This window comes from Humibacillus sp. DSM 29435, from assembly GCF_001758225.1.
Taxonomy (GTDB): Bacteria; Actinomycetota; Actinomycetes; order Actinomycetales; family Dermatophilaceae; genus DSM-29435.
Genome location: NZ_MAST01000006.1, coordinates 1 through 113772 on the forward strand (window position 1 = coordinate 1; position 113772 = coordinate 113772).

The 113772-nt window shown below is 69.4% G+C and carries 105 protein-coding genes and 1 tRNA gene (1 of these 106 only partly in view); 38 read left to right on the top strand and 68 right to left on the bottom strand.

What is annotated here, in order from left to right; genetic code table 11:
• Window positions 1-68 precede the first annotated feature (68 nt).
• Together BA895_RS05355 and BA895_RS05360 are read right to left on the bottom strand one after the other, a co-directional pair.
• The gene (locus BA895_RS05355; RefSeq protein WP_070190877.1) at window positions 69-539 is read right to left on the bottom strand and encodes an Lrp/AsnC family transcriptional regulator; all 471 of its coding nucleotides are present in this window, start codon (window positions 537-539) and stop codon (window positions 69-71) included.
• A 121-nt stretch (window positions 540-660) separates the two neighbouring features.
• Window positions 661-2442 (bottom strand): alpha/beta hydrolase, encoded by a 1782-nt coding sequence (locus tag BA895_RS05360; RefSeq protein WP_083283007.1) that lies wholly within the window; start codon window positions 2440-2442, stop codon window positions 661-663.
• Window positions 2443-2563: 121 nt separating this feature from the next.
• On the opposite strand from BA895_RS05360, the gene BA895_RS05365 reads away from it, so the two are divergent.
• On the top strand, window positions 2564-3508 hold the full coding sequence (locus BA895_RS05365) for a 5'-3' exonuclease (protein WP_070190879.1): 945 nt from the start codon (window positions 2564-2566) through the stop codon (window positions 3506-3508).
• A 73-nt stretch (window positions 3509-3581) separates the two neighbouring features.
• On the top strand, window positions 3582-3803 hold the full coding sequence (locus BA895_RS05370) for a hypothetical protein (protein WP_070190880.1): 222 nt from the start codon (window positions 3582-3584) through the stop codon (window positions 3801-3803).
• A 144-nt stretch (window positions 3804-3947) separates the two neighbouring features.
• Here BA895_RS05370 and BA895_RS05375 read toward each other — a convergent pair whose 3' ends face one another.
• The 10 genes from BA895_RS05375 to pafA form a co-directional block, all read right to left on the bottom strand.
• Complete coding sequence (locus BA895_RS05375) at window positions 3948-4148, bottom strand: cold-shock protein (RefSeq protein ID WP_070190881.1); 201 nt, start codon at window positions 4146-4148, stop codon at window positions 3948-3950.
• Window positions 4149-4422: 274 nt separating this feature from the next.
• Window positions 4423-7284 carry an RNA helicase gene (locus BA895_RS05380; protein WP_070190882.1) on the bottom strand — a complete coding sequence of 954 codons (2862 nt, stop codon included), beginning with the start codon at window positions 7282-7284 and terminating at the stop codon, window positions 4423-4425.
• Window positions 7281-8189 (bottom strand): diacylglycerol kinase family protein, encoded by a 909-nt coding sequence (locus tag BA895_RS05385; RefSeq protein ID WP_070190883.1) that lies wholly within the window; start codon window positions 8187-8189, stop codon window positions 7281-7283. The genes BA895_RS05380 and BA895_RS05385 overlap by 4 nt, the downstream gene beginning before the upstream one ends.
• A 9-nt stretch (window positions 8190-8198) precedes the next feature.
• Window positions 8199-9020, bottom strand: coding sequence for a twin-arginine translocase subunit TatC (tatC, locus tag BA895_RS05390; RefSeq protein ID WP_254666339.1), 822 nt, complete (start codon window positions 9018-9020; stop codon window positions 8199-8201).
• Between the two features lie 51 nt (window positions 9021-9071).
• On the bottom strand, window positions 9072-9401 hold the full coding sequence (gene tatA / locus BA895_RS05395; RefSeq protein ID WP_070190884.1) for a Sec-independent protein translocase subunit TatA: 330 nt from the start codon (window positions 9399-9401) through the stop codon (window positions 9072-9074).
• Between the two features lie 205 nt (window positions 9402-9606).
• Window positions 9607-10698: a YafY family protein gene (locus BA895_RS05400; protein ID WP_083283009.1), complete on the bottom strand. Its 1092-nt coding sequence runs from the start codon at window positions 10696-10698 to the stop codon at window positions 9607-9609.
• Entirely contained in the window at window positions 10695-11693 is a 999-nt protein-coding gene (locus BA895_RS05405) for a YafY family protein (RefSeq protein ID WP_070190885.1), read from the bottom strand. The genes BA895_RS05400 and BA895_RS05405 overlap by 4 nt, the downstream gene beginning before the upstream one ends.
• A gap of 122 nt (window positions 11694-11815) precedes the next feature.
• On the bottom strand, window positions 11816-12202 hold the full coding sequence (locus BA895_RS05410) for an FKBP-type peptidyl-prolyl cis-trans isomerase (protein ID WP_070190886.1): 387 nt from the start codon (window positions 12200-12202) through the stop codon (window positions 11816-11818).
• Window positions 12203-12275: 73 nt separating this feature from the next.
• Window positions 12276-13307: an FKBP-type peptidyl-prolyl cis-trans isomerase gene (locus BA895_RS05415; RefSeq protein ID WP_070190887.1), complete on the bottom strand. Its 1032-nt coding sequence runs from the start codon at window positions 13305-13307 to the stop codon at window positions 12276-12278.
• Window positions 13308-13441: 134 nt separating this feature from the next.
• Window positions 13442-14833, bottom strand: coding sequence for a Pup--protein ligase (gene pafA, locus BA895_RS05420; protein ID WP_070190888.1), 1392 nt, complete (start codon window positions 14831-14833; stop codon window positions 13442-13444).
• An 80-nt stretch (window positions 14834-14913) separates the two neighbouring features.
• Here pafA and BA895_RS05425 point away from each other — a divergent pair, with 80 nt between their 5' ends.
• Window positions 14914-15942, top strand: a complete 1029-nt coding sequence (locus BA895_RS05425) for an NAD-dependent epimerase/dehydratase family protein (protein ID WP_070190889.1) — start codon at window positions 14914-14916, stop codon at window positions 15940-15942.
• 33 nt (window positions 15943-15975) lie between these two features.
• Here BA895_RS05425 and BA895_RS05430 read toward each other — a convergent pair whose 3' ends face one another.
• The 5 genes from BA895_RS05430 to BA895_RS05445 form a co-directional block, all read right to left on the bottom strand.
• Window positions 15976-16914 (bottom strand): ferritin-like domain-containing protein, encoded by a 939-nt coding sequence (locus BA895_RS05430; protein ID WP_070190890.1) that lies wholly within the window; start codon window positions 16912-16914, stop codon window positions 15976-15978.
• Between the two features lie 316 nt (window positions 16915-17230).
• A complete protein-coding gene (locus BA895_RS05435; RefSeq protein WP_070190891.1) occupies window positions 17231-17788 on the bottom strand; it encodes a GerMN domain-containing protein in 558 nt (185 codons plus the stop codon).
• 23 nt (window positions 17789-17811) lie between these two features.
• Window positions 17812-17937, bottom strand: a complete 126-nt coding sequence (locus BA895_RS24700) for a hypothetical protein (protein WP_256388429.1) — start codon at window positions 17935-17937, stop codon at window positions 17812-17814.
• Entirely contained in the window at window positions 17934-19280 is a 1347-nt protein-coding gene (locus BA895_RS05440) for a HAMP domain-containing sensor histidine kinase (protein ID WP_175442256.1), read from the bottom strand. The genes BA895_RS24700 and BA895_RS05440 overlap by 4 nt, the downstream gene beginning before the upstream one ends.
• 59 nt (window positions 19281-19339) lie before the next feature.
• Entirely contained in the window at window positions 19340-20023 is a 684-nt protein-coding gene (locus tag BA895_RS05445; protein ID WP_070190979.1) for a response regulator transcription factor, read from the bottom strand.
• A 266-nt stretch (window positions 20024-20289) separates the two neighbouring features.
• Between BA895_RS05445 and BA895_RS05450 the strand changes: the two genes are divergently transcribed.
• From BA895_RS05450 to BA895_RS05475, 6 genes are all read left to right on the top strand, one after another.
• The gene (locus BA895_RS05450) at window positions 20290-22101 is read left to right on the top strand and encodes an ABC transporter substrate-binding protein (RefSeq protein ID WP_070190893.1); all 1812 of its coding nucleotides are present in this window, start codon (window positions 20290-20292) and stop codon (window positions 22099-22101) included.
• 19 nt (window positions 22102-22120) lie between these two features.
• The gene (locus BA895_RS24315; RefSeq protein WP_070190894.1) at window positions 22121-23176 is read left to right on the top strand and encodes an ABC transporter ATP-binding protein; all 1056 of its coding nucleotides are present in this window, start codon (window positions 22121-22123) and stop codon (window positions 23174-23176) included.
• Window positions 23173-24300 (top strand): ABC transporter ATP-binding protein, encoded by a 1128-nt coding sequence (locus tag BA895_RS24320; RefSeq protein WP_083283010.1) that lies wholly within the window; start codon window positions 23173-23175, stop codon window positions 24298-24300. Before BA895_RS24315 ends, BA895_RS24320 begins: the two co-directional genes overlap by 4 nt.
• Window positions 24297-25268, top strand: a complete 972-nt coding sequence (locus BA895_RS05465) for an ABC transporter permease (RefSeq protein ID WP_083283011.1) — start codon at window positions 24297-24299, stop codon at window positions 25266-25268. Before BA895_RS24320 ends, BA895_RS05465 begins: the two co-directional genes overlap by 4 nt.
• 11 nt (window positions 25269-25279) lie before the next feature.
• Window positions 25280-26239 carry an ABC transporter permease gene (locus tag BA895_RS05470; RefSeq protein ID WP_070190895.1) on the top strand — a complete coding sequence of 320 codons (960 nt, stop codon included), beginning with the start codon at window positions 25280-25282 and terminating at the stop codon, window positions 26237-26239.
• A gap of 95 nt (window positions 26240-26334) precedes the next feature.
• Window positions 26335-27531 (top strand): hypothetical protein, encoded by a 1197-nt coding sequence (locus tag BA895_RS05475; RefSeq protein WP_070190896.1) that lies wholly within the window; start codon window positions 26335-26337, stop codon window positions 27529-27531.
• Window positions 27532-27669: 138 nt separating this feature from the next.
• Here the strand turns inward: BA895_RS05475 and prcA are convergent, their stop codons facing one another.
• From prcA to BA895_RS05500, 5 genes are all read right to left on the bottom strand, one after another.
• Window positions 27670-28506, bottom strand: coding sequence for a proteasome subunit alpha (gene prcA, locus BA895_RS05480; protein ID WP_070190897.1), 837 nt, complete (start codon window positions 28504-28506; stop codon window positions 27670-27672).
• Window positions 28503-29336 (bottom strand): proteasome subunit beta, encoded by an 834-nt coding sequence (gene prcB / locus BA895_RS05485; protein ID WP_070190898.1) that lies wholly within the window; start codon window positions 29334-29336, stop codon window positions 28503-28505. The genes prcA and prcB overlap by 4 nt, the downstream gene beginning before the upstream one ends.
• Window positions 29333-29533 (bottom strand): ubiquitin-like protein Pup, encoded by a 201-nt coding sequence (locus tag BA895_RS05490; RefSeq protein ID WP_070190899.1) that lies wholly within the window; start codon window positions 29531-29533, stop codon window positions 29333-29335. Before BA895_RS05490 ends, prcB begins: the two co-directional genes overlap by 4 nt.
• 75 nt (window positions 29534-29608) lie before the next feature.
• A complete protein-coding gene (gene dop / locus BA895_RS05495) occupies window positions 29609-31129 on the bottom strand; it encodes a depupylase/deamidase Dop (RefSeq protein WP_070190900.1) in 1521 nt (506 codons plus the stop codon).
• 58 nt (window positions 31130-31187) lie between these two features.
• Window positions 31188-33713 (bottom strand): lysylphosphatidylglycerol synthase transmembrane domain-containing protein, encoded by a 2526-nt coding sequence (locus BA895_RS05500; protein WP_254666340.1) that lies wholly within the window; start codon window positions 33711-33713, stop codon window positions 31188-31190.
• A 146-nt stretch (window positions 33714-33859) separates the two neighbouring features.
• On the opposite strand from BA895_RS05500, the gene BA895_RS05505 reads away from it, so the two are divergent.
• Both BA895_RS05505 and BA895_RS05510 read left to right on the top strand, forming a co-directional pair.
• Window positions 33860-34849, top strand: coding sequence for a ribose-phosphate pyrophosphokinase (locus BA895_RS05505; RefSeq protein ID WP_070190901.1), 990 nt, complete (start codon window positions 33860-33862; stop codon window positions 34847-34849).
• Complete coding sequence (locus BA895_RS05510) at window positions 34846-35256, top strand: DUF3054 domain-containing protein (protein ID WP_083283012.1); 411 nt, start codon at window positions 34846-34848, stop codon at window positions 35254-35256. The genes BA895_RS05505 and BA895_RS05510 overlap by 4 nt, the downstream gene beginning before the upstream one ends.
• Window positions 35257-35307: 51 nt before the next feature.
• Here the strand turns inward: BA895_RS05510 and arc are convergent, their stop codons facing one another.
• From arc to BA895_RS05530, 4 genes are all read right to left on the bottom strand, one after another.
• Window positions 35308-37116, bottom strand: coding sequence for a proteasome ATPase (arc, locus tag BA895_RS05515; RefSeq protein ID WP_070190983.1), 1809 nt, complete (start codon window positions 37114-37116; stop codon window positions 35308-35310).
• A 69-nt stretch (window positions 37117-37185) separates the two neighbouring features.
• Complete coding sequence (locus BA895_RS05520) at window positions 37186-38346, bottom strand: tRNA (adenine-N1)-methyltransferase (RefSeq protein ID WP_070190902.1); 1161 nt, start codon at window positions 38344-38346, stop codon at window positions 37186-37188.
• A gap of 22 nt (window positions 38347-38368) precedes the next feature.
• Window positions 38369-38833: a single-stranded DNA-binding protein gene (locus BA895_RS05525; RefSeq protein WP_083283013.1), complete on the bottom strand. Its 465-nt coding sequence runs from the start codon at window positions 38831-38833 to the stop codon at window positions 38369-38371.
• A gap of 214 nt (window positions 38834-39047) precedes the next feature.
• Entirely contained in the window at window positions 39048-40271 is a 1224-nt protein-coding gene (locus tag BA895_RS05530; protein WP_070190903.1) for a site-2 protease family protein, read from the bottom strand.
• 138 nt (window positions 40272-40409) lie between these two features.
• On the opposite strand from BA895_RS05530, the gene BA895_RS05535 reads away from it, so the two are divergent.
• Window positions 40410-41258: a PD-(D/E)XK nuclease family protein gene (locus BA895_RS05535; protein ID WP_070190904.1), complete on the top strand. Its 849-nt coding sequence runs from the start codon at window positions 40410-40412 to the stop codon at window positions 41256-41258.
• 153 nt (window positions 41259-41411) lie between these two features.
• On the opposite strand, the gene BA895_RS05540 is transcribed toward BA895_RS05535, so the two are convergent.
• Together BA895_RS05540 and BA895_RS05545 are read right to left on the bottom strand one after the other, a co-directional pair.
• Window positions 41412-42794 carry an aspartate aminotransferase family protein gene (locus BA895_RS05540; protein ID WP_217493829.1) on the bottom strand — a complete coding sequence of 461 codons (1383 nt, stop codon included), beginning with the start codon at window positions 42792-42794 and terminating at the stop codon, window positions 41412-41414.
• 66 nt (window positions 42795-42860) lie between these two features.
• The gene (locus BA895_RS05545; RefSeq protein WP_070190905.1) at window positions 42861-44372 is read right to left on the bottom strand and encodes a CoA-acylating methylmalonate-semialdehyde dehydrogenase; all 1512 of its coding nucleotides are present in this window, start codon (window positions 44370-44372) and stop codon (window positions 42861-42863) included.
• Between the two features lie 59 nt (window positions 44373-44431).
• Between BA895_RS05545 and BA895_RS05550 the strand changes: the two genes are divergently transcribed.
• Entirely contained in the window at window positions 44432-45787 is a 1356-nt protein-coding gene (locus BA895_RS05550; protein WP_070190906.1) for a PLP-dependent aminotransferase family protein, read from the top strand.
• Between the two features lie 15 nt (window positions 45788-45802).
• Here the strand turns inward: BA895_RS05550 and mmuM are convergent, their stop codons facing one another.
• The 3 genes from mmuM to uvrA all read right to left on the bottom strand — a co-directional run bounded on the left by mmuM (window position 45803) and on the right by uvrA (window position 49807).
• A complete protein-coding gene (mmuM, locus tag BA895_RS05555) occupies window positions 45803-46735 on the bottom strand; it encodes a homocysteine S-methyltransferase (RefSeq protein ID WP_070190907.1) in 933 nt (310 codons plus the stop codon).
• Window positions 46736-46865: 130 nt separating this feature from the next.
• Window positions 46866-47249 (bottom strand): DUF5997 family protein, encoded by a 384-nt coding sequence (locus tag BA895_RS05560; RefSeq protein ID WP_070190908.1) that lies wholly within the window; start codon window positions 47247-47249, stop codon window positions 46866-46868.
• Window positions 47246-49807: an excinuclease ABC subunit UvrA gene (uvrA, locus tag BA895_RS05565; protein ID WP_371327694.1), complete on the bottom strand. Its 2562-nt coding sequence runs from the start codon at window positions 49805-49807 to the stop codon at window positions 47246-47248. The genes BA895_RS05560 and uvrA overlap by 4 nt, the downstream gene beginning before the upstream one ends.
• Window positions 49808-49911: 104 nt before the next feature.
• Between uvrA and BA895_RS05570 the strand changes: the two genes are divergently transcribed.
• Window positions 49912-50667: a LysR substrate-binding domain-containing protein gene (locus tag BA895_RS05570; protein ID WP_070190909.1), complete on the top strand. Its 756-nt coding sequence runs from the start codon at window positions 49912-49914 to the stop codon at window positions 50665-50667.
• Window positions 50668-50687: 20 nt separating this feature from the next.
• Here BA895_RS05570 and BA895_RS05575 read toward each other — a convergent pair whose 3' ends face one another.
• Both BA895_RS05575 and metH read right to left on the bottom strand, forming a co-directional pair.
• Complete coding sequence (locus tag BA895_RS05575; protein WP_070190910.1) at window positions 50688-51416, bottom strand: HAD family phosphatase; 729 nt, start codon at window positions 51414-51416, stop codon at window positions 50688-50690.
• Window positions 51417-51422: 6 nt separating this feature from the next.
• Entirely contained in the window at window positions 51423-55214 is a 3792-nt protein-coding gene (gene metH, locus BA895_RS05580; RefSeq protein WP_070190911.1) for a methionine synthase, read from the bottom strand.
• A 273-nt stretch (window positions 55215-55487) separates the two neighbouring features.
• Here metH and BA895_RS05585 point away from each other — a divergent pair, with 273 nt between their 5' ends.
• Window positions 55488-56342, top strand: a complete 855-nt coding sequence (locus BA895_RS05585) for a PAC2 family protein (protein WP_070190912.1) — start codon at window positions 55488-55490, stop codon at window positions 56340-56342.
• Window positions 56343-56400: 58 nt separating this feature from the next.
• On the opposite strand, the gene mshC is transcribed toward BA895_RS05585, so the two are convergent.
• The 4 genes from mshC to BA895_RS05605 are packed head-to-tail and all read right to left on the bottom strand — an operon-like array spanning window position 56401 to window position 59869.
• A complete protein-coding gene (gene mshC, locus BA895_RS05590) occupies window positions 56401-57657 on the bottom strand; it encodes a cysteine--1-D-myo-inosityl 2-amino-2-deoxy-alpha-D-glucopyranoside ligase (RefSeq protein ID WP_070190913.1) in 1257 nt (418 codons plus the stop codon).
• 31 nt (window positions 57658-57688) lie between these two features.
• Window positions 57689-58480 (bottom strand): SCO1664 family protein, encoded by a 792-nt coding sequence (locus BA895_RS05595; RefSeq protein WP_254666341.1) that lies wholly within the window; start codon window positions 58478-58480, stop codon window positions 57689-57691.
• A gap of 25 nt (window positions 58481-58505) precedes the next feature.
• The gene (locus BA895_RS05600) at window positions 58506-59069 is read right to left on the bottom strand and encodes a DUF3090 domain-containing protein (RefSeq protein ID WP_070190915.1); all 564 of its coding nucleotides are present in this window, start codon (window positions 59067-59069) and stop codon (window positions 58506-58508) included.
• A gap of 23 nt (window positions 59070-59092) precedes the next feature.
• The gene (locus BA895_RS05605) at window positions 59093-59869 is read right to left on the bottom strand and encodes an MSMEG_4193 family putative phosphomutase (protein ID WP_070190916.1); all 777 of its coding nucleotides are present in this window, start codon (window positions 59867-59869) and stop codon (window positions 59093-59095) included.
• A 67-nt stretch (window positions 59870-59936) separates the two neighbouring features.
• On the opposite strand from BA895_RS05605, the gene corA reads away from it, so the two are divergent.
• On the top strand, window positions 59937-60944 hold the full coding sequence (gene corA, locus BA895_RS05610) for a magnesium/cobalt transporter CorA (protein WP_070190917.1): 1008 nt from the start codon (window positions 59937-59939) through the stop codon (window positions 60942-60944).
• A 48-nt stretch (window positions 60945-60992) separates the two neighbouring features.
• On the opposite strand, the gene BA895_RS05615 is transcribed toward corA, so the two are convergent.
• The 4 genes from BA895_RS05615 to BA895_RS05630 form a co-directional block, all read right to left on the bottom strand.
• On the bottom strand, window positions 60993-61853 hold the full coding sequence (locus BA895_RS05615) for an undecaprenyl-diphosphate phosphatase (protein ID WP_070190918.1): 861 nt from the start codon (window positions 61851-61853) through the stop codon (window positions 60993-60995).
• 80 nt (window positions 61854-61933) lie between these two features.
• The gene (locus BA895_RS05620; protein ID WP_070190919.1) at window positions 61934-63004 is read right to left on the bottom strand and encodes an LLM class F420-dependent oxidoreductase; all 1071 of its coding nucleotides are present in this window, start codon (window positions 63002-63004) and stop codon (window positions 61934-61936) included.
• A 55-nt stretch (window positions 63005-63059) separates the two neighbouring features.
• Window positions 63060-63509 carry a hypothetical protein gene (locus BA895_RS23860; protein WP_070190920.1) on the bottom strand — a complete coding sequence of 150 codons (450 nt, stop codon included), beginning with the start codon at window positions 63507-63509 and terminating at the stop codon, window positions 63060-63062.
• Between the two features lie 154 nt (window positions 63510-63663).
• The gene (locus tag BA895_RS05630; RefSeq protein ID WP_070190921.1) at window positions 63664-64515 is read right to left on the bottom strand and encodes an LppX_LprAFG lipoprotein; all 852 of its coding nucleotides are present in this window, start codon (window positions 64513-64515) and stop codon (window positions 63664-63666) included.
• A gap of 140 nt (window positions 64516-64655) precedes the next feature.
• Between BA895_RS05630 and BA895_RS05635 the strand changes: the two genes are divergently transcribed.
• Complete coding sequence (locus tag BA895_RS05635) at window positions 64656-64841, top strand: DUF5703 family protein (RefSeq protein WP_083283024.1); 186 nt, start codon at window positions 64656-64658, stop codon at window positions 64839-64841.
• A gap of 19 nt (window positions 64842-64860) precedes the next feature.
• On the opposite strand, the gene BA895_RS05640 is transcribed toward BA895_RS05635, so the two are convergent.
• Window positions 64861-66207 (bottom strand): M20/M25/M40 family metallo-hydrolase, encoded by a 1347-nt coding sequence (locus BA895_RS05640; RefSeq protein ID WP_070190923.1) that lies wholly within the window; start codon window positions 66205-66207, stop codon window positions 64861-64863.
• A gap of 122 nt (window positions 66208-66329) precedes the next feature.
• Between BA895_RS05640 and BA895_RS05645 the strand changes: the two genes are divergently transcribed.
• From BA895_RS05645 to BA895_RS05660, 4 genes are all read left to right on the top strand, one after another.
• A tRNA-Leu gene (locus BA895_RS05645) sits at window positions 66330-66415 on the top strand.
• Window positions 66416-66509: 94 nt separating this feature from the next.
• A complete protein-coding gene (locus tag BA895_RS05650; RefSeq protein WP_070190924.1) occupies window positions 66510-67775 on the top strand; it encodes an MFS transporter in 1266 nt (421 codons plus the stop codon).
• Between the two features lie 4 nt (window positions 67776-67779).
• On the top strand, window positions 67780-68562 hold the full coding sequence (locus BA895_RS05655) for a HipA family kinase (RefSeq protein WP_070190925.1): 783 nt from the start codon (window positions 67780-67782) through the stop codon (window positions 68560-68562).
• Window positions 68538-68936, top strand: a complete 399-nt coding sequence (locus tag BA895_RS05660) for a DUF3037 domain-containing protein (protein ID WP_070190926.1) — start codon at window positions 68538-68540, stop codon at window positions 68934-68936. Before BA895_RS05655 ends, BA895_RS05660 begins: the two co-directional genes overlap by 25 nt.
• On the opposite strand, the gene BA895_RS05665 is transcribed toward BA895_RS05660, so the two are convergent.
• The 5 genes from BA895_RS05665 to BA895_RS05685 all read right to left on the bottom strand — a co-directional run bounded on the left by BA895_RS05665 (window position 68926) and on the right by BA895_RS05685 (window position 73404).
• Window positions 68926-69732 (bottom strand): RNA methyltransferase, encoded by an 807-nt coding sequence (locus BA895_RS05665; RefSeq protein ID WP_070190986.1) that lies wholly within the window; start codon window positions 69730-69732, stop codon window positions 68926-68928. The two genes, BA895_RS05660 and BA895_RS05665, sit on opposite strands and share 11 nt — an antisense overlap.
• A gap of 53 nt (window positions 69733-69785) precedes the next feature.
• The gene (locus tag BA895_RS05670) at window positions 69786-70565 is read right to left on the bottom strand and encodes a sulfite exporter TauE/SafE family protein (RefSeq protein WP_070190927.1); all 780 of its coding nucleotides are present in this window, start codon (window positions 70563-70565) and stop codon (window positions 69786-69788) included.
• A 121-nt stretch (window positions 70566-70686) separates the two neighbouring features.
• Entirely contained in the window at window positions 70687-71910 is a 1224-nt protein-coding gene (locus tag BA895_RS05675) for an SPFH domain-containing protein (RefSeq protein ID WP_070190928.1), read from the bottom strand.
• 103 nt (window positions 71911-72013) lie between these two features.
• A complete protein-coding gene (locus tag BA895_RS05680) occupies window positions 72014-72460 on the bottom strand; it encodes an NfeD family protein (RefSeq protein ID WP_070190929.1) in 447 nt (148 codons plus the stop codon).
• 158 nt (window positions 72461-72618) lie between these two features.
• A complete protein-coding gene (locus BA895_RS05685; RefSeq protein ID WP_070190930.1) occupies window positions 72619-73404 on the bottom strand; it encodes an ABC transporter ATP-binding protein in 786 nt (261 codons plus the stop codon).
• Window positions 73405-73464: 60 nt separating this feature from the next.
• Here BA895_RS05685 and BA895_RS05690 point away from each other — a divergent pair, with 60 nt between their 5' ends.
• Window positions 73465-74232 carry a hypothetical protein gene (locus BA895_RS05690; protein WP_070190931.1) on the top strand — a complete coding sequence of 256 codons (768 nt, stop codon included), beginning with the start codon at window positions 73465-73467 and terminating at the stop codon, window positions 74230-74232.
• Window positions 74233-74242: 10 nt separating this feature from the next.
• Here BA895_RS05690 and BA895_RS05695 read toward each other — a convergent pair whose 3' ends face one another.
• Window positions 74243-74689: a pilus assembly protein CpaE gene (locus tag BA895_RS05695; RefSeq protein WP_070190932.1), complete on the bottom strand. Its 447-nt coding sequence runs from the start codon at window positions 74687-74689 to the stop codon at window positions 74243-74245.
• Window positions 74690-74743: 54 nt separating this feature from the next.
• Here BA895_RS05695 and BA895_RS05700 point away from each other — a divergent pair, with 54 nt between their 5' ends.
• Entirely contained in the window at window positions 74744-75475 is a 732-nt protein-coding gene (locus BA895_RS05700; protein ID WP_070190933.1) for a PIG-L deacetylase family protein, read from the top strand.
• A 20-nt stretch (window positions 75476-75495) separates the two neighbouring features.
• On the opposite strand, the gene glgA is transcribed toward BA895_RS05700, so the two are convergent.
• Window positions 75496-76698: a glycogen synthase gene (gene glgA / locus BA895_RS05705; protein WP_070190934.1), complete on the bottom strand. Its 1203-nt coding sequence runs from the start codon at window positions 76696-76698 to the stop codon at window positions 75496-75498.
• A gap of 14 nt (window positions 76699-76712) precedes the next feature.
• The gene (locus tag BA895_RS05710) at window positions 76713-77723 is read right to left on the bottom strand and encodes a putative sugar O-methyltransferase (RefSeq protein WP_070190935.1); all 1011 of its coding nucleotides are present in this window, start codon (window positions 77721-77723) and stop codon (window positions 76713-76715) included.
• Window positions 77724-77977: 254 nt separating this feature from the next.
• On the opposite strand from BA895_RS05710, the gene glgC reads away from it, so the two are divergent.
• From glgC to BA895_RS05745, 6 genes are all read left to right on the top strand, one after another.
• Complete coding sequence (glgC, locus tag BA895_RS05720; RefSeq protein WP_070190937.1) at window positions 77978-79237, top strand: glucose-1-phosphate adenylyltransferase; 1260 nt, start codon at window positions 77978-77980, stop codon at window positions 79235-79237.
• A gap of 39 nt (window positions 79238-79276) precedes the next feature.
• On the top strand, window positions 79277-80140 hold the full coding sequence (locus BA895_RS05725) for an LLM class F420-dependent oxidoreductase (protein WP_070190938.1): 864 nt from the start codon (window positions 79277-79279) through the stop codon (window positions 80138-80140).
• A 67-nt stretch (window positions 80141-80207) separates the two neighbouring features.
• Window positions 80208-81533 carry a phosphoserine phosphatase SerB gene (serB, locus tag BA895_RS05730; protein ID WP_254666342.1) on the top strand — a complete coding sequence of 442 codons (1326 nt, stop codon included), beginning with the start codon at window positions 80208-80210 and terminating at the stop codon, window positions 81531-81533.
• A 9-nt stretch (window positions 81534-81542) separates the two neighbouring features.
• Complete coding sequence (locus tag BA895_RS05735; RefSeq protein ID WP_070190939.1) at window positions 81543-82451, top strand: cyanophycinase; 909 nt, start codon at window positions 81543-81545, stop codon at window positions 82449-82451.
• A 92-nt stretch (window positions 82452-82543) separates the two neighbouring features.
• Window positions 82544-85432, top strand: a complete 2889-nt coding sequence (cphA, locus tag BA895_RS05740) for a cyanophycin synthetase (RefSeq protein WP_070190940.1) — start codon at window positions 82544-82546, stop codon at window positions 85430-85432.
• Between the two features lie 145 nt (window positions 85433-85577).
• Entirely contained in the window at window positions 85578-86450 is an 873-nt protein-coding gene (locus tag BA895_RS05745) for a DNA-3-methyladenine glycosylase (RefSeq protein WP_070190941.1), read from the top strand.
• Between the two features lie 100 nt (window positions 86451-86550).
• Here the strand turns inward: BA895_RS05745 and BA895_RS05750 are convergent, their stop codons facing one another.
• From BA895_RS05750 to fabG, 3 genes are all read right to left on the bottom strand, one after another.
• Entirely contained in the window at window positions 86551-88785 is a 2235-nt protein-coding gene (locus tag BA895_RS05750; protein ID WP_070190942.1) for a tetratricopeptide repeat protein, read from the bottom strand.
• Window positions 88786-88881: 96 nt separating this feature from the next.
• Window positions 88882-89643: an enoyl-ACP reductase FabI gene (gene fabI / locus BA895_RS05755; protein ID WP_070190943.1), complete on the bottom strand. Its 762-nt coding sequence runs from the start codon at window positions 89641-89643 to the stop codon at window positions 88882-88884.
• A 136-nt stretch (window positions 89644-89779) separates the two neighbouring features.
• Window positions 89780-90499, bottom strand: a complete 720-nt coding sequence (gene fabG, locus BA895_RS05760; RefSeq protein WP_070190944.1) for a 3-oxoacyl-ACP reductase FabG — start codon at window positions 90497-90499, stop codon at window positions 89780-89782.
• A 156-nt stretch (window positions 90500-90655) separates the two neighbouring features.
• Here fabG and BA895_RS05765 point away from each other — a divergent pair, with 156 nt between their 5' ends.
• Together BA895_RS05765 and BA895_RS05770 are read left to right on the top strand one after the other, a co-directional pair.
• Window positions 90656-90946, top strand: a complete 291-nt coding sequence (locus BA895_RS05765; protein ID WP_070190945.1) for a DUF3099 domain-containing protein — start codon at window positions 90656-90658, stop codon at window positions 90944-90946.
• Between the two features lie 11 nt (window positions 90947-90957).
• Window positions 90958-91179 carry a hypothetical protein gene (locus BA895_RS05770; RefSeq protein ID WP_371327695.1) on the top strand — a complete coding sequence of 74 codons (222 nt, stop codon included), beginning with the start codon at window positions 90958-90960 and terminating at the stop codon, window positions 91177-91179.
• A 10-nt stretch (window positions 91180-91189) separates the two neighbouring features.
• Here the strand turns inward: BA895_RS05770 and moaA are convergent, their stop codons facing one another.
• A complete protein-coding gene (moaA, locus tag BA895_RS05775) occupies window positions 91190-92212 on the bottom strand; it encodes a GTP 3',8-cyclase MoaA (protein ID WP_070190946.1) in 1023 nt (340 codons plus the stop codon).
• Between the two features lie 32 nt (window positions 92213-92244).
• On the opposite strand from moaA, the gene BA895_RS05780 reads away from it, so the two are divergent.
• Together BA895_RS05780 and BA895_RS05785 are read left to right on the top strand one after the other, a co-directional pair.
• Window positions 92245-93045 (top strand): SURF1 family protein, encoded by an 801-nt coding sequence (locus tag BA895_RS05780; protein ID WP_070190947.1) that lies wholly within the window; start codon window positions 92245-92247, stop codon window positions 93043-93045.
• A 226-nt stretch (window positions 93046-93271) separates the two neighbouring features.
• Window positions 93272-95086 (top strand): DUF222 domain-containing protein, encoded by a 1815-nt coding sequence (locus BA895_RS05785; RefSeq protein ID WP_070190948.1) that lies wholly within the window; start codon window positions 93272-93274, stop codon window positions 95084-95086.
• Here BA895_RS05785 and BA895_RS05790 read toward each other — a convergent pair.
• The 4 genes from BA895_RS05790 to BA895_RS05805 all read right to left on the bottom strand — a co-directional run bounded on the left by BA895_RS05790 (window position 95008) and on the right by BA895_RS05805 (window position 99745).
• On the bottom strand, window positions 95008-96906 hold the full coding sequence (locus tag BA895_RS05790; RefSeq protein WP_070190949.1) for an ABC transporter ATP-binding protein: 1899 nt from the start codon (window positions 96904-96906) through the stop codon (window positions 95008-95010). The genes BA895_RS05785 and BA895_RS05790 overlap by 79 nt on opposite strands.
• Before the next feature lie 132 nt (window positions 96907-97038).
• Window positions 97039-97809 (bottom strand): enoyl-CoA hydratase/isomerase family protein, encoded by a 771-nt coding sequence (locus BA895_RS05795; RefSeq protein ID WP_070190950.1) that lies wholly within the window; start codon window positions 97807-97809, stop codon window positions 97039-97041.
• Window positions 97810-97889: 80 nt separating this feature from the next.
• Window positions 97890-98078, bottom strand: coding sequence for a hypothetical protein (locus tag BA895_RS05800; RefSeq protein WP_070190951.1), 189 nt, complete (start codon window positions 98076-98078; stop codon window positions 97890-97892).
• Window positions 98079-98146: 68 nt separating this feature from the next.
• Entirely contained in the window at window positions 98147-99745 is a 1599-nt protein-coding gene (locus BA895_RS05805; protein ID WP_070190952.1) for an ABC-F family ATP-binding cassette domain-containing protein, read from the bottom strand.
• A gap of 148 nt (window positions 99746-99893) precedes the next feature.
• Between BA895_RS05805 and BA895_RS05810 the strand changes: the two genes are divergently transcribed.
• The 3 genes from BA895_RS05810 to BA895_RS05820 all read left to right on the top strand — a co-directional run bounded on the left by BA895_RS05810 (window position 99894) and on the right by BA895_RS05820 (window position 103186).
• Window positions 99894-101012: a peptidoglycan bridge formation glycyltransferase FemA/FemB family protein gene (locus BA895_RS05810; RefSeq protein ID WP_070190953.1), complete on the top strand. Its 1119-nt coding sequence runs from the start codon at window positions 99894-99896 to the stop codon at window positions 101010-101012.
• Between the two features lie 3 nt (window positions 101013-101015).
• Window positions 101016-102032 carry an alanine racemase gene (locus BA895_RS05815; RefSeq protein ID WP_070190954.1) on the top strand — a complete coding sequence of 339 codons (1017 nt, stop codon included), beginning with the start codon at window positions 101016-101018 and terminating at the stop codon, window positions 102030-102032.
• 155 nt (window positions 102033-102187) lie between these two features.
• On the top strand, window positions 102188-103186 hold the full coding sequence (locus BA895_RS05820; RefSeq protein ID WP_070190955.1) for a neutral zinc metallopeptidase: 999 nt from the start codon (window positions 102188-102190) through the stop codon (window positions 103184-103186).
• 210 nt (window positions 103187-103396) lie between these two features.
• Here the strand turns inward: BA895_RS05820 and BA895_RS05825 are convergent, their stop codons facing one another.
• From BA895_RS05825 to BA895_RS05870, 10 genes are all read right to left on the bottom strand, one after another.
• Window positions 103397-103873 (bottom strand): acVLRF1 family peptidyl-tRNA hydrolase, encoded by a 477-nt coding sequence (locus BA895_RS05825; protein WP_254666343.1) that lies wholly within the window; start codon window positions 103871-103873, stop codon window positions 103397-103399.
• 166 nt (window positions 103874-104039) lie between these two features.
• A complete protein-coding gene (locus BA895_RS05830; protein ID WP_070190957.1) occupies window positions 104040-104375 on the bottom strand; it encodes a metal-sulfur cluster assembly factor in 336 nt (111 codons plus the stop codon).
• A complete protein-coding gene (sufU, locus tag BA895_RS05835; protein ID WP_070190958.1) occupies window positions 104372-104887 on the bottom strand; it encodes a Fe-S cluster assembly sulfur transfer protein SufU in 516 nt (171 codons plus the stop codon). Before sufU ends, BA895_RS05830 begins: the two co-directional genes overlap by 4 nt.
• Window positions 104887-106284, bottom strand: a complete 1398-nt coding sequence (locus tag BA895_RS05840) for an aminotransferase class V-fold PLP-dependent enzyme (RefSeq protein ID WP_083283015.1) — start codon at window positions 106282-106284, stop codon at window positions 104887-104889. Before BA895_RS05840 ends, sufU begins: the two co-directional genes overlap by 1 nt.
• Before the next feature lie 11 nt (window positions 106285-106295).
• On the bottom strand, window positions 106296-107084 hold the full coding sequence (gene sufC / locus BA895_RS05845) for a Fe-S cluster assembly ATPase SufC (RefSeq protein WP_256388430.1): 789 nt from the start codon (window positions 107082-107084) through the stop codon (window positions 106296-106298).
• Between the two features lie 4 nt (window positions 107085-107088).
• Window positions 107089-108336 carry a Fe-S cluster assembly protein SufD gene (gene sufD / locus BA895_RS05850; protein ID WP_083283016.1) on the bottom strand — a complete coding sequence of 416 codons (1248 nt, stop codon included), beginning with the start codon at window positions 108334-108336 and terminating at the stop codon, window positions 107089-107091.
• Entirely contained in the window at window positions 108336-109757 is a 1422-nt protein-coding gene (gene sufB, locus BA895_RS05855; protein WP_070190959.1) for a Fe-S cluster assembly protein SufB, read from the bottom strand. The genes sufD and sufB overlap by 1 nt, the downstream gene beginning before the upstream one ends.
• Window positions 109754-110578: a metalloregulator ArsR/SmtB family transcription factor gene (locus BA895_RS05860; protein ID WP_070190960.1), complete on the bottom strand. Its 825-nt coding sequence runs from the start codon at window positions 110576-110578 to the stop codon at window positions 109754-109756. Before BA895_RS05860 ends, sufB begins: the two co-directional genes overlap by 4 nt.
• A gap of 44 nt (window positions 110579-110622) precedes the next feature.
• On the bottom strand, window positions 110623-111579 hold the full coding sequence (locus tag BA895_RS05865; RefSeq protein WP_070190961.1) for a phosphatidylcholine/phosphatidylserine synthase: 957 nt from the start codon (window positions 111577-111579) through the stop codon (window positions 110623-110625).
• Window positions 111576-112286, bottom strand: coding sequence for a phosphatidylserine decarboxylase (locus tag BA895_RS05870; protein ID WP_070190962.1), 711 nt, complete (start codon window positions 112284-112286; stop codon window positions 111576-111578). Before BA895_RS05870 ends, BA895_RS05865 begins: the two co-directional genes overlap by 4 nt.
• Before the next feature lie 146 nt (window positions 112287-112432).
• On the opposite strand from BA895_RS05870, the gene BA895_RS24855 reads away from it, so the two are divergent.
• Window positions 112433-112786, top strand: coding sequence for an ATP-binding cassette domain-containing protein (locus tag BA895_RS24855; RefSeq protein WP_070190963.1), 354 nt, complete (start codon window positions 112433-112435; stop codon window positions 112784-112786).
• Between the two features lie 186 nt (window positions 112787-112972).
• Window positions 112973-113772: the beginning of a transketolase gene (tkt, locus tag BA895_RS05880; protein ID WP_070190991.1), read on the top strand. It continues 1489 nt past the right edge of the window; 800 of the gene's 2289 nt are visible here — the first part of the coding sequence; its start codon is at window positions 112973-112975; the stop codon falls past the right edge of the window.

Below are 113772 nucleotides of genomic sequence, written 5' to 3' on the forward strand. Positions count from 1 at the left end.
CCGATCCCCGCGCGGCTGGCCCGGCATCCACGGCGGCAACCCCGCCACGGTCCGAATCGCGCGCAGTCTCAGGGGGTGTGGCGCGAAGGGCTGGGTTCGGACGAGGAGGCCCGGCGCCCCTCCCACGGCGTGGAGAGCACGACGGTCGTGTGGGTGGAGACGCTCGCTGCGCCCCGGATGCGCGCGAGCAGGTCCTCGAGGTTGCCCGGCATCGCGACCCGTACCTTGAGGATGTAGCTCTCGACGCCGGCCACCGAGTAGCAGTCCTCGATCTCGGTGATGTGCGCCAGCCGTTGGGGTACATCGTCGGGAGCGCTGGCTTCGAAGGGTGCGACCGAGATGAGGGCAGCCAGCGGGAGCCCGAGCGCCTCAGCCGACACGGTGGCCGTGTAGCCGGTGATGATGCCGCGCTCCTCGAGCCGACGCACTCGCTGGTGTACCGCTGAGGTGGAGAGCCCGGTCGCCTTGCCCAGATCGGTGTAGCTCATCCGCCCGTCCGCCAGGAGCAGGCCCACCAGACGACGATCGAGATCTTCCATGGCCGAAGGCTAGACCAGCGCTCGCCTCAGACGGGGATATTTCTCAGTGGGAACGCTCGCAGACCGGACACACTGCGGTTTCGCGGTGGAACAGCAGACCACTGACAGTGGGCGGGTCTCGTCAGAGCCCCAGCAACCGCGGTGAGACGCCCTCCGAGCCTGACCTGAGGGCGGCACCGTCGCGGAACGGCGGTGTGTCCTGCCGGCAGGTGGCGGAACGCCCAGCGGTCGCACCGGTGAGCAGATAGCGGGTGATCGCACGGTCAGCGCACGAGCTCTTGAGCAATGCGGTGTGACCATAGCCGTTGACCGTGAGCACATCGGCCCGAGGGAACAGAGCCGCGTACGGTCTGGTCTGGCGATACGGGGTGGCCGGGTCGAACCGGGTACCGATGACCAGCACCTTCGCGTGAGTCGTCTGCTGCCAGGGGCCGGTGAAGGCATCGGAGTCCTGCACCGACCACCGCTCACACACGGCTCCGGTCCAGAGCCGGTAGCGGCCGAAGTAGGGAGCAACCCGGTCGTAGGCATCGGCGATGGCGGGGTAGGCGCCCAGCCGCCCCGAGGCCTTGGTGTCCACGCACAGGCTCGCGAGATTGCCTCCCACCGAGGTGTAGTCATCGCCCCGCCGGGCCCCGGGCTGCCGCTCTCCGCGCGCCTGCTCGCCGTAGACGGTGTTCGTGCGAGCCAGGGCTCCGAGCACCCTGCCCTTGTCGGGGCTCGGCGCCGAGAGAGCGGCCAGCAGGTCGGACAGATAGGACCAGGCGGCCGGGTCATAGAGGGCCGAGAAGGTGATCGCCACCGCAGCCTGTTGGTCGATGACGAGCGGGCCGGCCGGGGTCGCAACGGTCACCGGCCTGACAGCGAGCCGGTCGAAGGTGCGCTCGACGACGGCGACGGGGTCTCCGAGGGCGGCGAGGGAGCAGCCCGCCGGCCCCGCCGAGCGACAGAGCCGTCCGAACTCGGTGAAGGTCTCGCTGGCCCCCACCCCCTGACGCGACCGGATGCCGAACGGCACCCGGCCGGCCGCGGCTCCGGAGCCCGTGCCCGACCAGGCGAGCGGGTCGACGGTGCCGTCGAGCACGAAGCGGCCGACCCGGCCGGGGAAGAGCTTGGCGTAGGTGGCGCCCAACAGGGTGCCGTAGCTGTACCCGGCGTAGGTCAGCTTCGCGTCGCCGACGGCTCGACGCAGCAGCTCGAGGTCACGGGCGACGTTGGCGGTCGAGGCGTGTCGGAAGCGGCTGGGCGAGGTCGAGGTGCACTGTCTGCCGAACGAGACGGCATCCGCAATGTACTTCCGCCCCTCCGGCCGGGTGAGGGGGTAGGCAGTCTGCATCAGCGGTGCGGCCGCCTCCTGCTCGGCGGTGGGGAAGCAGGTGGCCGGGTCAGACCGCGCGACCCCGCGCGGGTCGAAGCCCAGCACGTCGTAACGGGCCCGCACGGCCGGCGTGTAGAGCGCCTCGGCCTGCGTGACGAACTCGACGCCTGACCCACCCGGGCCACCGGGGTTGGTGAACAGGGTTCCCAGTCGTCGGCCCGGGCCGGATGCCGGCAGCTTGATCAGGGCGATGGTGGTGGTCGCGCCTCGCGGAGCGTCGTAGTCGGTGGGTACCTCGGCAGTCGCGCAGCGGAACTGCTCGAGGGTCGCCCCGCACGAGCCCCAGAGGAGCCTCGGCGTCTTCGTGCCGGGCCGGATGCCGCCCGCGTCTGACGGGCTGGTGGTCGACGCCGTGGCTGGGTTCGCCTGCGCCGTCGGTGTGACCAGGAGGCCGCCGGCCAGGACGGCTGCGGTGGTGGCCGCCACCAGGGCGCGTCGCCGACGGGTGACATGACGCCTGCCCGTCTGCGATCCCTCGTCGTATGACGACACCATCGGTGCCCGGTCCCCTGATCTGGCAGTCATGGCGGCACGGTAACAACATCGATGCGTCGATGGGGCGAAGGTGCCCTGCCGAAACCGTTCCGGGTTCAGGTCCCCTCCCGGGTGAGCGGTGAGCGTCCTGCGTTGCCGATACGCTCGCCGGATGCCGCTGACGCACCCCGACCAACGCGCCCTCCTGCTCGACTCGGCATCGCTGTACTTCCGGGCCTACTTCGGGGTTCCGGAGGTGATCGGTCCGAGCGGCGTACCCACCAACGCCGTGCGCGGCCTGCTCGACATGATCGCCTCGCTCATCGAACGCGGACGCCCCACGCATCTGGTGGCGTGCTGGGACAACGACTGGCGCCCGGCGTTCCGGGTGGAGGCCATCCCCACGTACAAGAGCCACCGCCTCACCGACAGCGGCGACGGCGCCGACGGCGAGTCGGTTCCTGACGCGCTCGCGGTGCAGGTGCCCATCATCATCGACGCCCTGGCCGCCCTCGGCATCGCGCGTTTCGGCTCAGACGGCTACGAGGCAGACGACGTGATCGGCACCCTGGCCGCCAGTCACCACGGGGTGATGCCGGTCGACATCGTCACGGGCGACCGTGACCTCTTCCAGCTCGTCGACGATGCGGCCCAGATCAGGGTGCTCTACACGGCACGGGGCGGAGTGCGCTCCCCCGACCTCGTCGACCAGTCGTTTCTGCAGGAGAAGTACGGGGTGCCTACCGGTGACGCCTACGCCGACATGGCCGTGATGCGCGGCGACTCGAGCGACGGCCTGCCCGGGGTGGCCGGCATCGGCGAGAAGACGGCCGCCAAGCTCATCAACACCTACGGCACCCTCGCTGCGGTGCGCGAGGCCATCGCCAACGGCGACCCTGCCCTCAAGGGGGCCCAGCGGGCCCGGCTCGAGGCGGCCTCGGACTACCTCGACGTGGCGCCGCGGGTGGTGGCGGTCGCACGTGACGCGGCCGTGCCCGACATCGACCTCAGGGTGCCGACTGCGGTCGCGAACCCGTCCTTGATGTCTCGTCTGGCGGTCGAGCACGGGCTCACGTCGTCGTTCGACCGGGTGCTGAACGCGCTGCAGATCGAGTGAACGGGAGCGCCGGGCCCAACTCGTGAGTGGACGAGTGGGCGCGTCGCGCCCGGGATGGCGCATACTGGAGGTGATGACTCCCGCACCGGCCGCACCGCGGCGACACCTGCCCAGTAGCCCCTTCAACGCGCCGCCTGCTCGCGCGATCGAGCAGTACAGCGTCGGCGATCGGGTCACCCATGACAAGTACGGACTCGGCACGGTGCTCGACACCGCCGAGCACACCGTCACCGTCGACTTCGGTTCCGAACGGATCCGCCTGGCGAGCCCGTACGCCAAGCTGTCGCGGCTCTGACTCCTCGGTTGGGCGTGTACGCCTCGAATCGCCCAGACCTGCCAGTCAGCGGTAGCTGCCCCTGACCGAGCCGAGAAACGCCAAGAAGGCCGGCCCCCCAACGGGTGCCGGCCTTCTCGTGTGCAGGTGTGAACCTGCGAGAGATCAGATGGCGCGAACGCGCATCGCCTGCGGACCCTTGGGGCCCTGCTCGATGTCGAACTCGACGGCCTGGTTCTCCTCGAGGCTGCGGTAGCCGCCGCCCGAGATCTCTGAGTAGTGGACGAAGACGTCCGGACCCTCGGTCGGGGCGATGAAGCCGAAGCCCTTCTCCGAGTTGAACCACTTGACGGTTCCCTGTGCCATGTTGTGCTCCTTCTGTGGGTGGTTGGCCGCGTGGATTCACGGCCCTGGTCGGCGATGACGCGACCACTTCCACCGAAAAGAAGAAACAGCTGCGCTCGCAATCTCGTCCAAGCGAGCGTGCGAACACGAACACCAAAAACGTCGACCAGCGCTCGAATGCTATCCCACACCGCGCCCGGATGCCTCATCGGCGTCGGTGCGTGTCGCTCTGAGCTCTCGTCCCGACGCGAGGAGCCCGACCGGTGGCTCGGGGTGGCCCGCCCGCCGGGTCGACTCAGTCGAGGCGGTCGGCGGCCACGACCCCCCGCAGCACGGAGTCCGAGGCCTTGCGAGCCATCTGGCGCAGGTGCTCGTCTCCGGCGTTGGTCAGCTGGCCGAGCAGGTCGATGACCTGCTTGCACCGTCGCACGAAGTCGCCGGCAGCCAGGTCGGTGCCGCGCAGCACATCCTCCAGACGCTGACCGCTCGCCCACCGGTGCATCGCCCACGCGAGCCCGCCGTCCGGCATCCCGGTGCGGGGAAGGGCGAGCGCCCCTTCGGCGTCCTCCAGCCGCGACCACAGCTCGATCATCGCCTCGTACGCCTCGTGCACGTCCTCGGTCGGCCAACGGGGTGTCAGGCCACCCTCATCACGGCGGGGCTCGTGCACGAGGGTCGAGACGACGGCAGCGAGCGACGCGGGGTCGAGGCGTCGCCACAGGCCGACCCGCAGGCACTCGGCCGCCAACAGGTCCTTCTCCGTGTACAGCTGACGCAACCGGTCCCCCTCGGGAGTGACGGTCTCGCCAAGATCTGAGAGGTAGCCCGTCTGCACGAGCAGGTCGCAGATGCGGTCGAAGGTCTTGGCCACGGAGTTGGTGCGCCCGTCGATCTTGCGCTGCAGCGCGTCGGTCTCTCGCCGCAACCGCCACCAGCGCTCGGCCCACCGGGCGTGGCTCTCGCGTTCGGGGCACTGGTGACATGGGTGCGCCCTGAGCTGGCGTCGCAGCTGGTCGACCCGTTCATCGGACGGGTCGTCAGCCGGGAGCCGGGAAGGGGCCGGGTCGAACGGCCTCGACGCCCGCAGGCCCGCGGCGAGATCGCGACGGGCCTTGGGGTTCTTGGCGTTGAACTGCTTCGGGACGCGAAGGGTTCCGAGCGCCTCGATGGGCGCGGGCACGTCGTGCAGCGTGAGCCGCCGCAGCTGATGGTCCTCGGTGACGACCGCAGGCGATGCGGCCTCACCCCGACCGCCGCGGTTGGGCATCACGACCACGGCCAGACCGCTGTGCCGGCCGGAGGGGATCCGCACGATATCGCCGATCCTCAGGGTCTCGAGCGACACTGCAGCCGCCGCACGCACGGATGCGGAGCGGGCCTTGGAACCCTCCTTCTCGAGGGTGTGAATCTCGTCGCGGGTCGCGGCATAGGTGGCGAAGTCACCGAGGTGGCACTGCATCGAATCGGCGTAGCCGGCGAGGGCCTCCTCGTTGCGACGCACCGTGCGCACGAAGCCGACCACCGCCCGATCAGCCTGGAACTGGGCGAACGACGTCTCGAGGATCGACCGCGCCGTCTCGCGGCCGAACTGGCCCACGAGGTTGACGGCCATGTTGTAGGTGGGCCGGAAGCTGGAGCGGAGCGGGTACGTCCGGGTCGAGGCCAGACCGGCGACCGCTGCGGGGTCGAGGCCCCGGTTCCACAGCACGACGGCGTGGCCCTCGATGTCGATGCCGCGTCGACCTGCACGGCCGGTCAGCTGGGTGTACTCGGCCGGAGAGATGTCGACGTGGCTCTCGCCGTTGAACTTCACCAGCTTCTCGAGCACCACGGTTCGGGCGGGCATGTTGATGCCGAGCGCCAGGGTCTCGGTGGCGAAGACCGCACGAATATGGCCCTCTGTGAACAGCTCCTCGACGATCTCGCGGAACGTCGGCAGCATGCCGGCGTGGTGCGCGGCGAACCCCCGCGAGATGCCGTCGACGAAGTCCCAGTAGCCGAGCACCGTGAGGTCCTCGTCGGCGAGGCCCTGAATGCGCTCCTCGACGAGCCTGCGGTTTCGCTCGCCCTGCGCCACGTCGATGAGGCGCGCTCCGGTGCCGAGCAGCTGGCCGACCGCGCCATCGCAGCCGGCCCGACTGAAGATGAACGTGATCGCCGGCAGCAACCCGTCGCGCTCGAGCCGGTCGATCACCTCTGACCGGGTCGGGCCCCCGCCGGGCCGGCCACCCTGGGGGAAGCCACGGCCACCCGAGCCACCGGGCTGCCGGGAGACCTGTCGGCCGGTCGCGGCGACCCCGCGCCCCCGTTCGCCGCTCCCACCGCCCCGGCCGCCCAACGGTTTGCGGCCCTGCGACTGGGTGCGTCCGCGGTCACGCCCCCCTCGGCCGTTCGAGCTGGCCCAGTGAGAGTCCCAGGCTCCTCGGCCCTCGTTACCGCGGATCGCGTGCACGAGGTCGGGGTTGACACTGACGTCGGTGCTGGGGCCACGGTTCGAGACGTCTTGCGGGTCGACCTCCTCGACAAAGAGGTCGAACAGGCTCTGCCCGACCATCATGTGCTGCCAGAGCGGCACCGGCCGGATCTCGGAGACGATCACGGCGGTGTCGCCCCTGACCTCCGCCAACCAGGAACCGAACTCCTCGGCGTTGCTCACGGTCGCCGACAGCGACACCACGCTCACGTCGGGCGGCAGATGGATGATGACCTCCTCCCAGACCGCCCCTCGGAAGCGGTCGGCGAGGTAGTGCACCTCGTCCATGACCACCCAGCCGAGGCCCCGCAGCGTGGAGGAGCCGGCGTACATCATGTTGCGCAGCACCTCGGTCGTCATGACGACGATCGGGGCCTCACCGTTGATCGAGGCGTCGCCGGTGAGCAGTCCCACCTGGCCGACGCCGTGCACCCGCACGAGATCGGCGTACTTCTGGTTCGACAGGGCCTTGATGGGCGTGGTGTAGAACGCCTTGCGGCCGCCCGCGAGGGCCAGGTGCACGGCGAACTCCCCCACGATGGTCTTGCCGGCGCCGGTGGGGGCGGCCACGAGCACGCCGCGGCCCTCCTCGACCGCGCGGCACGCCTCGGTCTGGAAGTCGTCGAGCGGGAAGTCCAGCCCCTGTGCGAAGTCCCGCAGGTGGGGCCAGTCGGGCATCTTCATCGTGAACCTTCGGGGTCGGGAACGGCCACCTGCAACGCAGCGGGCACCACTTCGATATCGAGCGGCAGAGCAGACAACGGCTCACCGTCGGCCTGGGCGTGGATGCCGTCGGCCTCGAGCCGCACTCTCCGCGCCCTGCGGATGTCAACGGCGCGGTGGCCGACATGTGTTCCCGAGAAAACTCTGGGAAAGACCCTGAGAAAAGCGGCGATCGACAGTTCGTGCACGATCAGCACGTCGAACAGCCCGTCGGAGACGTCGGCGTCGGGACACACCTTCATCCCCCCTCCGAACGATGTCGTGTTGGCCACTGCCACCAACATCGCACGGGTCTGCAACCGCTCGCCATCGAGGTCGACCACGTAGGGGATGGCATGAAAGACGGGCAGCTCCCGGGCGATGGCGAGGTTGTAGCGCATGGCGCCCCGGGGCCAGCGCATCCGGGCTGCCCGGGCCGCCACCACGGCGTCGAACCCGGCACCGAGCACCCCACCGAACCACCGCATCTGGCCCCCGGCGTCGGTGACCTTTCCGGCGTCGACAGCCCGGGTCACGCCGGCGTGGATGACGCGCACCGCGGCTGCCGGATCACGCACCGGGAGGCCGAGGTTGCGGGCGAAGTCGTTGCCGGTTCCGGCAGCCACGACCCCGAGCCGAACGGGGGTGCCCGCACAGAGGTTGACGCCGAGATGAACCATGCCGTCTCCGCCGACCACGACGAGGGTGTCGACGCCGCCACCCAGAGCGGTGGCCGCGGCGGCATGGGCCAGGGCGTAGCCGGCGGCCGAGACGTCGATGACCTCGTGCCCGGCCGTGCGCAGCAGGCGGGCCGTCTGCTCGCCCATAGCGGCGCCCGCGCCCTTCCCGGACGTGGGATTGACGATCAGGGCGATGCGCGAGGGCACAGCCGCAAGCTACAGCGAGGACGCCTCGTCGTCGGGGACGTCGAGCCACCCGGGATCTTGCTTGGCCTTGCGCTTGTCGAAGATGAAGGCGATGCCCACGGCCGCGAAGAAGAAGGCCACCATCGGCAGGGCCAGGATGCACATCGTGTAGGCGTCGGGCGTCGGGGTCATGATCGCGGCGAAGACGAAGATCAGCATGACCGCCGGACGCCAGCCCCGCAGCATGAGTCGAGCCGGCAGGATGCCGACGAGGTTGAGCGCGACGAGGAACACCGGGAGGAGGAACGCGCACCCGAAGGCGACGACGAACTTCAGCACGAAGTTCAGGTAGGCAGCGGCATCCTGGAGGTTGGCGGCGTTGTCGGGGGTGAAGCCGAGCAGAACCGAGACGGCCTTGGGCAACATGAAGTAGGCCAGGGCGCAGCCGGCGAGGAAGAGTGGCACCGCGGCGACGATGAACAGTCGCGCGACGCGCTTCTCCTTCTTGGTCAGCCCTGGGACGATGAAGCCCCAGATCTGCCAGAGCCACACGGGCGACGCGACGATGAGACCGACGAACAGCGATACCGTCAGCTGGATCGCGATCGGGTCGGTGAGCCCGGCGAAGTTGATGTTGACGAGCGCGTTGCCACCAGAGGCCTTCCGCTGGTTGGCCAGGTCGGTGATGGGCTTGGTGAGCGCGTTGATGACGTGCTCGTAGAAGATCCAGCCGAGAACCCCGGCGACGGTGATCGCCAGGGCGGCGATGAGCACCCGGTTGCGCAGCTCGCGCAGATGGTCGCCGAGGGACATCCGACCCTCTGAGTTGCGTTTGCGCAGCAGCGTGGGCATGTCAGAACCGTGGTGGTCGTGGCGTGGGGTGAACGGGCGCGGTGGCGATGCTCAGACGGTGGAGTCGCCGCGAAGCTTGGCCGCTTCGGCGCGAGCCTCGGCCGCACGGGCCTCAGCCTCGGCGACTCGGGCGTCGGCAGCGCGCCGCGCCTCGTCAGTGGGGTTGTAGGGCGTTGAGTCGTTGACGACGTCACCGGGAACCGTGCTGCGCGACGCGGCGCTGGGTTCCTTGCCGTCCTTCTTCATCTCGTCGACCTCCGACTTGAACACTCGAGCCGAGCGGCCGAGGCTGCGAGCCATGTCGGGCATCTTCTTCCACCCGAACAACGCGATGATGATGACAGCGATGACGGTCAGTTCAGGCCAGCCCAGTCCGCCCATGATGTTTCGTCTCCTCGTCGAAGGCGGCTCGCTTGTGAAAGCCGCATGCAGCGGCATCCGCTGCACTGCACCAGCATACGTGCTGTCTGATGGGAGCCGGCTGTACGCCGGCATCGTGTTGGTTGTTCGGAACCGACGGGCGATCGGGATTGGGCCAGTGGCATCACAGCATCGATGCAACGACACAACGGCACAATGGCGCCGTTCAGTCGCTCTCCAGCCCGGTCGTGCTGTGTGGTTCGGACGGCTGTGGTGGCGCGGGTGTCGAAGAACGGGTCGGGGCGGGCGGGTAGGCCGACAGGGCCGCTCGCGCTTCGGCGGCCACAGCCTGCGCCAGCTCGGGGGGCTCGACCACTCGGGCCTCACCTCCGAGCCGCAGCATGAGCCGGCGCACGAGTGCCGGGTCGGCCACCTTGAGGGTCACCCGAACCGACCCCTCAGCGCCCGGCTCGCCATCGCCCGAACCGCCACCGACGGCGCGCTCGACCCCCTCGTTGGGGTAGTAGTCGGCGATCCAGGCCGCCTCGGCGCTGACGTCGATCACCACGGTGAGGTCACTCGGGCCCGGGATGAAGGCGTCTCCGAGGTCGCGCGGTTGCGCCTGCGCGGGCGGCGACCCGTCGATCTCCAGCACCGTGGCGGCCTCGATGCGATCGAGGCGGAAGAGGCGTACGTCGTGGGCCCGGTGACACCACCCCTCGGCGTACCACTGGCCGTCGAGGTTGACGACGCGCATCAGGTCGACGTCGCGCTCGGTGGTCTCGTCGCGGGTGGGCACGTAGTACCTCAGGTGAATCCGCCGACGGGAGGTGAGAGCTTCCTTGACCGCCGCCATGGCCGGATGCTGGCTGCCATCGTCGAGGTCGAGGGCGATGCGGGCGGCGGGGTCACCGGCCGCGCCGACCCCGGCCGCGCCGGTGGAGCTGGTGGCGGCCCGCGCCGTGCGCAGCTTGGTCAGGGTGCGCTCGGTGATCTCCGGGTTGAGCAGGCTGGAGCCAAGGGCCTGCAGGCCGGCGATGAGGGTGACCGCCTCGTCCTGGCTGAGGCGCATCGGTGCGGCGATGTCCTCGGCGTTGTCGAGGTAGATGTGACCGCTCTCCCACTGGGCGTCGATCAGCTCCGCGTGTCCGTACCCCGGGGTGCCGCAGACGAACAGCAGCTGGAGGTCATCGACCACCTGCTGCTCGCTGATTGCGAACTCGCGGGCGGCCTCGCTCACGGCGACGCCCCGGTGGCGCAGCAGCCACGGCACCATGTCCAGCAGACGGCCCAGACGCTGGGTAGCGGTCTCGGTCATGATGGTTCCTCGTGCACGGTGGCGACAGCAGTCAGGGCCGCGACGACCCCGGCGACGAGCTGGGGCGGAGACTGCGCGACGGCGTGGGAGCCGAGGGCAGCGACATCACGCTCGGTGGAGCCCGGCCAGTAGGGGATCTCGATCTGCGCCCAGCGCTCGTCGACGTCACGCGAGCCGACCGCATGTCGGCGCAGGGTGTGTCCCCGACCGTGACGCAGCCACACGACGGCGACGCCGGCGGCATCCGGCTCCTGGGCCGAGAGCGCGACCTCCGGCACATGGTCGGCCGGAACGACGTAGCCACCGGCCCGCCCCTTCTTGCGCACCGCCCCCTCGACGCGGCTGAGCCGGAAGGCTCGCTCGCCGGAACGGCCGACGTCGTAGCCGGTGAGGTACCAACGGCCGTGCCAGTGCTTGAGGGCCCACGGCTGCACGTGTCTTGTGGTGAGGGAGCCGTCGCTCTTTCGGTAGTCGAAGGTGATCGCCTGGAGGGCGGTGACCGCCGCGCGCACCGCTTCGAAGGCCGGCTCCCTGGTGCGGATACGTGGCTCGACGCCGGCCGCCATCGACTCGTCGATCTCGACACCGGCCAGGCGTAGCTTGCGCAGCGCTGCGGAGGCGTTGCCCGAGATGCTGGCCGTCGACCACGTGCGGGCGGCCAGCGCGAGAGCGGCCACCTCCTCGGGCTCGAACGAGATCTCGGGCAGGGAGGTCTCGGCGGAGTCGATGCGATACCCGACCTCGTCGCCCCAGAGCACGTCGATCACGGTGGTCGTGATCGGGATGCCCATCTCACGCAGCTCGTCCTTGTCGCGCTCGAACATCCGGTCGAACGCCTCGGCGGATGCCGCTCGAGAATAGCTCGGCAGAGCCTCGCGCAGCTTCTGCTTCGAGACCGGCCGACGGGCCGACTTCAGCGCGAGAATCAGGTTCATCAGCCGCTCGGTCTTCTCGGCCGATGACGACGCTGGAGAGGCTGCCGACGCTGGGCTCATCACGGTCCTTCCCGGGTGAGTGGGAGGCCGACGCTACCTGATGGCGGCGACGATGACGACGCCATCCGGGCCGTGCCGTGCCGTTCGTCAGATGGGGTCCGAAGGTCGGGCCAGACCGTGGTTCAGCGCACGTCGGCGAGGTCGACGACGAAGATCAGCGTCTCGCCCGGGGCGATCGCCGCGCCGGCGCCGCGGTCGCCGTAGGCCAGGTGCGCAGGGATGGTCAGCCGACGTCGCCCACCGACCTTCATCCCCTCGATCCCCTGGTCCCAGCCCTGGATGACCATGCCGACACCGAGCCGGAAGTCGAGCGGGTTGCCGCGGTTCCACGACGAGTCGAACTCCTCGCCGGTCGAGTGCGCCACGCCCACGTAGTGAGCGCTGACGGTGTCACCCGACTTGGCGGGCTCGCCCTCGCCCTCGATGAGCTCCTCGATGACGAGGTCGGCTGGAGCTGCGCCCTCGGGAAAGTCGATCTCGGGCTTGGTGCGGGTCGGGTCGAGCGCCATGGCGTGGGCCTCTCTTCTGGGAAGGGTTGTACGAGCGAACAGCGTGTGTGGCGACCGGCGAAAGGGCGGAGCCTCAGACGGTGCCGAGGATGTCGACGACGAACACAAGCACGTCGTCGCCCTTGATCTTGCCGTCACCACCGCCTTGGGTTCCGTATCCGTCAGCGGGCGGGATGACGAGGAGCACTCGACTGCCGACCTTCTTACCCACCAGCGTCTTGTCCCAGCCGGGGATGACCTGGCCCGAGCCGATGGGGAAGTCGGCGGGGGCACCGCGCTGCCACGAGGAGTCGAACACCGAACCGTCGCGCCAGAGCACCCCGTGGTAGTTGGCGATGAGGGTCTGGCCCTTCTCGACCGTGGACCCCTTGCCCTCGATGAGGGTGACCTGCTTCGTCTCCTTGGGAGCCGCGGTCTTGGGAATGGTGACCGTCGGCGCCTTCGTCGGGCCGTTCTTGAACTCGACCGTGGGCAGGCCGGCCGGCGAGGCCGTCTGCGTGCCCTCGATGGAGGTCGGCACCTGGGTGACCGACTGCACGTCGGCGACGAACACGAGGGTGTCGGTGGGCTTGACGCCCAGCTGCTCGTTGCCCTGCGCCCCGAAGGCGTCCTTCGGGGGCACCGTGAACGCCACCCGCTCGCTCGCCTTGGCGCCCACCAGGCCCTTGGTGATGCCCGGGATGTAGTTCTTGCTCGCGAGCCAGACTCCGAGGGCCGTGCGGCCCTTGTCGAAGCCGTTGTCGAGAAGCTTGCCGTCACGGCCGTTGTAGACGCTCATCCACACCTTGAGGGCGTCGTTGCCGGTGGAGGCGGCCCCCGTTCCGGGGGTGAGCACCTTGCGTTCGATGTCGGTCGAGGTGAGGGGCGTCTGGCCCAGCGAGACCTTGGGCGCCGTCTTGAAGTCGACCGGCCCGGTCGCAGTGGTGGCCTTGAGTGCCGTCGACACCGCGGTGATCGCCACCGGTCCGGTGGCTGCTGCCCCGCTCGCGCCGGCCGTCGAACCGGTGGTGGAAGCACTCGTCGAGGTGCCGGCCGTTCCGCAGGCCGCGACGGCGGTCAGAGAGAGCACGGCCGTGAGGGCAAGGGCAGCACGAGTGAGGCGCACGAGAGATAACTTTCGGTTTGACGACGGGCCTCGCCGGTGGGCAAAGCCTCGTCACTCTAACCCGCCGACCCCTGGGGAGAGTTCCCCGACCGGGGCCCGGGAGGGCTGTCGATCTGCTGTGAGTTTCCGCGTTCTCAGAGCGGGCGCGGCGTGGTGGGCGAGCGCTCGATGGTCTCCATGAGCCGCTCGACGCGATCGTCGACAGCGCGAAACGGGTCCTTGCAGAGCACGGTGCGCTGGGCCTGGTCGTTGAGCTTCAGATGCACCCAGTCGACGGTGAAGTCACGACCGTGAGCCTGCGCGGCCCGGATGAAGTCGCCCCGCAGCTTGGCCCTGGTCGTCTGGGGCGGCCGCACCTTGGCCTCGAAGATCTCCACGTCGCTGGCCAGGCGCGCCGCTCCCCCGTGCTTCTGCAGGAGGTAGAACAGACCACGGCGCCGGTTGATGTCGTGGTAGGCGAGGTCGACCTGCAGCACCCGGGCGTCGGAGAGTGACAGTCCGTGCCGGGCCCGGTAGCGCTCGATCAGCCGGTACTTGATGACCCAGTCGATCTCGGTGCCGATCGCGTCGAGATCACCGGCCCCGATGGCGTCGATGGCCCGACCCCAGAGGTCGAGCACCTGCTTCGTGTCAGGGTTGCCCATCCCCTCGTGGTCGACGAAGTCGAGGGCCTTGTCGAGGTACTCGCGTTGCATGTCGAGCGCCGACAGCTCACGCCCGTTGGCGAGTCGCACCGTGGCGCGCCCGGTCGGGTCGTGGCTCATCGTGCGGATCGCCCGGATGGGGTTCTCCATGGTGAGGTCCCGCATGACGATGCCCGCCTCGATCATGCGTAGCACGAGGTCGGCACTGCCGACCTTGAGCAGGTTGGTCGTCTCGGACATGTTCGAGTCGCCCACGATCACGTGCAGTCGGCGGTACTTCTCGGCGTCGGCGTGCGGCTCGTCGCGCGTGTTGATGATCGGCCGCGACCTGGTCGTGGCCGAGCTGACGCCCTCCCAGATGTGGTCGGCGCGCTGGCTCACCGCGAACGACGCGCCGTGGGCGGTGGTGACCACCTTGCCGGCCCCGCAGACGATCTGACGGCTGATCAGGAAGGGGATGAACATGTCGGAGACGCGCTGGAAGTCGCCGCCACGACCGAAGAGGTAGTTCTCGTGACAGCCGTAGGAGTTGCCGGCCGAGTCGGTGTTGTTCTTGAAGACGAAGATCTCACCCTCGACGCCGTCGTCGCGCAGCCTGGACTGCGCGTCTTCGACCAGGCCCTCGAGGATGCGCTCGCCGGCCTTGTCCTGAACGACGAGCTCACGCACCGAGTCGCACTCGGCGGTGGCGTACTCGGGGTGGCTGCCGACGTCGAGGTAGAGCCTGGCCCCGTTGCCGAGGAACACGTTGCTCGACCGGCCCCAGGCCACCACCCGGCGAAAGAGGTAGCGGGCGACCTCGTCGGGCGTGAGGCGGCGTTGCCCCTGCGAGGTGCAGGTGACGCCGTACTCGTTCTCGATCCCGAAGATCCGCCGTTCCATGCACCAACTCTAGGCTCACCACTTCTGCCGCAGGCGAACACCGCTTCCCTCGGCCCGTCGCCGCGTGCTCGAATCGAGGCATGGCCCGCATCCTCGTTCTCGGCGGCACCTCGTGGCTCGGCGGCACCGTCGCGGCGGAGGCCGCCCGTCGAGGTCACGACGTCGTCTGCCTGGCGCGCGGCGAGGCCGGCCCTGCTCCTCAAGGCACCACTCTGGTGCAGGCTGACCGGGACCGTCCTGATGCGTATGCCGCCCTGGCCAACGCCGACTTCGACCTGGTGGTCGACGTGGCTCGGCAACCGGGTCACGTACGCGGCGCCCTGGCTGCGCTGTCGGATCGGGCCGCGGCCTGGGTGTTCGTCAGCTCGTGCTCGGTGTACGCCCGACAGGACGAGCCCGGCGCAGACGAGCGCGCGCAGCTGCTTCCGGCCGCACCGCGCGATCTCGTGACGACTGAGCAGTACGGTGCCGGCAAGGTGGCCTGCGAACAGGCCGTCACGACGGCCCGCGGTGCACAGGCCCTCATCGCGCGGTCCGGACTCATCGTGGGGGGAGGTGACCCGAGCGAACGGTTCGGCTACTGGCCGTCGCGGTTCGCGCTGGCCGCCGCTGACGGTGGGCCGGTCGTGGTGCCGGCACGGGTCGACCGTCCGGTTCAGTGGGTCGACGTCGTGGATCTCGGCGCCTGGCTGCTGACCGCGGGCCTGGTCGGCGTGACCGGCGTGGTCAACGCGATGGGCCCGGTCGGGTCGCTGGGTGAGGTGCTCGGGCAGGCCGCTCTCACAGCGCAGTTCGGCGGCGAGACGATTGCGGTCGATGATGCCCACCTCGTCGCGTTCGGGCTGGAGGAGTTCATGGGGCCACGGTCGCTCCCGCTCTGGCTGCACGACAAGGGATGGTCGGCCTTTCTCGACCGTGACTCGACGACCGCACGAGAGCTGGGGCTACGGCAGAGGCCGCTCGCCGACACGATGGCCGACGCTCTCGCAACCGAACAGCGGCTGGGCCTGGGTCGGCGCCGTGAGCGTGCCGGGCTCGACCGTGACATCGAGCTCGATCTGGTCGCCCACCTGCGAACAGACGACAGGGCGGGTCGGCCGGGAGGCTGAGTAGCCGCCCGGCCGACCCGCATTCAGAGATGGTCAGGCGTTGTCGTCGCTGGAGTTGATGGCCCCGTTGACCCCGGCCGGGAAGAACCCGCCCTTGGTCACCTTGGCCGGGTTGAGGTAGGCGATGTTGAGGACCTGTCCTGCCGAACGGCTGTAGGTGATGCCGTTCGAGTCGGTCGGCACGAGGTTGGCCCGGCCGCGGTAGTAGAGACCCTGGTCATCGTCGCTGCGCCCGTCGAGACTGTCTCGGGCGTCCGAGATCTTCCTGGCCGCCGACTGGAGCCCCCTCTCGAACAGTGCGCTGCGCACGATTCCTGCGTGGTAGGCCTCCACCGAGAGGATGCCGGCGGCCGCCTCGAGGTAGGTCTTGTTCGAGATGAGCGGTGCGGCCCCCTTGTACGCGGTGACGCCGACGTCCTCGAAGATGAAGGCGCCGAGCAGGAAGTTGTCCTCGTTGGCGAAGGGGTCGAAGGTCTGGCCCTTCGTGATCAGGCCGGCCGCCATCGCCGCCGCCGTGAAGCTCGACTGCAGGTCGATCTGCGGCTGTGCGACCTTGGCCGAGCCGAGGGCCGTGCGCAGGAAGGTGACGTGCGCGAGCTCATCGCCGGCGATCTCCTGGGCGTAGCGCCTGACCACTCGGCTCTTGAACGGAACCGCGTGGCCGCCGGTGACACCCCCTCGCTTTCCCCTTCCGTCGGTCATCGACTCGGGAATGCCGCGCCCGTTGACCGCGAACGAGTAGAACTGCCCCTCCAGGTACTCGAGGTTGAGAGCGAAGTTGAGCACCGCCGCGTCGCTCGGGGCACCGGAGTCGCCGTGGGCCGAGGCCGATCCCGCCGTGGCTCCCACCACAGCGGCCGTACCGGCCACGGCCAGACCGCTCAGACCGGCGGCCTTCATGAAGTTGCGCCGGTCACGGTCGTTCTCGGCGCTTCGGTCGATCAGGTCGACCACCATCTTCTTACCGAACACAAGTTCTCCTTGATTCGAGCTGCTGGCTCCGTGGTTTCTGAGGGGGGCTGGCACCGCCCGGAGCAGACGATGCAGTCGATGCGTTCCATCCGTGGCACGAGTGCCGTCGGGGCCTTAGGACGCTTGTTGGCGAGGCGGAGAACGCGTCGAAGGCGACAACCCGACGCTCGGGACGTGGCTCTTCGGCGAGCACTCGAAGACCATTCGTCACCGGCGCCCAACCGGATTGGCCGAGATCGGGACTCTCACCCGCTCTGCATCACCGAACCCGACAGTTGCCTACAAACTCCCCGCGAGAGACTCAACACGAACCACCTCACCCGGCGGGAGCCAGTGTGGCGAAGTCCCCCCGCGTGAGGGGCCGCTCGACGAGCTGGCCGACGCCGTCGGGCACGGCGACCGCCCGACCGGCGTTGGTCAGCTGCACGTCCGTGGCCAGGCTGTCGGCCGTCACCGTGAAGACGATCTGCGCCACGGCGGTCTGCTGCTCGCGAACGGAGAGCCGGTCGAGGCCCGACGGGATGGCGATGTTCGCAGTGGCCCCGGCCAGCGATCCGGAGAGCCGCGAGGCCGACTCGGGAAGAGCGGTGCGCAGGCCCCGCGCCACCTCGTCAGCGCGCAGCGGGGCACCGAGGGCCCGCAGCACCGGATCGAGGCCGACGCCCGACGAGACCGACCGCGCCACCCGCTCGAGGCGGTCGCCGTGGAGCAGGTAGACCTGCACCGTGAGGGGTACCCCAGACGGACGCTGAGTGACCGAGCCGGACGGCGTGCCGCTCGGCAGGTCGAGCAGGTCGGGGCTCGACTGAGCGCCGATCGAGCACGAGCACAACGCCATTGCGAGCGCGAGCCACACCGCGAGCGCCCCAACCATGGACCGCCCCGCCCGTGACGCTCTCACCGCCATCCGCCGTTCCGGCTTTGGCCGTTCAGCCGTTCGTGGCTCAGCCGTTCGCCGTTCAGCCGTTCGTCGTTCAGCCGTTCGCCGTTCAGCCGTTCGTCGTTCAGCCGTTCGTCGTTCAATGGACCGGAAGCTCCACGACAAAGCGAGCACCTCCCCCGATGCCTTCCTCGACGAGCACCAAGCCGCCGTGTGCCGCCACGTGACGCTGCACGATGGCCAGCCCGAGGCCGAGTCCCTGGCTGCGCGGCTGTGGCGTGCGACGAACACCACGAGCGAAACGGTCGAACACCCGGCTGCGGTCGCTCATGTCGATGCCGGGGCCGGCATCCTCGACCTCGATGCGGATGAACGCGCCCGAGCGCAGCACCCGAACGGCAGTGCACCCGCGACCGTGCACCTGAGCGTTGACCACCAGGTTGCTCACGACCCGCTCGAGTCGCCGCTTGTCGGCGGCGACCACGAGCTCCCCGGCGCGGGCGTGCACTTGCGTGATGGGCCGACCCACGAGCCGGTCGGCGCACCACCGGGTGAGGTCGCCGAGGTCGACCGGTTCGAGCACGAGTCCCTCCCCCGCATCGTGTCGCGAGATCTCGAGCAGGTCGACGACGAGCACCCTGAACCGGCCCAGGTCACCAGCGAGCAGGTCGACGGCCTCTCGCACCGACTCGGGCAGCTGGCTCCTGCGGTGAGTGATCAGCTCCATCGAGTTCAACATCGTCGTGAGCGGGGTCCGAAGCTCGTGGCCGACGTCGACCGCGAACTGGGAGTCGACCCGGGCCCGGTGCTCAAGCTCCGCGAGCGTCGCGTTGAAGGCGCGCGCGAGCGGGTCGAGATCGGCATCCCCGACCTGTTCGAGCCTCGCGTCGAGGTGGCCGGCCGCCACTGCCCCCACGACGGTCGTGAAGCTCCCGAGAGGGGCCAGCGCCAGCCTGGACGCCCAGCGGCCCAGGCCCACGCCCAGCCCCGTCGTCAGCGCGGCTGCGACGGTGAGCACCACCGCCATCGACGACAGGGTGTGGTCGAGGTCATCGAGGGAGAAGAGCTCAAGAACCACGTCTCCCGACGGCCGAAGCGGTGCACCCACCGCTAGGTAGAGCGAGCCGTCGACCGAGATTCGCTGGGTCGCCGTGCTACCGGACTCAACCGCGTCGAGCAGACCGGAGGGGATGCCGCTCGGCCCCCGGGACGGGAGGGCGCCGAACCACCGACCGGAGACCCGCACGATCGACGAGGACGCGTCGTTCGTGGGCAGACCGGCGATCAGGGCCGTCACCGACGACGTCCCCTCTCTCAGCCCGGCCTCGAGGGAGACCCGGTCCAGGTCGGTCTCGGCCACCGCGGTCTGCACCCGCTGGGTGAGCAGGTACCGCGACACGACGAACCAGGACGCCACCGAGAGCACCGTCGAGATGCCGAGGGCGAGCAGGCCGAAGCTCACCTGCACCCGGGTCCGCAACGGCACCCGTTTGGCGCGAGCTCGAACTCGCTGGCGAGAGCTCCGCCGACGGGTCGGGCCCCGCATCAGCCGCCCAGACGGTATCCGAGCCCGCGGGCGGTCACCACGTGACGGGGGCTGGCCGGATCGGACTCCACCTTCATGCGAAGGCGTCGCACATGCACGTCGACGATGCGACTGTCGCCGAAGTAGTCGTAGCCCCATACGCGGTCGAGCAGATGCTCGCGGCTACAGATGCGGCCCTCGGCGATCGCGAGCTCGACCAGCAGCCGAAACTCCGTGCGGGTGAGGGCGACCCGCTCGCCAGCCCTGGTGACGACACCGTCGTCGAGCCCGATGACAAGGTCACCGGCCGTCACGACGCGCGGCGCCTGCCCGGCGATCGGCTCCGCTCGACGCAACAGGGCTCTGATGCGGGCGGCGAGCTCTTTGGCCACCAGCGGTTTGGTGACGTAGTCATCGGCCCCCGACTCGAGCCCCGCGACGACGTCGTGGCTGTCGGTGCGGGCGGTGACCATGATCACGGGCACGTCGCTCCCCCGCCGGATGGCCCGGCACACACTGAACCCGTCACGGTCGGGCAACATCAGGTCGAGCAACACGATGTCGGGCGGCGACTCCTTGACCCGCTCGAGGCACTGGGAGCCGTCTGCTGCCTCCATGACCTGGAAGCCCTCGTCTTCCAGTGCCATTCGCATCACTCGTCGAACACGGTCGTCGTCTTCGACGAGGAGAACCCGTCGTCCCATGACCCGATCGTGCGCGTCCTTTCTGACGGCTGAGTGTGCGTTACCTGAGATGGCGCTGGATGCCGTCGGCGAGCCGCCCGTGTAACGGCTCGGAACACTGCGAACGGCCAGCATGACGGCAGCGTTGCGCTCTCGTGTCATCTGCCGCGGCCCGCCGCCCACCGATCGATCTCTGCCTAGCGTTCTGGGCGTGACCAAGGCGGGGCGGATCGGTTCGCGTCGGGTCAGGCGGCCCCTACCGGGGCGCGCGGAACAAGGAGAACGTGATGACCAGAAGGATCAAGCCGATCGTCGCCCTGTCGGCGATCGCGGTGGCCGGGCTGACCCTGTCAGCCTGCAGCAGCACCTCACCCGGCACGACGACCAACGTCGAGGGGTCTGGTGGCACGAGTGCGACGCCCGTCAAGGGGGGCACCCTGAACATGCTCGGCGCCGGAGACGTCGACTACATGGACCCGAACATCAGCTACTACTCGGTCGGCTACCTGGCGTTGCGCGAGTGGAGCCGGCAGCTGTTCACCTATCCGGCCGTCAACGGCCAGACCACCACGCCCGTGCCCGACCTCGCAGAGAAGCTGCCGACCATGGGTGATGGCATCAGCGCCGACGGCAAGACGTACACCATCAAGATGCGCAGCGGTGTCAAGTGGGACACCTCGCCGGCGCGCGCCGTCACGGCGGCCGACTTCGTGCGCGGGGTCAAACGCACCTGCAACCCGGCCCAGCCTTTCGGCGGCCTGCCCGACTACGAGGGCCTCATCCAGGGCATGCAGGCCTTCTGTGACGGTTTCGCCAAGGTCGCTCCGACCCCGTCGGCCATGACCGACTACATGAACAAGACCGACCTGCCGGGGGTGGTGGCCAAGGACGACCAGACGATCGTCTTCCACCTCAACAACCCGGCCAGCTACTTCCCCGACATGCTCACCCTGACCGCCTTCTCGCCTGCCCCGAAGGAGTATGACGCCTACGTGCCGGCCGGTTCTGAGCTCGCCCAGCACACGCTCTCGGACGGGCCCTACAAGATTGCGTCGTACAGCCCGAAGAAGGACATCACCTTCGTGCGCAACGAGGCCTGGGACGGCGCCACCGACCCGGTGCGCAAGGCCTACGTCGACAAGATCGTGGTCAACCAGACCGTGACCCAGGACTCGGCCCAACAGCAGCTGGAGACGGGCACCCCGAGCGCCGACATGGAGTTCGACCTCGCTCCCCCGCCGTCACAGATCCCGGCCCTGAAGGCCAAGAACGACCCGAACCTCACTCTCGGACCGACGGCTTCGACGAACCCCTACATCGTCTACAACAGCCAGTCGCCCAACAACAACAAGGCCATGCAGAACGTCAAGGTGCGCCAAGCCATCTCGTACGCGATCAACCGCACCAACATCATCCAGGTGATCGGGGGCCCGAGCGTCAACCCGGCGCTCACCCACGTGCTCCCGTCGAACATCGTCGGTGGTGAGACGAACTTCGACCTCTACCCCTACGACCCGGCCAAGGCCAAGGCCATGCTGGCGGCGGCCGGCTACCCCAACGGCATCACCGTCAAGATGCTCTACCGCAACGCCTCCGAGGGCAGCAACAAGACCTTCCAGACCGTGCAGCAGGACCTCTCGAAGGCGGGCATCACGGTCACCGGGATCCCCTCTCCCAACTCCGACTTCTACACCAAGTACCTGCAGGTTCCCTCGGTCGCGCAGCGCGGGGTCTGGGACCTCGCCACCGCCGGATGGGGCGCCGACTGGTACGGCAACGCGGCCCTGTCGTTCTTCAACCCGTTGTTCTCCGGCAAACCGTCGTTCCCTCCCGTCGGCAGCAACTTCGGCCTCTACAACAGCCCGGCCGCCAACACGTTGATCAAGGCGGCCGGCCTCGCTCAGACCAAGGAGGAGGCCGCCTCACTGTGGGCCAAGGCCGACAAGCAGGTCATGGAGGATGCGCCGTTCTTCCCGATCACCAACCCGCAGCAGGCCAACTACCACGCCACCCAGGTACAGAACGCCATCTACGTACCGGCCCTGCAGAACTACGACCCGACCAACGTCTGGCTGAGCCCTGACAAGCAGGGCGGCTGACCCGAACGGAGGTGCCCTCATGGCTCTGCTGGAGGTGCGCGATCTCAGTGTTTCGTTCCACACCCCTGATGGGGTCGTCGAGGCCGTGCGCGGGCTCTCCTACGATGTCGAGCGCGGTAAGACGCTCGCCATCGTCGGAGAGTCCGGCTCCGGCAAGAGCGTCTCGACCCAGACCATCACCGGACTCACCCGGGGCGCCCAGATCTCGGGCTCGGCGCTCTTCAACGGCAATGAGCTGTTGGGCGCGTCGGCGTCGACCCTGCAGAAGGTGCGCGGCGCCCAGATCGGGATGATCTTCCAGGACCCGCTCTCGAGCCTGCACCCGTACTACACCGTGGGTTGGCAGATCGTGGAGATGATCCGGGCCCACCGCAAGGAGACGTCCAAGAAGGCCGCCCGGGCCCGGGCGGCGGAGCTGCTCGGGCTCGTGGGGATCCCCCGTGCGAGCCAACGCATCGACGACTTCCCGCACCAGTTCTCAGGCGGCATGCGCCAACGCGTGATGATCGCCATGGCGATGGCGCTCGACCCGGCCCTGCTCATCGCCGACGAGCCCACGACCGCTCTCGACGTCACCGTGCAGGCCCAGGTGCTCGAGGTGATGCGCACCCTGCAGCAGGAGTTCGACACCGCGATCATCCTGATCACCCACGATCTCGGAGTGGTGGCCGAGATGTCTGACGACGTCGTCGTCATGTACGCCGGCACCGTGATGGAGAAGGCTCCGCGGCGCACGCTCTTCTATCTCAGCCACAACCCGTACACGAAGGGCCTGCTGGCCTCGCTACCGGCCCGGGGCGGACGTCGGGGGCGGCTCACGCCCATCCTGGGCACCCCGCCGTCGCTCATCGACCCGTCGGAGCGTTGCCCCTTCGCCCCTCGGTGCCCGAGCGCGTTCGACCGCTGCTGGCACGAGCGGCCACGGCTCGACCCGGTCTCGCATGATGCCGAACACACCTCAGCCTGTTGGCTGCCCCACGATGTCGCCGGCGGGCTCGACGACCCCGTCCCGGCTCGGGGCGGGTCTCCGGTCGACGTGAATCCGGCCCCAGAAACCCAGGAGGAGTCAGCATGAGCACCCCGTTGGTCTCCGTCGAGAACGTCACCAAGTCCTTCCCGGTGCAGTCGGGCGGTCTCTGGAGCCGCAGCACCGACTCGGTCCACGCCGTCGACGGCGTATCGCTCGAGATCGAGTCCGGTCAGACCATGGGGCTGGTCGGAGAGACAGGCTGTGGCAAGTCGACGCTGGCCCGCTGCATCGCCCGGCTCTACGACCTGACGTCCGGACGCGTCGTCTTCGACGGGCGAGACATCACGACGCTCAACCGTCGCGAGATGCGTGAGGTGCGCCGCGACGTGCAGATGATCTTCCAGGACCCGTACGGCTCGCTCAACCCGCGTCGGCGGGTCGGCTCGATCATCGGTGACCCGTTCACCATCCAGGGCCTGGGCTCGGGCAAGGAGATCAAGGTCAAGGTGCAGGAGCTCATGGAGCGGGTCGGGCTCAACCCCGAGCACTACAACCGGTTTCCGGCGGAGTTCTCGGGCGGTCAGCGTCAGCGCATCGGGGTCGCCCGCGCGCTGGCCCTGCGCCCGAAGTTCATCATCTGCGACGAGCCGGTCTCGGCTCTCGACGTGTCGATCCAGGCGCAGATCATCAACCTGCTCATCGACCTGCAGGACGACTTCGGGCTGACCTACCTGTTCATCACCCACGACCTCTCGGTCGTGCGACACGTCAGCGACCGGATCGCCGTGATGTACCTGGGGCAGGTCGTCGAGGTCGCCGACGCCGAAGACCTGTTCGAGACCACCCGCCACCCCTACACCCGCTCCCTGCTGTCGGCACTGCCAGACCCCGACCCCGACATCGCCGACAGTCAACGTCGCATCGTGCTCGTCGGCGACCTGCCGACCCCCACCAACCCCCCGAGCGGATGCCGCTTCCACACCCGCTGTCCGAAGGCTCGCCACGACTGTGTCGTCACCATCCCGACCCTCGAGCCGGTACTCGGCGACGGCCCCGCCCACTGCACCGCCTGTTTCCATCCGCTCGCCGTCGGCGAGGACCTGACCCTGTCGACTCCCGCGATCGAGGACTCCGAGATCCTCACGGCGCAACCGGCCCTCACCTCGGCGAGCAGCGCAGCCGAGAGCGGCCCGAAGAGCGCAGCGACCCGCGGAGGTGAGTCCCAGTGAGCGGTTTCCTACCGACCTCTGAAGACGTCGAGGAGCCCGACCTGACCGAGGCGAAGACGGAGGACGAACCCGGACGCGCGCGCATCGAGGGGCGCAGCCCGTGGCTGCTGGCCTGGCAACGGCTGCGCCGCGACAAGGTCGCGATGTTCTCCCTGGCGGTGATCGTGCTGATCGTGCTGATGGCGATCTTCGCCCCGCTCGCCGCGACCATCACGGGCCACCCCGTCAACGAGCAGTACCGCACCACCGGTCTCACGGCGGACGGGCTGCCCAAGGGCCCATCGAGCGAGTTCTGGCTCGGCACCGACGACCTCGGTCGAGACATGCTCGTGCGCATCGCCTACGGCGCACGCGTGTCTCTCCTCGTGGGGGTGGTGGCCACCGCCCTGACGGTGGTGATCGGCGTCGTCGTCGGTCTGGCTGCCGGCTTCCTCGGCGGGATCGTCGACACGATCCTGGCCCGCCTGATCGACGTCGTGCTGTCCATCCCGTTCCTGCTCGTCGCGATCGCGCTCGTGTCCATCACGGGTCCGAGCCTGCTCGTGACGGTGCTCGTCATCGGCTTCTTCAGCTGGGCGTCGGTCGGACGCATCGTTCGCGGTCAGGTGCTCTCCCTGCGCGAACGAGAGTTCGTCGAGGCCGCCCGCTCGCTGGGGGCCTCCAACCGGCGCATCATGTTCGTCGACATCCTGCCCAACGTGCTGGCCCAGGTCATCGTCTACGCGTCACTACTCATCCCCGTCGTGATCGTGGTCGAGGCGACGCTTTCTTTCCTCGGCCTCGGACTCGCCCCACCCACGGCCGACTGGGGCGGAATGATCAGCGAGTCGCAGAACTACTACACGACGGCCTGGTGGTTCATCGTCTTCCCCGGGGCGGCCCTGCTGGCCACGACCCTGGCCTTCAACCTGCTCGGCGACGGGGTTCGAGATGCCTTCGACCCCCGCAGCGACCGGCTCATCCCCTAGGACGTGGTGACGTGCTCAGGTTTCTCGTTCGACGCATAGTCCTCGGCATCCTCGTGATGTGGTTGATCACGCTGGCGGTCTTCGCGCTCTTCTTCATCGCGCCCAACGACGTGGCCCGCACGCTCGCCGGCCGCCAGGCCACCCCCGAGACGGTGGCTCTCATCGCCCACCGGCTGGGTCTCGACCAGCCGATCTGGAAGCAGTACGTCGACTTCGTAAGTCGTCTGCTCCACGGCGACCTCGGCTACGACTACTACCACCAGACTCCGGTGACCCAGATCATCGGAGCAGCCATCCCGATCACCTTGTCGGTGGTGATCGGCGGGGCCATCATCTGGCTGGTCATGGGCGTGTTCAACGGGGTCGTGTCAGCCGTGCGTCCCCGTTCCTTCATCGACCGGTCGCTCACCGTCTTCAGCCTCTTCTTCTACTCGATGCCGACCTTCCTGCTCGGGCTGTTGCTGCTCTACTTCTTCTACTTCCGGCTCACCCTCCGCGGAATCACCATCTTCCCGGCCGGCGGCTATGCGCCGCTCGGGGAGGGGCCCGGGCAGTGGGTGCTGCACATGGTGCTGCCGTGGTTCACCCTGGCGTTGGTCTCGGCGGCCACCTACACCCGGCTCACCCGGGCCTCGATGCTCGACGTGCTCGGCGAGGACTACGTGCGCACGGCACGGTCCAAGGGCCTCAGCGAGCGTCGGGTCGTCATGCGGCACGCCTTTCGCGCCGCGATGACTCCCATCGTGACCCAGTTCGGCATCGACGTCGGTGCGCTCATCGGCGGGGTGGTGGTGACGGAGTACGTCTTCTCGCTGCCCGGGCTCGGTAAGACCGCCATCGACGCGATCAACCTGCAGGACCTCCCCGTCATCATCGGCATCGTGCTCTTCGCGTCGGCTGCCGTCGTGGTCGCCAACATCGTCGTCGACCTCTTCTACGCCGTTCTGGACCCACGGGTGCGACTGCACTGACCCGCGGGCAGGGTGTCCTACCAGCCCGAGGGACTGCCACACTGGGTCGGCAGCACCCCTCGCACCTCCACCCCCCAGCCCCTTGACGGAGGGACATGATCGACCGACCCAACTTCACCTTCGCCCGTCGTGGTTACGCCGCCGAGGAGGTCGATGCGTTCCTGGAGGCACAGAACCGAACGGTTCAGGCCGCCAAGAAGGACGCATCCGAGCGCAGCGTCGAGCTGACCAAGCTCAACGCTGCCCTCGCTGACCTGCGGGGCCAGCTGGGCCAGCAGTCGCGCGTGATGGCCGAGCTGAAGAGGGCGAGCACCCCGGCTCCGTCGCAGACCTTCGTCGAGATCGGGGCGCGGGTGGGGCAGATCCTCACCCTCGCCGACACCGAGGCCACCGAGATGGTGGCTCGGGCCACGGAGCAGGCCGAGGCCTTGCGGGCGGCGGCCGGCGCCGCGGCCGAGGAGCAGCACGTTGCTGCGGCGGCCTACGCCCAGGAGGCGCACCAGCGGGCCGACGAGGAGTCGGCCCGCATCCTCGCCCAGGCCACCCGCGAGGCCCGCGCCATCGTGGCCGAGGCCCAGAGCGTCACGGCGAGCCAGCGCCGAGAGGCCGCTGCGGAGTACGAGGCCCACCGGGCCAAGGCCTCAGCCGCCTCCGCCGACCTCGAGACGACCCTGGCGGCCCGACGTGACCAGGCCGACCGCGAGTTCGCGGCCCGCCGAGAGGCCATCGAGGCCTCGCTCGCTGAGGCCGAACAGCGGGCTCAGCAGGTGACGAGCCGCGCCCAGCAGGATGCCGCCGAGCTGCACGCCCGTGCTGCCGCTGCCCTCGAGGTGGCGCAGGAGCAGGCCGAGCAGGTGGTCTCCGAGGCTCACGACCACGCCTCCCGGCTGCGGGAGGAGAGCGACCGCGAGCTCGCGGCGGCCACCTCCCAACGCGACAGCATCACCGCCCAGCTCAGCAACGTGCGCCAGATGCTCGCCACCCTCGGGGGCGGCGCCATCATCGACGGCCTGGCGCCGGCGGTTCTGGATGCCGCCTCAGCCGAGGGGTCGCCGACCGCCGAGACGACCACGGACGGTGACGAGACGGGACGCGAGACGGGGCACGTCAGCCGAGCCAAGGCCGAGAACGCCTCGGGTGAGAACGACGCGGCAGAGCCGAGCCGCCGCGAGAACGACCAGCCCCCAAACGACCAGCCCGCGGAGCAGCAGAACGGCGAGGCGCCAGACGCTGGGGCACCGTCGGAGTCCCTGGCCGCCACCGTGGTGATGCCGCGAGTCCCGAAGTCCTGAGGGGAGAGCCGACACCCGACGGGCCGAGCTCGTCAGCCTCGTATCGAAGTGGCCACTCGACCTGACCCCAGGTCGTGTGGCCACTTTGGTACCACCCGGTGGGCCGGCCGGCTCGGTCTGGAGGGCTCACCTGGCGGGTCAGGCGGGCGGGGTCTGCTCGCTCTCGCCGCTCAGCACCTCCGGATGGCCGGGGTGGGACTCGTCGGCGGTCGGCGCATTGGCCGTGGGGTCGTCAGCGCTCAGGAGTCGCTCGAGCAGGGCGCCCGTGACCCGGCGGAACGTGCGACGGGGTCGCTCACGGTCGAGGACGGCCACCTCGAGCATGGACGCGTCGATGACGCGCGGTGGGTTCTCGGGGCTCGCCGCAGCAGCGGCACCGGGCTGAGCCGCCGAGCCGGGAGCAGCGGCGGGCGCGGCCAGCACGTCGACCGCCATCCGCAACGCCTCGGCGAGCGACAGCCCCGGCCGCCAGGCCTGCCCGAGTCGTTGCTCCGCGATGTCGCTGGCGCCGCCCATGGCCACGAACCCCTGCTCGTCGGCGACCGACCCGTCGTAGGTCAACCGGAAGATCTGGTCTCCGTCGGCGGTGCGCCCGACCTCGGCGACGACGATCTCGATCTCGAACGGCTTCTGTTCCTGGGTGAACACGGCACCGATGGTCTGGGCGTAGCTGTTGGCCAGGGCTCGGGCCGTGACGTCGGTGCGGTCGTAGGAGTAGCCGCGCAGGTCGGCGTAGCGGATGCCGGCCACGCGCAGGCTCTCGAACTCGTTGTACCGTCCGACCGCCGCGAAGGCGATCCGGTCGTAGATCTCGGAGACCTTGTGCAGGGCCCGCGACGGGTTCTCGGCCACGAAGGCGATGCCCTTGTCGTAGCCCAGCACGATGACGGAGCGGCCGCGCGCAATTCCCTTGCGCGCGAAGTCGGCCCGGTCTTTCATGACCTGCTCGGGCGGCACGTAGAACGGCATGCTCATCGGGCACCTCCCGGGTTGCCGCGACGAGCCTCCACGATCTGGCGCACCTGCGACTCGAGCACGTCGTCAGCCACGAAGCGTGACCCGGTGCGGTCGATGACCGCAACGGTGGGCCAGATCTGACGGCCGAGGTCGGGCCCTCCGGTGGCGGAGTCGTCGTCGGCGGCGTCGTAGAGCGCCTCGAGCGCCACGTTCACCGCCTGGGTCTCGGTGAGGCCGGGTCGCCACAGCTTCTTCAGAGCGCCTCGGGCGAACAGCGAGCCCGAACCGATCGAATGGTGCCCGCCCTCGACGTAGCACCCGCCCGTGACGTCGTAGGAGTAGATGCGGCCCGCGTCGCCGTCGAGGTCGTAGCCGGCGTACAGCGGCACCACCGTGAGGCCCTGCATGGCCAGCCCGAGGTTTCCCCGGATCATCGAGGCGAGCCGGTTGGCCTTGCCCTCGAGCGACATGATGGCGCCCTCGATCTTCTCGTAGTGCTCGAGCTCGACCTGGTAGAGGCGCACCAGCTCGATCGCGATGCCGGCTGTACCGGCGATGCCGACCACGCTGTAGTCGTCGGCGGCGAACACCTTCTCCATGTCGCGGTTGGCGATGATGTTGCCCATCGTGGCGCGCCGGTCGCCGGCCATGACGACCCCGGAGTCGTGCACCAGGGCCACGATGGTCGTGCCGTGGGGCGCGTCGATGGACGAGCCGCTGGGCAGGACCCGCCCGGAGGGGAGCATCTCGGGTCGGAAAGACCCGACGAACTCGGTGAACGAGGCTGACCCGGTGGCGAGGTAGGCGTCGTCGAGCCGGCGCGTCCCGCCGTGGGCGGGACTGCTCACTGTCCGCCCTTCTGCACGAAACCGCGCACGAACTCCTCGGCGTTCGACTCGAGGACGCCGTCGATCTCGTCGAGGACGTTGTCGATGTCGTCGCTCAGGCCCTCCTTGACGACGGCCCCGGCCGGAGCTGTGGGTGCCGGTGGCTCGGGCACCTCGTCGTCACGGCGTTGCGGTTTCGCGTGTTCCTGTGCCGGCATGGCGACCTCTCAGAGCGATGTTCAACGGCTACCACGACCCTAACCCTTCTGGCCGCAGTGCTCTCGACGCGTTCGCTACTCGGGGGTGGCGAGACCGCGGAGCAGATGCTCGACGTCGGGGCTCTGCTCGACCAGGTCCCCGACCTGCGCCCGGGTGCCGCGCTCGGGTTCGAGGATCGGGACCCGTTGCAGGCTCGCATGGCCGGGCACGTCGAAGACGACGGAGTCCCAGCTCGCGGAGAACACATGGGGGGCGAACCGACGCACGCAGGACCCCCGAAACCACGCCCGGGTGTCCTCGGGTGGAGTGCTCTGAGCGGCTCGCACCAGCTCGGGGGTCACGAGGTCGTGGGTGCGACCCCGGTCACGCAGGCGGTGCACCAGGCCCTTCTCGGGCCGCACATCGGCCCACTGCAGGTCGATCGCCGCCAGCCGATGGTCGTCCCAGGCCAGGTTGTCGCGCGACCGGTAGCCCTCCAGCAACCCCAGCTTCGTCACCCAGTCGAGCAGACCCGTACACGACCTGACGTCGGTGCCGAGGCGGGTGAGCACGGTCTCCCACCAGCTCATGACCTCGTCGGTGGCGTCGGCGGCCGGGTCATCGTCTCGGGTGTCGAGCCAGGCCCGGGCGGCCTCGAGATACATCCACTGCACGTCGAGGGCGGTGACAACGCGCCCGTCGACGAGCTCGACCGTGGCCGTGAGGCTGGGGTCGTGCGAGATGCGCTGCAGCGCCGCCACCGGATGGCGGATCGACCAGTCACCGCGCAGATGACCGTCTTCGATCATGCCGAGCACGAGAGAGGTCGTGCCCATCTTGAGCAGGGTTGCCACGTCGAGATGGTTGGCGTCTCCGATGATCACGTGCAGGCGTCGGTACCGGTCGGCGATCGCGTGCGGCTCGTCGCGGGTGTTGATGATCGGTCGCTTGAGCGTGGTCTCCAGCCCGACCTCGGTCTCGAAGAAGTCCGCTCGTTGCGACACCTGGAAACCGGCTTCGCGCGAGTCCACCCCGAGGCCCACTCGCCCGGCCCCGCACACGACCTGGCGGGTGACGAAGAACGGGATGAGGTGCTTGACGATCGACGGGAACGGGGTGCGGCGCGGCATGAGGTAGTTCTCGTGCGTGCCGTAGCTCTGTCCCTTGCCGTCGGCATTGTTCTTGTACAGGTTGACCGGCGCCTGCCCGGGGCGCTCGGCCAGCAACCGCACCGACTCGAGCGCGATGCCGTCGCCGGCACGGTCCCAGGTGATCGCGTCTCGCGGCGAGGTCACCTCGGGCGAGCTGTACTCGGGGTGGGCGTGGTCGACGTAGTAGCGCGCACCGTTGGGGAGCACCACGTTCGCCAGGGTCGGGTCTTCGGCGTCGGTCAGCTGGCTCTCGTCGGCGCTCTGCCGGTCGAGCTGCCATCCGCGTGCGTCGCGCAGTGGGTCCTCGAACGTGTAGTCCCAGCTCGACTGGTTCGAGCGGATGCCGTGCGCGGCGGCGTAGACGCTGACCACCTGCCCGGAGAGGAACATCGGGTTCGCCATCGGGTCGCCGGGCACCGAGATGCCGAACTCGGTCTCGAGCCCCATGATGCGCCGCACCGTCATGGCCCGACCCTAACCGTCACCCCAGTCGGCGCGGCGAGGGGCCCGACCCGGCATCCGCTCAGATGACGCCGATCTTCTGCAGGCGGTTCAGCGAGAACCAGCCGAAGGGGATCGGCAGCCAGTAGGTGGCCAGGCGGTAGAGCAACACCGACGAGAACGCCGTTGCGGCGTCGACCCCGATCGTCGTCAGACCGTACGTCAGGGCGGCCTCGATGCCGCCCAGACCGCCTGGCGTGGGCACGGCGGAGCCGATGATGGCTCCGGCGAAGTAGACCACGGCCACCGCAGCGACGGGTGCCTCCGAGCCGAAGGCCCGGGTCGCACAGACGAGCGCGCCCACGAACGACGCATCGAGCAGCAGAGCCCCGCCGAGCAGCTGGGCCAGCTTGGCCGGGCGTTGGAAGACGCCGAGCACCTGAGGCACGGCGGCCTTCACCTGCGGCACCACTCTCCCGGTGATGAAGACCCGGATAGGGGGTACGGCAAAGAGTCCCAGCAGCACGATGACCACCACGGGGATGGCCGTGACCAGGATGGGGGGCGGGCGGAAAGAGAGCGCAGCTCCGGTGCCGGCGAGCACGCCTGATGCGGCCAGCAGCACGAAGTACGAGCAGAACTGGGCCACCTGGGCGAGCCCGACACTGGCTCCGGCCACGGCTGGAGGAAGGCCCGAGGTCTGCAGATAGCGGGTGTTGAGGGCAATGTTGCCCACGGCGGCCGGGGCCACCAGACCGCTGAAGGCCACGGCCAGCTGGGTCATGAAGGTGTGCAGGAACCTCAGCCGGATGCGTACGGCCCCGCTCAGCGCGATCGACGCACCCGCGAAGGTCGTGACCGCGAACCCGACCGCGCCTGCGGCCCAGCCCCAGCTGGCGCTGCTGATCACCTCGCCGAAGTCGACCTTGGTGAACTGGGTGAGCACGAAGTAGCCGGCGACGCACCCGCCCACGATCGTCACGACCGTGCGCAGCGTCACGCGTCGTAGCTCGACCGGTTCGGGCGTCTCGGTGGACGGGGCCAGGGCGGCGAGCCGCTCGCGCACCTTGCCGAGCAGGCCCTTGTTCTGCTTGGCCTTGAGCGCTTCCCGGGTCGAGCGCGTGAGGGCGACCGGTTGCAGCAGGGGCACTGCGCGCAGCACGGCATCCACCCCCAGAGCCTCGACCGCCGAGCTGACGGCCCGGTCGGGGCCGACGAGCAGCGCGACGGTGGTGAGCAGCTGGGCGAGGTCGATGCGCAGAGTGACGTCGTCAGCGGCGAGGTCGCCAGCGCCGATGCGGAGCAGACCCGCCCGCCCCTGCGCGTCGATGATGATGGCGTCGGGCCCGAGCGACCGGTGGGCGACGTGTCGTCGTTGCAGCTCACCACCCATGCGCCAGATCGCGGCCACCTGCTGGGCGTCGAGATCCGCGCCGATCTTCGACACCGGGGTGCCGACCGGTTGCACGAAGGCCAGCGCCGCCGAGAACGGGCCGACCTCACACACCGAGACGGGCTCTGGGGCGGGGATGCCGGCCTGCCGGAGCAACAGGCCCATCAGCGTTCGGTGTTCGAGCTCGGACCGGAGGGTGAGGGCCGGCGGCCGGGTGAAGCCGTTGCGCAACCGCAGCACTCGCATCAGGCGCCGACCCGAGGCCAGTCCGAAGGTGTCGCGGTCGATGACCTGAACCTCCACCGGGCCGGAGGGCGTCGACCCTGCGTAGCGTCGGTCGCCGTCGTGGTTGCTCTCAACCAGCTCGAGCCGCGTCAGCGCGAGCCCGGTGGCGACCAGGGCCCCGGCGACCTCACCGCCCGGGGGGCGCGTCGAGGTGGCACCGAACCCGAACCGGAACGACAGACCGATGACCCAGCCGAACAACAGCGAGCTGACGATGGCAGCGAGCGTCGTCGACCCTGATAGCAGCGAGGTGATGACGGTGGCCACCACGATGAGGCTGGCCACCGGCGAGATCCACTTGCGGCCGGTGATGTCGGCGACGGTGAGCAGCCCGATCATCGAGACGAGCACGATGTCGAGGGCCTCGGTGCGCCCCGTGGTGGTGGGCCGGGTCAGGATCGCGCTGAGGTGGCCCCAGTGACCGTCGTCGAACACCGTCGACAGGGCGATGACCAGCACGCCTCCGACGACGGCCGCGCCCAGGGCCGCCACCAGCTGCAGGGGCCGGCGGCGCACCAGCAGGTCGGCGCCCACGGCGATGGGCAGGAGCAGCACTCCGAGACCGCTGAGGTAGCCCAGCAGCGTGAGCAGCAGGCGAGGCAGCCCGATCGAGGCCTGCACGAGGTCCTGCTCCACGGCACCGCGGGTGTCGACAGCGACGTCGGAGACCACCAGCCCAGCGACGAGCACCAGCACGACGATCGCCAACCGAACGGCATCCGCCGGCCGACGGACCCGGCCCGGGATGGGCGGCTCGATGACCTCGACCTCGGCGGCGGCCTCGAGCCGCTCTGCGCGCGCGTTCTCCTCCGAGACCTGGCCGGTGTCTACCGCCGGCCCGACCGGACGGCGGGTGGCCTCGACCTCTTCGACGAGGTCGTTGGAGCTGACCCCGTCATGGCGGTCGCCCACCTCCCCGTCCCTGTGCACGAGCCCATGATGCCTGACCAACCTGCACAGATCCGGCACGCGAGGCCGTTGGGGGCCACGGATGTGGTGAGGAGATCGAGCGCGCGCCGGCACGAGTGGTCGGCTAGGGTGGCGCTGGCAGTCGAACCTCGAGAGAGACCCCCGAAGTGAACGATGTCGTTGTGTTCAGCGGGTCAGCGCACCCGGCCCTCGCCGACCAGATCTGCGGCCATCTCGGGGTGAAGCGCTCCCCTGTCGACATCAAGCGCTTCAGCAACGACTGTCTGCAGGCCCAGCTGCTGGCCAACTGCCGACAGCGCGACGTGTACATCGTGCAGCCGCTCGTGCCTCCCACGCAGGAGCACCTGATGGAGCTGTTGCTGATGATCGATGCCGCCCGTGGCGCCTCAGCCGCCCAGATCACCGCCGTCATGCCGCACTACGCCTACGCCCGGTCTGACAAGAAGGACGCCTCGCGCATCTCGCTCGGCGGGCGCCTGGTCGCCGACATGATCGGGGCGGCGGGCTGCCACCGGGTGCTGACGATGGCCTTGCACGCACCCCAGGTGCACGGCTTCTTCTCGATGCCCGTCGACCATCTGACCGCCATCGGCGTGTTGGCCGACCACTTCCGAGACCACGACCTGACCGACGGGGTCGTGGTGAGCCCCGACCTGGGTAACGCCAAGGTGGCCACCCAGTTCGCCCGCCTGCTGGGGTTGCCCGTCGCCGCCGGCTCGAAGCGGCGGGTGGCCGACGACCGGGTGGTGATCGACTCGATCGTGGGTGATGTCGCCGGGCGGCGGGCCATTGTGCTCGACGACGAGATCGCGACCGGCGGGTCGATGCTCGAGCTGATGGACCGCCTTCGTGATGCCGGGGCCACCGAGGCGGCGATCGTCTGCACCCACGGCCTGTTCGCGGGCAAGGCCGTCGAACGTCTGCGGGGCCACCCCTTCATCACCGAGGTGGTCAGCACCGACACCGTTCCGCGACCACCGGGTTGGCCCGAGCTGACCGTTCGCTCAGTCTCGGCCCTGTTCGCCGAGGCCATCAGTCGTATTCACCACGGCCGCTCGGTGAGCTCGCTGTTCGAGGGCGTCGACCCCACCCACGCGCCGCCCCAGGCCCAGCTGCCGTTCGACCCGCTCACGTGAACCGGGCCCTTGACCTGCTCCGTCGACCGACGGGTGCCGCGCTCGCCGACCTGGTGCTGGTGATCGTCTTCGCGGCGGTCGGACGCGCGTCGCACGACGAGGGCAACCCGCTCGTCGGCGCCCTCTCCACGGCCTGGCCCTTTCTCGTCGGCACCGCCGTCGGGTGGCTCGTCGTGCGGGTGCTGCGCCGCTCCTGGCCCTTGGCGGTCGGGCCGGGAATCACGGTGTGGTTCGCCACGCTGGTCTTCGGGATGCTGCTGCGTCAGCTGACCGGGCAGGGCACGGCCGCCTCGTTCGTCGCGGTCGCAGCCGTGGTGCTGGCCGTCTTCCTGATCGGCCGGCGGGCCTTGGTGGCTCTGGGCGTCCGAGCTCCAGACAGGCCGCCGGCTCGCACCGAGTCCGTGTGAGTCGACGACGTTCGAACACCGCGGCCAGGCGGCATCCGCACGGCGTCGGGCTTACAGGTACTGGCCGGTGTTGGCCGTTGCGATCGACCGGCCCGGCTCGGATCCGTCCTTGCCCTTGACCAGCGTGCGGATGTAGACGATCCGCTCACCCTTCTTGCCGGAGATGCGGGCCCAGTCGTCGGGGTTCGTCGTGTTCGGCAGGTCTTCGTTCTCCTTGAACTCCTCGACGCAGCTGGAGAGCACGTGCTCGACTCGGATGCCCTTCTGGCCCGTGGTGAGGAAGTCCTTGATCGCCAGCTTCTTGGCGCGATCGACGATGTTCTGGATCATCGCCCCCGAGTTGAAGTCCTTGAAGTAGAGGACCTCCTTGTCGCCACCTTGGTAGGTGACCTCGAGGAACCGGTTCTCCTCGACCTCGGAGTACATCCGTTCGACGGCCGCCGTGATCATCTCGTTGACCGTGGCCTCCCGGTCTCCGTCGTGCTCGGCGAGGTCGTGCTCGTGCAACGGCAGGAAGACGGTGAGGTACTTGCTGAAGATGTCACGGGCGCTCTCGGCGTCGGGACGCTCGATCTTGATCTTCGCGTCGAGACGACCGGGGCGCAGGATGGCCGGGTCGATCATGTCCTCGCGGTTCGAGGCACCGATGACGATGACGTTCTCGAGCCGCTCCACACCGTCGATCTCGGCGAGCAGCTGCGGCACGATGGTCGTCTCGACGTCACTGCTGACGCCTGAGCCACGCGTGCGGAAGAGCGAGTCCATCTCGTCGAAGAAGACGACCACCGGGGTTCCGTCAGACGCCTTCTCGCGCGCTCGCTGGAAGATCAGCCGGATGTGCCGCTCGGTCTCGCCGACGTACTTGTTGAGCAGCTCGGGGCCCTTGATGTTGAGGAAGTAGCTCTTCTCGGTCTCCTGGCCCGTGCGCGCAGCGACCTGTCGGGCGAGCGACGCGGCGACCGCCTTGGCGATGAGCGTCTTGCCGCAGCCGGGAGGGCCGTAGAGCAGCACGCCCTTGGGCGGCTTGAGCGCGTGCTCACGGTAGAGCTCTGGGTGCAGGAACGGCAGCTCCACGGCGTCGCGGATCGCCTCGATCTGGCCGACGAGACCACCGATGTCCTCGTAGGCGACGTCGGGCACCTCCTCGAGCACGAGCTCCTCGACGTCGAGCTTGGGCACGACCTCGTGCACGAAGTTCGAGCGGGAGTCGAGGGTGAGGGAGTCACCGACGCGGATCCGTTCTGTCATGAGCGGGTCGGCCAGTCGACAGACGCGCTCCTCGTCGCCGTGGGTGACCACGACGACGCGGTCGTCGCCGAGCTTGTCCTTGACCGTGACGACCTCTCCGACCCGTTCGAAGCCGTGCGCCGAGACGACGTTGAGGGCTTCGTTGAGCATCACCTCGCGCCCGAGGCCAAGGTCGGCCACGTCGACGCTCGGGCTGATCGCCACCCTCATCTTGCGTCCGCCGGTCAGGATGTCGACCACGCCGTCGTCGGGCTGCTCGAGCACGAGGCCGTAGGTGCTGGGCGGCTGCGCGAGCCGGTCGACCTCCTGCTTCAGGTTCACGATCTGCTCGCGCGCCTCCTTGAGGGTGCGCACCAGCCGCTCGTTCTGCGTCGAGAGGGTCGACAGCGAGGTCTGCACCTGGGCCAGGCGAGCCTCGAGATCACGCGTGCGCTGCGGCGAGTGGCGCGCTGCGTCGCGCAGGGCGTTCACCTCTGATCGGAGGGCGTCGAGCTCGTGGGCCTCGCCCTGCGGCCGAACTGCCTGCCCAGCACCGGAGGGGTTGACCCGGTCGTGAGGCTGCGGCGAGTCGAGATCGCCGTTCCCGTCGGTACCGCTGAAATCGTCTGACATCTCGGCCTCCTCATCCGTCACTCGCTCATCACCGGCACAACGTGACCCTTCGAGCCTAACTCGGGGTGGTCACTCGGCGTCGGATGTTCCAATGAGTGACCGCCGAACACGACGGATCGTCTTGTCACTCTTGACCCGCTCGCCGAGCGCCTCAGGCGTCCAGGCCTCATCGGGCACCGAGGTCGCGGCGAGAGAGCCCATCGGCAGGCCTGGCAGGGCCGAGTCACGCCGGTCGGTCGGTTCGGCGGGGCTCGCGGCGTCGAGCCCGCCCGAGTCGGAGGGCCGACCACCGGCGGATGCCGGCTCAGCCGGGGTGTGCGTCGCGTCGCCGCCCGGCTGGTCGCCGTAGGCCCCCTTCGCCGGCCTGCGGGTGCGCTCCGGGGCGGCCACCCCGGGCGCCAGACGCCTCGTGCTGATGAGAAAACCGGTGTGCCCGTGCATCCGGTGCTCGGGTCGCACCGCGAGCCCCTCGAGGTGCCAGCCCCGCACGAGCGACTCCCAGGCGCTCGGCTCGGTGAACCCACCGTGCACGCGGATGCCCTCGGCCACTCGACTCAGCTGCGTCGTCGTCGCGACGTAGCAGATGAGCACCCCGCCGGGGATGAGGGCGTCACCTACGGCATCCAGGCACTCCCAGGGGGCGAGCATGTCGAGCACCACGCGGTCGACGGTGCCAGCCGGCACGCTCGCGGTCAGGCTCGGCGCGAGGTCGCCGACCGTCACGGTCCAGGCCGGGTGGTCACCACCGAAGAAAGCCCTCCCGTTGGCCTTCGCGATCTCGGCGAAGTCGTCGCGTCGTTCGAACGACAACAGCCGCCCGGTCTCACCGATGGCCCGGAGCAGCGACATCGACAACGCGCCCGATCCGACCCCGGCCTCGACGACGACGGCTCCCGGGAAGATGTCGGCCATCTGCACGATCTGGCCGGCGTCCTTGGGATAGATCACGGCGGCGCCGCGCGGCATCGACATCACGTAGTCGCTCAGCAGCGGTCGCAACGCCAGGTACTCGACCTCGGCCGTGTTGGTGACCACCGAGCCGTCGGGTGCGCCGATGAGGTCGTCGTGCCGCAAGAAGCCGCGGTGGGTGTGGAACTCACGCCCGGGCTCGAGGGTGATCGTGTGCAACCGACCCTTGGGGTCGGTGAGCTGTACTCGCTCGCCGACCTCGAACAGGCCCCGCCGATGGTGGACGGTCGATGGGGCGCTCGGATCGGCTGGCGGGGTCATGGCAGCACAGTCTAGGTGGGGGTCAGGCGCTCGTTCGCCGCCTCCCACCTCGGCGCCGCACCCGGGTCGCCTCGACCTCGTAGCGACTCTGGCGCCCGGCCGCAGCCGCGAAGAACCGGCGCCTCAGCGCGCCCTCGACCTCGATCTGCTCGCCGCCCACCAACCGCAGAGCCACGCGCCTGGTGGACGCACTCCAACACACGACGTCGATCGTGTCGACGCCCGGCGAACGCACCTTGCTGTCGGGGCTGCTGTCGCGGGACGTGCTCGAACCGGACGAGCGACGAGGGCCCGCCGGGCGTGCGACCACCACCCGGAGTGTCACGATGACGTCTCCGCTCGGCAGCTCCCGCTGCTCCGCGGGCGCCGAGAGACGCCCCCAGAGCACGACCTCGTTGCGCACCGGCGCCAGGTCGGGCGTCAACGGCGACCCGGCATCCGCACTTCTCCTGTTCGCCCGCTGAGTGGTCTGGCCCAGTGTCGCCATTGCCGTGCTCCCTCCCGGCCCGCCATCTCGGGGCCTCGTGCCCCTCACCGTGCCCGCCCCCTCGGTAGGAGCGGCAGCGTCGAGCCCGGCCTGTGGACGAACGACCGCCGGGGCCGGGGGTGTGGACAGGCAGGGCGACGAGCGCCGACGCCCGGTCAGCCGCCCAGGACGAGCCCGCACCGGGGTGTCGGTCGCAGGTGGGTCGTCGCGAGGTTCAGCGCCGCCCGCGTCGCGCCAGCTCGGCGCCGACCACGTCGTTGATGTGCTGGGCGGTGGCGAGACCGGCGACTCGGCGGGTCTGAGCGTCGACCACGATGGCGACCGACAGCGACCGTTCGCTCATCAGTCGGACGAGCTCGGTGAGCACGGCGTCGGGCGGCAGCTCGAGCACCCACGCCCGGGGCTGGGCCAGGGCCACGGCCGACAGGCGAGCGGTGTGGCGGCTCACCACCGGCACAGCCGCGGCGGCGGCGGGGTCGACGAGCCCGAACGGCCAACCGCCGCTGTCGGTCACCGCCACCCATGCCCCCCTCGGTGCCGCTGCCGGCCCACCTTCGGTCTCCGTGGAGAAAGAGGGGGCGCCCACCATGAGGTTCGCTGCCGCCGCCACCGTCATGTCACCGGCGACGAGCACGACCGGCTCGAGCACCGACAGGGCGGGCCCGGCCGTCGCGTCATGGATCTGGCCCGACCGGATCGAGGCCGAAGCCCCGCGCCAGAGGAAGAACGCGATCATCGCAACCCAGACCAGGGAGATGAGGCTCGGCTGCTGGCCGCGCAAGAGCGGCACCCCGATGAACCAGAGCACCGCCCCGACGGCGACGACGCGCCCGAGCCACCCAGCGGCGCTGAGACCCGTTCCCTTACGGCCGGTGACCTGCCACACGAGGGAGCTGACGATCTGACCACCGTCGAGCGGCAGACCCGGAAGGAGGTTGAACAACCCGACGAAGAGGTTGACGTAGGCGGTGGCGCCGAGCAGGTTGGCGGCCAGGTCGTTGCTCACCAGAGGCTGGGCCAGCCAGGCCACCAGCGCGAGAGCGAGGTTCGACAACGGGCCCACCACGGCCACCAGGGCCGTCGTGCCGGGAGTGACGTCGGTGGAGTCGTAGACGGTGTGCCCACCCCACACGTCGGCCACCACCCGGTCGACCTGGTGGCCGCGCAGGCCCGCCACGACGGCGTGGGCTGCCTCGTGCACGAGCACCGATACGAGCAGCAGCACACCGCTGCTGGCCGCGACGAACACGGCAAAACCCATCGACCGACCGCTGCTGCGAAGGGTCGGGGAGACCACGAGCAGCAGCAGCACGATGATGAGCGGCCACGACCGGGCGATGTAGACCGGTGTGCCACCTACGGCGCCGATGCGCCAGCCGTAGCCGTTGCCAGCACGCCCGGCCTGGTCGGCACGGTCGGCGTGCCCGCCTTCACTCATGAGATGAGCCTATGCCTCCAACCCGTGCGACCCGGCGGGTCGGCTGTGCGGGCGCCGTGCCTTCGCTGTGCCCTGCGCCCGGCACCGAGCGGTGGAGAACCGAATCACGCTGTCGGCGGAGCGACATACAGTCTGGGCATGGCCCCCGCACTGTCACCGAGTCGCGCATCCGACTTCATGACGTGTCCCCTGCTCTACCGTTTCCGAGTCATCGACCGCCTGCCGTCCAAGCCGACCACGGCGACGGCGCGCGGCACCCTGGTGCACGCCGTGCTCGAGCGGCTGTTCGACCTCCCGAGCCACGAACGCACGCTGGATGCCGCTGTCGACCTCGTTCCGCAGGAGTGGGCCCGCCTGGCCGACCAGGAGCCCGAGATGCTCGAGCTGCTGGCCGACCGCGACGGCGACACCACCGAGTGGTTCTCAGGGGCCGGCGCCCTGCTCAAGACCTGGTTCGGGTTGGAAGACCCGACGCGCCTCGAGCCGGCCGAACGCGAGCTGTACGTCGAGACCGAGGTCGATGGCCTGGTGCTGCGCGGCTACGTGGACCGGCTCGACGTCGCCCCGAACGGGGCCATGCGGGTCGTCGACTACAAGACCGGGCGCTCGCCCTCTGAGCACTTCGAGGCCAAGGCGCTGTTCCAGATGAAGTTCTACGCCCTCGTGCTCTGGCGGTTGCGTGGCGAGATCCCCAAGCGGCTGCAGCTGGTCTACCTCGGCAACGGCGAGATCCTCGCCTACGAGCCCGACGAACACGACCTGCTGGCTGTCGAACGCAAGATCAAGGCCCTGTGGGTGGCCATCGAGCGGGCGGCCGAGACTGGCGACTGGCGCCCTCGCCCGAGCCGGCTCTGCGACTGGTGCGACCATCGCGCGCTCTGCCCGGCCTGGGGCGGCACTCCCCCGCCGCTGCCCGACGACGCCGCGACCCGGGCGATCGACCCGGCGCGCAGTGGAGTCGTCGAGACCACCGGCGCCGAGGCCTGAGCCGGCCGCACCCCACCGCCCATCGGGCTTCGAGCGCCAGGGACGTTCTCCGTGCCAACCGCCTGGTCCACGTTCGAGGGTTCGCGCAGCGGCAGACTGTCGATCTCGTCCACCCCAGTCGGCCGAGCCTCCGCCGACAGGCCGAGCCCAGTGTCAGCTGGTGAACTCGTCGGCCGTCTCGAGGGCCTGGTCGAGCAGGTCCAGCCCCTCGCGGGCCTCGTCGGCCGTTGTCGTGCAGGGCGGGGCGACGTGGGTGCGGTTGAAGTGGGTGAACGGCCAGAGCCCGCGCTCCTTGCAGGCCGCGGCGAAGGCGGTCATCGGTGCTGCGGCCGCGCCAGTGGCGTTGTAGGGCACCAATGGCTCCCTGGTCGTGCGGTCGCGCACGAGCTCGACCGCCCAGAAGACGCCGAGCCCCCGCACCTCGCCGACGCTGGGGTGCCGTTCGGCGATCTCGCGCAGCCGCGGCCCGATGACCTCGGCGCCGAGGGTGCGAGCGTGCTCGATGATGCCTTCGTCGTGGAAGGCGTTCAGCGAGGCCACGGCCGAGGCACACGCGAGCGGGTGGCCGGAGTAGGTGAGGCCCCCAGGGAAAGGCCGGTCAAGGAAGGTGGCCGCCACGGCATCCGAGATGATCACGCCGCCGAGCGGCACGTAGCCGGAGTTGACGCCCTTGGCGAAGGTGATCAGGTCGGGGGTGACCCCCCAGCGGTCGACCGCGAACCACTCACCGCACCGACCGAAGCCGGCCATCACCTCGTCGACGATGAAGACGATGCCGTGCTCGTCGCACAACCGGCGCACGCCGGCGAGGTAGCCGTCGGGCGGCACGAGCACGCCGTTGGTACCGACGACCGGCTCGAGGATGATGGCGGCCACCGTGTGCGCGCCCTCGACCATCAGCGTGTCGCGCAGGTGCGCGAGGGCCCGATCGCACTCCTGCTCGTCGTTCTCGGAGTGAAAGGCCGAGCGGTAGGTGTAGGGCCCCCAGAAGTGCACCACCCCAGCCATGCCGGGCTCGGAGGGCCAGCGCCGCGGGTCACCGGTTAGGGTGATCGACCCGGCAGTGGCGCCGTGGTAGCTGCGGTAGGTGGCGAGCACCTTGTGCCGCCCGGTGTGCAGCCGGGCCATCCGGATGGCGTTCTCGTTGGCCTCCGCACCCCCGTTGGTGAAGAAGACGGAGTCGAGGCCGTCGGGGGCGACCTCGCTGATCAGTCGGGCCGCCTCGCTGCGGGCGTCGTTGGCGAAGGTCGGGGCGACCGTGATGAGTCGCGCCGCCTGCTCCTGGATGGCCGCGATCACCTTCGGGTGCTGGTGGCCGATGTTGACGTTGATGAGCTGGCTGCTGAAGTCGAGGTACCGCTTGCCCGCGTAGTCCCAGAAGTACGACCCCTCGGCGCGGGCGATCGGCAGCGGGTCGATGGCCCCCTGCGCCGACCACGAGTGGAACACGTGCGACCGGTCGAGCCGACGCACCTCCTGCTCGCTCATGCCGTCGAGGTGGGCGCCGATCACGGTGCGTTCGTCGAGCTCGGTCATCGTCTCTTTCCTTCGTTCGACGGTTCGAAAGGGTGCTGGTCAGCAGGTCAGTGGATGCCGGCTGTCTCAGCGGGTGCGCGGGAAGCCGAGGTCGACGCTCGAGGTGGCCGGGTCGGGCCAACGCTGCGTGACGACCTTGCCGCGGGTGAAGAAGTTGATGCCCTCCGGCCCGTACATGTGGGTGTCACCGAACAGCGAGTCCTTCCAGCCACCGAAGGAGTAGTAGGCGACCGGCACCGGGATCGGCACGTTGATGCCGACCATGCCCACCTGCACCTCGTTCTGGAAGCGTCGGGCCGCCCCACCGTCGCGGGTGAAGATCGCGGTGCCGTTGGCGTACGGGTTGGCGTTGATCAGGTCGAGGCCCTGGTCGAAGGTGTCGACGCGAACGACGGAGAGCACCGGCCCGAAGATCTCGTCACGGTAGACGGTCATGTCGGGGGTGACGTCGTCGAGCAGGGTAGTGCCGAGGAAGAACCCGTCGGCGGGCAGCTGCTGGTCGCGGCCGTCGACGACGACCGTGGCACCGGCCTCGGCGCCCTGCGCCACATAGGCCGCGACCTTGTCGCGGTGCTCGCTCGTGATGAGCGGGCCCATGTCGGCGCCGGGCTCGTTGCCCGCGGCGATCTTCAGCTTCGGCAGCCGCTCCGAGACGGCGGCCACGAGGTCGTCGCCCACTCCCCCGACCGCCACCGCGACCGAGAGCGCCATGCAGCGCTCTCCGGCGGCTCCGTAGGCCGCCGAGACGATGGCGTCGGCCGCCATGTCGATGTCGGCGTCGGGCAGCACGAGCGCGTGGTTCTTGGCACCGCCAAGAGCCTGCACCCTTTTGCCGTTCGCCGTTCCGCGCTCGTAGATGTACTTGGCGATGGGGGTCGAGCCGACGAAGCTGACCGCGGCGATGTCGTCGTGGTCGAGCAGGGCGTCGACCGCTTCCTTGTCGCCGTGCACCACGGTGAACACGCCGTCGGGCAGGCCGGCCTCCTTCCACAGCTCGGCCAGGAAGAGGCTCGCTGACGGGTCCTTCTCGCTGGGCTTGAGCACGAAGGCGTTGCCGCAGGCGATGGCGTTGGCGCACATCCAGAGCGGCACCATGACCGGGAAGTTGAAGGGAGTGATGCCGGCTACGACGCCGAGCGGCTGCCGCATGCTGTAGACGTCGACCCCGGTCGAGGCCTGCTCCGAGAAGCCGCCCTTGAGCAGCTGTGGCACGCCGGTGGCGAACTCGACGTTCTCCAGGCCCCGCGCGATCTCGCCGGCTGCGTCACCAAGCACCTTGCCGTGCTCGCTCGTGACGATCTCCGCAAGGTCGTCGCTGCGCTGGTGGAGCAGCTCGCGGAAGGCGAAGAGCACGCCAGACCGGGTCGAGAGCGAGCTGTTTCGCCAGCCGGCCGCCGCCGAGACCGCAACCTTGACCGCTTCGTCGATCTCGCCCGCCGTGGCCAGCGGCACGGCACCGGTCTGCACCCCGGTCGCCGGGTCGAAGACCGGGGAGGTGCGTCCTGACGCGCCGGGGGCGCGTCGGCCCGAGATCCAGTGGTCGATCGCGGTGATGCCGGCAGAGGGAGTGGTCGTCATGACCCGAGATTACGTGACAGACGGTGCCCGTACAAAGAGGAGTTTGCTATGTTACAAACGTGTCCTCCCTGATCTCCGTCGTCGAGCAGCGACTCGACGAGCCCACGACGAAGGGGCTGGCTCGGGCAGTGACCCGGGCCATCCGTGACGGGGCACTCGAACCGGGGCAACGCCTGCCCCCCATCCGCACCTTTGCCGAGCAGCTGATGCTCTCCCCGACGACCGTGAGCGCGGCCTGGCAGCTGCTCGCCCGTTCCGGCACGATCCGTACCGACGGCAGGCGGGGCACCACGATCGCGCCCACCGACCAGGTCGGTGGGGACCGTTACGTGCGGGCCCTGCGCCATGAGAGCGACGTCTCGCTCGACCTGTCGACCGGAACCCCCGACGCCACCCTGCTCCCCGATCTCGGAGCGGTGCTGAGCGGCCTCTCGATCAGCCCGACGCCGGCGAGCTACCTCGACGACCCAGTGCTCGCCGAGCTGCGGGCCGCCCTGCTGTCCGACTGGCCGTATGCCGCTGACGACCTGGTCGTCGTCGACGGTGCTCTCGACGCGCTCGACCTGGTGGTTCGCACGCTGCTGCGACCTGGCGATCTGGTGCTCGTCGACACCCCGGCCTTTCCTCCCCTGCTCGACCTGTTGGAGCACCGGGGGGTCGAGGTGGCCGGCATCCCGCTCGACGCGACCGGCCCGGTGCTGAGCGAGCTCGAGACCGCGTTGGCCGGCCGGCCGGCGGCCGTGTTCCTGCAGCCGCGCAGCCACAACCCGACCGGCGTCACCATGTCGCCCACACGGGCGCGTGCACTGGCCCGAATGGTCGGGGCCCGCGACGTGTTCGTCGTCGAGGACGACTCAGCCGGCCCGATCGCGGCGGGCGAGCCGATCAGCCTCGGCCAGTGGGTCCCCGACCAGGTTCTGCACATTCGCAGCTTCAGCAAGTCGTTCGGCCCCGACCTTCGCATCGCGGCGATGAGCGGCCCGCCGGGGCTGCTCTCCCCCGTGCGGAGGGCACGCGCCCTCGGCCAGGGGTGGACGAGCCGGCTCCTGCAACACCTGCTGGTGACTCTGCTCGAGAGCCCAGCGGCGCTCGGCCAGGTGGCTCGGGCGCGGGCCGAGTACGCCCGCCGGCGTGAGCTCGTGGTGCAGCGGCTGGCCGAGCGCGGCGTTGACGTCGGCGGCACCGACGGCATCAACATCTGGGTGCCCGTTCGCGACGAGGCGGCAGCGGTGCTGCGCCTCGCGAGCCAGGGCATCGCCGTCTCGCCGGGGTCGCCGTTCTCGATCGACCGCCGAACCGTCGAGGCGGCCCACATCCGGGTGACGACCGGGCTGGTGCGCGATGACCACCGCCGCGTGGCCGATCTCATCGCGGATGCCGCCGACGCCGGCGCCTGGACCGCCCAGCACCGCTGACGCAGCGGCCTTCGCTCAACCTGCCTCTGCCGCATCCTCTTTCGCGGCCTCCGGCGAGCTCAGGTGCTGTGCGATCGCAGCCACTTCGGCGGGCCCCGTGCCGCAGCAGCCACCGACGAGGCGGGCACCCGCAGCCACCCAGGCGTCGACGAGGGAAACGTCCAACAGACCGTCGTACTCCCACCGTCTCGTCTGGCTGATCCAGCTGCCGCCACGGTTCGGGTACGCCACCGCAGGCAAGCCGGTCACCGTCACCGCCGTGGTCACAGCTGCGAGCACGTCAGCCTGATCCGAGCAGTTCACCCCCGCCGCGAGCACCGACCGGTGTCCGGTCAGCACCGCGAAGGCGTCGCTCAGGGGCTGACCGGCGCAGGTGGCCGTGCCCCTCACCGAGTAGCTGAACCAGGCGGGAACATCAAGGTCGTCCAGCAGCTCGACGATGACCTCGGCTTCGTCGATGTCCGGGATGGTCTCGACGGCGAGCAGATCGGGGCCGGCCTGAGCCAACAGCTCGAGCCGCGGGCCGTGGAAGTCGCGAAGCCGCACCGACGACACCCCGTAGCGGCCTCGGTACTCCGACCCGTCAGCGAGCATCGCACCGAACGGACCGATCGACGCCGCCACGAACAGGTCAGGCTGGTCTGCACGCATCTCGTCGCGCACCGCGGTGGCGATGGTGACGCTACGCACGAGCAGGCTGCGGGCGAGGTCGGCGTCATACCCAGCCGCCACGAGGCCGTCGACGCTGGCCTGGTAACTGGCCGTGGTGGCCACCCGCGCCCCGGCGCGGTAGTAGGCGCGGTGGGCGTCGGCGATGCGATCCGGTTCGTCAGCCAGCAACCGGGCGGTCCACAGACTTCCGGCGAGGTCGACCCCCGACTGTTCGAGCGCGGTCGACAGGCCACCGTCGAGCACGACGGGTGCGGTCAGCTCGGCCGAGGTGAACATGGTCGCATTCTGCCCCAGTGCCGGTCTGTCGACGTCAACCGTCCAGGCGAGCTTCCGTCACCGCGACGACCTGTGCCCGCCGGCCCACCACGTCAGGTTGGTGAGCGCAGAGGGTGTAGACCAACGGCTTTCACTCGCTGGGGTCGGCCGCCCGCTCCGCCTTGAGTCGCAGGTTCTCGGCCCTCACCTCGGCGAAGGTCGCCCGCTCGGACTCCAGCCACGCGGGCATCTCTGCCAGCAGCGTCTTGATCTCGTCGGTCGTGAGGAACTGGGTGATGCCGCCGCGGGCCAGTCCGGAGTTGGAGATGCCCAGCCGGCGAGCCGCCTCCTGACGCGGGTGAGGGCCGTGACGTCGAAGGTCGCTCAGCCATTCGGGCGGATCCTCCTGCAGCGCCTTGAGTTCGGCGCGACTCACCACGCCGTCCTGAAACTCGGCCGGTGTCTCCGAAAGCAGAACGGAGAGCTTCTTCGCGGCCGTCTGTGCCTTCATGGTCTGTGGCTTCGGGTCGCTCATGACTCCACCTTAGGGTCAGCCCGGATGCCGTCACGCGAAGGCAGGGGACCCGCTGTCGTGTTCGCGGTGAAGGCCCGGTTCAGACGAGCCGCCAGGTACGGCGCGGTGACGCTGCCCGCCCCCTGCGCCACCTCCGCGGGCGTCCCGGTCGCGACGACCCGGCCGCCCGCCTCACCGCCGCGTGGCCCGAGGTCGATGACCCAGTCGGCGGTCGCGATGGTGTCGAGGTCGTGCTCGACGAGCACGACGGTGTTCCCCGCGTCGACGAGACGATGCAGCTGACGCAGCAGCAGCGTGACGTCGGCCGGATGCAGCCCGGCCGTCGGCTCGTCGAGCAGGTAGAGCGCGTGCCCACGACGAGCCCGTTGCAGCTCTGTCGCCAGCTTGATGCGTTGCGCCTCACCCCCACTCAGCTCGGTCGCGGGCTGGCCGAGACGCAGGTAGCCCAGCCCCACCTCCTGCAGGGTCTGCAGGCTGCGGGCGGCGACGGGAACGTCGTTGAAGAAGGTGGTCGCCTCGTCGACCGACAGCGCCAGCACGTCGGCGACGGTCTTCCCCCGGTAGGTGACCTCGAGGGTCTCGGCGTTGTAGCGAGCGCCATGACAGGTGGGGCAGGGCGCGTACGTGCCGGGCAGGAAGAGCAGCTCGACCGAGACGAAGCCCTCCCCCTGACAGGTCTCACACCGTCCCTCGGCGACGTTGAACGAGAACCTGCCCGCCCCGTACCCGCGAGCCCGAGCGTCATCGGTCGCGGCGTAGATCCGGCGCACGGCGTCGAACAGACCGGTGTAGGTCGCGAGGTTCGAGCGCGGGGTGCGCCCGATGGGCCGCTGGTCGACGCGGACCATCCGGTCGAAGGCTTCCAGCCCGGAGACGTCGTCGACGTCCACCTGCAGAGCCTCCTCGGTGTCGTGGGTGTTGTCGGGATGGTCGGACGGTTGGCCGAGGTGGGCGCGCACAAGCTCGGCCAGCACCTGCGTCACGAGGGTCGACTTGCCCGACCCGGAGACCCCGGTCACGGCGGTGAGCACACAGAGCGGGATGTCGACCGACACGTCGTGCAGGTTGTGGCGCGACACCCCGTGCAGGTGCAGCCAACCCTGTGGTGAGCGGGGGTCCTGCTCGAACCGTTGCGCTCGGCCGAACAGGTACTCCCCCGTGGCCGAGTCGGCGACCTGTTCGAGCCCGGCCACCGGGCCGCTGTAGAGCACCTTTCCCCCGTTCTCCCCCGCGCCCGGGCCGATGTCGACCACCCAGTCGGCACGACGAACGACGTCAAGGTCGTGTTCGACGACGAAGAGCGAGTTGCCGGAGGCCTTCAGCCGGTCGAGCACGTCGATCAAGGGTTCGGCGTCGGCCGGGTGCAGGCCTGCCGACGGTTCGTCGAGCACGTAGACCACACCGAAAAGACCCGACCGCAGCTGCGTGGCGATTCGCAGTCGCTGTGCCTCACCCGGTGACAGGGTCGTCGATCCACGGCCGAGGCTGAGGTAGCCGAGGCCGAGGTCGAGCAGCACCTCGACCCGGGCGACGAGGTCGGCGCAGATGCGCACCGCTACCTCGGTCGCCTCGCCGGAGTCGGCGTAGGAGGTGGCCGCCCCCGCCTCGGTGAGCTCGGCCACCGGACGGAGCAGGGCCACCAGATCGGTGAACGACAAGGCGTTGGTCGCAGCGATGTGCAGCCCTCGGAAGGTGACCGCCAGAGACGCCGGCTGCAGACCCGTGCCGTGGCAGACCGGACACGTGGCGCTGCGAACGAAACGCATCGCCTTGTCGCGCATCATCTGGCTCTTGGTGTCGGCCAGCACGTGACGCACATGCTTGCGGGCGCTCCAGAAGGTGCCGTGGTAGTCGCGACCGGTGGAGTCGTCGGGCTCACCGCGCCGGTCGACGAGCACGCGCGGCTGCTCGTCGGTGTAGAGCAGCCAGTCGCGGTCCTTCCGGGAGAGGTCGCGCCAGGGGGCGTCGACGTCGATCCCGACGGCCTTCGTGACCCGCAGCAGGTTCTTGCCCTGCCAGGCACCCGGCCACGCCGCGATCGCCCCGTCGCGGATGCTGAGCGCGGGGTCGGGAACGAGAAGATCCTCGGCCACGTCGTGCGCCACCCCCAACCCGTGACACTCGGGACACGCCCCGGCTGCGGTGTTCGGCGAGAAGGCCTCGGCCCCCAGCCGGGGCGCACCGTCGGGGTAGGTGCCGGCGCGGGAGTACAGCATCCGCAGCAGGTTCGAGAGCGTCGTGATGGTGCCGACCGTCGATCTCGAGCTCGGTGCGCCGCGCCGCTGTTGCAGGGCCACGGCCGGTGGCAGCCCGGTGATCTCCTGCACGTGCGGGGCCCCCACCTGCTGCAGCAGGCGTCGGGCGTACGGTGCCACTGACTCGAAGTAGCGGCGTTGGGCCTCGGCGTAGAGCGTGCCGAAGGCGAGCGACGACTTGCCCGATCCCGAGACCCCGGTGAAGGCGACCATGGCGTCGCGGGGGATGTCGACATCGACGTTGCGCAGGTTGTTCTCACTTGCGCCCGTCACGTGCACGAAAGGGTCGGTCGGTTGGTTCACCAGTCCTTCCTACCCTGCTGCGTCGCGCCCCGCTCGCGTGATGCCGGTCTGCCCCGGTCGCTGCACTAGCCTCTGGGGGCCCCCACGTTCCCGAGAGGTCACCGATGCCGGAGCCGTTCCGTGTGCAGTTCGTCGCCGGCGTCACCCCCGACAAGTGGCTGCGCATCTGGGCCGCACGCGTTCCCGATGTGCCCCTGGAGGCGGCTCCGGCGGGCGAGGACCCCGTGGGCGAGCTGCGCAACGGCGGGTGCTCGATGAGCTTCGTCCGCCTCCCCGTCGACCGGGAGGGTCTGCACCTCATCCCGCTCTACGAGGAGGGGCCGGTCGTCGTGGTGGCCAAGGACCATCCGGTCGCCGCCTTCGACGAGATCGACGTGCGTGACCTCGCCGACGAGCAGCTACTACAGCCGTCGAGCACCGTGCCGGAGTGGCTCGCAGTCACCAGCCCTGAGCGCGCCGTTCGCGCCGACTCGCTGCCCCCGATGAGCACGAAGGCGGCGGTGTCGGTCGTGGCGGCCGGCTCCGGGGTCATGATCGTGCCCCTGTCGGTGGCGCGCCTGCACCACCGCAAGGATGTCGTGCATCGACCGGTGACCGGCATCGCCCCGTCGCGCATCGGCCTCGCCTGGCGCGTCGACGACGACGACGAGCGCATCGAGACCTTCATCGGGATCGTGCGCGGCCGCACCGAACGCAGCAGCCGCGGGGAGTCGGGGCCGGCTCGGTCTGCACCGGGCCCGGCCGCTGCCCCGTCGACGGCGTCGGCGCTCGGTGCGGACGCCCGCCGGTCGTCCAGGCCCAGCCGAAGGGGCGGCGCGCCGAAGCCGGGCTCGGCGCAGCGACGCCGAAAGCGGCGTTGAGCTGATCCGTGCCCGCCGGGTCAGCGCTGCGCGCGAACGGGTGCCACGAGCGCGATGAGGTCATAGGCCGAGACCCCGGCCAGGGTCGACACCTGCACCGCTCCCTCGATCGGAGGCACCGGAACGACGTGCGGGATGGCGATGGTCGGTACTCCTGCCGCCGTGGCTGAACGCACCCCTGTCGGGGAGTCCTCGAGGGCGACGCAGTCGCGCGGGTCGACGTCGATCAACCGGGCTGCAGACAGGTACGGCTCCGGGTGCGGCTTGCCGTGGCTGACTTCGTCGCCGGTGACCAGAGCCCGGAAGGTGCCTTCGGGCAGAGCCCCGACGACCCGGTCGGCGAGTGAGCGCCACGACATGGTCACGAGCAGTGACGGCACCTCCAGCCGGCCCAGCTCGAAGAGCAGCTCACGGGCACCCGGGCGCCACGGCACCTGCGTCGCCACCTGCGCAACAACCCGTTCCAGCAGGCCTTCGACGATCTCGGTGATCGTCAGGTCGATCCCCGACTGGTCGATGATCAGCTGCGCCGACACCTCGAGGGCGTTGCCCACCAGCTGGTGGGCGAACTCGTCGTTCCAGACCCCTCCGTGGGCGGCCACGAGCTCGTGCTCGGCCCGGATCCAGTAGGGCTCCGTGTCGACGAGCGTGCCGTCCATGTCCCAGAGCACCGCGGCCGGCAGCGACGCCGTCGCAGAGCCGGACGACCCCGTCGCGCCAGAACGCGAGTTCTCGTTGGCCTCGCTCATCGCGGATCAGTCCTCCGGGTCGTAGGCGAGGTTCGCCGACAGCCAACGTTCGGCCTGGCGCATGGTCCAGCCCTTGCGGCGCGCGTAGTCCTCGACCTGGTCACGGCCGACTCGCCCGACCACGAAGTACTGGGCCTGCGGGTGCGAGAGATACCAGCCCGACACGGCGGCACCGGGCCACATGGCCATGCTCTCGGTGAGCACGATGCCGGTGTTCGCCTCGACATCGAGCAGCTCCCAGAGGGTCTGCTTCTCGGTGTGCTCCGGGCACGCCGGGTAGCCCGGCGCGGGCCGGATGCCGGCGTACTGCTCTTTGATGAGGGCCACGTTGTCGAGGCGCTCGTCGGGAGCGAACCCCCAGAACTCCTTGCGCACCCGCTCGTGCAGCCGCTCGGCCATGGCCTCGGCGAGCCGGTCGGCCAGCGACTCGAGCAGGATCGCGTTGTAGTCGTCGAGATCCTTGCGGAAGGCAGCGACCCGTTCCGCGGCCCCCAGCCCGGCCGTGACGGCGAAGCCGCCGACGTAGTCTCGCAGCCCCGTCTCCTTCGGCGCGACGTAGTCGGCCAGCGAGCGGTTGGGCACCCCGTCACGATGGTGTCCCTGCTGGCGCAGGTGGTGCAGCAGCACGTGTGGCTCGGTGCGAGCCTCGTCGAGGTAGAGCTCGACGTCGTCACCGACGGCGTTCGCGGGGAAGAGACCGATGACTCCCTTACCGGTCAGCCACTTCTCGGCGACGACCTGGTCGAGCATCTGCTGGGCGTCGTCGTAGAGCTTGCGGGCGGTCGGGCCGCTGGCGGGGTTGTTGAGAATGTCGGGGAAGCTGCCCTTCATCTCCCAGGCGTTGAAGAACGGCTGCCAGTCGATGTAACGCCGCAGCTCAGCGAGCGGGTAGTCGTGGAAGACCCTCACGTGCTGAGCGGGAGCGCCCGGGCGCACGATGGTCGAGATGTCCTTCTCCTGCTGCAGCAGCAGGCGCGGGCGCGGCGGGTGGTAGCCCTCCCAGCTGACCGGAGTGCGGTTGGCCTGAGCCTGCTCGAGCGACAGCAGCGGCCGTTCGTGCTTGGTGGCGTGGCGCTCGCGCAGTGCGTCATAGTCGGTCTTGATGTCGGCCAGCAGCTTGGGTCGCTGCTCGTCACTGAGCAGGGCAGCGGCCATCGGCACCGAGCGGGAGGCGTCTTTGACCCATACGACCGGGCCGTCGTAGCGCTTGTCGACCTTCACCGCGGTGTGGGCCCGAGAGGTGGTCGCACCGCCGATGAGCAACGGGATCGTCAGCCCCTGGCGCTGCATCTCGGCGGCGAAGTTGACCATCTCGTCGAGCGACGGGGTGATCAGCCCCGACAGCCCGATGATGTCGGCGTCGTGCTCCTTGGCGGCGTCGAGGATCTTCTGGGCGGGCACCATGACCCCGAGGTCGATCACCTCGTAGTTGTTGCACTGCAGCACCACCCCGACGATGTTCTTGCCGATGTCGTGCACGTCGCCCTTGACCGTCGCCATGACGATCGTGCCGTTGGTGTCCTTCGCCGCAGCGAGCGACGGGTCCTTGGCCTTCTCCTCCTCGATGAAGGGAATGAGGTAGGCCACCGACTTCTTCATCACCCGGGCACTCTTGACCACCTGGGGGAGGAACATCTTGCCGGCTCCGAAGAGGTCCCCGACGACGTTCATACCGTCCATGAGCGGGCCCTCGATGACCTCGATCGGCCGGCCGCCGGCCTGTTCGATCTCGAGGCGCAAGAGCTCGGTGTCGCTCTCGGCGTGTGCGTCGATGCCCTTGACCAAGGCGTGTGTGATGCGCTCTCGCAGGGGCAGCGAGCGCCACTCCTGCTCGCTGACCTCAGCCACCTCCCCGACCCGGTTGTAGGTCTCCGCGATCTCCAGCAGGCGCTCAGCGGCATCCGGTCGCCGGTTGAGCACGACGTCCTCGATGCGCTCCCGCAGCTCGGGCTCGACGTCGTCGTAGACGGCGAGCGCTCCGGCGTTGACGATGCCCATGTCGAGCCCGGCGCGGATCGCGTGGTAGAGGAACACGGCGTGGATCGCCTCGCGCACCGGGTTGTTTCCGCGAAAGCTGAACGACACGTTCGAGATGCCACCCGAGACCCGCGCGCCCGGCAGGTTCGCCTTGATCCAGCGGGTCGCCTCGATGAAGTCGACCCCGTAGGCGGCGTGCTCCTCGATGCCCGTCGCGAGGGCGAAGGCGTTCGGGTCGAAGATGATGTCCTCGCCCGGAAAGCCAACCTCCTCGGTGAGGATGCGGTAGGCCCGGGCGCAGATCTCCTTGCGCCGCTCGAGCGAGTCGGCCTGTCCCTCCTCGTCGAAGGCCATGACCACGGCCGCGGCGCCGTACTTGCGCACCAGCCGGGCCTGCTCGACGAACTTCTCCTCCCCCTCCTTCATCGAGATCGAGTTGACGATCGACTTGCCCTGAACGCACTTGAGGCCGGTCTCGATGACCTCCCACTTCGACGAGTCGATCATCACCGGCACTCGGCTGATGTCGGGCTCGCTCGCGATGAGCTTCATGAAACGGTCCATGGCGGCGACGCCGTCGATCATCCCCTCGTCCATGTTGACGTCGATGACCTGCGCGCCGTTCTCGACCTGCTGGGTCGCGACCGACAGGGCGGCGTCGAAGTCGCCGTCCTTGATCAGCTTGCGAAAGCGCGCCGACCCGGTGATGTTCGTGCGCTCGCCGACGTTGACGAAGAGGCTGTCGTCGGTGATGGTGAAGGGCTCGAGGCCCGACAGGCGCATGGCCGGCGCGACTGTCGACGGCACTCTGACCGGCTGGCCGTGCACGGCCTCGGCGATGGCGGCGATGTGGTCGGGGGTGGTGCCGCAGCACCCTCCCACGAGGTTGACCAGGCCCGCCTGCGCGAACTCGCCCACGATGGCCGCGGTCTCCTCGGGCGCCTCCTCGTACTCGCCGAAGGCGTTCGGCAGGCCGGCGTTCGGGTAGCACGACACGAATGCGTCGGCGAGACGGCTCATCTCGGCGATGTAGGGCCGCATCTCCTTGGCTCCCAAGGCGCAGTTGAGACCGACCGCCAGCGGTCTGACGTGACGCACGGAGTCCCAGAAGGCCTCGGTGACCTGCCCCGAGAGGGTGCGGCCTGACGCGTCGGTGATCGTGCCCGAGATGACGACGGGCCAACGCCGACCGTGCTCCTCGAACAGGGTCTCGACGGCGAAGATCGCCGCCTTGGCGTTGAGGGTGTCGAAGATCGTCTCGATGAAGATGAGGTCGGCGCCACCGTCGACCAGCCCCCGGGCGGCTTCGTGGTAGGCCGCGACGAGCTGGTCGAAGCTGACGTTGCGGGCGCCGGGGTCGTTGACGTCGGGCGAGATGGATGCCGTTCGCGTCGTCGGGCCGAGGGCGCCCGCCACGTAGCGCGGCTGACCGGGCGTCCGGGCCTCCATGAGGTCGGCCTCGCGCCGGGCGAGCCGGGCCGCCTCGAGGTTGATCTCGTACGCGAGCTCCTGCATGCCGTAGTCGCCGAGCGAGATCGCCTGGGCGTTGAAGGTGTTCGTCTCGATGATGTCAGCGCCGGCCTCGAGGTACTCGCGATGGATGCTCGCGATGATGTCAGGCTGGGTCAGGGTCAGCAGGTCGTTGTTGCCCTGCACGTCGCTCGGCCAGTCGGCGAAACGCTCACCGCGGTAGCCGGCCTCGTCGGGACGGTCGCGCTGGATCGCCGTTCCCATGGCCCCGTCGAGCACCATGATGCGCTGACGCAGCACCGCGGTGAGCGCCTCGGTGGCGTCGGGGCGCAGCTTCGACGGTTCGGACATCGTGACTCCTAGCTCGTGCACTTCGTCGTCTCACTCCGTCGTCTCACTCCGGTTGGAGACGGTGGACGGGCAAGGACCGCTCGATTCTACGGAGGTGCGCCCGCTCGCTGTTCACCCGTTCGCCCTTCGACACACCGCCGGGGCCACGAGGCCTGTCCGCCCTCCGCCGTTTCCCACTCTCTCCGCGCGCCGGTCGGGCTGGTGCCCAGTCGCACGACATAGTCTGGTCGGGTGCGGCGGTGCCGCTGCCCATGCGCGTACGAAGGAGGCCGGGTGCTGGAGTTCGAGGACGTCCCAGAGCTCGTCGACCCGGTACTCGTGGCGGCCTTCGAAGGCTGGAACGACGCCGGCGAGGCGGCCACCGCCGTCGTGCGTCACCTCAGCGAGGTGTGGGAGGCAGAGGTCGTGGCCGCCTTCGACCCGGAGGACTACTACGACTTTCAGGTCAACCGGCCCCGGGTGATGCTCGACGAGGGTCAGCGCGTTCTCTCGTGGCCGACCACGCGCATTCTGGTAGCCACCGAGACCGGTTTCGAGCGCGATGTCGTGCTCGTGCAGGGCATCGAGCCCTCCATGCGGTGGCGTGCCTTCTCGATGGAGCTGCTCGAGCTGGCCCGGCACCTCGGAGTCACGACCGTCGTGACCATCGGGGCCCTGCTGGCCGACGTGCCGCACACCCGGCCCATCCCCGTCACGGCGACGGCCGAAGACGAGGGCATCATCCACCGGTACGACGTGGAGGCGAGCCGCTACGAGGGCCCCACCGGCATCGTCGGCGTGCTCAGCCACACAGCGAACGAGGCAGGCCTGGCGACGCTGTCGGCGTGGGCTGCCGTGCCGCACTACGCGGGCGGGGCCCCATCGCCCAAGGCCACGCTCAGCCTGTTGCGCCGGCTCGAGTCGCTGCTCGGCATCACCGTGCCGCACGCCGACCTCGAGGAGAACGCGCGAGCCTGGGAGCGTGGGGTCGACGAGCTGGCCCAGAGCGACGAGGAGGTCGCCGAGTACGTCCAGTCACTGGAGGAGGCCCAGGACACCGCCGAGCTGCCCGAGGCGAGCGGTGACGCCATCGCGCGGGAGTTCGAGCGCTACCTGCGCGGGCGTGATGACGACCCGCCCGCCCGATAACCGCAGACTGATCAGCAGTCTGATCAACCCAGACTGATCTACCGAAGCCTGCGGTGGTTCAGAGGCGCACGCCCAGGAGGGCGTCGAGAGCCCGACCGAGCACTCCTGGCGCCCCCAGGTCGTCGCCGCCGCGGCTGAGGGTCTGGCTCGCCCAGCGGTCCACCGCCTCGAGCGCCCGTGGGCTGTCGAGATCGTTGGCCAGCGCGGCCCGGATGTCATCGACGGTCTGGTCGGCGACCGGACCGCCGTTGCCCGAGAGCGCCTTGCGCCAGGTGTCGAGTCGCTGCTGGGCCGCTACGAGCAGCCCGTCGTCGTACATCCAGTCGTCACGGTGGTGCCGGGCCAGCAGGGCCAGGCGGATCACCATCGGGTCGACGCCCTCACGGCGAAGGGCCGAGACGAGCACCAGGTTTCCCTTGCTCTTGCTCATCTTCTCGCCGTCGAGCCCCACCATCCCCTGGTGCACGAACGCGCCCGCGAACGAGTCGGAGCCACTGAGGGCCCGACCATGGGCGGCACTCATCTCGTGGTGCGGAAAGACGAGGTCACTGCCGCCTCCCTGCACGTCGACGGGAACACCGAGGTGGTCGAGGGCCAGGCAGGCACACTCGATGTGCCAACCCGGTCGCCCCGGGCCCAGCGAGGCGCCGTCCCACTCCGGCTCACCGGGTCGGGCTGCCCGCCACAGCAACGCGTCGAGCTGGTTGCGCTTGCCGGCCCGGTCGGGGTCGCCGCCGCGCTCCTCGAACACCTCGAGCATGCCCGCTCGGTCGAGGTGGCTGACGTGGCCGAACTTGGGGTCACGTGCCACGTCGAAGTAGACGTCGGCCGCGCCCGGCCGGGTCGCGTCGTCGGCCGGCACGCTGTAGGCCCAGCCGTCTGCCACCAGCCGCTCGATCGGGGCGATGAAGGTCGGGATGCTCTCGACCGCACCGAGGTACTCGTCGGGGGGGATCACCGCCAGCGCCGTCATGTCTTCACGGAACAGCCCGATCTCACGCAGAGCGAGCTCTCGCCAGTCGATGCCGTCACGTTTGGCACGCTCGAGCAGTGGGTCGTCGATATCGGTGATGTTCTGTACGTAGCGCACGGTGACACCGCTGTCGCGCAGGGCGCGGACGAGCAGGTCGAAGGTGACGTAGGTCGCCGCGTGCCCGAGGTGCGTGGCGTCGTAGGGGGTGATGCCGCAGACGTAGAGCGTCGCGGTGTCTCCGGATGCTGCTCGCACCAGCCGGCCGGATGCCGTGTCGCGCACCATCACCTCGGGCGAGCTTCCGGGCACTTCGGGCAGGAACGGCGTGGGCCAACTCTTCACCCGCAGACTCTAACCCGCTGTCGTGCCCCGCTCAGAGTGGTGGCCAGGGAACGGCGGGCCAGCCACCGCTGGGGCGCGGGTGCCGTCCTTTCGACAGCAGTCGTTCGACGCGGCCCGCGAGGGCCGCGAGGTCACGTTCGGGCAGCAGCTCGCCCAAGGTGGCCTGAACGGTCTCTTCGCACAGGGCGGCCGAGAGCCGGCGCAGCTTCTCTCGATCGGCCGCGCGAAGCGGTTGCCCGGCCCACCCCCAGAGCACCGTTCTCAGCTTCGGCTCCGGCGAGAAGCTCACCCCGTGGTCGATGCCCCAGAGCCGCCCGTTCTCATCACGGAGGCAGTGCGAGCCCTTGCGGTCGGAGTTGTTGATGACGGCATCGAGCACGGCGAGGGAGCGCACGTCGTCGGCGCCGGAGTGCACCACGGTGACCCCTGCCCCCGTCGGCGTCTCACCGTCGAAGACCGAGAACCACCCCGCCGGGGCGGCTCCGGTCGGCACGAGGTCGACGACGAGGTCACTGGACACCGGCGCGAAGGGGTCCCCGACCCAGAGCTGCACCGACCCCGGGCCGAGCGGGCCCTCCCGCATCACGGTGGGCGGCACCACGTGCCAGCCACCGAGGGTCGACACCACCCCGGCGGCCACCTCCCGTCCGGCCAAGGTGCCATCCGGGAAGTCCCACAACGGCCGCTCGCCGCGCACCGGCTTGTAGATGACGTGGCGCTCGGCGCCGCCGCCCGTCGGCGTCATGAGACGGGCCAGGATCGCGAGGTTGGAGGAGTCGGCGACCCTACCGACCACCTCCAGCTCGCCGTCGAGATCGACCATCTCCGGCGGGTCGGGAGGGTGCGCCTCAGCGCTTGTAGCCATTGGCGCGTGGGCAGATGTGGCCGGTCTGGTCGAGCGGACCTCCGCAGAAGGGACAGGGCGGGCGTCCGGCCGAGACCAGGGCGTTGGTGCGTCGCGCGAACGCTCGGGCCGCGACCGGGGTCAGGCTCACCCGCAGCGAGTTGCGACCCAGCGGGCCCGGCAACCCGCTGGCGTCAGCGTCGTCAGACGGGTCGTCGCCGGTCGCGTCGGGGTCGTGGTCGTGGCACTCGATGACGACCACCGAGCGGCTCTCGTCCCACGCGAGCGACAGGGTCTGAACGTGCCAGTCCTCGTCGAACGGGGTCTGCAACGGGGCGGTGTCCTCCGCCAGCCCGTCGGGCGTGCCCGGTTCTGCCGCTTCTGCCGGGGCAAGCTGGTCGAGCACGTCGTTGACCCGGTCGGCCAGGATCGACATCTGTTCCTTCTCGACGGCCACCGTGACCAGTCGCATGGAGTCGACCGCCTGCAGGTAGAAGGCACGCTGCCCAGCCGGCCCGACGGTGCCCACGACGAAGCGGTCGGCGGGGTCGAAGTCCTGCAAGGTCATGTTTCGAGCCTATCCCAGCGCCCTCAGGCGCCCGCGCCCCCGCCGACCTCGGCGTCACTGCTCGCCGCACGCCCACGGTGCTCGGCGGGCTTGCGGTCGGGGGGTCGCAGGCCCGACAGCTCACCGCCGTTGTCGTTGAGCCGCAGCACGAACGGCCGACGCGGGGTGTAGCGCACCACGCTGACGGATGCCGGGTCGACCTGGATGCGCTGGAAGTCGTCGAGCTGCGCACCGGCCGCAGCGGAGAGGATCGACTTGATGACGTCGCCGTGGGAGACGGCGACCCAGATGGCCTCCGGTCCGTGCTCGGCCGCCACGCGCCGGTTGGTCTCGCGCACCGCCTTCAGCGCGCGCCGTTGCATGGCGAGCATCGACTCACCCGGGTAGTCGGCCGAGCCCGGGAACCGGGCCTTGCTCGGCGTGGCCTGCACGACCTTCCAGAGCGGCTCCTTGACAAGCTCACTGAGCTTGCGTCCGGTCCAGGCCCCGTACCGGCACTCCCCCAGCCCGACGTGTTCGCTCCGAGCCAGCGACGACACCGACGCCACTGACGACTCCGACGGCACCGACGGCACTGACTCGAACGGGGCGGCGAGGCGGTCAGCGGTCTGCCTGCACCGCACCAACGGCGAGGTCACGACCTCGACGATGGGCAGCCTCGCGGCCGCGAGCCGGGCGCCCACGGCATCCGCCTGCATCTGCCCACGCTCATCGAGCTCGACGCCTGGGGCCCAGCCCGCAAGCACCCCTGAGGCGTTGGCGCTCGAGCGGCCGTGACGGACGAAGATGACGGTGGGCACGCTCGTCAGCGTAGACGGACGGCGTCGCCACTCGGCATCCGATGCCCTGACGTGATGAAGTGTTCCTGTGATCGTTGACAAGGCCATCTACCGCGGCGGCCACCGGCACGGGTGCGGCGACCTCAGCGACGAGCTCGACGCGTTGCGGGCCGGCACCGAGAAGGACAGCTTCATCTGGATCGGCCTCAAGGACCCCACCGACGAGGAGTTCGAGCTGGTCAACTCCGAGCTACACCTGCACCCGTTGGCGGTCGAGGACGCCGTCAAGGGCAACCAACGGGCGAAGATCGAGCAGTACGAGAAGTCGGTGTTCGTCGTGCTGAAGACGCTGCGCTACATCGACGCCACAAGCGACATCGAGACCGGTGAGCTGATGCTCTTCATCGGCGACCGGTTCGTGGTCACCGTGCGCCACGGCGAGGCCAACCCGTTGCAGGGCGTGCGCCACCGGCTGGAGGCCGAGGAGAGCCATCTGTCGTACGGGCCGATGGCGGTGCTGCACTCGGTCATGGACTCCGTCGTCGACAACTACCTAGTCGTCGACCGAGAGATCCGGCGCGACCTCGAGCACATTGAGGAGCAGGTGTTCGGCAGCTCGGCCGGGGGCGACGCGAACGTCATCTACCGCCTCAAGCGGGAGGTGCTCGAGTTCAGACGCGCCAGCGTTCCGTTGGCAGACGCGCTGACCACCTACATGGAGCGGGGAGCCGGACGACTCTTGACCAAGGACGTCCTGGTCTTCTTCCGCGACGTCGACGACCATCTGCGGCAGGTCAACGACCACATCGATGCCTACGACCATCTGCTCACCGACGTGCTCTCGGCCCACCTCGCCGGCGTCTCGGTCAAGCAGAACGAGGACATGCGCAAGATCTCGGCCTGGGTGGCCATCGCGGCCGTGCCGACCATGATCGCCGGGATCTACGGGATGAACTTCGAAAACATGCCAGAGCTGCAGGCGAGCATCCACATCGGCACGGGCGAGTTCGGGTACGGCTACTTCGTGGTGCTGCTCGTGATGGCGAGCGTCTGCACGACGCTCTACCGCGCCTTCAAACGGTCGGGCTGGCTCTAGCCACGACGAGCCAGGGTCGGTACGACCTCAACCCGGGTCGATACGACCTCAGGTCGCGGTGATCCAGCTGGCGCCCAAGGCGACCGCGAGAACCAGGCCGAGGGCCACGCGATACCAGACGAAGGGCAACAGGGTGTTGCTCGCGACGAAGCGGAGCAGCCAGGCGATCGAGGCGTACGCCACCACGAAGGCGACCACGATGCCCACGATGATGGGCCCGATCCCGAGCCCGGCGAGATCGGTTCGCTCCTTGACCGCCTCGAAGAGGCCGGCCGCCGTCAGGGCCGGGATGGCCAGAAAGAAGCTGAGCCGGGTCGCCGTGACCCGGTCGATACCTCGGGCGATGCCCATCGAGATCGTCGCCCCCGAGCGGGAGACGCCCGGGATGAGCGAGAAACACTGGACGAGACCGATGACCAGACCGTCCATCGGTCTCACGTCGTGCTCGCCGCGCACGGTGCCGCTGGCGGCATGGCGGGCGTAGAGGCGCTCCGACACGACCATGACACCGCTCCACAGCACGAGGGCGGCGGCCACGACCCACAGGCTGCGCAGGCCCCCGGAGATGAGGTCGCGCAGACCGAAGCCCACGAGCCCCACCGGTATCGAGCCGATCACCACGGCCCAGGCCAGCCCGTAGTCAGGATCGGCGCGTTGGTCAGCGTTCGCCAGGCCCCGGAACCAGGCGGTCGCGAACCGCACGATGTCCTTCCAGAAGAACAGCAGGGTGGCCGCGATCGCACCGAGCTGGATGACGGCGGTGTAGGCGGTCACGGCTGGGTCGTTGACCTCGAGCCCGATGAGCTTCTCGGTGATCGTCAGGTGACCGGTCGATGACACCGGCAGGTACTCGGTCAGGCCCTCGACGATGCCGAGGACGATCGAGTCGAGGTAGCTGAGGTCAGCCATGGGTCAACGAACCAATCGGGTGGGAGACAGAAGGAGAGGCCACCCCGGCACAGGGACGGCCTCGGCGCACCGTCGCGATGCTATCCCGAACGGGGGGCCTGGGCTCGCACTTGCGCCAGCACTCCCAACGTGGCCACCGCCTGGTCGCGAGTCATACCGCCGCCCACCGAGACGGCGAGGGTGGTCACCCCCGCGTCCTCGTAACGCTGTAAGCGGGTGGCGATGCGCCGCGGCGAGCCGAGCAGTGACGTCTCGTCGATGAACTCCAACGGCACTGCCGCCGCAGCATCGCGAACGCGCCCGGCCAGGTAGAGCTCCTGGATCTGGTCGGCCTCGTCGGCGAACCCCATTCGCCTCGCCAGCTGGTTGTAGAAGTTCTGCTCCTTCGAGCCCATGCCGCCGATGTAGAGCGCGCAGTAGTCGCGAACGTGGTCGGCCGCCTCAGCGACGTCGTCGACCAGAACGACGGGGGTCGAGGCCACCACGTCGAAGCCCGCCATCGGGTGCTCGGCGTCGGCGCGGCCACCGGCACGGCGTCCGGCCTCGATCGTGGCGAGCAGCTCAGGAGCGTGCTCGGGGCTGAAGAAGATCGCGAGCCAGCCATCAGCGATCTCGCCGGTCAGCTCGAGGTTCTTCGGGCCGACCGCCGCGAGATAGACGGGGATCTCGGAGCGAACCGGGCGCGATGCGAGCCTGAGCGCCTTGCCGGCACCACCCGGCAGCGGCAGCGTGAAGTGTCGGCCCTCAAAGCTCACCGTGTCACGCCGCACCGCGGCGCGAACGATCTCGACGTACTCCCGGGTGCGGCCCAGCGGCCTCGCGAACGGCACCCCGTGCCAGCCTTCGCTGACCTGCGGGCCCGAGACTCCGAGGCCGAGCCGGAAGCGGCCCCCCGACATGGTGTCAATCGTAGTGGCGGTCATGGCGGTCATCGCCGGAGTGCGCGCCGGAATCTGCATGACGGCCGAGCCGAGACCGATGTGCTCGGTACGGGCTCCGATCCACGCCAGCATCGACGGGCTGTCCGAACCGTAGGCCTCGGCGACCCAGACACTGTCGTAGCCGAGGCCGTCGGCTGCCACGGCGATCGCCACCATGTCCTCGCCGGTCGTGCCGCGGCCCCAGTACCCAAGGTTGACTGCAAGTCTCATGCCCGCAGGCTAGCGCTCGCGCCCCTGCTCAGACGCCCGGTGTCAGCGGGGTGAGTCAGATGCGGACGTCCTCATCCTCGTCGTCGTCGTCGTCGTCGTCGTCGTCGTCGTCGTCGTCGTCGTCGTCGTCAGCTTCGTCATCGTCGTCGTCGTCGTCGTCGTCGTCGTCGTCGTCAGCTTCGTCGTCGTCAGCTTCGTCGTCGTCAGCTTCGTCGTCGTCGTCGTCGTCTTCTTCGTCGTACTCGTCGGAGTCGAGTCCGGCGTAGACAGCAGGCTGCTCACCCTCGTCCTCGTCGTCGAACTCCTCGCCGAAGATGACCAACGGTGTGGCGACCTCGGTCGACACGTAGAGCGCCTCGTCGTAGTCGTCGAAGGCCTCAGCGAGGTCTTGGGCCGCAGCGATCACCATCGGGTGATCGGGGTCGCGGCTCGACTGCGCGGCTTCGAGGTGGCGCTCCAGGGCCGTGATCAGCTGTTCGAGGGCGGCACGGGGGTCGACGGTCATGGCATGACCGTAGTCGACCGGAACAGGGCAGCGTAACTCCCGTGGCGCCAGTCATCAGAAGGCAGCCCGCCGAGCCGTCGGCCGAGCCAACGACCGACCGCCGTCGTTCGTCTCCTGTTCACCCGGGCAGCCCGCGAGCACCGGTCGTTCGTGGTCAGAGGCCGGCGCCCTTGACCACGTCCTTGGCCGCCGGGGCCGTGATGTCGACCGGCTCGCCGTACTTCGAGATGGTGACCGTCGACGTGATGCCCATCAGGCCGAAGGTGACCTTTCTCAGGTGGTCCTTCGAGTCGATCCACGCGGTGTACCTGACCGTCTTGGGCAGGCTCGCCGCACCAGCCGCCGCCGACCCACCCAACGCCTTCGTGTCGAGCGTGAGGTCGTACTTGGCCATCTGCTCACCGTCGACCGCCTCCGTGCCGATCTTCTTGACCTTGGTCAGGCCCTTGTCGAACTGGTCGTACATCCGACTGGGGTCAGACTGCGCGGCCGCCTGCGACATCTGCTTGCCGATGGAGCTGTTCTCGTCGTAGACCGCCCACTTACCGGCCGCCTGGTTCGGCAGACCCTTGAGGTACACCTTCTTGTCCACCACTCGTAGCTGCAGGTCCATGCCCGACAGGGCCATCTTCAGAGCCATGGCGGGGTTCGACGCGTCGAGCTTGGTGTCGCCGTCCATCTTCATCGACTGACCGGCCCCCGCGAGCGACATGGACACGTGCGCCGTGGTGGCATTGGCACCCGCGGCCTTCAGGGCCGAGATGAACTCCGCCTTGTCGACGTCTCCGTTCGCGACCGGCGCGGCAGATGACGAGGTCGCTGCCGTGCTCGGTGCTGCGCTCGACGACGTGTCGCTGGGCCCGGCCGCAGGGCTGCTCGACTGGGGCTGCGTGGCGCCCGGAGTGGTGGTGCCGGGTGTTGTGCTGCCGCACGCGCTGGCGAGCAGCACTGCCGGAACAACGACGGCGCTCGCCGCAGCGCGGCGAAGGGTGATGCGTTGGCTCATGGTCGAGGCCTCCTGGGTTGGTCAACGCTCGCCCCGAAGGTGCGGTTCCCCCGACGGTGTCCCCTGTTGACGGGGTCAAGGTACCAAGGCGAGGTGAACACCCCGTCGACGTCGGGGCCTCCGGTGCAAGAATGGCGTTGATGACCGAGTACGAGTACCAGGTGCTGACCTTCGACCGGCACGTGCCGAAAGCGGAGGCCCGCCAGACGGTTCGTGAGCACGCGGAGTACGGCCGTTGGGAGCTGTCCCGCAGCGTGCTCTACGAGGGTGGCGTTCGACGTATCTGGCTGCGCCGACGCATCATGCGGGTCAACCGCACGGTGTGACCAGCGCCGGCTCGCCCGGTCAGCAGGTGCGCAGAAAGTCGCCGAGCACCCTCGCGCCGAACTGCAGGGACGCCGTGGGTACCCGTTCGTCGATCCCGTGGAACATCGGCGCGAAGTCGAGGTCGGCCGGCAGTCGCAGCGGGGCGAACCCGTAGCCCCTGATGCCGAGACGGCTGAGTGCCTTGTTGTCGGTTCCGCCCGACAGGCAGTAGGGCAGCACCGCGGCACCGGGATCCTCACGCAGCAGCGACTGCTTCATCGCCTCGACGAGGTCGCCCTCGAAGGCTGCCTCGATGGCGACGTCGCGGTGGTGGACCTCCACCTCGACGTGCTCGCCCGCCAGCTCTCGAACAGTGCTCATGAGGTCGTCCTCATGGCCGGGGAGGAAGCGGCAGTCGACGACGGCAGTCGCACTCTGAGGGATGACATTGTGCTTGTACCCCGACTCGAGCATGGTCACGTTGGCCGTGTCCTGCAACGTTCCACGCACGAAACCCTGCGCCCCTCCGAGGGTGTCGAGCAGGGCTTCGAGGTCGTCGTCGGAGTACGGAGTCGCGGTGATCTCGCTGACGGAGTCGAGCAGCTCACGCACCGAGGCGATGTACTCGCGGGGCCATTCGTGGGCGGCGATCCGGCCGATGGCAGCCGCCAGGCGCACGATCGCGTTCTCGTCGTTGGGCACAGAGCCGTGCCCGGCCCTGCCGTGCGCACGCAGCCTGAGCCAGGCGATCCCCTTCTCGGCGGTCTGGAGCAGATAGGCCCGACGTTCCCCTTGTGGCGTGGCGAGCGTGACGCTGTAGCCCCCCACCTCGCTGATCGCTTCGCTCACGCCCTCGAACCACTGCGGGTGGTGGTCGACGAGCCAGTGGCTCCCGTGGGTGCCTCCCGCCTCCTCGTCGGCGAAGAAGACGAAGGTCGTGTCGCGAGCCGGCTTGGTGCCGGTGCGGGCGAAGTGGCGGATGTTGGCGAGGATCATCGCGTCCATGTCTTTCATGTCGACCGCCCCTCTGCCCCAGATGCAGCCGTCGCGCTCTTCGGCCCCGAACGGGTCTGCCTGCCAGTCGTCGGCGTTCGCCGGAACGACGTCGAGGTGTCCGTGCACGGCCAGTCCGCTTCGGGTCGGGTCCTGCCCCTCCAGACGCAGCACGACCGTGGCCCGACCCGGCTCGCTCTCGAGCAGCTCAGCCTCCAGCCCGACCTCGGCGAGCTCGCCCATGACGTACTCCGCGGCCGCCCGCTCCCCTGGTCCCGACCCGTCACCGTAGTTGGTCGAGTCGATACGGATCAGGTCGGAGCAGATTCGAACCACCTCGTCCTCAGGTCGCACCTGGGGGGTGTCAGAACGGGTCGGGTCGTTGTGGTTCATGCCGTCAGCGTATGTCGCCGTGCCGGTTCGAGCCGCTCCACCCGGTTGGTGGTTTGCGGCGCCGTCGTGCTAACGTTGCGCCTCGCTGCACGGGCTCCACGGAGGCCGCGCAACACACCTTTGTCGGGGTGGCGGAATGGCAGACGCGCTAGCTTGAGGTGCTAGTGCCCTAACGGGCGTGGGGGTTCAAGTCCCCCCCTCGACACCACAGTTCAAACGCACCTGTTCCCGGCCGGCTGGGCTCGACCGACGGTTGGCCGGTCTCGCCCTCATTGGCGGGCAAGCCGCCTACAGTGGCGCGGGTGACCTTCCTGCGGGCGTTGGCGGCCCTTCTGCGACAGCGCGGCTTCCGCCGGCTGTTCGTCAGCCGCATCAGCTCCCAGGGCAGCGACGGCATCTTCCAGGTCGCTCTGGCCAGCCATGTGCTCTTCAATCCCGAGAAGGCGGCCGACGCCCGCAGCATCGCCATGGCGTTCGCCGTGATCCTGCTGCCCTACAGCCTGATCGGTCCATTCGCCGGGGTGTTGCTCGACCGGTGGGACCGTCGCCGCGTCCTCGTCGTCGTGCAGCTCGGTCGGCTGGTCGCCATGCTCGCGGTGGCGGCGCTCAGCGCCCGACCGAGTGTCAGCGGTGGCTTCTTCGCTGCCGTGCTGGTCGTCTTCTCGCTGAACCGCTTCATCCTCGCCGGCCTGTCTGCCGCCCTGCCCCACGTCGTCTCTCGTGACCTGCTGGTCAGTGCGAACTCCGTGGCGCCGACCTGCGGCACCCTGGCCTACCTCGTCGGCGGAGCGCTCGGCACGGGCCTGGCCACGGTGAGCAGCGACGAGGTGGTGGTTCTCGTGTCGTGCGTCGGGGTGGCCGGCGCGAGCTGGGCGGCGGCTCGTCTGCCGTTCGTCGGGCCCGACGACGTGGAGGCTGTTCTCGGCGTGCGCCACCTGCTGGGCCGGGTGGCCGCCGGGTTCGTCGAGGCCGCCCGCACCCTGCCCCGACGGGGCCGGTTGCTGCTGACGCTCGTGCTGCTCACGCGTCTGCCGTTCGGGTTCTTCCTGCTGCAGACCCTGCTGCTCGTCCGACACGCGACGACGCCCGATGGCCAGGCCATGGCGATCGCAGTGGCGGCCGCTGCGGCCGCCGCCGGGTTCGCGCTGGCCGCCTTTGTCACGCCCTGGCTGCTTCCGAAGGTCGGCGCGATCCGCTACGCCGCCGGGGTGCTCGCCGTCGGCGCGCTGGGATGCATCACCCTCGGGCCGTGGCTGACACCGGGGAGCATCAGCGCCTTGGGGTTCGTGGTCGGCATCAGCTCCCAGGGCGTCAAGATCACGGTCGACAGCCTGCTTCAGACGCACGTGCCCGACCACCTCCTGGGGCGGGCCTTCTCGGTCTACGACGTGATGTACAACGCCGGCCTAGTGGTGGCCGCCGGGGCGGGCGCCGTGCTGCTGCCGGCATCCGGCCTGGCCTGGTGGCCCTTCGTCGTGTTCGCCGGGCTCTACCTCGCGCTGGCTCTCGGTATCGGGCCCCTGTGGCAGCGAGTGAGCCGGGCCGACGAGACCCGGCCACTAGGCTGACCGCGTGCTTGCCCCCGACGGCCTTCCCGTGGTGACCGCCACCCGCTACGTCACGCCGCTCAAGGAAGGGGGGTCGCTGCCCGGCATCGTCGAGGCTTCTGACGACGGAACCTACGTGCTGAAGTTTCGTGGGGCGGGGCAGGGGCTGAAGGTGCTCGTCGCGGAGATCGTGGTGGCCGGTCTGGCTGCCCTCATCGAGGTACCGGTGCCCGCGCTCGCCGTGGTGCACCTCGATGCGCGGATCGCGAAGTACGAGGCCGACGAGGAGGTACAGGACCTGCTGACCGCGTCGGTGGGCACCAATCTTGGCGTCGACTTCCTACCCGGCTCACTCGGCTACGACGGTTCCCAGCCGCCCACGGTCGACCTCGCCGAACGGATCGTCTGGCTCGATGCCGTCACGGCAAACGTCGACCGCACCTGGAGCAACCCCAACCTGCTCGTGTGGCGCGGTCGCACCTGGGCCATCGACCACGGCGCCGCCCTCTACTTCCACCACTCGTGGCCCAGCCGCCCGCCCTCACCGCAACGTTTCGCCGCCCAGCCCTTCGACGCGAGCAGGCACGTGCTCCGACGGGTGGGAGGCGACGTGTCGAGGCGCCACACCGAGCTCGCCGAGCGCCTCACGCCGGATGCCGTGTCGACCGTGGTCGAGTCGGTGCCGACCGAGTGGCTGGAGCCCACTGCCGACCTGCCCGATGCCGCAGCGGTGCGCACGGCGTACCGCGAGATGCTCACTGCCCGACTGGCCAGCCCTGCGGCGTGGTTGCCCGGGGCGCCGTCGTGATCGGCTACCAGTACGTGTCGTTGCGACTCGTTCCGCGCGTCGACCGCGAGGAGTTCATCAACGTCGGCGTGGTGCTCTACGCACAGGACGCGGGGTTTCTCGAAGCAGCCTGGGAGATCGACGCCGCCCGCGCGGCGGCGCTCTGCCCCACGTGCGACCTCGACGGCGTGCGCGCCATGCTCGAGCAGATCAGGGCCGTGTGCCGCGGTGAGCCCGGTCGTGGCCGGCCCGTCTTCGAGCGGGCCGGGCAGCGGTTCGGCTGGATCATCGCCCCACGGTCGACCGTCGTGCAGCCGGGGCCGGTGCACGGGGGGCTCTGCGCCGATCCGACGATCGAGCTCGAGCGCCTCCTCGTTCGACTGGTCAGGGCCTGAGCGCCCACATCGCCACCGCAGCGGCGGCACCGACGTTGAGCGAGTCGACCCCCCCTGCCATCGGGATACGCACGGTGACGTCGGCGGCGGCGATGGTGTGAGCCGAGAGCCCGTCACCCTCAGCCCCGACGACCAGGGCGAGACGCTCGGGCGGCGCCGAGGCCAGCTCTTCCAGACCGACCGACTCGTCGGTCAGTGCCATCGCCACGATGGTGAAGCCGGCCACCCGTAGCTCGTCGACACCGGCCGGCCACGGGTCGATCCGGGTCCACGGCACCTGGAACACGGTGCCCATCGAGACGCGAATCGCCCTGCGGTAGAGCGGGTCGGCGCAACGCGGTGACACGAGCACGGCATCCGCTCCGAGCGCGGCGGCGCTACGAAAGATGGCTCCGACGTTCGTGTGGTCGACGACATCCTCGATGACGACCACCCGCCGAGCCGCGCTGATGACCGCAGCCACGGTCGGCAGCTCCGGACGCTGCATCGACGCGAGGGCACCGCGGTGCAGGTGGAAGCCGGTACGCGCCTCGATCACGTCATGGGCTGCGACGTAGACCGGCACCCCATCGCTCTCGGCCCGCTCGACCAGGTCGGCCAGGTCATCGACCCAGCGCCACGCCATCAGGTACGAACGGGGTCGGTGGCCGGCACGCAGTGCTCGCCGGATGACCTTCTGGCTCTCGGCGATGTAGAGGCCCCGTTCGGGCTCGATGCGCCGCCGCAGGGCCACATCGGTCAGCGAGACGTAGTCGGCGAGTCGAGGGTCGGACGCGTCGGTGATCTCGATCGGCACGTGCACACCGTAGTCGCCGCTCGGGTCGACCGACGCCCGGCATCAGCCTGCGCTCAGGCGGTGAACCAGATCAGCTTGATGATCGCGACGAGGCCGATGGTGATGATGAGGGCTCGCAGCACCGGCGGCGGGATCCGGCGACCGACGCGGGCGCCGACGATGCCGCCGACGAAGGCCCCGCCGCCCACCAGCAGCACCACGAGCCAGTCGATGCTGTCGCGCGCGAAGAGCAGGAACACGGCAGCGGCGACGACGTTGACCACGAGCGCGAGCACGTTCTTGTAGCCGTTGAGACGCTGAAGGGACTCAGAGCTGAGCGCACTGAACAGGCCCATCAGCAGCACGCCCTGGGCGGCCCCGAAGTAGCCGCCGTACATGCCCGCCACGAACACCCCGACGCCCATCGCCGGGGCGTGCCACGAGGGAGTGGAGCGATCACCGTCCTGGGCCTGGCGCTGCGACCGCGCCTGCAGGCGGGGGCCGGCGACCACCAGAATGAGCGCGATGAGGATCAGGATCGGCACGATGGCCTTGAAGGCGGTGGCCGGCAGCACCAGCAGCAGGCCGGCGCCGACGACCGAGCCGACGAACGAGAGCGGCATGAGCCGTCTCAGGGTCGGCGCCTGACCGGTCAGCTCGTGGCGGTAGCCCCACGAGCCCGTCACTCCCCCGGCGACGAGGCCGATGTTGTTCGAGACGTTCGCCACGAGCGGGTTGACCCCGAAGAAGAGCAGGGTGGGGAAGGTGATGAGAGTGCCGGAGCCGACCACCACGTTGATCATGCCCGCTGCCATACCGGCAAAGGCGACGGCGACAGCAGACCAGAACGACACCGGGTCACCCTACAAGCACGAACCGGGGGCCTCGTACATCCGGACCCGTCCGAGAAGGCGGAATCGGCCTCCGCCACAGGGGCGAAGGCCGATTCCAATCTGAGCTGACTGCCAGGGAGGCTCAGCGAGGAGGCGTCTGCTCCCCCGTCGACGGGCCGGTTGCCGGAAGGTCGGTGATCTGCGGGGCAGGCGGCATGGGCGGTTCCGAGACGGCTGGGCTGGGCGGCAGCGGGGCCGCCGGTGCGGTCGCCTGCGGCAGGGCCGCCGGTGTCACCGGGGCCGCCGGAGACACGGGGGCCTTCTGACGTGCGGGGGGTGCATTGTGCTCGGTTGACTCGGCGCTGAGCTTTGCTGCCTCTTCGCGAGCCTCCGCGAGAGCCTTGGCGGGGTCGGCCAGCACCGTGTCACCGAACGCGTCAGCATCGCCCTCTCCCGTGTCGACCCAGTCGAGCTCGTCGTCGCGGGCCGGCCCCTCGTCGGTGCCGCCGAGCGCGTTGCCGATGCCCTTGAGGGCGTCGGTCAGCTCGGAGGGAATGATCCACATCTTGTTCGAGTCGCCGCGAGCGAGCTGCGGCAGCACCTGCAGGTACTGGTAGGCGAGCAGCTTCTGGGTGGGCTTGCCACGGTGGATCGCCGTGAAGACCTGCGAGATGGCGCGAGCCTGGCCCTGGGCCTCCAGGATGCGGGCCTGCGCCGAACCCTCAGCGCGCAGGATCGAGCTCTGCTTCTCACCCTCGGCGGTGAGGATGGCCGACTGCTTGAAGCCCTCGGCGGTCAGGATGGCGGCACGACGGTCACGCTCGGCGCGCATCTGCTTCTCCATCGAGTCCTGCACCGAGTGCGGCGGGTCGATGGCCTTCAGCTCGACGCGGCTGACGCGGATGCCCCACTGGCCGGTGGCCTCGTCGAGCACGCCGCGCAGCTGACCGTTGATCTGGTCGCGGCTGGTCAGGGTCTGCTCGAGGTCGAGCGAGCCGATGACGTTGCGCAAGGTGGTGACGGTGAGCTGCTCGATGCCCTGGATGAAGTTGGCGATCTCGTAGACCGCTGCCTTGGCATCGGTGACCGCGTAGTAGATGACGGTGTCGATGCTGACCACGAGGTTGTCGGAGGTGATCACCGGCTGCGGCGGGAAGGTGACGACCTGCTCGCGCAGGTCGATGTTGGCGCGCACCTTGTCGACGAACGGGATCAGGAAGTGCAGCCCCGCCGTCAGGGTCTTGTTGTAGCCACCGAGGCGCTCGACGATCTGCGCCGTCTGTTGCGGCACGATCCGAACCGTACGCACGACGATGATGATGGCGACGATGATGAGGAGCAGCGGAATGACGAGTACCGGGTCCACGGCCTTCTCCCTGTTCTGCCCTGCGCGAGGCGCGGGCGGTTGCGGACGTGCCGGTCGGCACGTCCTCGATGTCGGTGGGGCGTCGAGCTTGGCCAGCAGCGGGTCAGCGGTCGATCGCCGGAACCCGGCTGACCACGGCGGTGGCACCGTCAATACGCTCGACGACGACCTCCTGGCCTTCCTCGATGCTGTCGCCCGAGGTTCGGGCCGTCCAGGTGTCACCGGCCAGCTTCACCGTGCCTGCCGAGGTGGACACCCGTTCGATCACGACAGCCGAGCGGCCCAGGTGCGCGGAGGTGCCCATCAGCTCGACCGGCCCACGCTTGAACCGACGATGCATCCACGGACGAACCACGAGCAGCAGCCCGACAGCCACGACAACGGCGACGATGGCCTGGATGGAGAACGGCGCACCGAACGCTGCGGCAACGGAGCCTCCGAGCGCACCTCCGCCGATCATCAGGAACGTGAAGTCCACCGTGGCTGCTTCGATCGCGACGAGTACCAACGCGATCCCCAGCCACACCAGTGCAGCCTGTCCGTCAAACATCGTGTCACCCTGCCTTCTGTCGAGCGGTTGCGGGTCGAGCCCGTAACGCGCCTCACCTGTGAGACGTTTACCAGTCTGCCTTAGTTCCCCATGGGCTCAACGGCGGGTTGGCAACGAGGCGGTCACGAAGCAGGGGTCAGACCCGGCCCAGACCCGGCTCAGGCGCGGGCTCGGGCCGACCAGCGCTCACCGTGGCGCTCGAGCACCAAGGGCAGCCCGAACGTCTCGGAGAGGTTGGCCTCGGTGAGGGTGGTCTCGATCGGGCCCGCTGCGACGACCCGGCCGTCTCGGATCATGAGCACGTCGGTGAACGACGGCGGGATCTCCTCGACGTGGTGGGTCACGAGCACCATCGCCGGCGCCTCGATGTCGGCAGCGAGCCGGCCCAGGCGCCGGACCAGGTCTTCGCGCCCTCCGAGGTCGAGCCCGGCCGCCGGCTCGTCGAGCAGCATCAGCTCGGGGTCGGTCATCAGGGCCCGCGCGATCTGCACCCGCTTGCGTTCGCCCTCGCTCAGCGTGCCGTACTTGCGATCGGCCAAGTGGTCGGCGCCGAGCGTTCTCAGCAACGTCATGGCGCGCACATAGTCGGCCGGCTCGTACTGTTCGTGCCACCGGCCGATGATGCCGTAGGAAGCGGTGACGACGACGTTGCCGACGAGCTCGCCACTCGGGATGCGTTCTGCCATCGACGAGCTGGCCAGGCCGATACGGGGTCTCAGCTCGAAGACGTCGACGGCTCCGAGCACCTCTCCGAGGATGCCGGCCACACCACTGGTGGGGTGCATGCGCGCAGCGGCAATCTGTAGCAGCGTCGTCTTCCCGGCACCGTTGGCTCCGAGCACCACCCAGCGTTCGCCCTCCTCCACCTCCCAGTCGACCTCGTCGAGAAGGGTTGCGGCACCACGACGCACGGTGACACCAGCGAAGGCAAGGACGTCACTCATGGCCCCGACCCTATGGCACGGCGCCCCACTCGTCCGGGGGGCGCACCCTACGATGGCCAGATGCCCGAGCTGCCCGCCTCCGTGCGCCTCGCGCTGTGGGTGACGCACTCGTGGAACGGTGGCCCACCGCTCGTCCAGTCGCTGGCCCGGTCGTTTCCCGACCTCGACCACGTGGCCGGCGACCTGGCCCGGCTCGAGCTCTGGAACGAGCTGGGAGAACGGGCGCTCTTCGTGGCCCTCCCCCGCCCGGGCGACACCAGTCGGATGCCGCCCGGCTCGCTGGCCGCCTCCGCCCTCGCCACCGACGTGGGCGAGTGTGTCTTCGTGCCCGGCATCGGTGGCGTGCTCGTGCCGACCCTCTCGGAGTTCGGGCCTGAGGGCGACGTCGGGGTGCGCGCCGACTGGACGGCTTTCGAGGCCGACCCGGTGCCCCGACACCGTCTGGAGATGCTCGACCTACGCCAGGTGCACCGCACCCTGCTGGCGCGCCTGTCCGAGCACGCCCAGCACTTCGAGTCGGTCGGCGGCGCACCGTGGGGAGCCGACGCACGCGCCGACATCGAGTCACGGGGCGGTACCACGCTCTGGGCAGTGCCCGGCTCCACCCCGGGCCGAGCGCTCACGGTGATGGCGCTCGCGGCCGACGTCTCGAGGGTGGCGCACCGCACCGGGGCGCTGACTTCACTGGGTTCCGGCGGCCTGGACGCTGCCACCGCCACCTCGCGTGGCCTCCTGCTGCGGGCAGTGGCGGCCGACGCCGATGACGCCCTCACCGACGCCACCAACATCGCGGTCATGACGATCGCCGGCTGGCGGCCCGATCGCTGACGAGCCGACGTCAGGCAGCTCCTTCGTCGTTCCCCTCCACCGTCCGCTCACCGCGCTCATCGTTCTGCCGCAGCAGCACTGCACGCGCGTAGGCCCGCTCGGCATCGATGTCGACGCAACGCTCCAGCACACCCGAGCGGGTGCGGAGCACCACCGCATACCCACCTTCGATGCGCTCGAGGCTGACGAAGCCATCACCGGCCAGCTCGCGAAGCTGGTCTTCTCGGGGTAGCCAGATCACCTTGCTCTGCTCGATGCTGTCGAGCGCCCACTCGGTGGTGCCGTTGAACCCGAGCACGTCGCCGCTCGCGAAGTGGTGCACGTCGACGGTCAGCTCACTGATGACGAAGACGTCCCCCTCCATGCCGGGTACCGACAGCACGAACCGGTCACCGGTCGAGGGCGTCCACTCCACGCCCGACTCGATGAGACGGCGGGCGAGCTCGATGGTCAGCATGCTTCATCCTCACATCTGATCGACGTGGCCTCAACGGGTGCCTAGATTGGGAGCATGCCGAGTGAGACCTTGTCCGTACCCCTCGACGAGAGCAGCTTCCAGTCGGTGCTCTGCGTCGCAGCCCACCCCGACGACCTCGAGTACGGTGCCGCCGCCGCCGTCGACAAGTGGGTGCGCGCAGGTAAGACCGTCACGTACCTGCTGGCCACCCGAGGCGAGGCGGGGATCGACACGATGTCGCCCGACCGGGCAGGGCCGACGCGCGAGCAGGAGGAGCGAGACGGGGCTGCGGCGGTCGGCGTCGACGTCGTCGACTTCCTCGACGGCTTCTCAGACGGCACGGTCGAGTACGGGCTTGCGCTTCGCCGAGCCCTGGCCCGACAGATCCGCATTCGCCGTCCGGATCTGATCCTGAGTCTCACGCACGAGGAGTCGTTCGCCGGCGGCGGTCTGAACCAGGCCGACCACCGCGCCGTGGGTCTGGCGGTCATCGATGCCCGCGCGGATGCCGGCAACCGCTGGATCTTCCCCGAGCTGGTCGACGAGGGGCACGAGCCCTGGTCGCCCAAGCAGGTGTTCGCCTGCAACGACCCCGCACCGACCCACTTCGTCGACGTCACCGGCCACTTCGACGCGGCCGTCGAGTCCTTGTCGGCCCACGAGCAGTACCTGACTGCGCTGGGTCCGAGCTATCCCACCCCCGCCGAGCTGTTGTCGAGGATTCTCGGAGCAGGCGCCGAGCCGCTGGGCGTGGAGCACGCCCTGCTCGGGCGGCTGCTCGGCTGACCACACCCCCGTTCAGCTGGCTAGTGGTCCAGCACCGTGCGGTAGACCTCCAGGGTGCGGTCACCGATCGTCGACCACGAGAACGACTCGACGGCCCGTTCGCGTCCGGCCAGGCCGAACTGGCGCGCCCGGTCAGGGTCGGACACCGCCTCGGTGAGCGCGGCGGCGAGGTCGGCGATGAACGCCTCTGGGTCGACCGGGATGCCGGTGCCGTCGGTGACCTGGTCGATCGGCACGAGCCAGCCGGTCTGCCCGTCGACGACGACCTCGGGGATGCCACCGGTCGCCGTGGCGACCACCGCCAGCTCACACGCCATCGCCTCGAGGTTGACGATGCCGAGCGGCTCGTAGACCGACGGGCACGCGAACACCGTGCCGTGGCTGAGCAGCGCCACGACCTCCGAGCGAGGCAGCATGTCAGAGATCCAGACCACTCCCTCTCGGCCCTGTCGCAGGTCGGCCACCAGCTGTTCGACCTCGGCCAGGATCTCCGGGGTGTCGGGTGCGCCGGCGCACAGAACGATCTGAACCTCGGGTGGAAGCTCGGCACAGGCCCGCAACAGGTACGGCAGGCCCTTCTGGCGGGTGATGCGGCCGACGAACACCACGGACGGCCGATCTGGGTCGATGCCGTGGCGGACCACCGTCTCACGGGCGTCGTCGGAACGGTCGCACGACCACAGCTGAGAGTCGATCCCGTTGTGCACGACGTGAACCCGCTCCGGGTCGAGGCTCGGGTAGCTGCGCAGGATGTCGGCTCGCATCCCTGCGCTCACGGCGACGACCGCTGCCGCACCCTCGTAGGCCGTGCGCTCGGCGAACGACGACACTCGGTAGCCGCCACCGAGCTGCTCGGCCTTCCAGGGGCGCATCGGCTCCAGCGAGTGGGCGGTCACGACGTGCGGCATCCCGCCGAGCAGTGAGGCGAGGTGTCCGCCGAAGTTGGCGTACCACGTATGCGAATGCACGATATCGGCGCCGACGCAGTCGCCGGCCATCGTCAGGTCGACCCCCAGGGTCTTGAGGGCCGCGTTGGACGAGGCGAGCTCGGCCAGGTCGGGGTAGGCCGTCGTGTCGGGTTCGTCACGGGGCTCGCCGAAACAGCGGACCTGCACCTCCACGTCACCGCGCTCGCGTAGGGCCCGGACGAGCTCGGCCACATGGACCCCAGCCCCTCCGTAGATGGCCGGTGGATATTCCTTGCTGAGGATGTCGACGCGCACAAGAGTGAGACTAGTCACTTCCTGCGCAGCACCGCGATCTCACCGGCGCTGATGATCAACGGGCGCTGGTAGGTGCTCAGCAGCACATAGCCCCGCGCTTCGAACATCGTGATGATGCGCGCCGAGGTCACCGGCTCGACCACCCCGATCTCGTGACCGTCGGACTTCTTCGGTTTGCCCTTGGTCGAGTTGAGCGACACCACGTAGCCCGGGCCGATCTCGCAGATGCGGTCGACGTAGTGCTCGACGACGTCGGGCTCCATCTCCTGGAAGGAGTAGGAGTTGACGAACACGTCGTAGCGACCGGTCAGGTCGGGCAGCCGCCAGTTGGGCAGGCACCCCGACTTCGGCACGTGCAGCTCACCGGTCTCGGCCACGTCGTCCGGACCGAGCACCCGGTCGCGACCGAACAGCTCGGTCAGGTAGTAGGTGCCGACGGTCAGCAGCGGCGGGATGTCGAGGTTGACGTACCGGGCCTCGGGGTCGCGCGACATCACGATCTCGCCGAGCACCCCGTAGCCCCCGCCGAGCTCGAGGAACGACCGGGGCGGCTCGGTGACGTGGCGGCTCAACGCGGCCAGGCACAGCAGGTAGTTCAGGTAGGGACGACCGTGACGGACGTCTGGAGCAGGAGAGACGGAGTAGCGCTGGGGGGGCTCGCCGACGGTGCTCTCCCCGAACCCCTCGAGGTCGAACGGCCAACGGTTCTGGTCCCAGCCGAGTCGGGCTGCGTCGAAGTCACGCCCGGCTTCGACACCGCCGGTGAGCGACTTGCGCAGCCACTGCGCGGTCACCCGGGGGTTGATCTCCTGGGCCCGAGGGAGCAGTGCGTCGATGCGTGCGTAGCTGAAGCCGTTGCCGTAGACGGGATAGAACCAGAAGCCGGCTGTCGGCCACGACTTGAAACGGCTCAGGCCGTGCCCTCGCATGTCGGCCAGCAACTGCTCGAGGCCAGGACCCCAGAAGTTCGTCGGTCGGTAGCGCGGATCGCAGTCTGCGAGCCCCTCGAGGGAGCGGGCGGTCATCGCCTCCCATCGCGGATCCTCGTCCGACCGGTCGTGGATGCCGTGTTGGTCCGGCGGTCGCGGAGCGGGGGCCGGCTCACGCGCCGGGCCCGGTTGGGCGGATCCGGGAGCAGGGGCGCCGACTCGGCTGAGACGGCGTCCGACCCGGTGTGCGAGGCGATGATGGAAGGGGGCGATGGCCACGCGTCGAGGGTAGGTGACGTGGCCGTGGTCCGGGGGTGATCCACCACACGATTGTGGCTAGGGTGACTGCCATGGCCCGACGAAGCGCTAACGCAGGTCCCAAGGTTCTCGCGATCGTGCTCGCTGGAGGTGAGGGCAAACGGCTCATGCCGCTCACGGCTGACCGGGCCAAACCCGCGGTTCCGTTCGGTGGCATCTATCGGCTCATCGACCTGGCCCTGTCGAACGTCGTCAACTCCGAGTACCGCAAGGTCGTCGTGCTGACGCAGTACAAGTCGCACAGCCTAGACGCGCACGTCACCCGCACCTGGCGCCTGTCGACCCTGCTCGGCAACTACATCACCACCGTGCCCGCGCAGCAGCGGGTCGACAAGAACTGGTTCCTGGGCAGCGCCGACGCGATCTACCAGAGCCTCAACCTGGTCCACGACGAGAAGCCCGACATCGTCGTGGTCGTCGGCGCCGACCACGTCTATCGCATGGACTTCAGCCAGATGGTCGAGCAGCACATCGAGTCGGGCGCGGCCTGCACGGTGGCCGCCATCCGGCAGCCGATCTCGATGGCCGACCAGTTCGGCGTCATCGAGGTCGACCCCGAGCAGCCCACGAAGATCGCTGCGTTCCGTGAGAAGCCGAGCGACCCGGCAGGGCTCCCCGACAACCCGAACGAGATCCTCGCCTCGATGGGCAACTACGTCTTCACCGCCGATGCGCTCGAGGCAGCCGTCATCCGCGACGACGTGCGCGAGGGCAGCAAGCACGACATGGGTGGCGACATCGTTCCCGACTTCGTCAGCCGCGGAGAGGCTGCGGTCTACGACTTCGGCGAGAACGACGTTCCCGGCGCCACCGACCGCGACCGGGCCTACTGGCGCGACGTCGGCACGATCGACTCGTACTACGACGCCCACATGGACCTCATCTCGGTGCACCCCATCTTCAACCTCTACAACTACGACTGGCCGATCTACACCAGCCACAGTCCCTACCCGCCTGCCAAGTTCGTGCATGGCAGCGGCGACCGCATCGGCGAGGCGCTCAACTCCGCAGTGTCGCCGGGAGTGGTGGTCTCTGGCGCGCACATCTACTCGTCGGTGCTCTCGCCCCTCGTCCGAGTGCACTCCTACGCCAGCATCCAGGGCTCCGTGGTGCTCGACGGCGTGACGGTGCATCGCCACGCCCAGATCCGCAGGGCCATCATCGACAAGAACGTCGTCGTGCCCGAGGGCGTTCACATCGGGGTCGACCACGAGCACGACCGCGCTCGGGGCTTCCACGTCACCGAGAGCGGAATCGTCGTTGTCGGCAAGGGGCAGGTCGTCACCGCGTGACCCGACCAACGTCGGGATCGAGCCGAGACGGAGACGCTCATGACCGACGAGACTGCGCCGCCAGCCAGCGCCGCTGACCCCCGGCCGGCCCGGGTCGGCATCCAGGTCCCACCGCAGCACGCCTCCTACGCGGACATCCGGCGCACCTGCTCGCGCCTGGAGGAGATGGGCGCCGACCTGCTTTTCGGGTGGGACCACTTCTTCCCCCTGAGCGGCGACCCCGACGGGCCGCACTTCGAATGCTGGTCGATGCTCGGCGCCTGGGCCGAGGCCACCGAACGGGTCGAGATCGGGGCCCTGGTCTCGTGCAACAGCTATCGCAACCCGAACCTGCTGGCCGACATGGCGCGCACCGTCGACCACATCAGCGGCGGGCGACTCGTGCTCGGTATCGGGTCGGGCTGGTTCGAGCGCGACTACGACGAGTACGGTTACGACTTCGCCACGGCCGGTGCCCGGCTCGACGCCCTCGAACGTGACCTGCCGGTGATCCGCGACCGCTGGCGTCGGCTCAACCCACGACCGACCCGCGACATCCCGGTGCTCATCGGCGGCGGGGGCGAGAAGAAGACGCTGCGCATCGTGGCCGAGCACGCGAACATCTGGCACGGTTTCGGCGACGCCGAGCAGATCGCGCACAAGCACCGGGTGCTCGATCAGTGGTGCGCCCGCCGCGGCCGTGACCCGCTCGAGATCGAGCGGTCGGCCGGGGTGGCCTTCGTGCCGGGGCGCAACCCTGACCAGAGCGCCGACTACGCCCAGAACGCGCAGCAGCTGCACGACATCGGCACCCGCCTGTTCACGGCGAGCGTCGCCGCGACCTCGCCCGACCTCACCCGGGTGCGCGACCTGCTCGCGTGGCGCGACGAGGTGAACGCCAACCAGAGGGTGCGTCGATCCTGACGGATGACGGATGCCGGATGCCGGATGCGTCGGCCAGCCCGTCGCGTGACCTCACTACCCTGACGGGGTGATCGAACCGAGCGGCGCTGAGGGCATGGACGGCATTGACGGCATGGACGGCACTACCGAAGACGGCGTCACCTCGGGCAGTGCCGAGAGGCGTGACAGCCCAGCGACCCCCCATACCCTCAGCATCACGGTCACGGGCCTCGACCGGCCCGGGGTCACTGGGGCCCTGCTCAGCGCGCTCGCCGACGTGGGCGCCGAGGTGCTCGACATCCAGCAGGTCGTCGTGCACGGCCACCTGACCCTGGCGCTCGTGCTGCGCCCCGGTGCGCACGCCGAGCAGCTTCGCGATGCGGCCGCTGTGGCGGCCCACCGGCTGGGACTCTCGCTGGGCGTGGTGACCGGCACGGGTGACAACGCCCGCCCCAGGCACGGCCGGGCCGCGGTCGTCGTGCTCGGTGCGCCGCTGGGGGCCGATGCCGTGTCGCTCGTCACGAGCCGAATCGCCGAGCACGGGGCGAACATCGACCGCATCCGGCGGCTGTCGCGCTACCCCGTGACCACCGTCGAGTTCGACATCTCGGGGGCCGATGTACCCACGTTGCGCACCGAGCTCACCCGGGCCGCCGCCACCGTGGGCATCGACATCGCGGTGGCTCCCGGCGGTCTGGCCCGGCGCGGGCGACGGCTCGTCGTGCTCGACGTCGACTCCACCCTCATCCAGCAGGAGGTCATCGAGCTGCTCGCGGCGCACAGCGGCCGGGAGGCCGAGGTCGCGGAGGTGACGGCCCGGGCCATGGCCGGTGAGCTCGACTTCGAAGAGTCGCTCCGGGCCCGGGTGGCCACGCTGGCGGGCCTGCCGGCATCCGTGCTGGAACAGGTCCGAGCCGAGGTGGTGCTCACCCCCGGGGCCCGCACGCTGGTGCGCACCCTGAAACGGCTCGGCTTCACGGTGGGGCTCGTCAGCGGTGGGTTCATCGAGATCGTCGGCGCCCTCGCCGAAGACCTCGGAATCGACCATGTCCGCGCCAACCGGCTCGAGATCGAGAACGGGCGGCTCACCGGGCGGGTCGTGGGCGACGTCGTCGACCGGGCCGGCAAGGCGCTCGCGCTGCGGGCCTTCGCCGAGCAGGAACAGCTGCCGCTCAGCCGCACCGTGGCCATCGGTGACGGCGCCAACGACCTCGACATGCTCGCCATCGCCGGGCTCGGGGTCGCGTTCAACGCCAAACCGCTCGTGCGCGAGCGGGCGCAGACCTCGGTCAACGTGCCCTACCTCGACTCGGTGCTCTACCTGCTCGGCATATCGCGTGAGGAGATCGAGGAAGCCGATCTCGATGACGGCACGCCGACCCTGGCTCCGAGCGTCGACCACCGTGATCACTAGGCTGGCCCGATGCAGTCCCCGGCAACAGTGCCCGTCACCACGAGGTCGGTGCAACGCACGCTCCTGATCATCGGAGGAGCCGAGGACCGCATCGGGCGGTCGATCGTGCTCAAGCGCTTCGTCAAGCTGGCCGGCGGGCGTCGCTCGCGGATCGTGCTGATCCCCACCGCGTCGTCGTTCGCCGGCGAGGTGGCGCAGGCCTACCGTGACGTCTTCACCCGGCTGCGCGGGGGTGAGGTCACGGTCGTCGACCCGGTGACCCGCCGAGACGCGAACGACCCGGAGATGGTCGAGGCCCTCGACGCCGCCACCGGTGTCTTCATCACCGGCGGCAGCCAGGTCAAGCTGGCTCAGAACATCGTCGGGACTCCGGTCGGCGACGCCATCCTGCGCGCGCACGACCGCGGCGCGGTCGTCGCCGGCACCTCGGCCGGTGCTTCCATCATGAGCCGCTACATGATATCGCTCGGCGAGGAGGGGGTGACGCCCCGGCAGCGGGTCAGCCAGATCTCGGCCGGACTCGGTCTCGTAGAAGACATCATCATCGACCAGCACTTCGACCAGCGCGGCCGTTACGGGCGCCTGATGTCGATCGTGGCGGCGTCCCCGAGCCTGCTGGGAATGGGCATCGACGAGAACACCGCAGCCGAGATCCGTGGCGATGCCACGATGACCGTCATCGGCAGCGGTGCCATCTTCCTGGTCAACGCCCGGAACGCGATCACCGACGCTCCTGAGGCCCGCCGAGGCGCGCCCCTGCTCGTGTCCGGAGCGGTGGTGCACTCCCTGCCCACGGGCAGCACCTTCGACCTGGGCGAGGTCGAGCTGACCGACTTCATCGAACGGCACCCCGACATCGAGGGCTCCGTCGTGCCGGCTCAGGTACGCACCGAACGCACCCGCAGCACCGCTCACTGACCACGGTCGCTGCGCAGGTCATAGGGTCGTCTCCGGGACGTTGTCAGCAAGGCCGTCCGCCACCACCGCGTCGATCGTCCAGGAGGAGCTCCATGGCCGTAGAGGTTCCCACTCCCACCGGGCCGGCCAGGCCCGAACTGCGCATCCTGGAGACCCGGATCTACCGCGGCGGCAACATCTGGAGCTACCAGCAGGCGATCCACCTCGTGGTCGACCTCGGCATCCTCGAGCAGTACCCGAGCGTGTCTCTGCCCGGGTTCACCGACCAGCTGTTGGAGGCGGTGCCCGGCCTCGCCCGACACACCTGCTCCCTCGGGCGCAAGGGCGGTTTCGTCGAGCGGTTGCGTGAGGGAACCTGGCTCGGGCACGTGGCCGAGCATGTCGCCCTCCAGCTGCAGACCATGGCAGGGCACGACCAGCGCCGAGGCAAGACACGCGGGGTCAAGGGCAAGCCGGGCCAGTACAACATCATCTACGGCTACACCGACGAGAGGGTCGCGGTCGCAGCCGGGCGTCTCGCCGTGCGGCTCATCAACCACCTGGTCGAGGCCGAACCGGAGTTCGACTTCGAGACCGAGCTCAACGAGTTCCTGCGTCAGGCCGAGCGGGTGGCGTTCGGTCCGTCGACGAACGCGATCCTGGAGGAGGCCGCCTCCCGCGACATCCCGTTCATCCGGCTCAACTCGGCCTCTCTCGTGCAGCTGGGCCAGGGCGTGCACGCCCAGCGCATCCGCGCCACGATGACCTCGAAGACGGGCGCCCTCGCCGTTGACATCGCCGGCGACAAAGACCTCACGACCACCCTGCTCGGCTCTGCGGGCCTGCCCGTGCCGAAGCAGGAGGCGGTGCGCACGCTGCGCGGCACGCTCGACGCCGCCCACAGCATCGGCTTCCCCGTCGTGATCAAGCCTCTCGACGGCAACCACGGGCGCGGGGTCTGCCTCAACCTGCAGAGCGACGCCGAGGTGGAGAAGGCCTACGACATCGCCAAGGGCGAGTCGAAGCGCGGCACGATCATCGTCGAGTCGTTCGTGACCGGCCGCGACTACCGCTGCCTGATCGTCGGCGGAAAGATGCAGGCCATCGCCGAACGGGTCCCAGCCCACGTGGTCGGCGACGGCGCCCACACCGTGGCCGAGCTCGTGGAAGTGACGAACGCCGACCCGCGCCGCGGCGTCGGGCACGAGAAGGTGCTGACGAAGATCAAGGTCGACGACGCCGCCCTCGACGTGCTCGCCGGTCAGGGACACACCCTCGAGTCGGTCCCGTCTGAGGGCGAGATGGTCAAGCTGGCCCTCACGGGCAACATGTCGACCGGCGGCATCTCGATCGACCGCACCTTCGACGCTCACCCCGACAACATCGAGATCGCCGAGGAGGCGGCCCGCATGGTCGGCCTCGACGTCGCCGGCATCGACTTCATCTGCCCCGACATCACCTTCCCGGTGCGCGAGACCGGCGGCGCCATCTGCGAGGTCAACGCCGCGCCCGGCTTTCGCATGCATACCCACCCGACCATCGGCGAGCCGCAGTTCATCGCCAAGCCGGTCGTCGACCTGCTCTTTCCGCCCGGGTCGCAGTCGCGGGTGCCGATCGTGGCGGTCACCGGCACCAACGGCAAGACGACGACGTCACGGATGATCGCCCACATCTTCAAAGGCCTGGGACGCAAGGTCGGCATGACCTCCACCGACGGTGTCGTCATCGATGAGCGCCTCGTCATCAAGGCCGACGCCTCAGGGCCTCGCTCCGCCCGGATGGTGCTGCAGAACCCCCGCGTCGACTTCGCCGTCATGGAGGTCGCCCGCGGCGGCATCCTTCGCGAGGGCCTGGGCTATGACCGCAACGACATCGCCGTGGTGACCAACGTGGCGCCTGACCACCTGGGCCTGCGCGGCATCGACACGCTCCGTCAGCTGGCCGATGTCAAGGCCGTGGTCGTCGAGGCCGTGCCCCGCAACGGGTTCGCCGTGCTCAACGCCGACGACCCCAACGTGCGCAACATGCGGCGCCGGTGCTCCGGAGAGATCGTCTGGTTCACGATGGCCGAGCCCGGCAGCGAGATCCGCGACTTCGTCGACGACCACTGCCGCCGCGGCGGCCGTGCCCTCGTGCTCGACCCGAGCGACCGCGGCGACATGATCGTCATCAAGCACGGACGCCGCAGCATGCAGCTGGCCTGGACCCACCTGCTGCCGGCCACCTTCGGCGGTGCGGCCCGCTTCAACGTCGCAAACTCGCTCGCCGCCGCCGGGGCCGCGTTTGCCGCGGGGGCCCCACTGCACGACATCCGCCAGGGGCTGCGCACCTTCTCTACCTCCTACTACCTCTCCCCCGGCCGACTGAACCTCATCGAGGTGGGCGGCGCCAGCGTCTTCCTCGACTACTGCCACAACGCTGCAGGCATGCGCGAGCTCGGTGCCTTCGTCGACCGCTACGCCGAGCAGCTGCAGCTGCAGAACGACCTCGCGCGCACGTCCCGCATCGGCATGATCGGGGCCGCCGGTGACCGTCGCGACGACGACATGCGCGAGCTGGGAGAGGTGGCCGCCCACCACTTCGACGTCATCGTCATCCGCGAGGACGAACGGCTCCGGGGGCGCAAGCCGGGTCAGACGGCCCAGCTCGTCGCCGAGGGGGCGAAGGCCGCCATGGCGGCCGGCGCCCGGTGCCAGCAGGTCGAGGTCGTGCTCGACGAGCTCGGCGCCGCTCGGCACGTGCTCGCCCGCACCAACCCCGGAGACCTCGTGGTGCTGTGTGTCGACCAGCACGCCATGATCGCGGCCGAGCTCGAGGAGCGCACCAAGCACGCCCAGGCCGGTGCCCACGTTGGCGACGGTGTGGGCGCCACCAGCGACCCCGACCTCGACCCGGGCACGCTCACCTCCTCGGCCGCGGCGGAGGGCTCCGAGGCCTCCGACGAGGCGCTCGCCACCGTGCCCAACGAGATCGAGGAGAAGGTCGACGACACGGCCATCTGAGCCGGATGCCGTTGCATCCGCCAGGCTGAGCTGTGGCGGGTGCAGCGGCACGACGCCGTGGCCGGCGGTGTCGCTGCCGTCGTCTAGCGTGCGGAGGAGGTCGTAACCAACCGCTCGCTGCGGCTACCGAGACGGAGGCTTTCCCATGACTGAACTGCGGGTCGAGACCGAGGTGCTCGGGCCGTGGTCACTGGCCATCAGCCGAACGTTCTGGGAGGGCTTCACGCCCGCCGCGCTCCCCGGGAGGGCGGCAGACACGACGCTTCGAACCGTCTTCCTCAATGAGCGAGACTGGTCGCGAACCGAGGTCGGCGTGAGCCAGCAGGGCGCCACCGCGAGGATCACGGTGTCCGGCGGCGGTGACCTCGAGGCCGCTGCGGCTCAGGTGTGTCGTTTCCTCTCCCTCGACGTCGACGCGCGCACCTGGCCCGCCGTGGGTGAGCGCGATGCGGTGGTCGCCGACGCACAGCGGCAGCTGCCGGGCCTACGGCCCTGCGGTTTCCACTCCCCCTTCGAAGCGGCCGCCTGGGCGGTCCTGTCGCAACGGGTGCGCATCGTCCAGGCGGCCCGACTGCGGAACGACCTCATCCACGAGCATGGTGACGACGGCGCCTTCCCGCCGCCACAGCTGTTGCGCACCCTCGAGCTCGACCTACCCGGCCGCAAGAGCGAGTACCTGCGGTCGGTCGCCGAGGCCGCCCTCGACGGACGCCTCGACGGGCCGACCCTGCGCGCCGACGATCCGGCCGAGGCCGTGAACAAGGTGCTGCAGATCAGGGGCCTGGGGCCATTCTCGGCCGAGCTCGTCGTGCTGCGCGGGGCCAATGCCCCCGACGCCGTCCCGACCCACGAACCTCGCCTCGAGGCCGAGGTCACCCAGCGGTACGGGCCGCACCACGATCTCGCCGAGGTGTCGCAGGCCTGGCGACCGTTCCGCACCTGGGCCGCGGTCTACTTGCGGGCCCTACGAGAACAGCGCGAGCATCCACCCGTCGAGCCGATCGTCTCCGCGAGCTGACCCGACAGGGTGGGGCCGTGCGTTTCACCCCCGGAAGCGTGCGCCGCCAGGACGTTCCTCACGCGAAGGAGAATACGCGACGGCTCTCACGCGACGGCTCTCACGCGACAGGGTTCGCCGCGGCCGCCAGCTGGTCAGCCTGGTTCAGCAGAGCCTGCCGATAGCTCTGAGTGTCCGAATCGGACGTCGCCTCCAGGGTGGCCCGGATCAGGTCGGCCACCGCCTGACGCTCCTGGCCGAGGTCGGCCTGCACGAGAGCCCGCAGCACGATCGCTGCGGTGTGATGTGGCCTGGCCTCGAGCACGTCGTCGACCAGGGACTGTGCCTCGAGCGTCTTGCCCTCGAGGCGCAGACTCGAGGCGATCTGCAGCTGGGCTCGGTGGCGGTGTGGCTCCTTCAGCCCGGCCTCCAGAGCCTGCTGGTAGCTGGCCAGTGCAGCCGAACCGTCACCGGCCGCGTCGTGTGCACCCGCCAGCTCGAACAGGAGCCGTCCGTCACCGGGGTGGGCCCGGGCCAGCTCCACCGCGGTCACGACCCGGGCAGCGGCATCCGGGATCTCCCAGAGGGCACCGATCTCGGCCTCGAGCTCATGCTCCCCCCGAGCCGCCACGACCTTGCGACGGATGGTCCTGGCGTCGTCGACCTTCCCACCCTGCTCCCGGATCCAGCCGTCCACGGCCTCTCGTTCGGCGTGACACATCAGGGCGATGACGTCGCCGGCCTGGGTACCGCGCACGAGGGCCTCCAACGACGACAGCTCGGTGTCGAAGCCGGGCACGTCGAGCACTCCCACCCTGGCCAGACCCTCCCGGAACAGGCCGAGCAAACCGTCGACCTCACGACCGCGCAGGTAGTGGTGCACCACCTTGAGAACGACCTGGTCGGCGTCTCGACCGGCGATCTCACCCATGGCCACGATCGCCTCGTCGGGGCGGTCGCCGGCGCAACCCAGGCTGAGGCGCACCGATCCGCCTGGTGCCGTAAGGCCTCGGGCCACCTCGAGCAGGGCTTCGAGGCCGGCCTCGTTGTGGGCCATGTCCATGATCACGGTCGCCTTGCCGCCGGATGGCAGCGGCAGGGAGTAGGTGTTCATCCGCCCCCAGTTGTGCTCGGGGTCGGGCGCGAAGGTGCGCAACCCCTCGATTACCGCGGCACGCGCCACCCCGAGTCCGAGGGCGGCCGCGGCACCCGCGAGCGCGTTGGCGATGTTGTTGGTCGACAGGCCGCTCAGCGTCATCGGCACGTCGACGATGCGCACGAGCCGGTCAGGGTCGCCGTTCTGCGACAGCACGACGATCTCGCCGTCGAGCACGGTGATGCCGCGCCCACCCATGTTGATCGACTCCCACAGCGCCGGGGACGACGGGTCGAGGCTGAGGGCCCACGGCTTGGCCTTGATGCCGTGTCGCATGGCCCACACGCGCGGGTCGTCGCCGTTCAGCACCACCCAGCCGTCGGGCTTGGTGATCGTCGTGACGATCGCCTTGACCTCGGCGAGCTGGTCGAGGGTGTCGATCCCCTGCAGACCCAGGTGGTCGGCGCTGACGTTGGTCACGACGCTGACGTCGTTGGCCGTCACGCCCATGCCCCTGAGCAGCATGCCGCCCCGGGCGGTCTCGAGGATGCCGATGTCGAGACCCGGTGTCTCGAGCACCCCACGGGCGCCGGCCGGGCCGGAGAAGTCGCCGGCCTCCTTGGTCTCGCCCATCACGACGATGCCATCGGTCGAGCTCCAGGCCGTGGTGAGACCAGCGGTCATACACATATGCGCCATCAGCCGCGTGGTCGTCGTCTTGCCGTTCGTGCCCGTCACCGAGACCACCGGAACCGCAGGGGTGATGACGGTCGGCCCCGGCCCGTCAGGTGCCTCGATGATGACCGAGGCCACCTCGTCGAACACCTCGTCGACCTCACGGGTGCCATCGAGCAACTCAGCGAGCAACACGCCGATCTGTTCACCGGCGACCTGCCCACGCGTGCGATGAGCCCAGGGGAAGGCGAGCACCACGTCGACCGGTTCACGGCCCGCCCGCACTCGCACCCCGAGCCGCCCGGCGCCGACCTCAGTGCCGAGGCGGCGGGTGACGTTGCGCATCACTCGCATCACGAACCGCTGTCGCAGCTCAGAGCCACGCTTGCCGGGTCGCGCCGAGCGCATCCCGAGGCGGCGCGCCAGAGCCTCGCACTCGGTGCGGCGCAGGTCGAGGTAGCCGGGCAGGTGCAGGCTCACCTTGATCGCCGGCCTGGCGAAGTAGAGGTTGGGGCCATCGAGTACGCGAACCTCGTCGACGTGCACCCTGGGTGGCCTGGAAGGTCGGCCCGCGGCATCAGACATGAGCAGGAGCCTAGCGATCAGCGCCGCCTTGACGCGCCCGGATCCCGGTCGGGTCTCTGATCCGTTCGGCAGCCCGCGCGAGGCAGCCGATGAGGGCTACTGGCCCATGGCGTGCACGCCGCCGTCGACGTGCACGATCTCGCCGGTGGTGGCCGGGAACCAGTCGGACAGCAGGGCCGCGCACGCCTTCGCGGCGGGTACGGGGTCGTTGACGTTCCAACCCAGCGGGGCCCGCTTGTCCCAGGTCTCCTCGAACTGCTCGAAGCCTGGAATCGACTTCGCGGCCGTGGTGCGGATCGGCCCGGCCGCGACGAGGTTGCACCGCACCTGCTTCGGCCCGAGGTCACGGGCCAGGTAGCGGCTGGTCGACTCGAAGGCAGCCTTGGCCACCCCCATCCAGTCGTAGACCGGCCAGGCGAACTTGGCATCGAAGGTGAGCCCCACGATGCTGCCGCCCTCACCCAGCAGCGGCAGGGCCGCCGTCGACAGCGACTTCAGGCTGTAGGCCGAGGCGTGCAGGGCGGTCGACACGTCGTCCCACGTGCCTTCCATGAAGTTGAAGGCCCCCTGAGGGGCAAAACCGATCGAGTGCAGCACGCCGTCGAGGTGGTCGACGTGCGCTGAGAGTCGCTCGGCGAGGCTGTCGAGGTGCTCACTGTCGGTGACATCCAGCTCGAGCACCTGCGGGGTCTCGGGCAGTCGCTTGGCGATGGTCTGGGTGATGCGCATGGTGCGACCGAAGGAGGTGAGCACGACGTTGGCGCCCTGCTCCTGTGCGATCTTCGCCACATGGAAGGCGATCGAGCTGTCCATGAGCACGCCGGTGACCAGCAGGTTCTTGCCTTCGAGGATTCCCATGTCTGCGACCTTCTCATGTTGTGGCGCCGGTGACGGCGAGGCTGGTGGTGCAGGTTCGGCGGTTCTGGGCGTCACGGCATCCGGACTGGATGCCGTAAGCGATGCCCTGGGCGGCCGAGGACGCCGGCTGAACCGACTAGTGGCCCATCCCGAGCCCACCGTCTACCGGGATCACGGCGCCGGTGATGTATGCGGCCGACTCGCTCGCGACGAAGCGCACGACCTCGGCCACCTCGTCGGCGGTGGCGAACCGGCCGGCCGGGATCGCGCCCACGTAGGCCTTCTTCTGCTCCTCGGGCAGCACCGCGGTCATCTCGGTGTCGATGAAGCCCGGGGCCACCACGTTTGCGGTTATGCCGCGACCCCCGAGCTCGCGGGAGATCGACCGGGCCAGCCCGACCAGGCCGGCCTTCGACGCGGCGTAGTTCGTCTGACCTGCTCCGCCGTAGAGCCCGACCACACTCGAGATGAACACGATTCGACCGCGACGCTTGCGGATCATGCCGGTGGCCGCCCGTCGCGCGCACCGGAACGCGCCGGCCAGGTTGGTGTCGATGACCGCGTCGAAGTCGTCGTCGCTCATGCGCATGAGCAGGGTGTCGCGGGTGATGCCGGCGTTGGCCACCAGCACCTCGACCGGCCCCCCGAAGATCTTCTCGGCCGCGGTGAAGGCGGCGTCGACCGAGGCCGTGTCGGTCACCTCGCACGTGACGCCCTCGAGCCCCTCCGGTGGCACCCCCGACCGGTGGGTGATGACGACCCGGTCGCCGGCGGCGGCGAAGGCTCTGGCGATGGCCAGCCCGATGCCGCGGTTTCCGCCCGTCACGAGCACGTTGCGTGGTTCGGTCGTTGCCACCGTTCTCCTTCTCACATCGTTCCGGCACGGGTCGCTGCGTCCGCTGCCTGGCTGTCGAGGGTTCGTTGCCAACCCGCAACCTAACGGACTACTTACGGGTAGCGCGCAGGCTGCTCGAGCCACGCGCTTGTGCGGGCACGGACGTAAACTGGAGACATGGGAACAGTCAAGCAACCAGTGGTGCAGACGGTCACCTCTGCCGCCTCTTCGGCGAACGATGACCAGAGCGCCCGGATGAAGCGGTACCTCACCATGATGGGGATCCGCATTCTCTGCTTCGGGTTGCTGTTCGTCACCACCGGCTGGCTTCGGTGGGCCGCCATCATCGGAGCGGTTGCCCTCCCCTACTTCGCGGTGATCGTGGCCAACGCGGTACGGCCTCGCACCGTGGGCACCATCCAGTCGGTCACCCCGCAGGACGACCCCACACGCCGCCTCGAAAGGTGATGCTCCAGCTCGTGCCTTCGGCTGCCGAGCCCTCAGTCTGCAGCGCCAAGGGGTGCCGTCGCCCCGGTCTTCACGCGGTCGTCTGGCGCAACCCGAAGCTGCACACCCCGGAACGGCGAAAGGTATGGCTGGCCTGCGACGACCACCAGGGCTCGTTGTCGGACTTCGTGGCCAAGCGAGGGTTTCTCATCGAGGTCATTCCGGTCGACCGGCTGACGGACGCTGACGGCTGACCTACGGCGCTCAGCCGCCGATGGCCGACATGGGGCGGTCGGGCTGCACGAAGTCGGGGTCGTCGATGCCGTGACCGGGCTTCTTGCGCCACATCTCACCGCGCACCAGGCCGAGCAGCTCGTCGTCACTCGCCCCGTCGCGCAACGGGCCGCGCAGGTCGGTCTCGGTCTGCGAGAAGAGACAGTTGCGCACCTGCCCGTCGGCGGTGAGCCGGGTGCGGTCGCAGGCCGCGCAGAAGGGTGCACTGACGCTGGCGATGATGCCGACGGTCGCCGGCCCCCCGTCGATGAGGAACCGCTCGGCCGGCGCGCTGCCCCGGTCAGCGGTGGGTAGGGGGGTGAGGGTCCACCGCTCGGAGAGCCGCTCGCGGATCTCGTCGGCCGAGATCATGTCGTCGCGATCCCACGCGTGCTGCGCATCAAGCGGCATCTGCTCGATGAACCGCAGCTCGTAGCCACGCTCGAGGCACCAGGCGAGCACGTCGGAGACCGCCTCGTCGTTGACCCCGCGCATGGCGACCGCGTTGACCTTCACCGGGGTGAGACCGGCCTCCGCCGCCGCCCGCAGGCCGGCCTCCACGTCGTCGAGTCGGTTGCGGCGGGTCAGGATGGTGAACGTCTCGGCGTCGATCGTGTCGAGGCTGACGTTGACCCGATCGAGGCCCGCGGCGGCCAGCCTGGTAGCCACCCGCTCGAGCCCGACCCCGTTGGTGGTCATGGCGATGCGAGGCCGTGGGTCGAGCGCCGCGATGCCCGACACGAGGTCGACCAACGAACGGCGCAACAGGGGTTCGCCACCGGTCAACCGCACCTGCGTGATGCCGTCACGCACGAAGATGCCGATGAGCCGCAACAGCTCTTCGTCGGTGAGCATCTCGTCCTTCGGCAGCCAGGGAAGGCCGTCAGCAGGCATGCAGTACGTGCACCTGAGGTTGCAGCGGTCGGTCACCGAGACCCGCAGGTCACGGGCCACGCGCCCGAACTGATCGACCAGGCCGCGGGGCCGGGTCGTCGGATCGGGCAGGCGCGTCATGTGCCCCACTCTACGTTGGGTACCGTCGAGTGGTGTTCCGTATCTGGCTCACGCGGCGTTGGCTGCTCGCCACCCTCGTCGCGATCGGCTTTGCCGTGGCCTGCTTCTACCTCGGGCGCTGGCAGTGGCACCGCCACGTCGAGCAGCGCACCAAGGTCGAGGCCATCGCGACCAACTACGGCGCCGCCCCGAGGCCGTTGGTCGACGTGCGCGACCTGAACGCCTTGACGCCTGAGCAGCAGTGGATCCGCGTCACTGTCTCGGGCACCTACGCCGTGGGCTCCGACGTCTTCGTGCGCAACCGCACCTACGCCGACACGGTCGGCTTCGAGGTGCTCACCCCCTTCACCACCGCCGGTCGCACGCTGCTCGTCGACCGAGGCTGGGTTCCGAACGCGGACAATGCCGAGACGGTTCCGCCGGCCGACCCGCCACCCGGTCAGACCACCCAGGTCACGGGCTGGCTGCGCACCGGGGAGCCGAGCCTGGGGCGGAAGCTCCCTCCCCCCCAGCTCTCCAGCATCAGCATCTCGGAGGCTCGACGACTGCAGCCATCGGTCGACCCGGTCGACGTGTATCTAGTGCTTGGCTCTCAGGCGCCCCCCGCGACGGCGGGCTCGCACCCGGTGCTGGTGCTGCCCAAGCCGGAGGAGGACCTGGGCCCGCACCAGGCGTACGCCTACCAGTGGTGGCTCTTCATGCCCGGCGGGCTGGTCTTCATCTTCTGGGCCATCCGTCACGAGTGGGCAGCGAAGCGGGCCACCGACCCGACCCGTGAGCTCGAGCCCGCGCGGGCCAAGAAGGTGCGCATCTGGGACGAGGAAGACGCCTGACTCCCCCGCCGTAGAGTGGCCACTTTCGTACTGCGCAGTTGGCACCTTCGAGGGCTCCGAGGTGCCCGACGCACAGCACATCGCGCGGTTGGCACCTCTGGAGCTCGGCAGGTGCCGACCGCGCACCCGCCGAGCCAGAGTCACCCAGTCGAGTGGCCAGTTTCGTTCATCGTCAGTGGGTTTCGTGGCCGGGGCAGTGTCAGTGGTGGCCTCTAGGGTTTGAGTCATGAACACGAAGGGTTCGCTTCTCGAGAGGCTCCGGGAGCAGCTGGCCGACCTCGAGTCGAGCCAGCGTGCCACCGGTGGCACCGCGGCGGCCGGGTTCTGGTCCACCCCCAGCCCGGATGCCGCAGAGCCGGCTCCGTCGGACGCCGCTGAGCCCGCACCCGGTGACACTGACCCAATCTCGCCGGGTGCTGCCTCGTCGGGTTCGGCCGGCGAGGAGCAGCCGGTACGGGAGTTCCCGGCGCCGTTGACGATGCACTGGGCGAACTGGTCGAACGTGTCCGGGGCGTATGCGTCGGGGTTCGCGTTCGCGGCCGCGAGCCTGGACCGGCCTCAGATGGAACCGGCCCGGATGACCGAGGCCGACCTGCTCGAGTTGGTGACCCAGCTCGGCGCCGTGCAACACCATCGCGAGGTGAGCCTGGTGCGCCTGGTCACTCAGCTCGAGGCCCGTGGGGTGGCTTCCCCGGGCGGGTTGTGCCGGGTCGACTGGCTGCGCACGGTCGACCCCACTCTGACCGCCAGCGCAGCCAAAGCGGTCGTCACGTGTGGGGACGCGTTCAACGAGCCCCGCTGGACCCAGTTGCGTGAGGCCGTCACCGGCGGAACCTCCGGCAACACCGGCACCGCGGCTAGGGCCAGTCAGGCCGAGCGGGTCACCGTCGGTAAGGCCGCACAGGTCATCGACTTCTTCCACCACCTCAAGCCCGTGGCTGACCCCGACGACCTCAAGCAGGCCGTCACCCACCTGACCGACCAAGCACCCGGTCTGCGGTGGGAACAGCTCGCGAAGCTCGCGAGGGAGCTGTCCGACCAGGTCCGGCCCCCGAAGAAAGCGGACGAGCACGACCAGAAACGCCGCGACGGCCGCGGCCTGTGGTTCACCAGCCCCAACGCGGCCGGGATGGTCGGAATGACCGGCACCCTCGACCCCGAAGGCGCCGCAACCCTCAAAGCCGCGATCGACCCCCTCGCCGCGCCGTGCCCCCTGACCGATGAAGACGGGGTGAGAATCGAGGACGACCCCCGACCACCCCACCAACGCCGGATGGACGCCCTGCTCGACCTCGTCGCCCGCGGCGTCACCGCCCCCGGTCAGGCACCGAGCACGGACAAGGCCAAGATCGTCGTCACCATCAACTTCGAGGCCCTACGCGACTTCCTCGCGCACGGCTGCCCACCCGACTGGGCCACCCGCGGCGGCGGCAAGGGCTCGGCCGGGAAGAACGGTGCGACGGGCAAGGGCGGGAGCGGGTCGTGCCTGTCCGGGGACGTGCTCAGCGCGGCCATCGTGCGCCGGCTGGCGTGCGACGCCGCCATCATCCCCGTCGTGCTCGGCTCAGACTCCCAACCACTCGATGTGGGTCGGGAAGAACGCCTCGTCACCCGCGCCATGCGCACACCGCCCTCTGGCTCAGAGACAAAGGCTGCTCCTTCCCGGGCTGCTCCACCCCCGCGCAGTGGACCGACGCCCACCACGTGCGGCATTGGATCGACGGCGGCACCACCTGCCTGGGCAACCTCGCCCTGCTGTGCCGGCGACACCACATCTACGTCCACGACAAGCACCTCACCGCGACCATCACCACCACCGGGGTCACGTGGCACACCTGGCAACACTGGCGCACCCGCGTCAATGTCCGATGCTGACATCGGCCACTCGATTTCGTCTCCGGTCCGTCGTCAGAGACGTGGGCGGTCAACGGTGGCAGCCCGTATGGACGGCTCGGAAGTCGCTCACACAGGGTCAAGGGCCTGCTCGTCGTGCCGCGGCGCGCCCCTGGTGTCGAACTGCGTGGCGTGCAGGAGGGCGTAGAGGCCCCCCGCCGCCAGGAGGTCGGCATGCCGACCGGTCTCGACGACCCGCCCGCGCTCGAGCACCACGATCAGGTCGGCCTGACGGATCGTGGAGAGGCGGTGGGCGATGACGATCGAGGTGCGACCCTCGAGGGCAGCGTCGAGGGCTCGTTGTACGGCCGACTCCGACTCGGAGTCGAGATGCGCGGTGGCCTCGTCGAGCACGACGACGTCGGGCGCCTTGAGCAGCAACCGGGCGATCGCGATGCGTTGCTTCTCACCGCCGCTGAGACGGTGCCCGCGGTCACCGACCACGGTGTCGAGCCCCTCTGGCAGCTCGTCGACCAGCGCCCTGATCTGTGCGGCATCGAGAGCGGCCTCGATCTCGGCTTCGGTCGCCTCGGGTCTCGCGTAGAGCAGGTTGGCCCGGATGGTGTCGTGGAAGAGGTGGGCGTCTTGGGTGACGACTCCGACCCGGTCGCGCAGCGACTGCATCTGGGCGTCGCGCAGGTCGACCCCGCCGATGCGCACAGCGCCCTCCGTGGGGTCGTAGAGGCGTGCGACCAGCGAGGTAAGGGTCGTCTTGCCCGCTCCGGACGGACCGACGAGCGCCACGAGCTGGCCCGGGGCGGCGGTCAGCGACACGTCGTGCAACACCGGTCCACCGCTCTTGCGGTCACCGGTGGCCGTCGACTCGAGCGACGCGAGCGACACCTCGTCGGCCGACGGGTAGCGGAAGGTCACGTGGTCGAACGAGACCCCGAGGGGCCCGGCCGGCAGCGGCACGGCATCCGGCCCCTCGGCGACGAGCGGCTTGAGGTCGAGCACCTCGAAGACCCGCTGGAACGACACCAGGGCAGTCATGATGTCGACACGCACGTTCGAGAGCGCCATGAGGGGGGCGTAGAGGCGGCCGAGGAGGGCGGCCAGCGCTAGGAGCGTGCCCACCGTCAGCGTGCTGTTCACGGCCATCACGCCGCCGAAACCGTAGACCATCGCGGTCGCCAGCGCGGCCACGAGGGCCAGGGCGGCCATGAAGATCGAGCGGTTGACCGAGATGAGGATGCCGATGTCGCGCACCTTGTTGGCCCGCTCGGTGTACTCAGCCTCCTCCCTCTGCGGCACCCCGAAGAGCTTGACCAACAGGGCGCCGGCCACGTTGAACCGCTCGGTCATACGGGTACCCATGTCGGCGTTGAGGTTCATCTGCCGCGACGCCAGGCCGGCCAGACGCCGGCCCATCACCTTGGCCGGAATGACGAACAACGGAACGAGCAGCAGGGAGCCGAGCGTCAGCTGCCACGACAGAGCGAGCATCGCCCCGATGATGAGCACGACCGAGACGATGTTGCTGACGACGTTCGACAGCACCGAGGTGAAGGCTTGCTGCGCACCGATGACGTCGTTGTTGAGCCGAGAGACCAGCGACCCGGTCTGGGCCCGGGTGAAGAAGGCGATGGGCTGTCGGAGCACGTGACCGAAGACCTCGTTGCGCAGGTCACTGATGAGCCCTTCGCCGATCAACGACGAGTACCACCGGGAGATGACCGTCATGAGCGCGTCAGCGATGGCGATGGCAGCAACGAGGAGGGCGAGCTTGACCACCACGGAACTGTCTTTGGGAATGACGCCGCGGTCGACGATCTCTTTGAGCAGCAGGGGGATCGCCACCACGAGGGCGGAGTCGAGTACGGTCACGGCCAGGAAGGCGATGATCGAACGTCGGTACGGGCCGGCGTAGGTGAAGATGCGGCGGCGCAGCCCCGGCGCCAGCGGCGCGTCGGTGACCTTCGCGTCGCGCGACATCGACCTCATCGCCATCCACGGTTGCATGCCCATGCCGGCACCTCCTTGCGTCTCCCCCGATCCAACCGCACCGCACCGACAGTGATTCCCGATGCTGACCTCAGACCTCGGTCAGGGCGAGCAGGGAGCCGCCGCCATGGCGACAGCGCGACAGCGCGACATCGCTCAGGCGGGAGAAGCCGTCCGGCCCATGAGCAGCGGCACCTGGGCGGAGCGCTCGGCGCCGGCCTGCTCGGCGGCATCGTTGTCGATCGCCGCTCGTAACAGCGGCTTGAGGGCACGCACCGCGTCACGCGAGGTGAAGAGGATGCCGTCGACCAGCGACTGGGTGGCCTCGGCGAGGTTGGCCGCCGGCACGATCGAGTTGACCAGGCCGATGGAGTGCGCCTCCGGGGCGGTCACCGGTCGTCCGGTCGCGCACATCTCGAGGGCCCGGGCGTAGCCGACGAGGTGCACCAGAGGCCCGGTCCCTCCGAGGTCGGGCACCAGACCGAGGCTCGTCTCACGCATCGCGAACCACGCGTCGAGAGCGGCGACGCGAAGGTCCGCAGCCAGCGCGAGCTGGAAGCCGGCGCCGATGGCGTGGCCGTGAACCTGCGCAATCACGACCGCGGGGCACTGGGCCCAGGCGGTGAAGCCCTCCTGGTAGGTCGCGATCGCCCGCTCAGCGGCATCCACCCCACTGGCCGCGATCTGGTCCATGCGTTCCTCGCCGGGGACCCCTTCGGGGGAGAACATCGCGGTGTCGATACCGGCCGAGAACGAGACTCCTGCTCCCCGCAGCACCACGACGCGAATGTCGTCACCGACGGCCCGGGCCTCATCGGCCAGAGCGGCCCAGAGTGACGGGGTCTGGGCGTTGCGACGGTCGGGGTTGTTCAGGGTGATGGTGCGGACCGGGCCGTGGGTCTCGACGAGCAGGTGCGGGTGCGTCATGGGGGCAGGCTACCGACCTGGTCGGTGGGGCGAGGGAGCGCCCGGCCGTTGGCCGAACCCCCTCGGGAGACCACTGCCGGTCAGGCGGCGGCCGCGAGCGGCGAGACCACGCCCAGCACGCCCCACCCGGTCACGGATGCCGGCTGGACCACCCGCACGCGAAAGACCCGCGCACAGTCGAGGCACGACCAGACCGCGGTCGGGTCGGGGAACGGCGAGAGGTCCTCGCCTGCGCAGAACGGGCAACGGAGGTGGTGGTGGTCGGGCATGACCCGAGTGTGGCGACTGTCCTCAGCACTCGTCAATAACCATCCATTATCTGAACAGATAGTTATGGTTATGCGAGTTCGATGAGATCCATGTAGTCAGGGCCCCAGAGGTCCTCGACACCGTCGGGCAGCAACAGGATCCGTTCCGGCTCCAGCGCCTCGACCGCTCCCTCGTCGTGGGTCACCAGCACGACCGCACCCTCGTAGGTCGACAGCGCCCCCAAGATCTCCTCCCGGGAGGCCGGGTCGAGGTTGTTCGTGGGTTCGTCGAGCAGCAGCACGTTGGCGGCGCTCACGACGAGAAGCGCCAGTGAGAGCCGGGTCTTCTCCCCGCCCGACAGCACCCCCGCCGGCTTGGTGACGTCGTCTCCCGAGAACAGGAACGAACCCAGCACCTTGCGCACATCGGTCTCACCGAGCTCGGGGGCGGCCGACTTCATGTTCTCGAGCACGGTGCGCCCGACCTCGAGGTTCTCGTGCTCCTGGGCGTAGTAGCCCAGGCGGAGGCCGTGACCGGCCTCGACCTCACCGGTGTCGGGCGCGTCGACGCCGGCAAGCATGCGCAACAGCGTCGTCTTGCCGGCCCCGTTCAGCCCGAGCACCACCACCCGCGAGCCGCGGTCGATGGCCAGGTCGACGTCGGTGAACACCTCGAGCGAGCCGTAGGTGCGCGACAGTCCTGAAGCCCGCAACGGGGTCTTGCCGCACGGCGCGGGTTTGGGGAACCGCAGCTTGGCGACCTTGTCGTGCTGACGCTCGCCCTCCACGCCCGACATGAGCCGCTCGGCCCGCTTGATCATGTTCTGCGCCGCGGTGGCCTTCGTGGCCTTGGCTCGCATTTTGTCGGCCTGGGCCATCAGCGCGCCGGCCTTCTTCGTAGCGTTCGCGAGCTCGCGTCGGCGCCGCTTCTCGTCGGTCTCGCGGGCCTGCAGATAGGTCTTCCAGTTCACGTTGTAGACATCCAGCGCCGAGCGGTTGGCGTCGAGGTGGTAGACCTTGTTCACCACCGCACCGAGCATCTCGCCGTCGTGACTGATGACGATCAGTCCGCCCTTGTAGGCGCGCAGGTACTCGCGCAGCCAGGTGACAGAGTCGGCGTCGAGGTGGTTGGTCGGCTCGTCGAGCAGCAGGGTCTCGTTACCGGAGAAGAGGATCCGGGAGAGCTCGACCCGCCGCCGTTGACCACCGGAGAGGGTGCCGAGCGGTTGACCGAGCACGCGGTCGTCGAGGGCCAGCGCACTGGCGATCGTGGCGGCCTCCGACTCGGCGGCATACCCGCCCTGGGCCTCGAACTCGGCTTCGAGCCGGGTGTACTTGCGCATCGCCTTCTCGCGCACCGCCTCGTCGTCGCTGCCCATCCGGGCCTCGGCCTCAGTGCGACGCTTCACGATGACGTCGAGCCCACGGGCCGACAGGATGCGGTCGCGCGCGAGCATGTCGAGGTCACCGGTGCGGGGGTCCTGCGGCAGGTAGCCCACCTCCCCGGTGCGGGTCACCGTGCCGGCTGCTGGGGACCCTTCCCCCGCGAGCACCTTGGTGAGGGTGGTCTTGCCCGCGCCGTTTCGACCGACGAGGCCGATGCGGTCGCCGGCATCGATACGGAAGCTCGCATCCTCGACAAGCAGGCGCGCGCCCGCACGCAGCTCGATCCCGGTGGCGACGATCACGGCAGTTCCTCCTTCAGGTGCCGCACTACGTCAGCGGCCGGGCAACCCCTCCATTCTGCCAGCGCTCAAGGGGTGCTCTCGACGCGTTCGACCCCTCACGCCCTGTCGAGCAGTTGTCGCCGGCCCTGCTCGGGTAGCGTGACCCCCCGTGAGCGCGCCCATCACCGTCCGTGAGATCACCCCTGCCGAGCATCTCGCGTGGCTGCGCACGCAGTCGACGGTGAGCTTTCTGCAGACCCCCGCCTGGGGGCAGGTCAAGACGGAGTGGCGGGCCGAGTCGATCGGCTGGTTCGAGGGCAGTCGCCTCGTCGGGGCGGCGCTGGTGCTGCACCGCCCCCTCCCGCGTATCGGTCGCTCGCTCGCCTACATCCCGGAAGGCCCGGCGATCGACTGGGCCTCCCCTCGGTTGCTCGAGATGCTGCGGGCACTGCGCGACCACCTTCACCAGGGCAAGGCGTTCGCGCTGCGCATCGGTCCGCCCGTGGCCACTCACCGCTGGCGCGCCCTGACCATCAAGGACGGCATCAGCGACTCCCAGGTCAGCCGCTACGACGACGCGGTGCCGGATGCCGTCGAGCCGGTCGGAGAGAATGTCGTCGAGCTGCTCGGTCGGTTGGGCTTCCGTCACCTGTCTGCCGATGACGGCTTCACCACCGGCCAGCCGGAGTACGTCTTTCGCATCCCGCTGGCCGGGCGCACCGAAGCCGACGTGCTGTCGGGCATGAACCAGCTGTGGCGGCGCAACATCAAGAAGACCGCCAAGAACGGGGTGCAGGTGCGGGTGGGCGACGCCGGCGATATCGCGGCGTTCCATCGGGTCTACGTCGAGACGGCCGAGCGCGACCGCTTCACCCCGCGGGGGTGTTCCTACTTCGAGCAGATGTACGCGGCCATGTCGGCGGAGGACCCGGACCGGATCCGGGTGTATCTCGCCGAGCACGAGGGCGACCTCCTGGCGGCCACCATCTACATCCGGGTCGGTGACCACGCCTGGTACTCCTACGGAGCATCGACGGCCGCCAAGCGCGACCTGCAGGGGTCGACGGCGATCCAGTGGCGCATGCTGCGTGACTCCATCGCCGCGGGCGCCAGCGTCTACGACCTACGCGGCATCACCAACACCCTCAACACCGACAACCCGCACATCGGCCTCATCCGCTTCAAGGTCGGTACCGGCGGCGAAGCGGTGCGCTTGGTCGGAGAATGGGACCTTCCCCTCAACCGGCTTCTCTACAAAGCCTTCTCGCTCTACATGAACCGGCGGTGACCGATGTCGCTCGTACTGCACGTCGACGCTGACCACTGGCGCTCGGGCCATGCCAAGACCCTCGCGCGCTACCCCGGGATCGTGCCGGTCATCAAGGGCAACGGCTACGGCTTCGGCGCCGGTCTGCTCTGCCGCGAAGCGCAGACCATGGGGGTGGCGACCATCGCGGTCGGCACCTACGTCGAAGCCCCGGCCGCGCTGGCGGCGTTCGGTGGCGACGTGCTGGTCATGGAGCCCTACCGGGCCCCCATCCACGCCGACCTGCCCGACCTGCCCCACCGGCGGCTCGTGCACACCATCACCAGCAGCGCCGACCTCGGCAGCCTCCGGAGCATCGAACCCGCCGCCCGGGTGGCCGTCGAAGGGCTGACCTCGATGAACCGGTTCGGCGCGCCGGTGGCCGCCCTCAGTGGGTTGGTCGACGCCGCGTCCGCCGAGGCGGTCACCCTGCACCTCCCGCTGGGCACCGGTCACCTCGAGGAGATCAGACGCTTCGTCGATGCCGTGCCCGCGGTGCGGCGCTGGTTCGTCTCGCACGTCTCCCCCGACGAGCTCGCGACCTTGTGCAGCCGCTACCCCGGCCACGAGTTCCGGCCCCGTATCGGAACCGACCTGTGGTTGGCCGAGCCGACGTCGTACGAGGTGAGAGCCCACGTGCTCGACGTGCGGGCAGTGGCGAAGGGCGACCGAGCCGGCTACCGGCAGCGCGCCCTTCCCGCCGGACACATCCTCGTCGTCAGCGGCGGCACCTCGCACGGCGTGGCCATGGAGTCACCGGCAGCGGCCACGACCCCCCGGTCGCGTGCCATCGCGGTGGCCGAGGGGGTGCTGGAGGCCGCCCACAAGGTGCGTTCGCCCTTCACCGTCTCGGGATCCTCGCCCCGTTTCGCCGAACCGCCCCACATGCAGTGCAGCCTGCTGGTGCTGCCCGTCGGCGCCACCCCACCTGCCGTGGGCGACACGGTCACCGTGCGGATGCGCCTGACCACCACCTACCCGGATGCCGTCGAGCTGCGCTGAAGAACCGGCTGGGCGACGATGCTCGGCCTGCTACAGCGGGGTGTCACGCACCTGATATCCCAGCGGACGGGAAGGAGCCGGCCGACGGCGCACGCCGGTTAGCATGTGGCCGTACGGGTCGTCGGAGCCCGGCATCCGCCCCACAGGAGCGCCTCATGACCTTCAACGACAACGCCCGACTCGACACCTCCCAGGTGGAGAGCGCCGGAGGCAGTCAGCGTGGTGGCTCGGGCGGCGGCTTCGGCGGAGGCTCACGAGGTGGCGGCGGTCAGCTCCCGGGAGGCATGAAGGTCGGCGGCGGCATTGGTGGTCTCATCATTCTGGTCCTCGTGCTCGTCTTCGGCGGGGGCCAGCTGCTCGGTGGTGACGGATCCGACGGGAGCGCCGGCGGTCTCGGTGGCCAGTCGTCACGGCAGCTGCAGCCTGGGCAGGTAGCAGCCGCCGGTCAGGTGCAGTCGTCGGCGGTCTCGCGCTGCAGGACCGGCGCCGATGCGAACAACGATGACGTGTGCCTCGTGGTCGCCACCGTCAACAGCGTGCAGGACTACTGGGCCAAGACCCTGCCGAAGTACCAGATGAAGTACCAGCCGGTGAAGACGGTGATCTACCAGGGTCAGACGAGCTCGGGCTGCGGCACCGCCAACGCCCAGGTCGGGCCCTTCTACTGCCCGCTCGACCGCAAGGTCTACATCGACGCGAGCTTCTTCGCCGATCTTCAGAGCCGTTTCGGGGCCGACGGTGGCCAGCTCGCCAAGGAGTACGTCGTCGCCCACGAGTACGGCCACCACATCCAGAACCTGCTCGGCGTGCTGAACCGGGCCCAGCAGGATCCAGAGGGTCCGAACTCGGGCGGCGTGCGCATCGAGCTGATGGCCGACTGCCTGGCCGGTACGTGGGTCAAGCACGCCACCGAGACGACCGACGCGAGCGGCACACCACTGCTCAAGCCGATCACCGACGACGACATCAGCTCGGCCCTGTCGGCGGCAGCCGCCGTCGGTGACGACCGCATCCAGAAGGCTGCGACCGGAAGAGTGACCCCCGAGTCCTGGACCCACGGTTCGGCCCAGGCCCGACAGAGCTGGTTCCTGCAGGGCTACCGGTCGGGCGACATCAACCAGTGCAACACCCTCGGAGTCGGCTCCGTCTCCTGACTCCCTCAGTCACTCCCTCAGTCGCTCGCTCAGTCGAGTGGCCAGTTCCGTACGCGCCACCATGTACGAAAGTGGCCACTCGACGGGAGGATTCAGTCGAGTGGCCAGTTCCGTACGCGCCACCATGTACGAAAGTGGCCACTCGACGGGAGGATTCAGTCGAGTGGCCAGTTCCGTACGCGCCACCATGTACGAAAGTGGCCACTCGACTCAGGGGGTGGGGGGTTGGTCGGGGTCTGTGAGGGTGATGCGCAGGGCCCGACCGCGGCGCAGGGCCGCTTCCAGCACCGCTCGCTTCGGGTCGGGCAGGTCGTAGAGCTCGCGCCTGGGCAGACCCAGGAGAGCGCGCAGGGCCGACGCGCCGAGCACCTCGGCGACGAGGGTGCGGTCTCCACCGACGACCAGGCCCCGGGGGATGCCGGGAGCACTGCTGCGCGGTGACTCGTCGCCGCCCAGGACCACCCTGAGCGCGTGCCCGACCACGGCGTCGACCAGCTCGTCGGCCTGCTTGCCGCGACGCCGGGCGAAGCGCTGCTGCGACCAGCCGCCCGCCGCGGTGCGTGACTGCACATGACGCGTACCGACCTTCGAGGCGGAGAGGGCCGGGCCGGTGGCGATCCCTACGGCGTACCCACCACGCCGCACGAGCACCAGCCCCAGCGGGTCGTGCTCGAAGGGGCGTGCCACGGCTCTGGTTCCATCAGCAGCCACCGCCGAGACGACGGAACCACAGGGAGACCGTTCGTCGGCTCTCTCGTAGGGCCCGTGCCGGTCGGCGAAACCCACCAGCCACCGCTCGAGTCGGGCAGGATCCACCTCGACGACGCGGCTCGTCACGAGGCCGCGACGAACGTCAGAGGTTGAAGCCGAGGGCGCGCAGCTGGTCGCGACCGTCCTCGGTGATCTTGTCGGGGCCCCACGGCGGCATCCAGACCCAGTTGACGCGGTAGGAGGTCACGAGCCCCTCCAGCGCCTGCGCGGTCTGGTCCTCGATCACGTCGGTGAGCGGGCACGCCGCCGAGGTGAGGGTCATGTCGAGCACGGCATTGGACTGGGCGTCGACGGTGATGCCGTAGACGAGCCCGAGGTCGACGACGTTGATGCCGAGCTCGGGGTCGACGACGTCGCGCATCGCCTCTTCGACGTCGGCGACGTTCGGCGGGGTCGGCGAGGTTGCTGTCTGGCTCATGACGAGACTCCTTGCGTTGCGGTGGAACCGCTGGTAGCGACGGTCGGGTTGGTGGCAGTGCTGATGGCGGAGATGTCTACTCCGGCCCGGGCCAGCGCGTCGGTGAACGCCGTCCAGCCGAGCAGGGCGCACTTGACTCGCGCCGGGTACTTCGAGACTCCGGCGAAGGCCACGCCGTCGCCGATGACCTCGGCGTCACCGGGCTCGGTGCCGCGCGAGGTGAGCATCGCCCTCATCGACTCGAACGTCGCCAACGCCTCGGTCACCGGTCGCCCGGTGACCTCCTCGGCGAGCACCGACGTGCTGGCGACCGAGATGGAGCAGCCCTGTGCCCGGTAGGACACGTCGCGAACGACAGCGTCGGCGCCCTCCCCGGAAAGCTCGACCCGCAGGGTCACCTCATCGCCGCAGGTCGGGTTGATGTGGTGCACCTCGGCGTCGAAGGGCTCGCGCAGACCGCTGCGCAGGGGCCGCTTGGAGTGTTCGAGGATCAGCTCCTGGTAGAGATCCATCAGCTCGCCTCCCTCGTGGCCTCGCCGCGCAGGGCGACAGAACCTGCCCGGGCGTCGGGCCCGACACCGAGACCTGCATCAGGGTCGGCCTCATCGAGGTCGATACCGAAGATCCCTGGTACCCGGTCGAGTGCGCGAAGCAGAGCCTCGACCTCACCGAAGGTGTTGTAGGCCGCGACCGATGCCCTGGTGGTGGCGGTGACCCCGAGGGCTCGGTGCAGAGGCCAGGCGCAGTGGTGGCCGACCCGAACGGCCACCCCGGCGTCGTCGAGCACCTGGCCGACGTCGTGGGCATGGACGCCGTCGACGACGAAGGCGACTGCTCCCCCGCGTGGTGTGCCGGGCGGCGGGCCGACGACGTGCACCCACGGTCGTGCCGCAAGGCCGTTCATCAGGGCGTCGACGAGCGCAGACTCATGGGCGGCGATGCGGTCGATGCCGACCGCCTCCACCCACGTCACCGCCGCGGCGAGGCCGACCGCCTGAGCAGCGTTGGGCACCCCCGCCTCGAACTTCTGCGGCGCCGGCGCGTACGTCGAACGTTCCATCGTCACCATCTCGATCATCGAGCCTCCGGTGAGAAAGGCCGGCATGACCTCGAGCAGCTCGGCGCGACCCCACAGCACCCCGATGCCCATGGGCCCGTAGAGCTTGTGGCCGCTGAAGGCGATGAAGTCGGCGCCGAGAGTGGCGACGTCGACCGCGAGGTGGGGAACCGACTGGCAGGCGTCGACCACGACGAGCGCCCCCACGGCGTGGGCCCGCTCGGCCAGGGCCGCCACCGGGTTGATGGTGCCGAGCACATTGGAGACGTGCGTGAACGCAAAGACCTTGGTGCGGTCGGTGAGCAGGGTGTCGAGGTCGCTGAGGTCGAGCGCACCCTCGGCCAGCACCGGGAGCCATCGCAGGGGGGCCCCGGTGCGACGGGAAAGCTCTTGCCACGGAACGAGGTTCGCGTGGTGCTCCATCTCGGTGACGAGGATCTCGTCACCGGGCCCGAGCACGAAGCGGGCGTCCTTCGGCTGCTCGTTCGGAGACGCGTTGGAGAAGGCGTAGGCCACGAGGTTGAGCGCCTCGGTCGCGTTCTTGGTGAACACGACCTCGCCGGCCGGCGCCCCGATGAAGGCGGCGATGGTGGCCCGAGCGTTCTCGAAGTCGTCGGTTGCCTCCTCGGCGAGCTGGTGCGCTCCCCGGTGGACCGCCGCGTTGTGCTGCTCGTAGAAAGTGCGCTCGGCGTCGAGCACCGCCGTCGGCTTGTGCGACGTGGCCCCCGAGTCGAGGTAGACCAGCCGCCGGTCGTCACGAACGGTACGCGTCAGGATCGGGAAGTCACCGCGAAGGGCGGCGACCTCCCGATCACTGAACGACGCGTTCACGCGCGCACTGCTGGACGGCATCCGGTCGACCTTCAGGCGCTCGCGGGCGTGGCGTAGCGGTCGTAGCCCTCGTCCTCGAGACGGTCGGCCAGCTCGGCGCCGCCCTCTTCGACGATCTTGCCCTCGATGAACACATGCACGAAGTCGGGCTTGATGTAGCGCAGGATGCGCGTGTAGTGGGTGATGAGCAGCACGCCCACGTCGCTCTCACTCTTGACGCGGTTGACGCCCTCAGAGACGACCTTGAGCGCGTCAACGTCGAGGCCCGAGTCGGTCTCGTCGAGAATCGCGATCTTCGGGTGGAGCAGCTCCATCTGGAGGATCTCGTGGCGCTTCTTCTCGCCACCGCTGAAGCCCTCGTTGACGTTGCGCTCGGCGAACGTGGCATCCATGCGCAGGTTGCTCATGGCCGCCTTGACGTCCTTGGTCCAGGTGCGCAGCTTGGGGGCCTGGCCGTCGATAGCGGTCTTAGCGGTGCGCAGGAAGTTGCTCACGCTCACGCCGGGGACCTCGACCGGGTACTGCATGGCGAGGAAGAGGCCGGCGCGGGCCCGCTTGTCGACCGACATCGCGAGCACGTCTTCGCCGTCGAGGGTCACGGTGCCACCGGTGACGGTGTACTTCGGGTGGCCCGCGACGCTGTAGGCGAGCGTCGACTTGCCGGATCCGTTGGGGCCCATGAGCGCGTGGGTCTCACCTGAGTTCACGGTGAGGTCGACCCCACGCAGGATCTCCTTGGGGCCGTCCTCGGTCTCGACCGAGACCATCAGTCCCTTGATCTCGAGCGTGTGCTTGCCCTTCACGTCTGTCAGGTCGCTCACTGGTTCAGTTCTCCTTGCTGGCGGTGCTGGGGGTGATCTGGGTCGGGGCGGCGTACTCGGTGGCCGCGAGCTCGTCCTCGATCGCCGCTGTGACCTCGTCACGCAGGTCGGCGAGCGGGATGTGACGGATGATCTCGGCGAAGAAGCCGCGAACTACAAGTCGTTTGGCCTGGTCTTCGGGGATGCCGCGTGACTGCAGGTAGAACAGCTGCAGGTCATCGAACCGCCCGGTCGCCGAAGCGTGGCCGGCCCCCGCAATCTCGCCCGTCTCGATCTCGAGGTTGGGCACCGAGTCGGCGCGGGCGCCGTCGGTGAGCACGAGGTTGCGGTTCAGCTCGTAGGTGTCGGTGCCTTCGGCTTCCTTGCGGATGAGCACGTCGCCCACCCACACCGTGCGGGCCGACTCGCCCTGCAGGGCTCCCTTGTAGGTGACCCGGCTCTTGCAGTGCGGCGTGTTGTGGTCGATGAACGAGCGGTGCTCGAGGTGCTGACCCGCGTCGGCGAAGTAGACCCCGAGCAGGGTGGCGTCGCCGCCCGGCCCGGCGTACCGCACGTTGGCGTTGATGCGCACGACGTCTCCCCCGAGGGTCACCGAGACGTGCTTGTAGGTGGCGTCGCGGCCGACGAGGGCGTCATGCTGGGCCAGGTGAACGGCGTCGTTGTTCCAGCGCTGGCTCGAGACGACTGTGAGGTTGGAGCCGTCGTCGGTCACGACCGAGACCAGCTGCGTGTAGCGCGCGCTGCCCGTGTGCTCGAGCACCACGGTTGCCCTGGAGTGACGGCCGGCCCGGATCACGATGTGCCCATGAACGGTCTCTCCGGCGCCTTCGAGCCGCAGCCGGATCGGCTTCTCGGGTTCGGAGTCGGCCGGAATGTCGATCAGGAGCGCGTCGTCAACGGCTGCGGCCACGGCGGCCGCACGGTCCTGCGGCGGCAGGATGCCGAGGGCCTGGGCCTCTGCTGACGTGATCGTCGCTGTACTGACGTCGGCGGGAAGGTCGGCCTGCACGAGCAGGTGCCCGGGCTGAAGCTGTTCGCCGAGGTCGAACAACCCGGCCAGCTTGCGGACGGGCGTGAAACGCCACTCCTCCTCGCGCCCCCGGGGAACCGGGAAGGCGTCGAGGTCGAAGGACGCCGTGCGCTCGGCCCGCGAAGCGTCGGGCACGAACCCGGCCGCGGATGCTGACTGCGGATCGGCGTGGGTATGTGCGCCGCCGACGGGTGCGTCGACGAGCGTGTCGGCAATGCTCATCAGCCGACTGCTCCTTCCATCTGGAGTTCGATGAGGCGGTTGAGCTCGAGGGCGTACTCCATGGGCAGCTCTCGCGCGATGGGCTCGATGAACCCGCGCACGATCATCGCCATGGCCTCGTCCTCGGCCATGCCTCGGGACATCAGGTAGAACAACTGGTCTTCGCTGACCTTCGAGACCGTGGCCTCGTGACCCATCGACACGTCGTCCTCACGGATGTCGACGTAGGGGTAGGTGTCGCTGCGGCTGATTGTGTCGACGAGCAGGGCGTCGCAGCGCACGGTCGAGGCCGAGTGCGTGGCGCCTTCCAGCACCTGAACGAGACCGCGGTAGCTCGAGCGGCCGCCACCACGGGCAACCGACTTGCTGATGATCGAGCTCTTGGTGTTGGGGGCCGCGTGCACCATCTTGGAACCGGTGTCCTGGTGCTGACCCTCACCCGCGAAGGCGATCGAGAGCGTCTCACCCTTGGCGTACTCGCCCATGAGGAAGACCGCCGGGTACTTCATCGTCACCTTCGAGCCGATGTTGCCATCGACCCACTCCATCGTCGCGCCGGCCTCACAGGTGGCGCGCTTGGTGACGAGGTTGTACACGTTGTTCGACCAGTTCTGGATGGTCGTGTAGCGAACCCGCGCGTTCTTCTTGACGATGATCTCGACGACGGCCGAGTGCAGCGAGTCGCTCTTGTAGATCGGCGCCGTGCAACCCTCGACGTAGTGCACGTATGAGCCCTCGTCGGCGATGATCAGCGTTCGCTCGAACTGGCCCATGTTCTCGGTGTTGATGCGGAAGTAGGCCTGCAGCGGGATGTCGACGTGTACACCCTTGGGGATGTAGATGAACGAGCCGCCCGACCAGACCGCGGTGTTGAGCGCCGCGAACTTGTTGTCGCCGGCCGGAATCACCGTGGCGAAGTGCTCGCGGAACAGGTCCTCGTGCTCCTTCAGCGCGGTGTCGGTGTCGAGGAAGATGACGCCCTGCTGCTCGAGGTCCTCGCGGATCTGGTGGTAGACGACCTCAGACTCGTACTGGGCCGCGACCCCGGAGACGAGGCGCTGCTTCTCGGCCTCGGGGATGCCCAGACGGTCGTAGGTGTTCTTGATGTCCTCGGGGAGGTCATCCCACGTGGCCGCCTGCTTCTCGGTCGACTTCACGAAGTACTTGATGTTCTGGAAGTCGATCCCGGTGAGGTCGGACCCCCACGACGGCATCGGCTTCTTGCCGAACAACGACAGGCTCTTGAGGCGCAGCTTGGTCATCCACTCGGGCTCGTTCTTGCGAGCGGAGATGTCGCGGACGACGTCCTCGTTCAGCCCTCGACGAGCGTTCGTTCCGGCGGCGTCGCTGTCAGCCCAGCCGTACTCGTAGGTGCCGATGCCCTTCAGGCCCGGGTTGCGCTCTTCGATGTTCGTGCTCATGAAGGTGAACCTTCCTTGACGTGCGTGCTGTGGCTGGATGGAGGTGCTGGCTTGCTGGTGGGTACGAGATGCGCCTCGCCGGTGACAACGTCGGCGGGGCTCTCGCTCTTCCGGTCGAGTCCACCGGTCGGGACGAACGTGGTGCACACATGGTGGCCACCGGCGAGGGTAGCGAGTCGTTGTACGTGCACTCCGAGCAGGCGCGAGAAGGCCTCGGTCTCTGCCTCGCAGAAGGCGGGGAACTCCGCGGCCACGTGCTGGACCGGGCAGTGGCCCTGGCACAGCTGGATGCCGGCGAGCGCGCCTGCACCCACCGGTCGGGCCGTCGCGGCGAAGCCGTCTTCGCTCAGCGCCGTGACGAGGGCGTCGGCGCGGTCGGCGGTGTCGTCGCCCACAGCCGACAGCGCCGCGGCATACCGCTGCTCGGCCTCGGCGGTTCGGCTGCGAGCGAACTCGGCGACGGCTTCCGGACCGGACTGCTTGGCGAGGTAGCGGAGCACCTCCACGGCCACGGAGTCGTAGTCGGCGCCGAGGGAGGAGTGGCCGGCCTCGGACACGACGTAAGCGCGCGCAGGGCGGCCTCGCCCACGACGGGCCGTGCCTGCGTCGTGCGTGGCCACGACCCCCTGCTCGACGAGCGCGTCGAGGTGGCGCCGGACCGCTGCGGGGGTCAGGTCGAGGTGCCGACCGAGCTCGGCCGCCGTGACGGGACCGTCGACGGAGACCATCTGCAGCACCCGAGAGCGCGTTCGGGACTCGAGGTGCGGCGACGGCTCGCCGCGCTTCGGCTCCCTCGTGGTGCGCTCAGCAATAAACACCACATCATTGTGACGTAAATGGTGGGTCTGCTCCAGTAAGGATGGCCTTACACCTGCGCGGTGGTATCGCAGGGTGGGTCGTCGGCGGCGTCGCCGAGACAGTCGGGATCATCAGGATCATCGGGGGTGTCAGCGATCGGCATGATGAGCGATGGCATCCGGTGCCGCGGCGGCGCGACGGCCTGCTCCCCGAACCAGCGCAACCGAAGTGGTCGCGTGACCCAGCCGAGAGGGCAGGTGAGCACGTAGCCGTAGGCGACGACGACCGCGGTGGGGCCGGGGCGCAGCACGAGACCGATGGCGACGACCACCACGAGCGTGACCGTGACAGGCAGATGCCGGGTCGACAACAGGGCCCGGAAGGAGCGGAACCGGAACGAGGTCGCCATCAGGGCCGCCGGGAGCACACCCGCGACGACCGGCAGCAGCGGGGCCCAGCCGTAGAGGGGGCCGTCGATGGCGAGCACCGTCGCGATGACGACGGCGGCCGCGCTGGGGCTGGCCAGACCGACGAAGTATCGCTTGTCGGCCAGCGGGTCGATCGTCACGTTGAACCGGGCGAGGCGGTAGGCGGCGCACGAGAGCCAGAACATGGCTCCGGCCCACGCCCAGACGGGGTAGGCCGGCAGCGCCCAGGTGTAGACCAGCACGGCGGGTGCGATGCCGAACGAGATCAGGTCGGCCAGGGAGTCGAACTGCAGCCCGAAGGGGGTGATCGCGCCCACCGCGCGGGCCACCGCCCCGTCGGAGATGTCGAGCAGGATCGACACGGCAATGAAGATGGCGGCCGTCGTGAACTTCCCCTGGAACGAGAGCAGCACCGAGCTGAAGCCGAAGAGCATGTTGCCGAGGGTGAACAGGCTCGGGAGCATGACCCGGGCCCGGACCCGGGGGTTGAGCCGGCTCATCGGCACCACCCGGGCGCCGGTGGCCGAGACGAGCCGGATGCCGCGGCTGACCCGAGCCCGTCCGCGACCGGCCCGGCTGGTGGGGTCGCCCGTCACCGGACCACCTCGAGGCTCGCCTCCACCCGGCCCGGCCCGGGCGGGGTGGGGCTGGTCGTCGGGAAGCGGCCGAGCACCGTCTCACCGGCGACGGCCCGCTTGCCCTTGGCAACCTCGAGAACGACCTCTGGGGGCACGAAGACGTCCATGCGAGACCCGAACTTCATCAGGCCGATCCGCTCCCCCGTGCCGACCTCGTCACCCGGGGCGATCCGCGTCACGATGCGCCGGGCCAGCTGGCCGACGAGCTGGCGGTAGACGACCCGGCGACGCTCGTCGCCGACCAGCCGTTCGACGATGATCTCGCTGCGCTCGTTCTCCGTGGCGCTCTCGGCCCGGTAGGCCGCCAGGAAGCTGCCTGGCTGATGGGTCACGTCGATCACCCGCCCCCCGTAGGGCGAGCGGTTGATGTGCACGTCGAGCAGCGACAGGAAGATGCTCACCTGTTGCCATTCGCCATGGGGTGCCACTCCGGATTGCGGGGGGCCTACGTGCACGATCATGCCGTCAGCGGGGGCGAGCACCACGTCAGGGTCGGCGACCGGCATCCGGTCAGGACTGCGGTCGGGATCACGGAAGAAGAGCGTCACGCCGGCCGTGAGCAGGCCCAGGGCGGCGGTGGCCCGAGGCCGGCGAGCGAGTGCCGCGAGCACGGTCGGCACCGCGACGAGGGCGGTGAACGGCTTGGCGGTGGGATCGATCTTCATGCCTGGGGCTCTCCGGATCGGGTGGGGGTGCTCAGCAGGTCTCAGCAGAGAAGGGGCACGCTTCGCGATGCTTGAGGCGCAACCTGCCCGTGGGTGGACAGTGCCGGCGTCTGGGTCGCTTAACAGCGAGCCTAGACTGGGCAGCCATGACCGCTGGCGTGACCACTCCGACCGCCGTGACCCTCTCCGAGCTGAGCAGACGGTTCGGCTCGGTCCTGGCCCTCGACGGCCTGTCGTGGCAGGCCCCGACCGGTCGCGTGACCGCCGTTCTCGGGCCCAACGGGGCCGGCAAGACCACCGCGATCGAGTGCGCGGTGGGGCTCACGAGGCCCACCTCTGGTTCGGTGACAGTGCTTGGCGCCGACCCACTCACGGCGTTGTCACTGAAAACCTCGCCGGTCGTTCGTCGCCCCGGGCCGTTCGGGTACGGGGCCTTGCGCAAGCAGTTCGTCTACCAATCAGCAAGCACGACGTCGCGTCGTAACTCATCCCGAGTCTAGACCGTGCCACCGCAGACCCGTCACCGGACGCCGCCGGGTGCGTACCCCGTGGTGGCACTAGGCTCGGTTGCGTACGAGAGACGCCTTGCCGCGAAGGAGAACCGTTCCGTGACCAGCACCGCCACCCAGGCGAAGTCGACCACCCGCTCGAAGACCTCCAAGAGCACCTCGGCCAAAGCGAAGGGCGTGCTAGCACAGCGCGATCCGAGCCTGCCACTGCCTGTCGCCAAGAAGGCGGGCTGGTCTGACCTCGACATCCGGGCCGTCGACACCGCCCGCGTGCTGGCCGCCGACGCCGTGCAGAAGGTCGGTAACGGCCACCCCGGCACCGCGATGTCGCTGGCGCCCCTCGCCTACCTGCTCTACCAGAACGTCATGACCCACGACCCGAGCGACCCGGCCTGGCTGGGCCGCGACCGCTTCGTGCTGTCGTGCGGCCACTCGAGCCTGACCCAGTACATCCAGCTCTACCTCTCGGGCTACGGCCTCGAGCTCGACGACCTCAAGTCGCTGCGCACGTGGGGCTCGCTGACCCCCGGCCACCCCGAGGTGCACCACACCAAGGGCGTCGAGATCACGACCGGCCCGCTCGGGTCGGGGCTCGCCTCCGCCGTCGGCATGGCCATGGCGCAGCGTCGCCAGCGGGGGATGTTCGACCCCGACGCCAAACCGGGCACGAGCCCGTTCGACCACCACGTCTACGTGATCGCCTCCGACGGTGACATGCAGGAGGGGGTCAGCCACGAGGCCTGCGCCCTGGCCGCTCACCAGCAGCTCGGCAACCTCACGATGATCTACGACGCCAACCAGATCTCCATCGAGGACGACACCGACATCGCCTTCAGCGAAGACGTCGGAGCGCGGTTCGCCGCCTACGGGTGGCACGTCGTCGAGGTCGACTGGCGCCAGAACGCCGACGGCCACACCTACGTCGAAGACATCGACGCCCTGCTCGTCGGCATCCGCTCGGGTGAGAAGGTGACCGA

Excerpts from the sequence above, each read along its gene's own strand:
- BA895_RS05355 (WP_070190877.1), bottom strand. The coding sequence starts at position 539 with ATGGAAGATCTCGATCGTCGTCTGGTGGGCCTGCTCCTGGCGGACGGG.
- BA895_RS05360 (WP_083283007.1), bottom strand. The coding sequence starts at position 2,442 with ATGACTGCCAGATCAGGGGACCGGGCACCGATGGTGTCGTCATACGAC.
- BA895_RS05365 (WP_070190879.1), top strand. The coding sequence starts at position 2,564 with ATGCCGCTGACGCACCCCGACCAACGCGCCCTCCTGCTCGACTCGGCA.
- BA895_RS05370 (WP_070190880.1), top strand. The coding sequence starts at position 3,582 with ATGACTCCCGCACCGGCCGCACCGCGGCGACACCTGCCCAGTAGCCCC.
- BA895_RS05375 (WP_070190881.1), bottom strand. The coding sequence starts at position 4,148 with ATGGCACAGGGAACCGTCAAGTGGTTCAACTCGGAGAAGGGCTTCGGC.
- BA895_RS05380 (WP_070190882.1), bottom strand. The coding sequence starts at position 7,284 with ATGAAGATGCCCGACTGGCCCCACCTGCGGGACTTCGCACAGGGGCTG.
- tatC (WP_254666339.1), bottom strand. The coding sequence starts at position 9,020 with ATGCCCACGCTGCTGCGCAAACGCAACTCAGAGGGTCGGATGTCCCTC.
- tatA (WP_070190884.1), bottom strand. The coding sequence starts at position 9,401 with ATGGGCGGACTGGGCTGGCCTGAACTGACCGTCATCGCTGTCATCATC.
- BA895_RS05400 (WP_083283009.1), bottom strand. The coding sequence starts at position 10,698 with ATGACCGAGACCGCTACCCAGCGTCTGGGCCGTCTGCTGGACATGGTG.
- BA895_RS05405 (WP_070190885.1), bottom strand. The coding sequence starts at position 11,693 with ATGAGCCCAGCGTCGGCAGCCTCTCCAGCGTCGTCATCGGCCGAGAAG.
- BA895_RS05410 (WP_070190886.1), bottom strand. The coding sequence starts at position 12,202 with ATGGCGCTCGACCCGACCCGCACCAAGCCCGAGATCGACTTTCCCGAG.
- pafA (WP_070190888.1), bottom strand. The coding sequence starts at position 14,833 with ATGGAACGGCGGATCTTCGGGATCGAGAACGAGTACGGCGTCACCTGC.
- BA895_RS05425 (WP_070190889.1), top strand. The coding sequence starts at position 14,914 with ATGGCCCGCATCCTCGTTCTCGGCGGCACCTCGTGGCTCGGCGGCACC.
- BA895_RS05435 (WP_070190891.1), bottom strand. The coding sequence starts at position 17,788 with ATGGTTGGGGCGCTCGCGGTGTGGCTCGCGCTCGCAATGGCGTTGTGC.
- BA895_RS05445 (WP_070190979.1), bottom strand. The coding sequence starts at position 20,023 with ATGGGACGACGGGTTCTCCTCGTCGAAGACGACGACCGTGTTCGACGA.
- BA895_RS05450 (WP_070190893.1), top strand. The coding sequence starts at position 20,290 with ATGACCAGAAGGATCAAGCCGATCGTCGCCCTGTCGGCGATCGCGGTG.
- BA895_RS24315 (WP_070190894.1), top strand. The coding sequence starts at position 22,121 with ATGGCTCTGCTGGAGGTGCGCGATCTCAGTGTTTCGTTCCACACCCCT.
- BA895_RS24320 (WP_083283010.1), top strand. The coding sequence starts at position 23,173 with ATGAGCACCCCGTTGGTCTCCGTCGAGAACGTCACCAAGTCCTTCCCG.
- BA895_RS05475 (WP_070190896.1), top strand. The coding sequence starts at position 26,335 with ATGATCGACCGACCCAACTTCACCTTCGCCCGTCGTGGTTACGCCGCC.
- prcA (WP_070190897.1), bottom strand. The coding sequence starts at position 28,506 with ATGAGCATGCCGTTCTACGTGCCGCCCGAGCAGGTCATGAAAGACCGG.
- BA895_RS05490 (WP_070190899.1), bottom strand. The coding sequence starts at position 29,533 with ATGCCGGCACAGGAACACGCGAAACCGCAACGCCGTGACGACGAGGTG.
- dop (WP_070190900.1), bottom strand. The coding sequence starts at position 31,129 with ATGACGGTGCGGCGCATCATGGGGCTCGAGACCGAGTTCGGCATCTCG.
- arc (WP_070190983.1), bottom strand. The coding sequence starts at position 37,116 with ATGTCAGACGATTTCAGCGGTACCGACGGGAACGGCGATCTCGACTCG.
- BA895_RS05520 (WP_070190902.1), bottom strand. The coding sequence starts at position 38,346 with ATGACCCCGCCAGCCGATCCGAGCGCCCCATCGACCGTCCACCATCGG.
- BA895_RS05525 (WP_083283013.1), bottom strand. The coding sequence starts at position 38,833 with ATGGCGACACTGGGCCAGACCACTCAGCGGGCGAACAGGAGAAGTGCG.
- BA895_RS05530 (WP_070190903.1), bottom strand. The coding sequence starts at position 40,271 with ATGAGTGAAGGCGGGCACGCCGACCGTGCCGACCAGGCCGGGCGTGCT.
- BA895_RS05535 (WP_070190904.1), top strand. The coding sequence starts at position 40,410 with ATGGCCCCCGCACTGTCACCGAGTCGCGCATCCGACTTCATGACGTGT.
- BA895_RS05540 (WP_217493829.1), bottom strand. The coding sequence starts at position 42,794 with ATGACCGAGCTCGACGAACGCACCGTGATCGGCGCCCACCTCGACGGC.
- BA895_RS05545 (WP_070190905.1), bottom strand. The coding sequence starts at position 44,372 with ATGACGACCACTCCCTCTGCCGGCATCACCGCGATCGACCACTGGATC.
- mmuM (WP_070190907.1), bottom strand. The coding sequence starts at position 46,735 with ATGTTCACCTCGGCCGAGCTGACCGCACCCGTCGTGCTCGACGGTGGC.
- BA895_RS05560 (WP_070190908.1), bottom strand. The coding sequence starts at position 47,249 with ATGAGCGACCCGAAGCCACAGACCATGAAGGCACAGACGGCCGCGAAG.
- BA895_RS05570 (WP_070190909.1), top strand. The coding sequence starts at position 49,912 with ATGCCGGAGCCGTTCCGTGTGCAGTTCGTCGCCGGCGTCACCCCCGAC.
- BA895_RS05575 (WP_070190910.1), bottom strand. The coding sequence starts at position 51,416 with ATGAGCGAGGCCAACGAGAACTCGCGTTCTGGCGCGACGGGGTCGTCC.
- metH (WP_070190911.1), bottom strand. The coding sequence starts at position 55,214 with ATGTCCGAACCGTCGAAGCTGCGCCCCGACGCCACCGAGGCGCTCACC.
- BA895_RS05595 (WP_254666341.1), bottom strand. The coding sequence starts at position 58,480 with ATGGTCGATCTCGACGGCGAGCTGGAGGTGGTCGGTAGGGTCGCCGAC.
- BA895_RS05600 (WP_070190915.1), bottom strand. The coding sequence starts at position 59,069 with ATGACCTTGCAGGACTTCGACCCCGCCGACCGCTTCGTCGTGGGCACC.
- BA895_RS05615 (WP_070190918.1), bottom strand. The coding sequence starts at position 61,853 with ATGGCTGACCTCAGCTACCTCGACTCGATCGTCCTCGGCATCGTCGAG.
- BA895_RS05620 (WP_070190919.1), bottom strand. The coding sequence starts at position 63,004 with ATGAGACTTGCAGTCAACCTTGGGTACTGGGGCCGCGGCACGACCGGC.
- BA895_RS23860 (WP_070190920.1), bottom strand. The coding sequence starts at position 63,509 with ATGACCGTCGACCCCCGTGCCGCCCTCGAACAGCTGATCACGGCCCTG.
- BA895_RS05630 (WP_070190921.1), bottom strand. The coding sequence starts at position 64,515 with ATGAGCCAACGCATCACCCTTCGCCGCGCTGCGGCGAGCGCCGTCGTT.
- BA895_RS05635 (WP_083283024.1), top strand. The coding sequence starts at position 64,656 with ATGACCGAGTACGAGTACCAGGTGCTGACCTTCGACCGGCACGTGCCG.
- BA895_RS05640 (WP_070190923.1), bottom strand. The coding sequence starts at position 66,207 with ATGAACCACAACGACCCGACCCGTTCTGACACCCCCCAGGTGCGACCT.
- BA895_RS05680 (WP_070190929.1), bottom strand. The coding sequence starts at position 72,460 with ATGTTTGACGGACAGGCTGCACTGGTGTGGCTGGGGATCGCGTTGGTA.
- BA895_RS05685 (WP_070190930.1), bottom strand. The coding sequence starts at position 73,404 with ATGAGTGACGTCCTTGCCTTCGCTGGTGTCACCGTGCGTCGTGGTGCC.
- BA895_RS05690 (WP_070190931.1), top strand. The coding sequence starts at position 73,465 with ATGCCCGAGCTGCCCGCCTCCGTGCGCCTCGCGCTGTGGGTGACGCAC.
- BA895_RS05695 (WP_070190932.1), bottom strand. The coding sequence starts at position 74,689 with ATGCTGACCATCGAGCTCGCCCGCCGTCTCATCGAGTCGGGCGTGGAG.
- BA895_RS05700 (WP_070190933.1), top strand. The coding sequence starts at position 74,744 with ATGCCGAGTGAGACCTTGTCCGTACCCCTCGACGAGAGCAGCTTCCAG.
- BA895_RS05710 (WP_070190935.1), bottom strand. The coding sequence starts at position 77,723 with ATGACCGCCCGCTCCCTCGAGGGGCTCGCAGACTGCGATCCGCGCTAC.
- glgC (WP_070190937.1), top strand. The coding sequence starts at position 77,978 with ATGGCCCGACGAAGCGCTAACGCAGGTCCCAAGGTTCTCGCGATCGTG.
- BA895_RS05725 (WP_070190938.1), top strand. The coding sequence starts at position 79,277 with ATGACCGACGAGACTGCGCCGCCAGCCAGCGCCGCTGACCCCCGGCCG.
- BA895_RS05735 (WP_070190939.1), top strand. The coding sequence starts at position 81,543 with ATGCAGTCCCCGGCAACAGTGCCCGTCACCACGAGGTCGGTGCAACGC.
- cphA (WP_070190940.1), top strand. The coding sequence starts at position 82,544 with ATGGCCGTAGAGGTTCCCACTCCCACCGGGCCGGCCAGGCCCGAACTG.
- BA895_RS05745 (WP_070190941.1), top strand. The coding sequence starts at position 85,578 with ATGACTGAACTGCGGGTCGAGACCGAGGTGCTCGGGCCGTGGTCACTG.
- BA895_RS05750 (WP_070190942.1), bottom strand. The coding sequence starts at position 88,785 with ATGTCTGATGCCGCGGGCCGACCTTCCAGGCCACCCAGGGTGCACGTC.
- fabI (WP_070190943.1), bottom strand. The coding sequence starts at position 89,643 with ATGGGAATCCTCGAAGGCAAGAACCTGCTGGTCACCGGCGTGCTCATG.
- BA895_RS05765 (WP_070190945.1), top strand. The coding sequence starts at position 90,656 with ATGGGAACAGTCAAGCAACCAGTGGTGCAGACGGTCACCTCTGCCGCC.
- moaA (WP_070190946.1), bottom strand. The coding sequence starts at position 92,212 with ATGACGCGCCTGCCCGATCCGACGACCCGGCCCCGCGGCCTGGTCGAT.
- BA895_RS05785 (WP_070190948.1), top strand. The coding sequence starts at position 93,272 with ATGAACACGAAGGGTTCGCTTCTCGAGAGGCTCCGGGAGCAGCTGGCC.
- BA895_RS05790 (WP_070190949.1), bottom strand. The coding sequence starts at position 96,906 with ATGGGCATGCAACCGTGGATGGCGATGAGGTCGATGTCGCGCGACGCG.
- BA895_RS05795 (WP_070190950.1), bottom strand. The coding sequence starts at position 97,809 with ATGACGCACCCGCACCTGCTCGTCGAGACCCACGGCCCGGTCCGCACC.
- BA895_RS05800 (WP_070190951.1), bottom strand. The coding sequence starts at position 98,078 with ATGCCCGACCACCACCACCTCCGTTGCCCGTTCTGCGCAGGCGAGGAC.
- BA895_RS05815 (WP_070190954.1), top strand. The coding sequence starts at position 101,016 with ATGTCGCTCGTACTGCACGTCGACGCTGACCACTGGCGCTCGGGCCAT.
- BA895_RS05820 (WP_070190955.1), top strand. The coding sequence starts at position 102,188 with ATGACCTTCAACGACAACGCCCGACTCGACACCTCCCAGGTGGAGAGC.
- BA895_RS05830 (WP_070190957.1), bottom strand. The coding sequence starts at position 104,375 with ATGAGCCAGACAGCAACCTCGCCGACCCCGCCGAACGTCGCCGACGTC.
- sufU (WP_070190958.1), bottom strand. The coding sequence starts at position 104,887 with ATGGATCTCTACCAGGAGCTGATCCTCGAACACTCCAAGCGGCCCCTG.
- BA895_RS05840 (WP_083283015.1), bottom strand. The coding sequence starts at position 106,284 with ATGCCGTCCAGCAGTGCGCGCGTGAACGCGTCGTTCAGTGATCGGGAG.
- sufD (WP_083283016.1), bottom strand. The coding sequence starts at position 108,336 with ATGAGCATTGCCGACACGCTCGTCGACGCACCCGTCGGCGGCGCACAT.
- sufB (WP_070190959.1), bottom strand. The coding sequence starts at position 109,757 with ATGAGCACGAACATCGAAGAGCGCAACCCGGGCCTGAAGGGCATCGGC.
- BA895_RS05870 (WP_070190962.1), bottom strand. The coding sequence starts at position 112,286 with ATGAAGATCGATCCCACCGCCAAGCCGTTCACCGCCCTCGTCGCGGTG.
- BA895_RS24855 (WP_070190963.1), top strand. The coding sequence starts at position 112,433 with ATGACCGCTGGCGTGACCACTCCGACCGCCGTGACCCTCTCCGAGCTG.